The sequence below is a fragment of the Variovorax sp. LjRoot130 genome (assembly GCF_964253755.1).
Lineage (GTDB): Bacteria > Pseudomonadota > Gammaproteobacteria > Burkholderiales > Burkholderiaceae_C > Variovorax.
The window spans coordinates 782376-894721 of record NZ_CAXURM020000002.1 but is presented as its reverse complement, the minus strand read 5'-3'; the positions used below and the strand labels follow the sequence as shown (position 1 = coordinate 894721).

Here is a 112346-nt window from a genome sequence, read left to right as displayed (position 1 = left end):
CCGAGCGCAGCAACTCGGAATGAAAGATCCCGGGGTGAACTCAGCCTGTAGGCTGCTCGACGTGCGCCTGGCGTCGGTACAGGAAGTCCATCAGTGCGCGCCTGCACTCCGCATAGGTGGGGTCGGTTGCCAGGCTGACGCGGTCGCGCGGGCGTTCGATCGGGACGTCCAGGATCTCCCCGATGCGTGCCGCGGGACCGTTGGTCATCATGACGATGCGGTCCGCAAGGAGCACCGCCTCGTCCACGTCATGCGTGACCATGACGACGGTGCTTTCGGTTTTCTCGACGATGCCGAGCAGTTCGTCTTGCAACTTGGCCCGCGTGAGCGCGTCGAGCGCGCCGAAAGGCTCGTCCATCAGCAGGACCTGAGGTTCCATGGACAGCGCTCTGGCGATGCCGACGCGCTGCTTCATGCCGCCGGAGATTTCGCTAGGCTTCTTGTGCGCGGCATGAGCCAGGCCGACCATCGCAAGCGCCGCTTCGGTGCGGTGATCGACCGCGGAAGCGGACTCGGCACGAAACACGCTGTACACGGCCATGCGCACGTTGTCGAAGCAGCTAAGCCACGGCAAGAGAGAATGGTTCTGGAATACCATCGCCCGCCGAGGTCCCGGCCCACGGATGACCTCCCCATCGCACGAGACGGTTCCAGCGGTCGGGGATGCCAGGCCGGCGAGAAGATTGAGCAGCGTGGATTTGCCGCAACCGGAATGGCCGATCAGGGCAACGAACTCGCCTCTGCGGATCTCGAGGTTGATCTCGCTGAGCGCGGGAAATTCGCCATTGGGTGTGCTGAAGGTCTGCCGCACATTGCAAACGCGCAGAAACCCGGGCGTGGTGGTCGAGACAGTTGAGAAAGACGGCCGCAACATCGTCTGACCTCTCATTCACGGAAGCTCAACTGCTTCATCAATGCGCCGAGCGCCTGGTCGAGCACCAGACCGACAATGCCGATCATGACGATGGCGACGATGATGCTGGAGATCTGCAAGTTGTTCCATTCGTTCCAGACGAAGAAGCCGATGCCGCTCTGGCCCACCACCATTTCCGCCGCCACGATCACCAGCCAGGCGATACCGATCGAGATGCGCATTCCCGTCAAAATCATGGGAACTGCTGCCGGAAAGACGATCTTGCGCGCGCGCTCCAGTGGTGTGAGTCCGATGACGCGACCGACATTGGTCCAGTCCTGACGCACGCTCGCGGTGCTGTAGAGGGTGTTGAGCAGGATGGGCCAGATCGAGCAGATAAAGATGATGAAGATCGCCGAGGCGCCGCTGTCCTTCAGCGTGTAGAGCGCGAGTGGCATCCAGGCCATGGGCGAGACAGGCCGCAGCAGCTGGATAAAAGGATTCAGCGCCTGGCCCAGCCATGGAACCAACCCCAGCAAGAATCCCAAGGGAACGCCGACCAGCACGGCCAGCGCGTAGCCGCTGAACACGCGCCTGAGCGAATCGAGCAAGTGCCAGGCAATGCCCAAGTCGTTCTCGCCGTTGCGGCGGAATGGGTCCGCGAACAGTTCGCCAGCGCGCTTGAACACGTCTATCGGCGTCGGAATGGCCGAGCGCTCCACGGATGCACCGGGGCTCTTGCCCATCAGCCTGTCGTAGTCCGAAATCTCCGCCGGCGCACTGCCGCCCCCGCTGGAGGCGAGAACATGCCAGACCGCCAGAAGCAGCAAGCCGATCGCCAGGGTAGTCAGCCAGGAGCGTGAGGTCGAGATCGAGCTCTGCATGATCACGCCCTGCCCAGCGACTTCAGATATTCGACGGGGCGGTCGGAGTCGAAGCTCTTGCCCAGAATGGTTTCCTTGCGGAATCCGATCTCGGGTGCCCTGCCGCCGCGCTCCTCGATGAGGCGCTTTGCATCGGTGGCCAGCATCACCTGGCGGGCGAGACCCTTGTAGTCCAGGTCTTCCTTGATCATGTTCCATCTGCGCATCTGCGTCAGAAGCCAGACCGCGCTGGAATAGTGGGGGAAAGGCTGAAAGTCGATGCGGCGCGGCAGGGTCTTCACGTTGCCGAGTCCATCGGCATACCTGCCGGTGAGGACCTGGTCCACGACCGTTTCCGGTTGGTTGAGATACTGGGGCTGGGCAAGGATCTTGGCCATCCCCGTGCGATTGGCAGGCTCGGACACATGCAGGCTCGCTGCGATGAGCGCGCGGTAGGCGGCCATGAAGCTGTTCGGATGTGCCTTGATCCAGGCCTCGGTTGCTGTGACCGAGCAGCAAGGATGCTCCGGCCAAATCTCGCTCGAGACCAAGTGAATGAAGCCCGCACCTTCGTACACGGCCCGTTGGCCGCCCGGCTCGCCGCCGAAAAAGCCGTCGATGTTGCCCACCCGAAGATTGGAAACATACTCGGACGGAGGAACGACGCGGTAGGACACGTCCCGCTCCGGGTCCAGCCCTGCCGATGCGAGGTAGTGGCGGAGTTGGAGCATCTGATGGGATTGCTCGAACGGCACGGCGAACCTGAAACCCTTCCAGTTCTTCGGGTCACGGTTGTCCTTGTGCTTCATCGCAAGGACCAGCGAATTGCCGTTCTGGTTGAGCACCGTCATCACACGGACGGGGATGGGAGCCCCGCCAATGCCGGCCGACATGGCCAGCGCAACGGGCATCACCTGCTGGGAGATGTCCAATTCGCCGTTGACCATCTTGTCGCGAATCAGCGCGATTCCGGCGATTTTCTGCAGGCTCAGTTCCAGGCCCTCGCGCGGGAACAGTCCGAGTTGCTCCGCATAGATCAGCGGCGTCGCGCATGTGATGGGCAGGAAACCGACAGCGAGCCGCTTTTTCTCCGGCGCGCCCTGGCGCTCCTGCGCAACGGCGGCAAGCTGGGTCAGTGGCGTAAAGGTCGTGAGTGCAGCCAGCGCCCCCGCCCGACCCAGCGTCTTGACGAAGGCTCGGCGCAGGCTGCGCTCGGGAAACAGGCCGTGCAGCATGCCCTGGGCCATGGCGCCGGCCAGCGCATCGTCGGCATTCGCAGGCTTTTTCGCGAGGCACTCCTCATCGTCACCATTGGTGCTGCCGCATGCGCAGGGGCCGGTGCGGGAAAGCCGAACGTACTCGTGTGATGGGTCCATAGTCCCTCCAGGCTGGGTTGAACGGAGCAGGTCCGTGACATGGTGATGGTGAGCATGTTTTGTGCAAATGGCCGCCGGGAAATTCGCAAGCCTCTGTGCGCAGATCCTGCATCGACAGTGGAGCCTGCAAAAATGCACCTCTCGTTGCGCTTTTGTGAGTATCTGCCCAGCCACACTGGCAACTATCCTGTGCGCCTCTGCAACGCATAGCGAGACCTGACATGAGTTCATTGCCCCGGGTGAAAGTTGCCGCCGCCCACGCAGCGCCGGTGCTGCTCGACAAGACCGCCACGACCGAGAAGGCGGTTTCGATCATCAAGGAGGCAGCCCTCAATGGCGCACAGGTGATTGCGTTCCCAGAAACCTATATTCCGGCATTCCCCGTGTGGGCGGCACTGTGGGCGCCGATCTACAACCACGATCTGTTCGAGGCAATGGTCGAGAACAGCGTCTACCTGCCGGGGCCCGAGGTGGCCTTGATTGCTGCGGCCGCCAAGCGCTTCGGGGTGTGCGTGTCGATGGGCATCAGCGAACGCAGCACCGCCAGCGCCGGCTGCATCTGGAATTCGAACATCCTGATCGGCGAAACGGGTGAGTTGCTCAACCATCATCGCAAGCTGGTGCCGACCTTCTACGAGAAGCTGGTCTGGGCGCCGGGAGACGGACAGGGGCTTCGAGTCGCCCAGACACGTTTCGGGCGCATCGGCGGCTTGATCTGCGGCGAGAACACCAACCCACTCGCACGCTTCTCGCTCATGGCGCAAGCAGAGCAGATTCATGTATCCAGCTGGCCTCCGATGTGGCCCACGCGCAAGCCGTCGGGGGGCGGAAACTTCGACAACGTTGCGGCGAACCGCATTCGGGCGTCCGCTCATTCATTCGAAGCCAAGGCGTTCGGTATCATCTGCGCGAGCTTCATGGACAAGGCCATGCGCGACTTCCTGGTGGATCGCGATCCGGCCGTGGCAGAAGTGGTCGACGGCACTCCGCGCGGCGCGTCGATGTTCGTGGACCCGACCGGCACGCAAGTCGGCGACACGCTCCAGAATGAGGAGGGGATCGCCTATGCCGAGTTCGATTTGAACAAGTGCATCGAGCCGAAGCAGTTCCATGACGTGGTGGGCTACTACAACCGATTTGACGTTTTCTCGCTGGGTGTCGAACGCCGCCGCCACGAGCCGGTCGTTTGGTCGGGGCAGTCCGATCCGCAGTTTCCGCGGCTGCTCGACGATGAGATGACCGTTGGGATTCCGGATGAATAGCTCCATGTTTCTGCCACCACTTCCCGAGGGGGAGGAGCGTCGATCAGTCGTCCTTAGCCGGTCTCCCGGATTCCATCTGAAGCCGCCACCCATCCCTGCGGGGCTGCGCGACTTCATCACATCCGATGCGCAGCTCTTCGAGACCATCCACATGGGTTCCGTCGAAGTCGACGCCAAGCGCTGGCGACTGCAAGTGGACGGGCTCGTTCGCAGGCCTTTCTCGATCGATCTGGACGGTCTGAGGCGACTGCCTTCAGTCTCCGTCACCGCCTTCCACGAGTGCTTTGGCAGCCCCCTGGTACCGGCCAGCGCCAATCTCTGGCGCGTGGGCAACGTCCGATGGACGGGTGTGCCGCTGGCTGTGCTGCTCGAGCACGCGCAGCTCGAGACCGGCGCCACCCATGTCTGGTCGGACGGCCTCGACAGCGGGGAGTTCGGCGGCCGCAGGATGAATCGGTATCGCAAGGATTTGCCGATCTCGAAGGCTCTTTCGCACGAGGTGCTCGTCGCTTACGAGTTGAATGGCGCACCCCTGACGCGCGAGCGGGGCGGGCCGGTCCGGCTCATCGTGCCTGGTTGGTTTGGCACCAACATGACCAAGTGGCTGTGCCGGCTGTCGGTTCGGGGCCGGCGTGCGAACGCCCCCTTCACTACCGTCTGGTACAACCGCGACAAGGAGCACGGGGGCGAAGTCGTTCAAGAGCCGGTGTGGGCAGTCGAGCCCAATTCGCTGATCACCCATCCCGCGCCCGACGACACCATCTCCACGGATGAGGTGGAAGTCAAGGGCTGGGCCTGGAGCGACAACGGCATCAGTGGCGTGGCTCTCAGCACCGATGGCGCGGCAACGTGGCAATCGGCCGAGGTCCGGCCCCGTCACGAATTCGAATGGCAGCAGTTCGCAGCGACGCTTCCGCTGCCGCGAAGGCCCGGCCCAGTGAGCATCATCGCGAAGGCCCGTGACACCGATGGATCTATTCAGCCATTGAGCGGGGCACGAAACGCGGCCCATTCGGTCCAGATTCAGCGGCTTCTGTCGGGCTCTAAATCAGAGTGACGATGGCTTCCTTCGCCGGGGCTGCGATCGTGAACGTATAAGGTCCTCATGTTCTGCCGCGACCCGATGGGGCCTAAGGTAGAACTGTTTGCAGCAAACCCGGCTCAAAGCCAGCGGACACTAGAACCTAGGCGGCAGATCGGCATTTGCGTGAGGCGGCTACCTCAGCCCCATCGTCTCCAAGATCCCACCAGATTCCGGCCATCACGGCCAAGGCTTCACGCGCTACCGACCCCAAGAGGTGTTCGTTCGGCGCGTGCTGCGAGCACGCGGCATAGGAATGGGGAACCCATACCGTGGGCAAGTTAAGGATCTCAGCGAAGATCGCATTGGGAACGGTGCCCCCGATATTCGGCAGCAGGGCAGGCTTTTTCCCCGACGTCGCTTCGATCGAGCGCAGCGTCCATGCGACCCAAGGATCGTTCAGATCCAGGCGAGTTGCGGTCGCGGAGGGCTGCACCGTGACCTTCACGGATGAGATTCCGTTGGCAGCGAGGTGCTCTTCAAGGTACCGGTGCGCGTTCTCCCAGTCCGTGCCAACAACGTACCTCAATTGGCAATGTGCCCGAGCTGTGGGGGGGATTGCATTGACTGGTGCGTCGGGATTTCCCGCCTTGAACGCAACCACCTCCAACGCGTTCCATGCCCAGACCCTTTCTGCCGGGGTCAACCCAGGCTCTCCCCAAGATGGATCCACCGCGGGGGCGTGCTCGTCGCCTCCGAGGACGAGATCGGAAATCGCGGCACGTACAGCGGAAGAGATCGGAGGAGGAAGGAGCCCTTTCACCAGGATGCGGCCATCCTTGTCGATCATCGTCGCGATCGCATGAGACAGAACGACGGCAGGGTTGCGTAGCGCGCCTCCCCAGTTGCCAGAGTGATGTGCGCCGTCCCGTAGATCGACCTCGAGCTGGAAGTTGAGCTCGCCGCGTGAGCCGAGGAAGATGGTCGGTCTGTCTGCTGCAACGCGAGGCCCATCCGATGCAAGGAAGAGATCGCCTGCCAGAAAATCCTTCTCGGCTGCGCAAACGGCCTCGAGCCCCGGCGAGTCGATCTCCTCGCCGGTTTCAAACACCAGCTTGATGTTGAAGCCGACACTCCCATTTCGGGCCGCGATCACAGATTCAAGCGCGGCGACGTTGATCGAATGCTGCCCCTTGTTGTCGGCGGTGCCGCGTCCATACCAGCGATCTCCTTCGACGACGACCTTCCAGGGCTCAAGACCTATTCGCCATTGGTCGTCATAGCCACGGACAACGTCTCCATGCGCATATGTGACGACTGTCGGCAGGTCCTCCCCCTCGATCCGTTCTGCCAGAAGAATTGGAGCGTCTACGCCCGCCGGGTTGGCGACGATCCGGGATGTGAACCCGAGACGACCGAGAGCCGGTGCGATCTCGTTGCGCAAGTACGCGTGAAGCACAGGGGCGCTGCTTTCGACTTGGCTTTCCGTGCGGTACGAAACCCGGCGATCCAGATCGGCCAGGAATCGACCCGAATCGAACGCTTCAAGCGCCGCCAAGATTGCGGATTCTCGAGTGAAGTGGCGGGGATGATTCATATCAGGTCAGCCGCCTATTCGTTGGGATAGACCATCGCGTGCGCCGCGTCGAGATCGACTTCAACGCGCTGCCCGGCATGGAACAACTGCCTGTCAGGGGTCATCTGCGAGCGAGAGAGGAGTTGAACGTCGCCAACTTCGACAAGCACCACCTGAGTCGTCCCGGCGTACGCTGATTCAACAACGCGAGCTGGCCCATCTTCGGAAAGACGCAGTTGCACGTTCTCCGGACGAATCGCAAGTCGGCCAGAGGTTGAACGGGTGAGGACCCGTTCAACGGGTATCGACCGCCGAGTTCCCAACGAGGCGATTTCTGCGTTGATTTCCGTTCCAGCCGGCGACAACACCACGGGCAGGAAGCTGGTTTCCCCAATGAAATCCGCAACGAACGCGCTCGCGGGGCTCTCATAGAGGTCGCGAGGTGATCCAAATTGCTGTAAGCGACCACCTTCAAGAACCGCGACTCGGTCTGCCATCGACAGCGCTTCTTCCTGGTCATGGGTTACAAAGATGATCGTGCTCCCGATCTGCCTGTGGATTTGCTTGATCTCCAGTTGCAACTGCTGGCGCAGCTTGCGGTCCAGCGCGCCCAATGGCTCATCCATGAGCAAGAGAGGCGGCTTGAATACAAGAGCACGCGCGAGAGCGACCCGCTGCTGCTGACCGCCGGACAGTTGGGCTGGCAGCCTGTTCCTCATCCCTCCGAGCGCGACCAGGTCCAGTGCCTTGGCCACCTCTGCCTGGACCTCCGTGCCCTTGACTCCACGACGAAAGAGCGGGTACGCCACATTCTCAGCAACCGTCATGTGTGGAAACAAGGCATAGCGCTGGAAGACCACCCCGAAGCCGCGCTTGTATGCAGGCTGGTCGTTGACGCGTACACCTTCCACCAGGAGGTCGCCCGAGCTCGGTGTTTCGAAGCCCGCGATCATCATGAGCAGAGTCGACTTGCCGGAACCACTGGGCCCCAAAAGCGCGACGAACTCTCCCGGTTCGACAGCGAGTGAGACGTTGTCGAGCGCCTTGAACGCTCCATAGGACTTCGAGACATTCGAAACGCTGACTCCAGCCTTTCGTCTCCCCACGGGGGTTTCGGACACGTTGCGAACCGATTCCATGCGGCTGATCATCATGCTTTCACCCCAGTTTCGAAGATCTTGCGGGGCGTGCGAGTCAATCGCTCGGCGCCGGATTCTGTCACCAGGACCGTGTCGCTGACGGCCAGGCCGCGAGCGGACGTGTACATGTGGAACACCATGCCCTCCTCGAGACGCCATGTGGCAGTCGGTACGAAAGATCTGTACAGGTCGCTGACGCGCTGGGACGACGGTGCCGAAAAGCCCAAGGTGTAGCCCGTGATGTTTTCATAGTCGGGCCTCAGGCCCGCCGACAGCACGCCCTGGCGCACGATGGCGTCAACGTCCGCGGCCACCGCGCCAGGGCGCATTGCCTTGAACTGCTCATCTTGAAGCGCGCAGAGAGTCGCAAACGTTGCCTTTTGGATTTCAGTAGCCCGCCCCACGGCCACGGAGCGCATGATCCGCACCGAATAGCCCTTGAGTTTCGGCAGAAGCTCGATGTGAACCAGCGCACCATCTCCCATTGGCTCGTCATTCATCGAGCTGTGCAGGCAATCCCAATCGGAACCAGCCGTCACGTAGCCAACGAAGCCATCGTCGAAACCAAGCCGGTAGTACTCGGCAGCGGCGACGGCTGCGACGTCTCGCTGCGAGGCGCCTGGTCGAATGGCGTCGGTCACTTTCAAGACTGCTCGGTCTAGCAAGCTCGCAGCCACCCGAAGATGTTCAACTTCCTCCTTCGACTTGCATCGACGCGCGTCCCAGACCGCCCGTTCCAGGTCGCAGAAACTCGATTCAGGAAGAGCACGCTCGAGAAGGTCTTGTCGTTGACGGGTGAAGGAGTGAGACTGGAAGTCGACACCGATTCGCCCGTGTGCCCCTCGGGGCCTCAGGGCCGCGGCCAAAACCGAAACAGGCTCCTCCCAGTCCGAGAAGGCAACAATGTCTTTCAGCCAGCTCTTCGCACGTGCAGGCGCCATGTCCAGTTTTCGGATCAGGAGAAAGGGGTCGCCGACCACTGGGACGACGCACGCGCGCCACAGGTTCTCTCCCACGGCATAGCCGGAGACCCAGCCCATGGTCTCGGGCTCGTCAAGGATCGCCCAGTCAAGATGACGAGCGCGCATCACGTCTTGCACCATGCAGAGGCGACGCCGGTACTCCTCGACGGAGAAGACAAAGGGTCCAATGCTGCTCATGTTCAGATATCCTTCAAGTGCGAGCGATGTTGAAGAGCCGCTGACGCAAACATCTTGACCGCGACAAGCGCCGCCAGACTCGCCAGAAAGAGTACAGCTACAACGGCAATCTGCGGGCTGATTTCCAGGCGGATGTCGTCCCACATGCGGATCGGCAAGGGCGTTGAGGATGGACCGCTCACAAACAGGCCGTAGACAACGTCGTCGAATCCCGTGATGAACGCGAACACGAGCGCGCTGGCCAGCGAAGGAAGCAGCAGCGGGAGCGTCACGGTACGCAACGCTGTGAGCGGATGTCCGCCGAGGCTGATCGCTGCCTGTTCCAGGCTCCGATCGAACTTCTTGAGGCCTGCGATCAGGATGACAACCACGTACGGGGTTGCGATGATGGTGTATGCAAGCACAAATGCGGTCGCTGTGCCAATGAGCGGGGTCTTTGCGAAGCTGAAGAAGAAGGCCACCGCCATGACCACATGGGGAACGATCATCGGAGAAATCAGAAGAAGATAGAGGGGAACCCGACCAACGAACCGGAAGCGTACGAGCGCAAACGCGATGGGTACGCCAATCGTGATGGCCAGAATGGAGGCTAGAAGCGCTGTCCGGGCGCTGAACGAAAGCGCGCTCAACCATTGCGAGTTGCTGAAGAACTTGGTGAACCAGCGCAGCGAGTAACCGGGCGGGGGAAAGCTCAAGTAGGCGGCGTCGCTGAACGCAAGCGGGATCACCACCACAAACGGAAGGACAAGCAGGGCGAGCGTGAATGCGGACAGCAGTACGAGAAGCGGTGAACGAACCGAGGAAATCACCTCAAGCGCGCGTTGAAGCGCTTTTCTAATTGGTTCAGGAATACGCGGAGTCGCGGAAAGATCTCGAACCTTCTTCGCAGATTGGCTCGACTGGGATTCGTCCTCCAGCTCTGTCGCAACCTTGGTGCGGAAGATCACGAAGACCGTTGCAACCATGGCGAGCAAGACTGTCGCCTGAGCGGCAGCAGCTTCGAACTCACCAAGGGTAAGGACTCGGATGGTGATGCCCTGAGCAATCATGTAGTCGTTCGGACCACCAAGAAGTGCGGGCGTGATGTAAAAGCCGAGGCAGGAGAGAAACACGAGGGTGCAGCCGCTGACAATACCGGGCGTGGAACTGGGGAGCGTGATCCGCAGGAAGGCATCTGCGGGCGAACTTCCCAAGCTTTGCGCAGCGACGCTTAGTTTTCTGTCGAAACGAGCGAGTGCGGCATACAGCGGAAACACCATCAGTGGCAGTTGCACTTGAATCATTCCGATATACACGCCGATCTTGTTGAAGACCAGGCGCAGCGGTTCCGAAACGATCCCCAGGTACAGCAGCAGCTGGTTGATCAGGCCCGCCGGACTGAGCAGGACGGTCCACGCGTATGTCCGGATCAAGATGCTGGTCAGGTACGGGAGAGTGACCAGCACCAACAGGAGGCTTGCCAGCCACGGGGGGCATCGAGAGATCGAGTACGCGAGCGGATAGGCCAAGATCAGGCAGGCCAGCGTCACGACGACCGCAAGCAGTAGAGTCTGGAACAGGACCCAGGCAAAAACTCCTGAGCTGGCAATTTCCTGGTAGTGCAGCAGCGACCAAGTGCTCTCGTTTCGGAAGCTCTTGAGTACCAGTTGGGCTACCGGGAAGAGATATCCCGCCGCGAATATCGCCAATGCCGGCACGACCAAGAGCAAAATCAATGGCACTCGGCTCCTGCGTGCGCTCTTCCAACCAAGCTTCATGAGATGTTCCGAATGACTTCAAGGCGTGTCTAGCCAACGATCGGGTATGACGGGGCACGCGCCTGCATGTGCCGTGCGGCGTCAAGATCCGACGAAGGAACGATTCAATTCGCTAGATGCGCCTTTCAGCGCGCACCGACCAGCCACCGCTCCCATTCCGCCACCGCGGTGAGATTGTTGGGGCGACCGTTCTTGCCCAGCGCGTTCCAGAAGGCGTAGTCCTGAACAATCTGCTGTTTTTTGAATTCGGCATACGTCGGCAGCATCTTTGCGCGTTCCGCAGGAATGAAGTCGTAGGCGCGTGAATTCGGCGGCGCATACAGAATGTGCTTGGAGAAGTTCGCCTGCACTTCTGCGCGCGACATGAAAGCGAGCAACTTGTTAGCGTTATCAAGATTCTTGGAGCCCTTGAGAACCACCCAGCTGTCGTATTGCAGGATGCCTTGGTTCCAAGTGAATCCGATTTTCTGGCTCTTTTCGTTTGCAGCGTAGATTCGCCCATTCCATCCGCTGCCGGCGGTCACCTGTTTGTCGATCAACAGCTGGGGGCCCTCGGCACCGCTGTTCCACCATTTGACAATCTCTGGCTTGATGCGGGAAAGGCTCTTGAATGCACGATCCCAATCAATCGGATAGATCTTTGCGGGGTCCACGCCGTCCGCCAGAAGAGCCGCCTCGAAGACAGCGCCGTCCGGCCCGCGTGTCCCCGTGCACAGTGTGCGACCACCCGGGAACTTCTTCGTGTCCCACACATCGGCCCAGGAAGAGATCGAGTTGCTGCCGAACTTCGCGGGATCGTAGGCGATCAGCAGTGAATAGATGATGTGCGGGACGGTGAACTTCCCTGTCGGAACAGGGTTGAAAGCGTCCAGATCGGCTTTGCTGAAGTATCCGTAGTCGATCGGAACCAGCAGGTTCTCGCGCTCGAAGGCCGTGGTATTTCCGCCCGTCAAGATGGTTACGTCGTATCGCGGGGAGCCAGCCAACGCGCTCGCGCGAACAGCGCCCAGATCGGTACGCGGCTGCGCAATGACCTTGATCCCGGTCTCCTTCTCGAAGGGATCGAAAAGCGCCACTCGCTTGGCCTCTCCCCACGACCCGCCGCCGTCGTACACGACGACCTCGCCGGTGCCCTTGAGACTCTGGGCCAGTGCCGGTACTGCGAGGAATGACGGCGCAATGACTGCCCCGCCGACTCCTGCGACACCTTTCAGAACTTGGCGGCGATTGATGCTCATGAGCTTGCTCCTTTAAAATGGTCAGTCTGCTGAACTGTGTAGGCCCGGGTGTGATGAAGTAGGTTCACGCCCATCGCCGCCATCGGTGAGGAGAATTCTGGTGCGCGCAGAGCGAGAAAAAACACCGATCCCCCGTGTGATTCCGCAGAGTTGACGCGTTATGGGACGTTTTATTGCACGTATGGTGCTTGGCTCCGTCCTGGAGCGGCATGCCCGCTCTGGAAGCGGCTCAGTGCCCTATTCCAGTCACTTCTCAGCCAGGGGAACGCTCAGTGTGACCTTGACACGCTGCATGGCGACATAAGTCTTGAACCCCTTGACATTCCCCGAGCTGAAGAAAAGGTCGCGGGTAAGTTGTTCATACTCCGTCATGTCCTTGACGACCATCACGAGCACAAAGTCGAACTCCCCCGTGACGTAATAGACCTGCTGCACCTGCGCACAGGCGGCAAAGCGTGTCTTCACCTCGTCGAGCAAATCAAGCCTCTCACTCTCGAGTTTTACCTCAACGAGGATAGTGATGGGGTGACCCACGGACGACGGGTCGATTACGCACACGGTGCCGGCGATCACCCCCGAGGATTCGAGAGCTGCGATCCGACGATTGACCGCGGACGGAGACAGATTGACAGCCTCCGACAGTTCGCGCTGCGATATCTTGCTGTCCCTCTGGAGCAGACCCAAGATCTTCACGTCGTAGTTATCGAGTTGCATGCCGTCCATTATCTGCCCTTGGTGGCCAGGGCGAGAGCGCTCGCGTACGCAACAGCCTTTCATTCTTTCCCATGGATCTGGTTCGTTCTCCTGTTTTTGCAGTCCAGATCGCGCCAAGCGACACAAGAAGCGGTCCTAGGATTCATGGACTCCGGGCGTTCGAGCCAGCGGAGCGCAAACAACCAACGGAATCGAAATATGCTGATTGCCAATGAACGCGCCACGCGCAGCGCGTATCCCAGTGAACTCCGGTCGGTGATGTCCATCGCCAAGGCCGAGGAGAGCCGCGACTGGATCTCGTCCTGGGATAGTTTGAATCCGGGCCCCACTCCGCTGTACGAACTCAGTGACCTGGCTCGCAGCCTGGGAATCGGAAAGCTTTATCTGAAGGATGAGTCTTGCCGGTCCGATCTCGGGAGTTTCAAGGCGCTTGGAGCGCCGATTGCTCTGGCTCGGCTGATTCTTCGCTTGTGGCCTGATCGCAACCTGGATCCCAAAGTGCTTTTCAAAGGCGGCTACAGGTCGTTGTTGGAAGCCTTTACAGTGATCAGCGCGACAGATGGCAATCACGGAAAAGGCCTTGCGGCGGCAGCAAAGAGCATGGGCTGCCGTTGTGTGATCGTTCTCCATGCGAATGTGAGCGAAGAGCGAGAGCAGGCGATCGCCAAATTTGGCGCCACGGTGTTACGTGTCCAGGGGAACTACGACGCTTCTGTCGAGGAAGCCGCTCACCTCGCCAGGGCCAACGATTGGCATGTCGTTTCAGACACTTCATACGACGGCTACGAGGAGGTCCCGCGGGATGTCATGCAAGGGTACGGAACTGTCGCTGCTGAAATTGTGGAAGCGTTCGGTAGCGACGAAGCAGTGCCGTTCACCCATGTCTTTCTGCAAGGCGGCGTTGGCGGCCTCGCGGCAGGAATCCTGAGCTACTTTTGGGAATGCTATGGGGAGCGTCGCCCCACGGTGGTGATCGTCGAACCGGCACAGGCGGACTGTCTTTTTCAAAGTGCATTGCGCGGCGTTGCGTCCAAGGCAACGGGCTCGGTCGACTCCGTGATGGCGGGCTTGGCCTGCGGCGAAACATCTCCACTTGCATGGAGGTTTCTTGTGTCCGGAGCTGACTACTTCATGACCATCAGTGATGACGACGCGATTTCTGCGATGCGGGTCCTGGCGACCGGCAATGAATTGGATCTCCCTGTCGTCTCTGGCGAATCAGGTGCGGCTGGCCTCGCAGGCCTCCTCAAACTAGGAAAGCACGCGGAACAAGCCGCCAGGGTCGGCCTGGGGCCCGATGCGCGCGTGCTGCTGATCAGTACCGAAGGTGCCACTGCCCCTGCCGCCTATCAGACGCTGGTTGGACAGTCTGAAGCGCAAGTGCTGGCACGCCAAAGAAGTAGCGTGAGACTCAGCCAGAGCACCTGATCAAGTACCGCATCCAGTTCGGCGGAGGCGCGCTTCAGCGCTCGGCTTCGCTCACCGCTCGGCGAGCACCGCTGCCAGAACACGCATTCCCTGATCGATCTCCTCGACCGTCAGACTGGCATATCCCAGAATCAGCCCGGCTGGCCGGGGTTGCATGCGCGACTCCGGCTTGGCGAACAGCGGCGACACCGGGTAGACGCCCACGCCCTTGCTACGGACAGCAGCCGCCAGCGCGGGCTCGTCCTGCGGCCGCAGGAACGGCAGCCAGAGCACCCCATGCAGTCCGGCCGCCGTACCGGTGACTGCGGCGCCGCCGGGCAGGTGGCGCACAACTGCATCGAGCAGCGCCGCGCGCCGGCGTTCGTGCGCGCGGCGCGTGCGCCGCACGTGACGCTCGTAGGCGCCGCTGTCGATCAGCGACGCCAGCACACGCTGCTCCAGCACAGGCGCATGGCGGTCGGCCAGTCGCTTGGCCTGCCGGAACACCGGCACCAGTTCAGGCGGCAGCACCAGGTAGCCGAGCCGAAGCTGCGGCGACAGCGCCTTGGAAAAAATGCCTATGTAGATCACGCGGCCATCGCTGTCCACCGACTGCAGTGCGTCGATCGGGCGCTGGCCGTAGCGAAACTCGCCGTCGTAGTCGTCCTCCACGACCCAGGCGTGGTGCGTTCGTGCCCAACGGAGCAGCTCGAGGCGCCGGCCGATCGGCAGCACACCTCCCAGTGGAAATTGGTGCGAAGGCGTCACATAGGCCAGGCGGGTGCGATCGTCGTTTGGCAGCATGGCGGTGTCCAGGCCTTGGGCGTCCACCGGTATTGCCAAGGCCTCCGCGCCGGTGGCCTCGAAGCACCGACGCGCCATCAGGTAGCCGGGCTCCTCGAAGACGAAGGCGTCGCCGGGATTCAACAGGAGCCGCGCGCACAGGTCGATGGCCTGCTGTGAGCCGTGCACCATGAGGATCTGCTCGGCATCGCAGGCCAGGCCCCGCGCGCGCCGGAGGTATCCCTGCAGGGATCGGCGCAGCGACGCATCGCCTTCGGGCGCGACGTAGTAGAGCCGGCGTTGATGGCGCAGCAGTTCGGCCTGGTAGGCACGCCGCCAGGCCAGCGCCGGAAAGTCGCGAGAGGCCACAGCGCCGTACAGGAAGTCGATGCGGCAAGGTTCCGCAGGAGCAAGCCCGGGCATGTCGATCGCCGCCAAGCGACAACCGAAGGCCGAGAGAGTCGGTGCAGTCCTGCCGCGCTGCTTCGGCTTCGTATCGGGACGCTCGGGCGCAGCCAGCGGACTTGCGACACGGGCAACCCGCCCGGCCGACGTGGCAAGAAAGCCCTCGGCCGCAAGCTGCTCGTAGGCGGCGTTGACGGTGGTGCGCGACACCCCCAAATCTGCCGCCAGGGCACGCGTGGACGGCACCTGCGCGCCTGCGGCGAGCGTCCCGTCGGCGATCTGGGAACGCAGCAGGTCGTAGATGCGGCGTCCGGCCCTGTCGGCACCAGAACTTGGGCTTAGCGGCGTATGAAACTGGTCCATGCAAAAGGAATGGAATTGGACCTTCCCATTGTGCCGGTTCCGCGCGACAGTACCAGCTGCCCACACCATTCCCACCTTCCCCCGATGTACATCCCCACGCACTTCGCCGAAACAAGACCCGAGGAACTGACCCGCATCATCCGCGAGCATCCGCTGGGTGCGCTGGTCACGCAAGGGACCGCGGGCCTGGACGCCGATCACCCTCCCCTTCGAGTTCGATCCCGATGTTGGAGCACATGGCTTGCTCTCGGCGCACGTCGCTCGCGCCAACCCGCTGTGGCAGCGCTGCCCCACGGGAACTCCGGTGATGGTCATCTTCGGCGGTGCCCAGGCCTACATCTCGCCCAGCTGGTACCCGTCCAAGCAGGAGGCGCACCGCCAGGTGCCGACCTGGAACTACGAGGTGGTGCACGCGCACGGCGTGCTCACCGTGCATGACGACGAGCGCTTTGCGCGCCGCATCATCGCGCGCCTGACGCGGCGGCACGAGGCGGCCGAGCCGAAGCCCTGGAAGATGGGCGACTCCGCACCCGAGTACATCGACAGCATGGTGCGCAACATCGTGGGCATCGAGATTGCCGTCACCTCGCTGGTGGGCAAGTCCAAGCTCAGCCAGAACAAGGAAGCGCGTGACCGCCTCAATGCCGCAGAAATGTTGAAGGCGCGCGGACGCGAGGAAATGTCGGAATTGATGCGCAACGCCAGCGGAGTGAGCTGACGAGCCTGCACGACCCATGTACACGTCCACCTTCACTTTCGCAAAGGGCGAGTTCGACGACGAGTTCCATGCCTTGGACAACGTCATTGCACAGCTTGCCAAGTCCATCCCAGGCTACCTTGGCGAGGAGAGCTGGGAGAACCCTGCAACAGGGCTCGTCTCCAACGTGTACTACTGGAAGACGATGGAGGCGCTCCAGGACCTCATCGGGCACCCCGCACACATCGCTGCAAAGAAGCGCCAGGCGCTTTGGCTCAAGGGCTACCAGGTGGTCATTGCACAGGTTGTCCGCTGCTATGGTGATGGCGGCATTCCGCACCCGCTCGCTGGCGAAACGCGATCAGTACCTTGTGTCCGCTGAAATTCGGCGGTCTTATGAACAACGATAGAGTCGATCGGATGCGGCGTCTGGATCGCCGAACTGAGAATCGTATGGCCTGGATGCTTCTGCTTGTCGCCGGTCTTCTTGAAGTAGGCTGGGCCATGGGCTTGAAGTACACAGATGGATTCACCAAGTTGTGGCCAAGCAGCAGCGGCCCATTGTTCGACGACTCGACTCTGCCTTCTATCCGGCCTGCCCGTGGCCATTAGTATCACGAGTGGCATGAACGCGATCGCGCATGCGGCCGAAGGCCTGTACGCGCGCGACGGCAATCCGGTGATGGACCTGATGGCCGAGGAAGGCATCCGTGCACTGGCCAGGGCACTGCCGGCCATCCTTCGGCGCAGTGACGATATCGATGCGCGCGGGGATGCGCTGTATGGTGCCTGGCTATGCGGGACGGTGCTGGGCAACGTGGGCATGGCGCTGCACCACAAGCTGTGCCACACCCTGAGCGGCAGCTTCAACCTGCCGCATGCCGAGGTGCACACGGTGGTGCTGCCTCACGCCCTCGCCTTCAACGCGCGAGCGGCGCCCGCGGCCACGTCCCGCATCGAGCGCGCGGTGGGAATCGGCACCGGGGTGCGAGGCAGCGCCGCGGCGGCCCTGTTCGACCTGGCGCGAGACAACGGGGCACCGGTGGCGCTCCGGGACATCGGCATGAAGAAGAATGACCTTGACCGTGCCACAGATCTCGTTGTGAGCAACCCGTACTGGAACCCGCGAGAGGCCGGCGTAGCTCAGCGAGGCGAGATCAGGGGACTCCTGCAAAAGGCCTTCGAGGGCACCCGGCCTGAGGAGGCCGGTTATCTGCGACCGAGATCAACTGGTATCGGTACACCGGCCACGGCATTGAAGAAAAACAGTGTTGATCAAACCGGGCAGGTCACTAATTGGAGTCGGCTGTTTTCTTTCCTTGGCGGAAGGGAGTTAGAAGGATCCGAAATGCCGCACCGAACGAGTCGCACCCGGCATTGGTACGCCTTGGCAAGGCAGCTAACTTATTGATAGTAGACGATCTGGCGCAAACTTCTCGACCGTCTTTAATCAAGAGTTCGCCGGAACATTGTTCGGTTTTTCACTGGCAATGGCGCGAACTAGCCGAAGTAATGAGGGCTGCAGAATACGTGTTTCGAAATCGCGACGCGGTATCGCGAGCTGCGCCATGATGAGTCCGTTAACACAATTCAACACAAAGGCATAATCCAAATCTGGATCACTGGACCCAAGTTTCAGAAAGCTATCCCGCATCAGACTGGCATGTATCTTTCCCCATTTCACCAGCACGCTACCCAACTCTAAGTCGCGCGACCCCGCGAGCGTAAGTTCGGTGATCGCCATGCCCATCGCATGATCATTGACCATGTACTTGATGTTGTGCTCCGCAAGAACGGTGGCGAACCGATCGGCGTCGTCCGCGCACTTCCCAAGTTTAGGCGTGACGAGGGTGATGTTGTTTGCAATTCGACGGCAAACATCTTCAGCGAGTGCGCACATTAGGGCGCTTCGGGAGCCGAAGTAATAGTTGATCGCTCCATGACTTGCATTGGCTTCGACTGAAACCGCTCGCAAGGTTACAGCATGATGCCCGTCGCGAACTAGTACGCGAAGCGCCGCTGCGATCAAGTCTTTGTGACGCTGACTTCCACGCGCGCTTAGTGGCAAATCTGGTTCAGCAAAGGCGCTCACGGAAGGCTCTTAAAAGTCGTTTGGACCATCAGCTTAGCAGAAGAGGACGTTCGATCATCGGGCCTCAAGTGGGAGATTTAGGTTCAAGCAGACCGTCTCTAAGAGATTGAAATGCGTCCGGTTTTGTCGAGGCTCAACACTCTCAAAGGATAGGGGGGTCGCGCCCCATTCCGTGGTGTAGGTCCACAGCCCAGAGAAGGCTGAGTTGCACGGTACTCAGCGAGCCACTGCGGACAGCCGAGTGGGCGCAGTGTCGCTCAGGGTCTGCAAGCCTTCAAGCTGCATATAGCGCCGGTTGAGCGACCACTCGTCGTTCTGTTCGAGCATCATGGCGCCGACGAGCCGCGTGATCGAGGCGTCGTTGGGGAAGATGCCCACGACGTTCGTGCGTCGCTTGATCTCGGCATTCAGCCGCTCCAGCGGGTTGGTCGAGTAGATCTGCGTCCAGTGCGCCCGCGGGAAGGTCATGAAGGCCAGCACGTCGTTCTCCGCGTCGTCCATCAGAGCGCCAAGCTTGGGGAACTTGTCTCGGAGCTGGTCGGCGACCGACCTCCATTGCGCCCGCGCCGCTTCGGCCGAGTCCTGCACGAACACCGTGCCGATGGCGGCCGAGACCATGCGCCGCTGCGTCTTGCCGGCATGCGCCAGGGCGTTGCGCATGAAGTGCACCCGGCAACGCTGCCAAGTGGCCTTCAGCACCTTCGCGGCGGCCGCCTTGATGCCCTCGTGGCTGTCGCTGATCACGAGCTTCACACCGCGAAGACCTCGACGGTTCAGGCTGCGCAGGAACTCGGTCCAGAAGGGCTCGGCCTCCGAGGCGCCGACCTTTAGGCCCAGCACCTCGCGCTGGCCATCGGTGTTCACGCCCACGGCCACTATCACCGCCACGCTCACGATGCGCCCGGCCTCGCGCGTCTTCACGTAGGTGGCATCGATCCACAGGTAGGGCCAGTCGCCCTCGATCTGACGCCCCAGGAAGGCGTTGACGCGCTCATCGAGTTCGCCGCACAGCCGGCTGACCTGGCTCTTGGAGACGCCGCTCATGCCGAGCGACTTGACCAGATCGTCCACCGAGCGGGTGGAGATGCCTTGCAACTTCACAGTTCGGCCTCGCCGAGTCCCTGGAGTTGTTCGCTGCTGAGCATGGGCGCCAGCTTGCCGAACTCCGCGGCACGCGGCCTATTGGCAAACGTCCCAATTGCTGCTTGGCCACTTGACGCTCACGCCATGTTGATGTGACCCTGCCTCCATCGCCCAAGCGCTGCCGCAGTGCCCGAGCACAAATGCATTGAGCTGTTCACGCGACAGGCCATCTGTGTCGCAGGGCCATGTTCGCCCAGCGGAAGCAGCCTTGACTCCGCTGGCGCCTGCATAGCCAGACCATCTTGCACAAGGACCATGCGGTTGCCTTGTCAGTTGGCGAAGAGCCAGGCGCGATGGGGCCCTCGCCGTGTCAGTGACAGCGTGCAGGTTCGGCCTCGCGAGCCACACAGCACCAAAAGATCAACGCTGCACGATGAGATGGAGAGTTCAGGCACCGGGCTCTCACCAGCCTTGCGCGCTGACGGCGTCGCGGCACTCCAGCCCCCAGTGCACTAGGCGGTCGCGTTGGCCTTGAGCCACCGTGATTCCGGCCACTGAAGCTTCGGATTCGCGCCCAGAACTGTTGGCCTTCAGGGTTGCATCAGGGGTCGCGTCGTGAATCACTTGGAGCTCTCCCTTAGATCACCTGCGCGACTGCTCTCGGGTAAGTACTAGTTCCGCCCGACCCCGCGGCAGTTAGATTACCCAGACTGCAACTTATCCACTTGGAGTACTTTTCTGATGGCACCAACAACCTTCACGCGGAGGCACTTCGCCCGCATCGCGACTTGGGCAGTGGCTGGGTTAGGTCTTTCAAGACAAGCGCTCGCGCAAAACCAGAAGCCTGTGCTGAAAGGCCAGGTGGTGAAAATTGCAGTGATCGAACCCTTGTCCGGGATGATGGGTTCCGTAGGCACAAACCTGCTGAGGACCTATCAGTTCCTAGCAGAACAATTCAGCAAATCTAACGCAGCCGGCCTGCAATTTGAAATCGTTGCGTTCGATAACAAGCTGAGTCTGTCTGAAACTGTCTCAGCACTTCAGAGCGCACTAGATCAGGGTATTCGGTTTGTTGCGCAAGGCACTGGTTCAGCGCCGGCGCTGGCGCTTATCGACGCGATCGAAAAGCACAACCAGCGCAACCCAGGACGGGAAGTCCTTTACCTAAACCACGCTGCCACCGATCCGGAGCTGACTGGCAGCCGATGCAGCTACTGGCACTTCCGCTTTGAGGCTGACACAGCGATGAAGATGGAGGCATTGACAAGCTTTATAAAAGACCAGCCTATGGTCAAGAAAGTATATTTAGTCAATCAGAATTATTCCTCGGGCATCCAAATCGCAGAAGCCGCGAAACTCCGCCTGCGGGAGAAGAGGCCGGATATCGCAATTGTTGGCGACGATCGCCATCCACTCGCACAGACACGTGATTTCGCACCTTACATGGCAAAAGTCCGCGCTTCTGGAGCGGATACGATCGTTACAGGGAACTGGGGGACAGACCTTTCGCTGCTTGTGAAGGCCGCAGAAGAAAGCGGTTGGAAAGGCGCTATCTACACCTACTACGCGGCGGTTGCCGGCACCCCCACAGCACTCCGCGGGATTGCCGACAATCGAGTGTTTCAAGTCGCCTTCAGTCATTACAACATGGGCGGTCAAATGAACGTCTGGATGAATGAATTTCGTAAGCGGTTCAACGACGATTTCTATACGCACAGTATTGCCTTAGTCTTCGAACTGTTAAGTAGGTCAATTCAACAGGTGCAATCTGTAGATGTGGTCCGGGTGGCAGCGCAGATGGAAGGAGCGAAATTCCGCGGCTTTAATGGCGTGGTCGAAATGAGAAAATCGGATCACCAACTTCAGCAGCCGTTTTTTGTAACTGTATGGACGAGCGTGAGCGCTCAATTCCCATACAGTGCCGAAGGAACTGGTAAAACATTCGCGCCTGTGCGCGAGTTCGCTGCTGAAGAAATTGCAAGACCCTCAACCTGTCGAATGGCACGCCCCTGAACAGAGTTTCCCCCGGAAAAAAAATTTCTCCGCAACTTCTCCACTTGGAGCATTGTATAAATCCATGAACCACTATTCCAATACGCTTTTCGACCTTGAAGGTTCCACCGCTCTTATCACGGGCGGGTCGCGAGGCATCGGGCTCCAAATTGCGGAGGCGCTCGGTAGTGCTGGTGCGCGGCTCATGCTGACGGCAAGAAAGGAGGCCGAGCTCGAGGCCGCAGCCGCTCACCTGGGAAGTCTTGGAATCGAGGCGTCCTGGGTTGCGGCCGACTCCAGCGACTCGTCCGAGGTCCAACGTGTTTGCAGCAGAACTCTCGACACGCTCGGCCATTTGGACATATTGATCAACAACGCGGGAACTTCCTGGGGCGCCTCGGCTGAAACCCACACGCTTCAAGCCTGGGACCGCGTCATGAATCTGAATATCAGAAGTCTTTTTCTTTTTAGCCAACAAGCTGCCGTGGGAAGCATGATCCCGCGCAAGCGCGGTCGCATCATCAACATCGCCTCAATTGCTGGGCTCGGCGGGAATCCAGCGCCAATGGAATGCGTCGCTTACAACACCAGTAAAGGAGCAGTTATCACGTTTACCCGTGCACTTGCTGCCGAATGGGGTAAGCACGGAATTACCGTAAATGCGATCTCCCCGGGGCTTTTCCCAAGCAAGATGGCAGACGGGGTGATTGCAGCGTTTGGTGAGGAAAGAATCATCAGCACGACGCCTCTTGGGCGGCTGGGCGATCCAGACGACCTGAAAGGCGCTGCTCTGTTGCTCGCTTCTGCAGCCGGGAAACACATGACCGGTCATGCAATTGTTGTCGATGGTGGCACCAGCGCGGTGATCGGCGCGTGAATGCACGAATATCAATTCGCCAATGAACGAAAGCTTACCCTATGACGTTTGAGTACGAACCATCAGAGTTGACGCAGCGTGATGAACTGCTTTACGCATGCCAAGAGTTGAGCCCAATCTTGCAAGCGGCAAACGACACGGTAGAAAAAGAAAGACATTTGCCAAACGAACTTGCCGAAAGACTGGCTCAGGCCGGCCTTTATCGCATGTTCGTTCCGCGTGCACTCGGTGGCTTGGAGGCGGATGTGCATACATTCGTGGCCGTCGTTGAAAAACTGGCACAAGCTAATGCTGCGGCGGCATGGTGCACGTTTATCTCGAACACATCGACCATCATTGGGGGTTATCTTCCTGGTCCCGAAGCAAAAGTAATATTTAAGAATCCAAACATCAAAATGGCCGGAGTATTCGCGCCGCGCGGGACTGCGGTCCGCACGGTAGTCGACGGGGTACCGGGTTTCCTGGTAAATGGAAGTTGGATGTGGGGATCAGCATCGTACAACGCTGATTTCATCACCGGCGGATGTGTGATTTTGGGAGAGGATGGAAAACCAGAAAAACTGGCGGACGGGACACTGGAAAATCGTTCCATGGTCTTTAGAGCAGAGCAAGTGTCGATAGCCGACACGTGGCACACGCTCGGTTTGCGCGGAACAGGTAGCAATGAATACAGCGTAAAAGATGCATTCGTCCCTGCCGGCCTGTCGGCATCGATACTTACCGACGTACCGATCCCAGGTGCATTGTTTAAGTTTCCGGTGTTTTGCATTCTGGGCGTGGGCATTGCAGCAGTAGCGCTCGGCATCGCACGTCTTGCCATCGATAGCCTGATAGAGCTCGCAACAAAAAAGACGCCTCAAGGCAGTGCCCGTCTTTTGGCCGAGCGCGCCTCAACTCAGCAGCATGTAGCAAGGGCGGAAGCCCAGCTTCGCTCCGCTCGGGCCTTCCTGATTGACGCGGTTGACCGGGCATGGTCGGCGTCCACCAACTCGGGGGAGATTTCTGTGGCGCTACGCCGAGACCTTCGACTGGCGACGACCCATGCAAGCGAGCAAGCGGTCGAAGTCGTCACTCGGGTGTATTCCTGTGCGGGTGGCAGCGCGATCTTTGACGACTCTCAACTTCAGCATTGCCTGCGCGATGTCTTAACTGCGTCCCAGCACATGATGGTCAGTGAGTCCACGTATGAACTCACGGGCCGGCTGTATCTCGGCCTTCCGACGAATTCCGCAATGCTTTGAGGACGCAAATGACAATGCCTGAAGACTGGCTCAGACGGTTGAAATTGCCGCTCCTTATCGCACCGATGTTTCTGGTGTCTACCGTCGAGCTGGTAGTGGCTGCGTGCCGTAAAGGTGCCATTGGAACCGTTCCGGCCGCGAATGCCAGGACTGTTGAAATCCTGGATGAGTGGTTCCATCGGATTTCAACTCAGCTAGGGCCGACTGATGCGCCGTGGGGCGTGAACCTGCTGGTTCATAAAAGCTATCAGCGGCTCAGCCAAGACCTTGATGTAGTGGCGCGCTATCGGCCACCGCTAATCATTACAGCTCTTGGCAGTCCTAAGGAGGTAATCGAATGCGTGCACTCGTATGGCGGACGAGTGTTTGCTGATGTGAACTCTGTACAACACGCCCGAAAAGCCGTATCGCTCGGAGTCGACGGGCTTGTCCTAGTAGCTGCTGGCGCGGGAGGGCATACCGGGATGATGAGCGCCTTTGCAATGGTCCCGGCCATTCGAGAGTTTTTCGGCGGGACGATAGTCTTGGGCGGGGGAATCATCAATGGGTCCGGTATTCGAGCTGCGGAGACGCTGGGCGCGGACCTTGCGTCCATGGGTACAGCATTTATCGCCTGCCCGGAATCAATGGCCAGCGACTCATATCGTCAGATGTTGCTGGATTCGGATATTGACGATCTGATCTTGACTAAAGCTGTTTCTGGAGTGCCGGCGTATTGGCTGCGAAAAAGCCTGGCCGCGGTCGGCATTAATGCAGACGAACTCGAGTCTGCAGAGCCGGTGCGCAACGGAGACATTGAGCGTTGGACGAAGGTGTGGTCAGCCGGCCATGGTGTCGGATCGCTCAATGCGATTGAGCCAACGGCCGCTTTGATGGACAGGCTAACCCGCGAGTACTGGTCCGCCGTTGAAAGCGGACCTCAACTGCAGCATTTCGAGGCCGCATGATGACTAATTCCTCGCCACGGATCCTCGGCATTGGGGGTGGGACAAGACCCGGTTCAAGTGCCGAGCGCTATCTGCAGCTTGCACTCAGCGCCGCTGAAAAGGCAGGGGCAACCACAAGCTTCCTCGGTGCCAATTCGCTTCGTTTGCCTCTCTATGAACCCAGCGCAGCGGCAGACGTTGCAGCACAACTGCTTGTTAAAGAGTTGCGCAGAGCCGACGGAATCATTATCGCTTCGCCTGGCTATCACGGAACCGTATCCGGGTTCATGAAGAACGCGCTTGACTATGCCGAAGAAACCAGAAGTGATAAGCGCCCCTATTTCAGCGAACGAGCGGTCGGGTGCATGGCCATAGCTGGTGGATGGCAGGCGGCCGTCGGAACGATGGCGTCCTTGAGGGAGATAGTGCATGCGCTGAGAGGGTGGCCTACCCCGATGGGCGTCGCCATCAACATAGCTGAAGCGCCGCTCGATTCTGAAGGCACCTGCCAATCGATTTCCGTGATACAGCAAATTCAGCTTATGGCCAGCCAGGTTGTTGAATTCGCAAATCTTTCGACCAATCGACAATTTTAAGCAATTTGAACTCGGAGATATCCCATGACTGACCTTTCGCAACTATCCAACAAGCAGTTCGTTCTCAGGCAGCGTCCCAGTGGGCTGCCAAAAGAAAGTGACTGGCAGCAGGTAAAAACGACAGTAATGGCACCAGAGAACGGAAAGGTGCTCGTGGCAGTCACCTTCATTTCTGTGGATCCCGCCATGCGGTCGTGGATGAATGAAGGGAAGTCCTACATGGAGGCAATTGCTATCGGTGATGTCATGCGGGCCGCCGGGGCCGGTTTGGTCTTGCAGTCCGACGACGCGAGATTCAGCGTCGGTGACGCCGTGCTAGGAGCTTTTGGTGTCCAAGAGTTCGCAACCATGAATGCCAATGAACTTACGAAGATTGATATCTCAAATGTGCCAGCAACGGCTTATATGGGCGCCCTTGGTACTCCTGGTTTTACGGCGTACTTCGGTCTTCTGGAAATAGGGAAGGCCAAGTTCGGCGAAACGGTCCTGGTGTCCGGCGCTGCAGGAGCCGTGGGTTCAGTTGTCGGCCAAATCGCCAAGATCAAGGGATGTCGCGTCGTTGGTATTGCGGGGGGCGCAGAAAAATGCGCTCACCTTGTAAACAATCTGGGGTTTGATGCTGCCGTTGACTACAAACAGTCTGACGCACGTGCTCAGTTGTCAAAAGCATGCCCGGAAGGTGTTGACGTTTACTTTGACAATGTCGGCGGCGAAGTACTTGATCTAGCTCTCGGTCGCATTCGCCGCGGTGCGCGTATTGTGGTCTGTGGGGCCGTCTCACAATACAACAATGTAGCGCGCGGCAACGGGCCAAGAAATTACATGTCTCTGCTCATGAACAGAGCCACGATGGAAGGGTTTGTAATTTTCGATTATGAAAAGCGTTATCCTGAGGCACTGCATGCATTGCGAGGTTGGTTAGCTGCCGGCTGGATCAAATCCTACGAAGATGTGCTCGAAGGCATTGAGACTTTCCCCACTGCCCTGCAGCGCATGTTTGAGGGGGGAAACACCGGAAAAATGCTTATCAAACTCCCAGCAACCGCTGGCCTTGCTGCAACTGCGAAGTAGCGGGGGCAACTAATGAACAATCGCCCGTGGCTGGAGTGGTATCCGCCTCAAGTTCCGCACACTATCGATCCCTTGAAGGAGTACCGGACCCTTGCCGATTTTTTCAGTGCTTCGTTTTATCGTTTGAGCGATCGCATTGCTATTCGTCATGAAGATAGTGAACTCAGCTATTCAGATCTAGATTCGTTGAGTCTAGGAATTGCAGCGCATCTACAAACATTGGGGCTCGAGGCGGGAGCAAAAGTAGCCGTCGCTCTTCCCAATTCACCACAATACGTTATAGCGGCAATCGGTGTAATTCGAGCGGGGATGGTATTGGTCAACGTTAACCCCGCCTACACTTCTCGGGAGTTTCTGCTGCAAGTATCGGACGCTGAAGCTGAGGTGGCCATATTGCTCGAAAGTCAATTCGATGCAGTGAAGGATGGCCTATCCCAGACGCGGGTTGACCATTCAATTCTGTGCAACCTGCGCAGTGATTTGAAACCCAGGCGAGAAAATCCTGGCACAAATCATGCCGTCAAATCAGTCATCGATATGCCTGAAGCGCTCTCGCTTGGGTTGTCCGCGACGTATTCGACGCCCAAGCTGGCCAAAAGTGACACCGTGGTTCTGCAATACACCGGCGGGACCACGGGGGTTTCCAAGGGGGCAATGCTCTCTCATGAAAGCTTACTGGCCAACACTGCTCAAAACTCCGCTTGGTTCCAGCCCGCATTGGCAGACATACCCGTCCCGGTGTTCGCGTGTGCATTGCCTCTATACCACATAGTTTCTTTCATAACACTTCTGGCGAGTATTAAATTGGGGGGAATTGTGCTCTTGATTACCGATCCTCGCGACTCGGCGAAGATGCTGGCGAAATTGCGTGAAGCCCCTTTTCATATGCTGCCCGGCATCAATACGCTGTTTAGCAACTTGATGAATGATCCTGAGTTCGACACAGTCGATTGGCGACATCTCAAGGTTACCACTGCTGGCGGAATGGCCACGCAACGTCCAATTGCCGCGAGATGGCTCGAAAGAACAGGTTGTTCCATTAGCGAGGGATACGGACTTTCCGAGACGTCCGGAACGGTAAGCTGCAACCCACCTCACGGCAATATTCGCCAAGGGACCGTCGGCCCGCCAGCACCGTCAACGGAAGTATTGATCCTTAACGAAAAATTCGAAGCCCTGCCATTGGGAGAGATTGGACAAATTGCAGTTCGCGGCCCACAGTTGTTCAAGGGTTATTGGCAGCGCGACGCCGAAACTGCTCGTTTCATGACGAAAGACGGTTTTTTTCTTACCGGCGATCTCGGTTGTATTGATGAACACGGCTATCTGTGTATTTCTGGCCGGGAGAAGGAAATGATGCTGGTGAGCGGGTTCAACGTTTATCCCAGCGAGATTGAAGCTGTCGCTATCGAAATGGATCAGGTGCTTGAGTGCGCGGCGGTCGGCGTTCCTGATGAGCTCACTGGAGAAGCCGTGAAATTGGTTGTGGTGCCTCGAAGTGACGCGCTAACTGAAGAATCAATTAGACAACACATGAAGGCAAACCTAACTGCGTATAAGCGTCCAAAGATCATTGAATTTCGGACAAAGCTCCCTCGGTCAGCAGTTGGGAAATTGCTACGCTCCTCGCTTGGTGCCGCGCTGTGACATTGAAGATTGGCGTGCCTGCCGAGACAATGGCCGGCGAAACCCGCGTGGCCGTTACGCCCGAGACGGTGAAAAAACTTGTCGCCACGGGGCACGCGGTTCGCGTGCAGTCGGGGGCCGGCGTTGCAGCCAGCGTCACCGACGCCGCCTACCAGGCGGTCGGCGCCGAAATCACCGACGTGGCGACCGCCTTCGGGGCCGACATGGTGCTCAAGGTGCGCACGCCCAGCGATGCGGAAACCGCGCTCATGAAGCCGGGCACCGTGGTGATCGGCATGCTCAACCCGTTCGATGCCGCCGGCCTGCAGCGTCTGGCCGGTGCCGGCCTCACGGCGTTTGCGCTCGAAGCTGCGCCGCGCACCACCCGCGCCCAGAGCATGGACGTGCTCTCATCGCAGGCCAACATCGCCGGCTACAAGGCCGTGATGATCGCGGCCGACAAATACCAGCGCTTCTTCCCCATGCTGATGACCGCCGCCGGCACCGTGAAGGCGGCGCGCGTGGTCATCCTGGGCGTCGGCGTGGCGGGCCTGCAGGCCATTGCCACCGCCAAGCGCCTGGGCGCCGTGATCGAGGCCTCCGACGTGCGTCCGAGCGTCAAGGAGCAGATCGAATCGCTGGGCGGCAAGTTCATCGAGGTGTCCTACGACACCGACGAGGAGAAAGAAGCCGCGGTCGGCGTCGGCGGCTACGCCAAGCCCATGCCCCCCAGCTGGCTCGCGCGCCAGCAGGTCGAAGTGGCCAAGCGCGTGGCGCTAGCCGACATCGTCATCAGCACCGCGCTCATTCCGGGACGCGCCGCGCCCACGCTCATCACCGAGGACATGGTCAAGGCCATGAAGCCGGGCTCGGTGATCGTCGACATCGCGGCCGGCAAGGGCACGGGCGGCGTGGGCGGCAACTGCCCGCTGTCGGAAGCCGACAAGACGGTGATCAAGCACGGCGTGACCATCGTGGGCGAGACCAATCTTGCGGCGCTGGTGGCGGCCGACGCGTCGGCGCTCTATGCGCGCAACGTGCTCGACTTCCTCAAGCTCATCGTCACCAAGGAGGGCGGCCTGAAGATCGACCTCGAAGACGACATCGTCGCCGCCTGCCGCGTCGCGCACGACGGCAAGGTCACGAAGAAGTAAGCCACCCCCGGCACCCACGCGAGGAGAAGAATCCATGGATCCCGTTTCCCATACCGTCATCAACCTCATCATCTTCGTGCTGGCCATCTACGTGGGCTACCACGTGGTGTGGACCGTCACGCCCGCGCTGCACACGCCTCTCATGGCCGTGACCAACGCGATCTCTGCCATCGTGGTCGTGGGCGCCATGCTGGCAGCCGCGCTCACCGAAACCACGCTGGGCAAGACCATGGGCGTGCTCGCGGTGGCGCTGGCCGCGGTGAACGTTTTCGGCGGTTTCCTCGTCACGCGGCGCATGCTCGAGATGTTCAAGAAGAAAGAGAAGAAGGCCGCGCCCAAGGCTGAAGAGGGAGTCGCCAAGTGAGCATGAATCTCGTCACGCTGCTGTACCTCGTTGCCAGCATCTGCTTCATCCAGGCCCTGAAGGGCCTCTCGCATCCCACCACCTCCATCCGCGGCAACATCTTCGGCATGACCGGCATGGCCATTGCCGTGCTGACGACGGGTGCGCTCATCTACAAGCTGGCGGGCGGCAATCTCACCGGCCTGGGCTACGTGCTGGTTGCGCTGGTGCTCGGCGGCGGCCTGGGCGCCTACATGGCCAACAAGGTCGAGATGACCAAGATGCCTGAGCTGGTCGCCTTCATGCACAGCATGATCGGCCTGGCGGCGGTGTTCATCGCGGTTGCGGCCGTGGCCGAGCCGCACGCCTTCAACATCACGCCCAAGGGCGAGATGATTCCCGCGGGCAACAGGCTCGAGTTGTTCCTGGGCGCGGCCATTGGCGCCATCACCTTCAGCGGCTCGGTCATCGCCTTCGGCAAGCTCTCGGGCAAGTACAAGTTCAGGCTGTTCCAGGGCGCGCCGGTCCAGTTCAAGGGCCAGCACATGCTGAACCTGGCGCTTGGCTTGCTGACCATCGCGCTCGGCCTGGTGTTCGTCTTCACCGAGAGCTGGACCGCCTTCTTCCTGATGGTGCTGCTGTCCTTCGTGATGGGCGTGCTGATCATCATCCCGATCGGCGGCGCCGACATGCCGGTGGTGGTCTCGATGCTCAACAGCTACTCGGGTTGGGCCGCGGCAGGCATCGGCTTCAGCCTCAACAACGCGATGCTGATCGTCGCCGGCTCGCTGGTGGGTTCCTCGGGTGCGATCCTGAGCTACATCATGTGCAAGGCGATGAACCGCTCGTTCTTCAACGTGATCCTGGGCGGCTTCGGCGGCGAGGCGGCCGCGGCGACAGGCGGCGCCAAGGAGCAGCGCCCGGTGAAGAGCGGCAGCGCCGACGACGCGGCCTACATGCTCTCCAATGCCGAGACCGTGATCATCGTGCCGGGCTACGGCCTGGCGGTGGCCCGGGCCCAGCATGCGGTCAACGAGCTGGCCGAGAAGCTCACCCACAAGGGCGTGACAGTGAAGTACGCGATCCATCCGGTGGCCGGACGCATGCCCGGCCACATGAACGTGCTGCTGGCCGAGGCCGAAGTGCCCTACGACCAGGTGTTCGAGATGGAAGACATCAACGGCGAGTTCGCGCAGGCCGACGTCGCGATCATCTTGGGCGCCAACGACGTGGTGAACCCGGCGGCGCTCACCAAGGGCACCCCGATCTACGGCATGCCGATCCTGGAGGCCTACAAGGCCAAGACGGTGATCGTGAACAAGCGCTCGATGGCTGCGGGTTATGCCGGTCTGGACAACGAGCTGTTCTACATGGACAAGACCATGATGGTCTTCGGCGATGCCAAGAAGGTGGTCGAGGACATGGGCAAGGCTGTTGAGTAAAGGCTTTGCTGATGAACGCAACAACACAGAGCGATTGGCAACACGGAGGCGGTGTTCCCGCCAACTGTGGTCATGGTCAAGGATTGGCCAGCTGTGGGCCGGATCGTTCTTGCCAGCGTCTTGCTAGTGAAAGAACGCTGCGTTGCTGGACCCGCGGTGCGCGAGATGAGTGCATCGGGCTTCTGCATCGGTCAGGTCGCCTTGATTGAAGCCTCGTCCTATAGCGGCTTCAGTGCCTGACCTCGCTCTTCATCCACCCCATTCGGCGCAACCCGTGCCGGACCACCCGAAAGGCCCGAAATGACTCCCTCCCTCCAAGGCAAGATCGCTGTCGTGACTGGCGCAAGCACCGGCATCGGTCTGGCCATTGCAAAACGGTTTGCAGCCGAAGGCGCACGCGTCGTTATCACCGGTCGGCGCCAGAAAGAGCTTGACGTTGCGGTCGCCGAAATCGGAGATCAAGCCTCCGGCGTCCGCGCCGACGCCTCCAGCTTGCAGGATCTCGACACCCTCTTCGCGACCGTCAAGCAACACCATGGACGCATCGACGTCTTGGTCGCCAATGCGGGAGGCGGCAGCATGGCTCCGCTTGGCGCGATCACGGAAGAGCTGTTCGACCAGACGTTCAGCACCAACGTGAAGGGGGTGCTCTTCACAGTTCAAAAGGCACTTCCCCTGTTGGCGGATGGCGCGGCAGTCATCCTGGTTGGTTCGACCAGTTCGATACATGGCGTGCCTGCATTCAGCGTCTACAGCGCTTCTAAGGCGGCAATTCGGAACTTCGCTCGTAGCTGGATTCTGGACCTCAAAGGTCGCAACATCCGCATCAATGTCCTCAGTCCCGGACCGACGAAAACGCCTGGGCTGGTAGGCCTGGTGCCAGTAGAGCAGCAGCAGGGGCTGCTTGATGGTTTTGCGGGTCAGATCCCGATGGGTCGGATCGGGGAACCCGATGAAATCGGCAAGGTCGCAGTCTTCCTGGCCTCGGACGCATCGAGCTTCGTCACCGGCATCGAGCTGTTCGTCGACGGCGGCATTGCGCAGATCTAGAGCGATGAAGCTGTTCAACCTGCTGAGCGCTCAGGCTTTGGCTGCAGCTCCCATGCTTGGCCAGATTGCATCTCCGGTCGCAGCGGCCGAGCGTGTCAGCCTCGTCGACCATTTGAAGTTCACTGGCCTCAGTCCCGAGCGCGGCGGAACGATCGAGATCGGTCACTACCACTTCGACCATGTGGGCCAGGCGACCGACTCTCCCCGGGGCCAAGCTGTTGATCGGTTTCGGAGCAACCGTTGCCGCCCATCGGATCGGCCTGACCCTCGTGGCCTGGGGAGCCTTGCGCGCAGCTTCCCACCTTCCTTCGACCGCGAAATATAACGAATAGCGTATCCATGCCGCGCTCTACCGCTGCACCGCAGCCTCTTCAACTTCCTCCAAGGACCTGACCATGAAACTCGACAACGCCACCGTCCTCGTCACCGGCGCCAACCGCGGCATTGGTCTCGCTTTCGCCCGCGCCGCTCTGGCCCGCGGCGCCCGCAAGGTCTACGCGGCAGCGCGCGATCCCGCCAACGTCACGTTGGCCGGCGTCGAACCGATTCGCCTCGACGTCACCAGGCCCGATGAGATTGCCGCAGCGGCACGCCATTGCGGCGACGTCACGCTGCTGATCAATAACGCCGGTATCGCGACGCTCGGCGGCTTCCTTGCCGAGGGCAGCGTCGAGGCCGCCCGCGCCCAGTTTGAGACCAATTTTTTCGGGCCGCTGCGCATGGCGCTCGCCTTCGCGCCGGTGCTCGCAGGCCACGGCGGCGGCGCGATCCTGAACGTCCTGTCGCTCGCAAGCTGGATCACCGCACCGCGTCTCGCGACCTATGCCGCCACCAAATCGGCCGCCTGGTCATTGACCAACAGCCTGCGCCACGAACTGCGCGCCCAGGGCACCCAGGTACTGGGCATGCACATGGGGTTCGTTGACACCGACATGGCGCGCGGCAACGATCAGCCCAAGTCCAGCCCGGACGAGGTGGTGCGCCGCAGCCTCGACGCCCTCGAAGCCGGGGCCGAAGAGGTGCTGGCCGACGAGATCACCCGGCAAGTCAAGCAAGGCTTGTCGGCCGAGCCGGGCGTCTACCTTCGGACGACCTAAGGCTGAGCTGCGTTCCGGCAAGCTATGCCCGCACCTACCTGATTGAACGGTAATCCCGAGACCCTAGACATGACAGAAGCTCAAACCGGCACTAAGCCCATCCCCGAGTCTCATGCGTTCGATGTGGCCGCGCTGCGCGCCTATCTCGAGCCGCGGGTCGACGGCTTCGAGGGACCACTCACGGTCGAGCAGTTCAAGGGCGGGCAATCGAACCCAACATACAAGCTCAACACGCCGGAGCGCTCTTACGTGATGCGCTGCAAGCCCGGCCCGGCGGCGAAGCTGCTGGTCTCGGCGCATGCGATCGATCGTGAATTCACTGTGATGCGGGCGCTGCGCGCGACCGACGTGCCGGTCCCGGACATGTACCTGCTGTGCGAAGATGAATCCGTGATCGGCTGCGCCTTCTACGTGATGGAGTACATGGCCGGCCGCGTGATGTGGGACCCATCGATCCCCGATGCCGACGGCACGCGGCGGAGTCGAATCTACGACGAGATGAACCGCGTGATCGCCGCGCTGCACAACGTAGACGTTAAGGCAGCGGGTCTCGAGAACTACGGCAAGCCGGGCAACTATTTCGAGCGCCAGATCGGCCGCTGGACGAAGCAGTACGAGGCTTCGATCACGCAGCCGATCCCCGAGATGGATCGGTTGATGGACTGGCTCCCTGCGCACATACCGGCCAGCGCGCGCGACGAGAGCCAGGTGTCGATCGTGCACGGCGACTACCGGCTCGACAATCTGATGTTCCACGCCACCGAGCCACGTGCGATCGCCGTGCTCGACTGGGAGCTCTCGACCATCGGACATCCGCTGGCCGACTTGAGCTACCACTGCATGTCGTGGCACATCCAGCCGGGCCAGTTCCTCGGCATTCGCGGGCTCGACCTCGCCGCCCTCGGCATCCCCGACGAGAAGACCTATGTGCGCCGCTACTGCGAGCGGACAGGCCGCGCCGACCCCGACGCGGTGATGGCCGATTGGAACTTCTACCTCGCCTACAACATGTTCCGGCTCGCCGGCATCCTGCAAGGAATCGCCAAACGCGTGGAGACGGGGACAGCATCGAGCGCACAGGCAAAGCAAGCGAGCGCTGGTGCGCGGCCGCTTGCGCAGATGGGTTGGGCGCTAGCACAATGCGCTTGAACGAGCGCGCGCCTACTCCAGCGACGCCCTCAAAATGCTCATCCCTTCTCGATGCAACAATGAATGCCTATGAGCCAGCCTCCTCCCCTTCCATCGGAATCAGCTTTGGGCGCAATTGGAAATACACCCGTCGTAAAACTTCGCCGGGTGGTACCGGAGGGCAGCGCATCTGTATACGTGAAGTTGGAGTACTTCAATCCAACAGGTTCATACAAGGATCGCATGGCGAAGACAATGATCGAGCAAGCAGAGGCCCGAGGGACTCTCAAGCCTGGCATGACTGTCGTCGAAGCAAGCGGGGGAAGCACCGGTTCGTCTCTTGCGTTTGTCTGTGCCGTCAAGGGCTATCGATTTCGCATCGTTTCATCCAACGCATTTGCCCAAGAGAAACTGAAAACGATGGCTGCGTTCGGCGCAGAGGTTGAGCTGATTCACAGTCCGTCCGGGAAGATTTCGGCGAACTTGATTCCTTCGATGATTCAGCGAGCGAAAGCGATCGCCGACGAGGGAAATTGCTATCTGACAGACCAGTTCAACAACCGTGATGCCCTCATCGGGTACGAGCAGATCGGGATCGAACTCATCAAGCAGATTCCCAGCGGAATTTCGGCCTTCTGCGGAGCAGTAGGAGTGGCGGGCATGGTGATGGGGGTATCGAGAGCCCTCAAGGCAGCTGCCCAAGGTACGCGAATTGTCGCCCTCGAGCCTGCTACTTCGCCCGTTGTATCTCGCGGCTACGCTGGCGAGCACCATGTCGAGGGGATTGGCATCGGCTTCGTTCCACCGCTGCTGGATCCAGAGCTCTATGACGAAGTACGGGCGATCTCCGAAGACGAGGGACGTCGGATGTGCCGGCGCCTGGCGAGCGAAGAAGGGTTGCTTGCCGGGACATCGACCGGCCTTAACGTGACCGCGGCAATACAGCTCGCCCGTGAACTCGGGCCCGATGCAACAGTCGTCACAGTCGCATCGGATACGGGCCTCAAATACATGAACGGCAATCTCTTCTCTGCGCCTTCTGCATAGTGAGGGATGGAAAAAAAACGCAGCGATTAAGCCGCGGGCTCTGGTACGTCTTTCAACTTAGCGGCGGTGGTCGCATCTGGATAAGCCGTACCCGCGTCATGCAACGATATCTTCGCCGTTTCCGGCAACATCAATCCACCCATCAATCCCATCACCGCGATCCCGACCAAATACAACGCAGGCGACATGTTGTTGCCCGTCGTCGTGATCAACCCAAGGGCCATTGCAATCTGATCTTCGTCCAGTCCCAGAAGTCGAGCAGCGCCAGCCCGCCGCACGCAGCATGCCAGTCGATCCAGTGGATGTGCCAGCCTATGTCTCGTACCGGCTTGGGCCCGGAGGAGTTCACCACGAAGATTCGTACGGACACAGCGCGCTTCAAACGCTTGGCCCAGTCCGAACGAAAGGTCACGCCTCAATAGCAGGCAAGTGAGTTGAGCGGCACGGTCTCCGATGATTTCTCTTTCATCGGAGACCATGTCGCTCAGGCCGTCAGTGCAAGCACTTCAACCGCGATCCTTACGTCTTGCACCGGCAGCGGCGACGCCTTGACCACGGACTTGGCCGGCGCAGTCGGGAAGTGCGCGCGCCAGACCTCATCGAAAACCGCAAAGTCGGTCAAATCCGTCAAGAAAACCTAAGCCTTCGCCACGTGGGCAAGGTCGCTACCGGCACTTCGCGGCGCGGCATCCAGCCGCGCCAGCACCCACTCGGTCTGCAGTTTGATCGCCGACGTGCGGATATGCAGGATGCACCACGCATTCCGACGGTAGTGCCCCGGTATCGAACCCCGGAAAGATACCGGTGTGCACCAGACAAGCTGTACCACTCGGCTGGGACCGCGCTTTCAAGAGCTTGGACAAACTGAAGCCGGACATCATCAAGTGGTGGAACAACGGCGCTGAAGCCCCACAGTTGCTGCTGGACCGGGAGGTGTCCATGGCGAGCGCCTGGAATGGCCGCGTGATCGCCACTACACCTACAACCAACGAATTTTGCAGTATGACTCGTGGGTCATCCTCAAGGGGACCAAGAACTACGAGAACGCAACGAAATTCTTGGCCTATGCCTCTAGCCGCGAGCCGACGTCGAGAAGAATATCCACCAATCGGGGGAGAACGAGATCAGTCCAACCGTCGAAGACGGCTACTCTCGGACAGGGGGCGAGTGATCGCGCACTGCCTCGAGGAGCTGGTCGGACTGCACCTTGGCCTAAGCCAGCAGCAGCACGTTCAAGTGGTCCGGCATACGCCAGGCCATTGGGTGGATCGCGTACTTCATCGTCACGACTCTCTCGGTGAGTTTGGCCACGAGCTTTCACCGCGTGCTGCGCGCGCGCATCCGCCAGACCGTACCCCGATACGATCACCTCCGTCTCGGCGTTGCCGAGTGACGGGCTTCGGCGCCGCCGGTCGCGGTCGCCGCAGCGGCGTCGCCGCCGAAGACGCCCTGAATCATGTTGAAGAACGAGCGGTGCATCGCACCAAGAATCGCACGCGAACTGCCTACCAGTGATCCGGCGATGATCAGGTTGAGGTTAATGCCGGACCCGGCCACAGCCGAAGTAGCTTTGGGTTAGACGGGTCGAGCCCAAGTTGATGGGTCAAAAGCCGGATTTGGCCGCCGGTCTGCGGCTGATTTTGCTGGGCTTTTCCGCGTGACGTAGAGCCAGCTGCGAGCCCGAACAACAGTATTTCCGGTTAACTTGACGGCTCCGGCCGCGCGGCTCAGAACTTCTCAGCGACTTGCTTGCCGAGGTCGAGTTCGACTCCCTTAGGCTGCTGCAAGCCGCGTTCGAAGAGGCTGCGCACGTGATCTGCGTTCTCCGGACGACCCGCCGTGCGCCTGAAGGCGGCCATAGCGGCTGCGTAGTCCCCCGCCGGGATTGCGGTGGCCGCGTCGACGAACTCCTTCGTGCCGGCGACCCCGGCCTTGCTAAAGCCGGCGATGCGGCGGGCGAAGGTGTCGACGAAGTCGTCCAGCTCGCCCTCGGGAAGAACGCGGTTGACGTAGCCGTATTCGGCGGCGAGCTTGCCCGGGAAGTCGTCTCCTCCCACCACGATCTCCATCGCGCGACCTCGGCCCACCAACTCGGCCAGTCGCCCCATCGGGTTGCCGCCGGGTACGGCGCCGAAGCCCACCTCGGGCTGCCCCAGGATGGCGTTGGGCCCGGCGAAGCGGATGTCCGTGTGCAGGACGAACTCACTTCCCGCTCCTCGGACGCGGCCGTTGATAGCCGAGATAGTGAGGGCCGGGACCCTGCTGAGGCGCAGAAGGGTGTCCGGGTGGGGGAGGAGCCCGGTGGGGCCCGGCGCCGTAGTGTAGACGCGCTGGATGTCGGACTTGAGGTCGAAGTGTGCCATGAAGAAGTCGGGGTTGGCACTCTGGAACACGACGACGGTCAGATCGGGGTCCTGCTCGATGCGGGTCACCAGATCGCCAAGCTGATCGATGGTGTCCGGATCGATGAGGTTGATCGGGCCGTTCTCGAAGGTCACCTTCCAGTAGGACGGCGACACCGCGCGTACTTCAAATTGGGTTCGGTTGCTCATGGACATGATTCCTTAGTTTTAGATCGACACCAGATGTCGCAAAATGCTGACTCGGTCAGCCCCGATCCTTGTTCGGATTGACGAGGTACTTCTCGCCGGTCGACGCCTTGCTGTAGGCCGCGATGGCGTCGAGCTGCAGCGCCTCGCCCATCGACACCTCGCACGTGTAGTGGCTTGCAAAGGTTGTCTTGAGTTCGGATGCCACGCGCTGCTTCAGCCGCTCGGCCTCGGCCGCGCCGACCTTCTGCAGAAACTGGAATAGCAACCAGCCGCCCATGCCCCACGACATGCCGAAGCCGCGGGTGAATTCCGTCGCCCCCCGATCGAGGCTGCCGTAGATGTAGACCTGCTTGTGCACGGCCGAGCCGTAGCGGTTGTATTCCTTCGCATTGCGGTTCACGGCCGCTTCCATCGCCATGAGGATCTGGCCGGCCAGCTTGCCGCCCCCGATCGCGTCGAAGGCCAGCGTCGCGCCGGTTGCGGCCAGCGCGTTCGTCAGGTCTTCCATGAAGGTCGGCGACGTGCTATTGCAGACGAATTTCGCGCCGAGTTCGCGCAGCAGCGTCTCGTGCTCGGGCTTGCGTACGATGTTGACGAGGCCGATCCCGTCTTTCAGGCAGACCTTGTTGAGCATCTGCCCCAGGTTCGACGCGGCCGCGGTGTGGACCAGCGCGGTGTGGCCTTCTCGCTTCATCGTCTCGGTCATGCCTAGGGAGGTGAGCGGATTGACGAACCACGAGGCGCCCTCCGCGGCCGATGTTCCTTCGGGCAGCGGCAGGCACTGCGCGACGTTGACCGCGCAGTACTGCGAGTACATCGCGCCGCCGATCACGCCCACAGTCTTGCCGAGCAACGCCTGCGCGGCCGGTGAACTCCCGGCGCCGACCACGACGCCGGCGCCTTCGTAGCCGACCGGCACGGACTCGTCCAGACGGCCCGCCACGGCCGGCAGCATGCGCGGCGGCACGGTGGCGGTGACGACCGGGCGGTCGGCCGTGCCGGAGGCCCTCGCGGTCGACATGTCGGCCATGCCAAATAGCACCATCAGGTCCGACGGGTTCAACGGGGCCGCGTCGATGCGCACGAGCACCTCGTCGGCTTTCGGTTCGGGCATCGGCACCTCGGCGAGCGAGAGTTCAAGCTCGCCGCCGGCGCGGACGATGGAGCGGAGTTGCAGCGGCATGGGGGTGTCTCGTAAGTTGGACGAAGGCGGTTTCATTGAAGCTGAACGCCTCTGATCACCAGGACTCGCGGAAGGGCCGCACTTCCGTCAGGAACGACCAGGCCGAACGCGGCTGGTGGGTGACGTGCCAGACCTCTTCGGCGATGTCGGATGGCTTGATGAAAAAGTCATCCGGCTTGTCCGCCCACCGCGCGCGGGTCCAAGACACGTCGATGATCGCGTCGATCATCATGAAAGACACGTGCACGCCCCGGGGCCCCATCTCGCGGGCGATGGACTCGGCCAGAATGCGCTGCGCCGCCTTGCTTGGCGCAAAGCCGGCAAAACCGGCCTTGCCACGGACGGCCGAGGTGTTGCCTGTTACCAGCAAGGCGCCGCCCCCTGCTGCCTCCATCCGCGGCGCCGCCCACCGCGCCAGGTGCAGCAGGGCCATGACATTGATCTGGAAATTCTGCAGGAGAACTTGCGGCTCGATGTCGAGGAAGTTGCCGAAGGCACCACCCACGGCGTTGTGGATCACCACCTTTGGGACGCCTGCACGTTGCTCGATGGCATCGAGGGCGGCCGCTAGCGCAGCAGGGTCGGCCACATCGCAGGGGACCGCAAAAGCGTTTGGAAGTTCGCTCTCGAGATCGGTCAAGCGCTCGACCGTGCGCGCGAGCATGGCCACCTGGTAGCCGCCATCGTGGAACCGCCGGACCATTGCCGAGCCGGTGCCCGGCCCTACGCCGGTGATGATGACAAGTGGCCTCATGCGACCTGCTCCAGGCGAGCTTGCACGAAGTGCAGGCGGTCGTTGCCGAAGAACATATCGTCCCCCACGAACAGGGTCGGCGCGCCGAACACGCCACGCGACGCCGCCCCGGCGGTTGCCTCGTCCAGGAGGGCCTGCGCGGCCGGCGAGTCCATCCGCCCTTCAAGCGCCTCAGCGTCGAGCCCCGCGGTGCCCAGCAGGGCCGCGACCTCGGCCGCCGTCCCCAGTGGCGCGGGAGTTGACCAAAACGCGTTGAAGATCGCGTCCACCGCCGCGGGCATCGCGCCCATTTGCCCGGCCACCAGCGTGGCGCGCAACAGGCGGCTGGCGTCGATCTCCGAGCCCTGGGGATGCCGGTTGAGTGGAACCCCATAGTGGGCAGCCCATCGGCCCATGTCCGTCATCACGTAGCGTCCTTTGGGTGCGCAGGTGATGCTCGTCGGCACGTTACCCACCGCTTTCATAAGTGCCCCAATTTCGAATGGATGGAAGGCGATCTCGACATCCATCTTCCGGACCTGAGACAGTGCAAGGAAGCTGTAGGGGCTGCGATAGTCAAAGTAGAAGTCAATCGTTTTCATTTGGGGTTCCTTTGGTGCAATCCGTAGTTGTGAATGATGTTCATAGTCCGCGGCCGGCTCCGCGCTCGGTTGCGAACTTGGCGAGATAGGGGCCGAACTCCGGCGCGAAGGCCGGATCAGTCGCGAGGCGGTCGAAATGCGCCATGGCGCGGGGAAACCGCTCTCGGGCGTTGCCCAGGAACGGCGCCTTGCCGAGCGCTTTCAGGGCCTCGCTACGGCCCAGTTCATTGTGGAAAACGGCTAGTTCACAGGCGAAGCAGATGTCGGCCAAGCTCACCCTCTCGCCGACAAGGGTCTGGCGGGCCGGCTCCAAGGCCCTGTCGATGCCGGCCATGTAGGTCGTGAACGCCTCGTCGGCGCGAGCATGGACGTCCGCTGAAAGTTTGGAGCCTTGCATGGCGAGGAGGTAGATTTGCGCATCGCGACCGAACACCAGACTGACATCCAGAAAGCTGTCTATCCGCGACGCCTCGAATGGATCGTGGCCATATAGCCCGCTCCGCTCCGCCTAGCGGGCGACTGCGCGCATGATGCTGTTGGACTCGAAGATGCCGACCTGCCCGTCCCCGCTGAAAGCCGCGGGGACTGTCCCAAACGGCTGAGCTACAAGAAAGGCGTCGGTCTTGTAGAGCTTGCGGCCCTTGAACCCGATGCGGCCTATACGCTCAGCGGCGGCGCGTGCTTCGGCGGACACTTCGCTTAACGGGCGGGCGTCGAAATCCCAGAGCCAGTCCACGAGTTCGCCGCCCGCAGCGCCCCGCACCTCCAAATCGACGCCGCCGATGCGCGCGGCGATGACTGCCTTCCACACACGAGGATTGGGCAAGTAGGAAAAGATCCGCACCTCGGCCATCGCGCTGTCTCCATGGTGCGCCGACAAGCGGTGGCGCAGTTGTTCGTCCAGCGGGCTGTGGGGCCGGCGACTGCCGACACCATCCGCTGTTCATGCCCCATTCTGCATGACGATCATCATCCTGTCTACCGCATTGCTTCGCCAAAAGATGTTTCACCTGCACTGGTTTACCCGGAGACGGGATGCATCAATCAGAACGCGACGGCATGGCCCTGGCTGGTCCATTACTGGAGCGGCGACCGTGCAGCGTGGCTGTTGCAGCCGCCGGGAACAAATGGCTCGAACGGTCTGGGCGGTACTTGGCCCTGGACGACGGGCATGCCCGCCAAAGCGTGGCACGCGCGCATTGCTCGCGCGGCGGGATTACGCTTTGAAGGAGCGCAAGCGACCGCGCGCGAAGTGGGCCAGACAGGTCGGGCCCGAATGAGATCACTCCGATAAACAACCTGAGCCACAAAGGTCGGCCCACAGATGGGAGCTGCTTGTAGCCGGGGTGGGAGCTCACATAAGCTGAATAGGCGTGTCGGTCAGCACCCCGCGCTCAGGCACTGCGCTCAGCACTCATGCAATTTGAGTTCCACCACTCGCGACGAAAACCTGCGAGCGCTCACCGTCGGGCGCGAGGACCTGACATGTTCCGCAGTTGCTGAGCACGCGCCGAGGGGAACGCGTACCGCCCGTGCCGCGACTCAGGTTTGGTCCTGGTTGCCTGAGCGCGTCCGCTCATTGGGCTCGTTGAACGCCACCAACTGCTCGCGCACGCTGCGGAGCAAGTCGTCCGAACGGGCCGGGTCTGCCATCACCCGCGACAGGGCCAGAGCGCCAACCATGGCGCTGACGGTCAACATCGCTCTGGAATCGTCGTTGTCGTCAAGGTGGCGCCGAGCGGCGGCAATATAGTCCTCGATAGAGCCTGACATGACCGCCCTGGACTGGGCGTCGGCGCGTCCGACATCGGAGATCAACGCCGACACTGCGCATCCAGTGCTGCGCGAGTCCCGATGGCTGGGGCTCAGATAGTCGCTGACGAAGCCGGCGAAGCCGGTCGGACGCGCTGATTTCTCCCTCGCCGCCGATCGACGTACGCCATCAACCAGGGCTCGCCTGAGGGCCTGGGCGAGCAAGTCCGCGCGAGATGCAAAATGGCCGTAGAAGCCGCCATGCGTGAGATTCACGCTCTTCATGAGCTTGCCCACGCTCACCGACTCAAGTCCGCCTTCTCGAATCTGGTCGGCGGCCTCCCTCAGGATCCGCTCTCGACTTTGCGCCTTTTCGGCCTGCGAATGTCCCAAGGCAAACGCTCCTATGCAATCTGATCTGGATGACGGTCAACATCTCATTGTAGGCATTGATGACCCCATGATGCATTTGCGCCTCCTCTTCAAGCCAGCGAGAGCAGAGCTCGAACCAACTGCTGCGGCATGGACAGGAATGGACTGTGATCCGAGTCCAGCCGCAGCACCTGCGTCTTGTTAGCAGGCGTCGCGGTGTCTGCCTGCGCCACCATCAGGTCCTGGAGCGCCGGCGGGATGGTGTTGTCCGCGCTGGTCCGGATATATGTACGGGGGATGGCTCCCCAGCGCTGCACCGACGTCGCGATTGGCGAGACCATCGCACCTATAGGAATATCCGGCGACAGCAGATTGAGAGCGGCGCGCGCTGTTACTGCGTCCACTTGCCCGTAAAACAGGTTGATGAGCCCCGCGCGATAACTAGCGTCCGTGGATGCGGGGTCGAGTCGCAGGGCGCCGGTGACACCAGGATCGCTGCGCAGCAGCGGCGTCAAAAGCGACGGCGGTGCCTGCGCATCAGGGGGGAATGCCACCATCGGTTGGCCGTCCTTGGGCATGAAGGCCGCGACGTAGACCAGGCGCGCTATCTTGCCGGGGCCCAGCAGTTCGGAGGCAGCATGGATTGCGCCGCCACCCATGCTGTGACCCACGACGATCGGCGCCGGGAAGCCGGCGGCCAGCAGGGAGTCGACGGCATCGGCCACGGCCCGAGCGTAGTCGGCCAGCGTGATACCCGCGATCGGTGAGAATTCAGTCGCCAGTGCCGACGTGCGGGGCTGAATGTCGAACGCCGCCGGAAATGCCGCATTGAGGCCGTGCCCCGGCAAGTCGATCGCCAGCACCGCGTGGCCGGCGGCAGCCAGCAGTGGATTGATCTTGCCCCAGCACCAGGCGCCATGCCAGGCGCCGTGAACCAGCAGGAAAGGGCTTTTGAGCGCGGGCGCGGGCGCCGATTCTGCCTGCGTTCCAGTGCAGCCGGCCAGGGCCGCGCCCGAGGCTGCGAGGGCAGATGAGACGATGGCGCGTCGAGAAAGAAGCATCGCGATGTATCCGTTTATGAGGTTCCGCAGCATCGGTGGTGTGCGGCATCGGCGCTATCGCCTCAGTGCAATTCAGCGGATTGCGTGCAAATCGCCGACCCGGGATTTCCCTCTTATGAATCACGCGCTGCTGGGCCATCGTCCGTTCCAGTGATCCCCATGACGCCGTTCCCTTCCGTTGAGTTCGACCATGGAGGCACATGGCTGCGGGGCCATCGTGTGGCGGATAGCCATGATGTTGACGAATCACCCCTGCAAACCGCGCCCTTTTTTGGCGAATGCCGGCTTCAGCGGCTGCGGCGTGACGATGTGTTCCATGGCACGCTCGACTGCGTTCCGATGGGGCCTGTGTCATTCAACCGCACACGCTGGGGAGCGCGTGTTTCACTCGAACCTCTGTCACAGACCTTGCAGGGCTACTACCTGATCAGCCTGCCGACTCGAGGAGCAGCGCAAGTACGCCAAGGCGGTGAATTGCACCAACTGGTTGCGCAGAGTCCAGGCGTTTTCAGTCCAGTTCGCACCTTCTCAATGGAAGTGCACGAGGGATATGACCAACTGCTGATCCGCGTTGATAGCTCATTGATTGCAGATGCCTGGCAGGGCCTGACCGGCCGGCCGCTGATGGCGCCCTTAATTTTCGAAACGCCCCTGCCCACGCGACCGCAGCTGAGCCAGGCGTGGCACGGCATTGTCGCCCTTGCCGGTGTGGCGTCGGCGCTCCCGCCATCCGGCAAGGCGCGGCAATTCGCGCAAGCATCGCTGGCGGACGCTCTGGCATCGCTTCTGCTCACCCAGCATGCCCACAATCAGCAGTCCACGCTCGACGCACGCGCGACCTGCACGGCTTCGCCGCGGATTGTCAGGCAGGCGGAGGAGCTGATGCTGCGTCGGCTGCGAGCCCACGTTTCGGTGGACGACCTTTGCGTCGAATGCGGCGTGTCGCGCCGCACGCTGTTCGCCGCCTTTCAGTCTTGCCACGGCGTGGGGCCGATGACGTGGCTGCGGGAAAGGCGGATGGAAGCGGCGCGGGGCGCGCTGCAAAAGCCAAGCCGTGGCGGAATTCGCGTTGCCGACATCGCCCTCGAGTACGGCTTCGCCCATCTCGGCGACTTTGCCGGGGCGTATCGACGGCGATTTGGCGAGGCGCCATCACAGACATTGAGGCGTGGCTGGGCGTACGCCTGAGACGTCCGCCACGCTGGAGATCCTGAAGAGAGCTCGCTAGATCGGGATAGAAGTACGGGGCATCGATTTTTCTCCCAGCATCGCGATCGTCGACTTGACATTGCCCTTGGAATCCGTACCCCTAGCCGAGCTCATGAGTTGGCTTGCTTTGGTTGATTGGCAAGCCCGTCCTGCTCAAACTGCATCGGGATGACATAGGGCAGCGTTGTTGGTTGGAGTGGCCCCGCGGCTGGACCACTGGGCAAAGCAGAACTGATCCGCTTTACCCGGAGGCATCGCGCCTCGCATATGCAGACCGATTTCCGAATGTGCACCCTCGAACTGCATCAGCTCGAAGCCGTGTCTCCTCTTTAACGAGCGATTCCATTGCGTCGTCCGCTTTCCGCCTCGGGCGACAGAGCGCGCCATCCAATCACGCACGACGTGACGCACAGCGCGATGCCGAGAAAGGAGAAGAGCAGCACCAGCGCTTCGCGCAACCATGGCCGTTCGCGCAGCGGCTCGAAATCAAGACTGTGCAATCCCTGGTACAGCACCCGCTGCCACCGCCCCGATGGGTCGGCCCGCAAAAGCAGCTTGCCCGAAGTGGCATCGGCATAAAGGTCAACGCCGTCTGGCCAATGAGCGCGCCAGACAGGCAATGGCCGGGTGTCCAGCGCTTCCGCCGAGGCCGGATTCTTCGCATAGTAGACATCGTCGTAGCGATCCATCCGCGTCACATTCGAAGGGAGGTGATCGACACCGCGCAGGCGCCGCAGAGCGCCCGCCATCAACCCGTCTGGCAGCGCCAATTCCACCGCCGGCGCGACGCCGGCAACGTCCGCCCGCACCCACCACCGCCGTTGCATGCCTTCGAGGCGGTACCAGACTTGCCCGTCGACACGAATCCGTTCAAGTTCCAGCGGCTGTGCACCGGCTTCCCGCGACCGTACTGCCGCCAAGGCAGCCTGCGGACTGACAAGGGCCTTCCCGTCGGCGCCGAGCCAGTGTTCCCGCTCAGAGGCCGAGGCTCCCCGTGACGAGAACACCCCGTATGGATTCATCGACATCAAACCCGAGAAAATCCAGGTGAGCGTGAACACCGCGGCGACGAGGCCGGCAATGTGGTGCCAACGCATCCACAACTTGCGATAGGGAATCCAGCGGGTTCTGTTGAGGAACAGCTGCCAGACTCCCAACACCAGTCCGGTTCCGGCCAGCAGCACGCCCGGGATCGACAGCCAGACAACCACCTGGTTCCACGCCTTCGGGAACTGCCGCAGTACGGTCGGATAGATCCAGTGCGGCACGGCGCCGACCCAGTTCCAGAACCGTTCGGCACGACGCGTGTCAAGCACCACTTCGGCGGCGGCGCTCGACGCATACAGTTCGAGACCGTCGTCGCCATCGAGACTGACTTTGAAAAGTGGACGGTAGGGGTTCAAGCCTTGCGGAACGGTCCATTGGTCACGCTCCAGCCCCTCGGCCAGCACCGCTCGCCGCCCGCTGAAGGACTCGGCAACCTTCATGGCCTCTACGGATGTCAGCGGCGCCTTCATGGCACCGGTACGGGCGTCGAGGGCTTGCCACTGCGGGGTGTGCTGCTCGCCGGCATCGACCAGCAGGCGCCAAACCGGCACCTCCTGGTCGGCCATGCCGAGGCGCGCTTCGGTGAACGCGACGCCGGCTCGCCTTGCGGCTTCCTCGGCGGTCAGGCAACAGCCGACAGCCTGTTTCAGGGGCTGCAGTCCCGCGCGGCGCTCTGCCTGCGTCAGATTCGGGAACGGCACGTAGTACAACACGAGGCCGCTGAGGAACCACATCAGAAACAGTAGCGCCAGCGAGATGCCGAGCCATTTGTGGATGAAGATCAAGACCCGCTTCATGCCATCATCAGAAGGCGGCCCGATAGCTGACTTCGAAGCTGCGCGGTGCACCGACCATGACCTGGTTGTTCGCGTTCGCGCCACTCCAGTAGGCGTAGAGCTTGTCCGTCAGGTTGCGCACACGAAACGTGAGCTCGCCCTTCGGCAACGTCCAGGTCGCATAAGCCGTCGCGATGGTGAACCCGTTCATGCGCAGCGTGTTGGCGTTGTTGGCGTAGGAGTAGCCGGTTCGGTTGACGCCCGCACCAACTCGCACCGGCCATCCGGGCACCTTGTAGTCGGCCCAGAGGTTGGCCACCGTCTTCGGCACGTTCGGTGGCGTATTGCCGGCCCGCGAAACGTTGCCGGCCTCGATGAGCTGGTCGAACTGCGCATCGACCCATGCCAGATTGCCACTCAGCGTCAGGTCACGCGTGGCCTTCCAGGCCGCAGCGAACTCGATCCCGTGCGCGGACTGCTTGCCGCTGTTGACGGTGAGCGTCGAGTTGCTGAAATCGCGCGACAGCACGTTGTCGAGTTCGATCTTGTAAGCCGCCACCGTGTAGTCGAGCCGCCGATCGAAAGCCGACTGCTTGAGGCCGACCTCGAGCTGCCTGCCCTTCGAAAGGCTGAAGGCACCGTTGGCGGCCGAGAGCAGCAGCAAGTTGCCCGTGCCGACGGGCGCGCTCGCGTTGGTGTACTGCGCATAGACCGAAGTGTCGGGGTCGATGGCGAAAACGACGCCCAGGCGTCCTGATGTCGGCTTGTACTTCTGGGTGAACGACGTGAGGGCGCGGGTGTTCAGATCCAGGCTCTGGCGATCAAGCTTGACGTAGTCCTGCCGCAAGCCCCCCACGATGGTCCATCGGTCGCTGACGGACAGGGCGTCTTCCAGGAAGAGCGAGCTGGTCGGGATCTGTGCGTTGAAGATGCTGCGGTTGCCGGCACCGGCGTAGAGTGGAGGGTTGGCGGCGAAGGCAGCGTAGCTGCCCGGAAAGGTGGCAAATTCGCCGACCGACAATGCATTGTTGGCCGCGGTGGAGCCGTTCGAGAAATCACGATTGGAAGAGAAGTCGGTCTTTGTGTACTCGAGGCCCGCGACAAACTTGTTCTTCATTCCGGCAACGGACGACGTATTGGTGAGATCGAGCCGGTCGGTCAGGATCTGGTGGTCGTGCGTGATGCCGACCAGGTCGCGCACGATGCGCTGGGGCGCGGCAAAGGCGTAGGACTCCGAGTTGCGCCAGGCCCGATCCGCTGTGTAGTAGGACAGTTCGTTGCGCAGCTTCCATTCCGGCGCGATCTGCCAGGTCAGCTTGGTGCGCGTCCAGAGGCTGTGCGCGCTCATCTGCGCATCGTCGACGTTGTAGTTGCGAAATGCGATGCTGCGATCGACCACCCGGCCGGTCGAGTCGCTGACGATGTCGGTCGGCTGCAACGCATAGGTGCGCGGCACCAGTGGGGTTCCCTGGTACGACCGTGCGCTGTCGTTGGCATAGTCCATCGTCAGGTCGAACGTCAGGTCGCGGGTCAATGCTGTGGTGAAACCCATCGTGAGGTTGTCGTAGCGCTGCTTGTTGCGATCGACGTGGCCGTCGGTCTGCTGGTGGCTGTAGTCCAGGCGAAAAGCGCTCGACTCGCCGACGTTCACGCCCAGCCCGACACCGGTACGGGCAGTGCCGAAGCTGCCATAGGACTGCATGGCCTCGGCACCCGGATTGTTGCGGTCGGGCCGTTTGGTCACGAAGTTGACGGCGGCGCCGATCGCGCCTTCGCCATACAGCACCGAGGCCGGGCCTTTCAGCAGTTCGATGCGCTCGTAATTCCAGGTGTCCTGTGGCCGGCTCACCATCGAAGCCACTGCGACCCGATCGCCGTCGAACAGGTAGGTGATGAAACTACCGGTGAACCCGCGGGTGGAGGCTGCCGATGGCGAGCCGGGCGCACCGCCTGCGGTCATGCCCACGCTGCCGCGCAGCGCCTCCTCGAAAGTCCGCGCACCGCGCCTTTCCATCATTTCCTGCGTGATCACCTCGGCCGAGGCCGGCGTCTCGCGCACGGTCAGCCCGAGCCTGCTGCCCACCGCAGGCGTTGCCTGCAACGATGGAGACTGATCCTGCTGCGTGGCTGTCACCTCAACGGCTTGCAGGCTCACCTGCGCCAGCGTCGAGGTGCTGACCACCAGAACGACGACGCCCGGGAATGCAATGTGTTTGACCATGGGAGAACCGGAGAAGAAGAAAATGGAAGCGCTGGGCAGAGAGGCACTCGTGGCCACCCGACCGCAGCCGCGCCGCGTGCCGGCAGCTGTCGGTTCACCGACGTACGCTGCGGGGCGACATCAGGAGGTCCGCGAAGGAAGGGGTGTTGGGGGCGCGTCTTCCCGAAGGCCGGGCATGACGGCCGCTTGCGCACTGCGTGCGCGCCTGGCACTCCACGCCCAGATGCCCAGCATGACAACAACCAGCGCAGCGCCGGCGAATGAAAACGCCATGTCGTCGAGTTCGACTTCCGGCAACAACACCTTGGCCACGTTGTAGACGGCTACGCCGAATGAGATGGCAACGATGAGCCAGCCCAGTGTCCGGCGCACGCGGCGCCCTGCCTCCGGATTTTCGATGCCTCGGCCGATTCGGCAGATGATCCGGCCGTCCAGCGTATCGGTCACCATCATCCCTGCCGTAAAGGTCATCCCTGCGAGCAAGGCAGCCCATGCACCGCCGTTCTTGTTGCTGGCGACGTAGCCCCAGGCTGCCGCCTGTGTGGCGGTGTCGAAGACGGTGGCGAACAGCACGCCAATGACCACCACCGACCAGGCACTCGTCTGTTGCCGCAAGCGCGCAGGGATCAGGCTCATTTTCCAGCCGGTCGGCACGTAGGCCTTGTCACTGCGCAGCAGCAGGCGCAGATTGAGGCAACCGACCACGATCAGCAGCAAGGTTGGAATCCATCCGAAAACGGTCACCACAAGGCCCGGGGGATCGAAGTGCAGCGCCAGCTTGCTGACGACCACCGCGATCAGCGTGACCAGCAGGCCGTGACCGAGCGCGAACAAGGTCCCGATGCAACCTGCATGGGCATGCGAATGATTGAGTGCGCGCCAGGTCAGGCCATCGATGCAGGCGATGTGGTCGGGGTCCAACCCGTGCCGCAGGCCCAGCACGAACATCAGGACCAGCCCCGAAAAGGACAGCCACTCGGCGCTCATTCACTGCTCCGCACCGGCCGATCGGCCAAGACCCGGGCCAGTTCGCTTTCGGTGACCACCTGCTGCCGCTCCAGAACCTGCAGCAGCGCGCCGAAGAACCGCTCGTAGTAGTCCCAGGGCGGCTGCGCTGCGCAGTCGAGCCGTTCCCAATCGCCGATCGATTCAATTAGATGCTGGCGGAAGTCCTCCCAGTCGAAGTGGCCCTGCTTGGCCACGGCCAGCGTCAACCCGAAGAGCTGGCGCTGCCAGGCCTCTGCAAAGAACAACTTGCCCTGGCTGCGCGGCGGCGAGTCGGCATGACCCAACATCTGAGAAGCCGCATATTCCTCGAAGCGAGTGAACATGGCCCCCGCCTCAGGTCGCTGCAGGCGGCGCTACCAGCGCGACGCCCATCATCGCCTCCGGCGTGACCAGCGCAGCCAGTTGCTCTTCGCTGAAGCCGTCGGTGTTGGCCGGCCGCTCGGGCACGACGAACCAGCGGATCTGCGCGCTGCTGTCCCATACCTTGACTTGGGTGTGCTCGCTCACCGGTACGCCGAACTCGCGCAAGACCGCGCGCGGCTCGCGCACGCCACGGGCGCGGAACACCGGATCCTTGTACCAGTACGGCGGCAGCCCAAGCACCGGCCACGGATAGCAAGAACACAGCGTGCAGATGATCAGGTTGTGCACACCCGGACTGTTGGCCACCGCGGCCATGTGCTCACCCTCGGCGCCTTCCATGCCCAATGGCAGCTGAAGTTCGGCGATGGCCTGGGGCGTGTCGGCGAGCAGGCGCTGCTTGTAGGCGGGATCGACCCATGCCCGCGCAACGATGCGCGCGCCGTTGAACGGTCCCGCGATCTTCTCGAAATGATCGAGCACTGCATCGACCGAGTCGCTGCCGATCACGCCTTTCTCGATCAGCAGGGCCTCCAGCGCGCGCACCTTCGCTGCACTCGCCGCTTCGCGCTCGTCGTTGTACTTGAACAGATCGCTGCTCATGGCGTTTTCTCTTCCTCGGGCGTTGGGGATTGCAGGTAGACCTCGAAGAGGTCGGCGTAGATCGTCGTGTTCGGCTCGCACAGGTCGGGGCCCCAGATGTCGCGGGCGTCGAACGCGATGCGGTACACCGGCATCGGTCCTTCCAGCCCGTCCGGCCCGGTCGAACAGAAATACTCGAACGCACCCGGGTACACCTCCCGGACAGTGCCCTTCTTGTTGCGCAGATAGCCGGGTAGCCGCGTGTGGTCGGCCGCCGCGGGGTCAGCCACGCGCACCATCTGGCCGGCCGTGAACCGCGGTGCATGCGGCAGCGGCCGCAGGCTGGAGTCGCCATGCAGCAGGTAGTCGACCACCTGCCGCTTGATCGGTTCGCTCGGACGCTCGGGCAGCGGCGCGTCAGGCTGGGTGCGGTAGTGCGCAGTCAGCCGGGCCAGCTCATCGGCGGTGATGTAACCCTTGTCGACGAAGAACTGGCTGATGCCCATCAGCCATTTCTCGTAGTAGCGGAACTTGAAGTACTCGAAGGGCTGCATGCCCTCGGCACCGGTGCGCAGCGAGGCCCAGGTCCAGGTGTCCTTGAACGTGGACGGCAAGGTGGCCATGGCGTACTTCGGCAATGCATCGGCGAGGTGGGCGCTCTCGGCCATCATCACGGTGTGGATGCCGAAGATGCGCTTCTCCCAGTCCTGCACGAAGACTCGGGGTTCGAGGTTGACAGGCCCGAGGTTCTCGAGGCCGCCCAGCGCATGCTGGAGTTTCATGGGTGCTCCGTTTCAGATTCGAAGGCAGGAGCCGGCATCCATTTAGGTTGAATCGCCAAGCATCCGAGGAAGCCCTCGCGCAAGGCGTCGACTGCCAGTTCCCGCCCGATGAAGACCAGCTTGCTGCGGCGCGGCTCGTCGGGGCCCCACCGCCGCCCAGGGCGCGCATCGAGCAGCATGTGCACGCTGTGACAGTGGAATTGGCGCGCCTCGCCGTTGAAGTGAAGCACGCCCTTCGTGCGCATCAGCTGTGCGCCTTCGCTCTGGACCAGCCGGTTCATCCAGCGGCTGAACCGCTCCGGGTCGATCGCGCCGTCGGTTTCCATGCAGCACGAGCTGATCGAGGTGTCGTGCTCGTGGTCATGCGCCTCGCCGTCCAGCAAATCGGGCTCGATCGACAGCACGTGTGGCAGCGAGAAACGCTTCGCGCCCAGCAGCTCCGCCGCCGGAACCTGTGCGCGTTCCGTGCGGATGAGATACGCGACCGGATTCAGCCGGCGCAGCTCGCGCTCGAGCCGTTCCAGCTCTTGCGGGCTGGCAGTCTCGACCTTGTTGAGCACGACGACGTCGGCGAAGGCGATCTGCTCGCGCACGATGTCATCGTCGACGTGGAGCAGGATGTGGTGCGCATCGGCTACGGTAACCACCGACTCGAGCTCCACCCGCTGCAACAGGGCCGCATCGGCGAGAAAGCTCTGCAGCACCGGTGCTGGATCGGCCAGGCCGGAGGTTTCGATGATCAGCCGCTCGACCGGGCGTTCAGCCCGTTGCAGCAGTTCGTTCACCGCCTCCGTCAGGTCCTTGCGCACCGTGCAGCAGACGCAGCCGTTGGTGATCTCGATCAACGGCTGGTCATCTGCGACTATCAGCTGCCCGTCGATGCCGACCTCGCCGAATTCGTTGACGATGATGCCAATGTAGGTGCCGCTGCGCTGCGCCAGCAGGTGGTTCACGAGCGTGGTCTTGCCCGCCCCGAGAAATCCTGTGACGATCGTGACGGGGATCTTGGCGGGAGCCATGCCCGTTCGCACTACCGTCCCGACGCAGCGAGTGCCGCGGCGGGGGGCAGCGTCTCCGTCGCTGCAATCGGCTCGCGCATATCGAGCCCCCGGCGGTCACGGATGCAGATCGCCCCTACAACCAGCGTGAGCAGCGATACGGCAATCGTGTAGACGAGGCCGCGGAAGATGTCGCCGCTGCTCACGACCATCGCGGTAGCGATGAAAGGCGCGAAGCCTCCGATCCAGCCATTGCCGAACTGCAGAGCTACAGAAACACCGCTGTAGCGCACCTGCGTCGGAAACTGCTCGACGAGGAACGCGCCCATCGGCCCGTACACCATGGTCGCGAGCAGGACCAGCACGAACAGCATCAGCACGACCATGGGTGCATCGACACGCGCCGGATCGGCTGTGAGCGGCATTCCGCGCTCGACCAGCACGCGGCGCAGCGCCGCTTCATCGAAACCGGTCAGCGTCGTTTCGCCCACCACGAACCGCAACTCGCCCGCCTGCTGCCGCAGCGTGTACGGCACGCCTTGCGCCGCCAGAAACGAGCGGGCGCGCGTGCAAGGCTTGGTCGCCTTCGGCTGGAACAGCTGGCCTACGAAGGACTGGTCCTCGCGGCAGTCACCGCCTTCGATGACGACCTGGGTGCTGGCGCGGAACTCCTGCTGGGCGGGGTTGCCGTACTTGGCCATGCCCTGGAAGAGCGGCATGAACAGGATCGCGGAGAGCAGGCAACCGGTCAACATGATCCACTTGCGCCCGATGAGGTCGGACAGCCAGCCGAAGAGCACGAAGAATGGCGTGGCCAGCACCAGGGCGATCGTGAGGTAGGCGTAGGCGGATTGCGGCGGCAGCTTGAGCGTGGCGGTAAGGAACTGCAGGCTGTAGAAGTGCGCGGTGTACCAGATCACCGCCTGGCCGGCCACTGCGCCGAAGATCGTCACCAACACGATGCGCAGGGTCCGCGGGTCGCCGAAGGTGTCCTTGACCGGGTTTCGCGAGCCCCTGCCGTGCGCCTTCATCTCGAGGAACACAGGCGACTCCTCCAGCCGCATGCGAACATAGAGCGAATACGCCAGCAGCCCGATCGACAACAGGAACGGTACGCGCCATCCCCACATCGCGAAGGACTCGACGGACATCGACGAGCGCAGCAACATGATCACGCCCAGGGAGACGAGCAGCCCGATGGTGCCGGTGATCTGCAGCCAGCTGGTCATGAAGCCCCTGCGCCGCGGATCGGAATGCTCAGCGATGTAGGTGACCGCGCCGCCGAACTCGCCACCGATCGCCAAGCCCTGCACAAGACGCAGCAGCACCAGGATTGCGGGTGCAGCCCAGCCGATGGTCTCAAACGTGGGGAGGAACCCAATGGTGGCGGTGGCGACGCCCATGATCATCATCGTCACCAGGAAGGTTTTCTTGCGCCCGACCAGATCGCCCAGTCGCCCGAAGACGATCGCACCGAAGGGCCTCAGCACGAAGCCTGCGCCGAAGGTCGCGAGCGACGCGAGGATGGCCGCCGACTCATTGCCCTTGGGAAAGAACAGCCCGCCGAAGAACACGGCGAGGCTGCCGTAGATGAAGAAGTCATACCACTCGAACACGGTGCCAAGTGCCGCGGCGAAGACCACACGGCGCGTTTCACGCGAACGCTCGGGCGTTGCGGGGGATGAGTCGACTGTTGTCGTCATGTCCATACTCCTTGATGTATGGCGGGCGGGCGTCAAGCGCCGCTCCGGTTGTCGATGCGAGCGATGAAGTCGCGCAGGATCGCATTGAAGCGCTCGGGCTGCTCGAGCATCGGGAAGTGCGCGGCGCTGGGCACCAGCTGCAGTATCGCGCCGGGAATGCCGGCGGCAAGCGCATGCGACTCCGCCGGCGGCGTGATGGCATCCTCCTCGCCGCAGACGACGAGCGTCGGCAATGCCAGGCGCGCGAGCTGCGCGCGGCTGTCGGCTTCATTGAGCGAGACGATGGCCTCGCGAGCGACGAATTCCGGCGTCTGCGCCACCTGTTCGCGCGCAAACGCCAGCAGCTCGGCCGAGGCGGCGGAGCCGAACGAGCGGTCGATCACCGCCTGGCTCGCCGCGGCAACGCCGAGGCTATCGATGGCCTTGAGGACATTCTTCACGCTGACGTCGGGGCCGAGACCGTGCGGCGTGGCGCCCACCAGCACCAGCGCGCGCAAACGGCTTGGGTGCGCGAGCGCGAAACGCTGGGCGATCGTGCCGCCCATCGACAGCCCCACGAGGATGGCATCATCGAGACGCAGCTTGTCGAACAGCAGCACGAGGTCGTTCACGAACGCGTCGATCGTGTAGCGGCGTGAGCGCGGTGATGCCGAGCGGCCATGGCCAGGCAGATCGGGCACCACCAATCGGTGGTCACGCGAGAACGCGCCCACCTGCTGGCGCCAGAACTCGCCGGTCGTGGTGTAGCCGTGGCAAAAGACGAGCGCCGGGCCGTGGCCCGCCACACGCACGTGCATGTCTCCGATTGAAATAATGTCGTTCATGTGCATTTCCAGGTGAAAGGGTGGAGGCCGCCGCGCGCGTCGAACGCGAGGCGGAGGGCACAGAGCAAATCCGGGGCCAGCTCGGCGGACGTCTTCGCGATTGCGCCAAGTGCTTGATTTGCTTGGATAAATGCTCACCACGGCTTCCATTGACGGGCTGGAGCACATGCCTTAGTCTCAGTATTGAGTCCTAACGTCGCAATCACGAGACGAGAAATGCCCTTTCCCGAATGGTTCGGCTCCGGCCAGAACGAGGCCGAGTTCCTGCGCCGCGTGCTCGACCACGTGTCCGATTGCCTGGTGGCGGTCGACACCAACGGCCGCGTCGTGCTCATCAATGCGCCCTACTGCCGCCTGCTGGGCGGCCCGCCGGAAGACTTCATCGGCCGGCACATTACCGACGTCGTCTCTCCGCAGACGCGCCTGCACCATGTGGCGCGCGGCGACATCACCGTGACCATGATGCCGCTCGAAGTGCGGGGCCACCAGTTGCTCGCGCGGCAGGTGCCCGTCTATCAGGACGAGCGAATCATCGGCGCGGTCGGCCTGGCGCTGTTCTCCAACATGGCGGCACTGAAGAAGGCGGTCGCCGTCGTCGGCGACCAGGGGCGCGCCATCCAGAGCCCGCTCACGCCATGGACCGCGCGCTACGGGCTCGACGACATCCTGGGCCAGGGCGCCGGGATGGATTCGGTGCGTGCGGCCATCGAGCAGGCCGCGCCGCTGTCGCTGCCGGTGCTGGTCCAGGGCGAGACCGGCAGCGGAAAGGAACTGGCGGCCAATGCGATCCACGCGCTGTCGCCGCGCGCCAGGCGGCCGTTCGTGTGGGTCAACTGCGCTTCCATTCCGGAATCGCTGATCGACGCGGAGCTCTTCGGCTACGAAGGCGGCGCCTTCACCGGGGCGCGGACGCGCGGCAAGCCGGGCAAGTTCGAGTTGGCGAGCGGTGGCACGCTGTTCCTCGACGAGATCGGGGACATGCCGCTCAACTTGCAGGCCAGTCTGCTGCGCGCGGTGCAGAACCAGGAGATCGTGCGGGTGGGCGGCGTCTCGCCGATCCCGATCGACACGCGTGTCGTCTGCGCCACCCACCGCGACCTTCAGGAGCGGGTTGATGCCGGCCAGTTCAGGGCCGACCTGTACTACCGGCTCAATGTGCTCGGCGTGCACATGCCCGCGCTGCGCGAACGCGACGACCTGGCGTGGTTGGCCGACCAGTTGCTCGAGCGCATTGCGATGCGAGAAGGCCTGCCGGGCCGCCGCGTGTCCCCATCGGTGCGCGCTCGATGGCTGTCCTTCGACTGGCCCGGCAACGTGCGGCAGCTGGAAGCCGCGCTGCTGCGCTTCCTGCTCTCTGGCGAAGCTGGGCTGCCGGAAGCGCCTGCCGCGACGCGCCCACAGGCGGTTGCCGGCAGGCACGGGACGACGCCAACGACCACGCTGCAGGCACACCTCGACCGCGAGCGCGATGCCTGCATACGAAAGACGCTTGCGGAGACCGCCGGGGACAAGGACGAGGCCGCGCGCCGGCTGGGCATCAGCCGCGCGACGCTGTACCGGGAGCTTCGGCGCTCGCCCGCTTGGTCTTAGCGACCCACGCTCGGCTTCGCACTCCGCTCGGCGATCACCGCAGCCAACACACGCATTCCCTGATCGATCTCCTCGACCGTCAGACTGGCATATCCCAGAATCAGCCCGGCTGGCCGGGGTTGCATGCGCGACTCCGGCTTCGCAAACAGCGGCGACACCGGGTAGACACCCACGCCCTTGCTGCGGGCAGCAGCCGCCAGCGCGGGCTCGTCCTGCGGCCGCAGGAACGGCAGCCAGAGCACCCCATGCAGTCCGGCCGCCGTACCGGTGACTGCGGCGCCGCCGGGCAGGTGGCGCACAACTGCATCGAGCAGCGCCGCGCGCCGGCGTTCGTGCGCGCGACGCGTGCGCCGCACGTGGCGCTCGTAGGCGCCGCTGTCGATCAGCGATGCCAGCACACGCTGCTCCAGCACGGGCGCGTGGCGGTCGGCCAGCCGCTTGGCCTGCCGGAACACCGGCACCAGGTCAGGAGGCAGCACCAGGTAGCCGAGTCGAAGCTGCGGCGACAGCGCCTTGGAGAAGGTGCCGATGTAGATCACGCGGCCGTCGGTATCGATCGACTGCAGCGCGTCGATCGGGCGCTGGCCGTAGCGGAACTCCCCGTCGTAGTCGTCCTCGACGACCCAGGCGCCGTTTGTTCGTGCCCAACGCAGCAGTTCCAGGCGCCGGCCGATGGGCAGCACACCCCCCAGCGGAAATTGGTGCGACGGCGTCACATAGGCCAGGCGGGTGCGGTCATCCTTTGGCAGCCTGGCCGTGTCCAGGCCTTGGGCGTCCACCGGTATCGCCAAGGGCTCGGCGCCCGTGGCCTCGAAGCACCGGCGCGCCATCACGTACCCAGGCTCCTCGAAGACGAAGGCATCGCCGGGATCCAGCAGCAGCCGCGCGCACAGATCGATGGCCTGCTGTGAGCCGTGCACCACGAGGATCTGCTCGGCATCGCAGGCCAGGCCCCGCGCGCGCCTCAGGTATCCCTGCAGGGATCGGCGCAGCGACGCATCGCCTTCGGGCGCGACGTAGTAGAGCCTGCGTTGATGGCGCAGCAGTTCGGCCTGGTAGGCACGCCGCCAGGCCAGCGCCGGAAAGTCGCGAGCGGCCACCGCGCCGTAGAGGAAGTCGATGCGGCAGGGTTCTGCAGGAGCAAGTCCAGGCATGTCGATGCCCGCCACGCGATGGCCGATCGCCGAGAGGGATGGTGCAGTCCTGGTTCGCCGTTTCGGCTTTGCGTTGAACTGTGCAGACGCAGCCAGCGGGCTCGCGACGTGGGCAACCCGCCCGACCGACGTGACAATGAAGCCCTCGGCCGCGAGTTGCTCGTAGGCCGCGGTGACGGTGGTGCGGGACACCCCCAGGTCGGCCGCCAAGGCACGCGTGGACGGCACCCGCGCACCCGCGGCGAGCATCCCGTCGGCGATCTGGGAACGCAGCAGGTCGTAGATGGAGCGCCCGGCCCTGCTGGCACCGGAACTCTGGCTCGGCGGCGTACGAAACTGGTCCATGCCAAAGGAGTAAAACTGGACCTTCCCATTGTGCCGGTTCCGCGCGACAGTACCAGCTGCCCACACCAGTCCCCACCCTCCCCCGATGTACATCCCCACGCACTTCGCCGAAACAAGACCCGAGGAACTGAACCGCATCATCCGCGAGCATCCGCTGGGCGCTCTGGTCACCCAAGGGACCGCGGGCCTGGACGCCGATCACCTCCCTTTCGAGTTCGATCCTGAAATCGGAACGTATGGCTTGCTGTCGGCGCATCTCGCTCGCGCCAACCCGCTGTGGCAGCGCTGCCCCACCGGGACTCCGGTGATGGTCATCTTTGGCGGCGCGCAGGCCTACATCTCGCCCAGCTGGTACCCGTCCAAGCACGAGGCGCACCGCCAGGTGCCGACCTGGAACTACGAGGTGGTGCACGCGCACGGCGTGCTCACCGTGCATGACGACGAGCGCTTTGCGCGCCGCATCATCGCGCGCCTGACGCGGCGCCACGAGGCGGCCGAGCCGAAGCCCTGGAAGATGGGCGACTCCGCACCCGAGTACATCGACAGCATGGTGCGCAACATCGTGGGCATCGAGATTGCCGTCACCTCGCTGGTGGGCAAGTCCAAGCTCAGCCAGAACAAGGAAGCGCGTGACCGCCTCAATGCCGCAGAAATGTTGAAGGCGCGCGGACGCGAGGAACTGGCGGGATTGATGCGCCATGCCAGCGGAACGAGTTAAGGCCGACACAAACCCATGTACACATCCACCTTCACTTTCGCAAAGGGCCAGTTCGACGACGAGTTCCACGCTTTGGACAATGTCATTGCCCAGATTGCCAGATCCATCCCCGGCTACCTGGGCGAAGAGAGCTGGGAGAACCATGCAACAGGACTCATCTCGAACGTGTACTACTGGAAAACCATGGACGCACTTCAGGAACTCATGAAGCACCCGGCACACATCGCTGCGAAGCAGCGGCAAGCGCACTGGCTCAAAGGCTATCAGGTCGTCATTGCGCAGGTCGTCCGTTCCTATGGCGATGGCGGCATTGCGCACCCGCTCGCTGACGCAACGCAGTCAGCACCTTATGTCCGCTGAATTTCGGCGGGCGCTTGAACGGTGACGGAGTCGGTCTGATGCGGCGTCTGGATCGCCGCTGCAGTGGAGAATCTCATATGGCATGGATGCTTCTGGTTGTCGCCGGTCTTCTTGAAGTGGGTTGGGCCATTGGCCTGAAGTACACGGATGGATTCACCAGGTTGTGGCCAAGCATCTTCACGGTCGCTGCCATGGTCATCAGCGTCGTGCTGCTGGGAATCGCCATGAAGTCCCTACCCGTTGGCACCTCCTACGCCGTCTGGGTAGGAGTCGGGGCCGTCGGCACAGCAATCCTCGGCATCATCCTGTTCGGCGAACCCGCAGCGCCCGGTCGGCTGCTCAGCCTGGGGCTCATCGTCGCCGGTATCGTCGGCCTCAAGCTGGCAAGCTCGGCGTAGTCTGCTTGGGTGCAGGTGCAAGCCTCCGAGTACGCGTGGCTTGCCTGCATCATCAACGCCGTGCATCGCAAGCACGTTCGTGGCCAGATCGATACCAACATGAGCAATGGCCATGGGATCCAACGGAACTCGCATCAATAGTTCCGCCCCACAAACCTTCTGGAGATACTGAGAATGGAAAAGCACCCGTCTGCAATCAAGCCGGAATCGTGGCTCGTCACGGCAGGCCGCTCCCCCGAGCCCGGCGCTCCGTTGAGCGTACCGCCAATCCCAGCTTCGAACTTCATCATCGGCAGCGGGCGCGAGTATTCGCGTGATGATGGCACCCCGACCTGGGAAGCACTCGAGGAAGTTGTCGGCGGGCTTGAGTCCGGCAAGGCCGTCGCGTTCGCCTCCGGCATGGCCGCCATTGCCTCAGTGTTTGATCAGCTTGCGGCTGGTGCCGTTGTCGTGCTGCCAGATGATTGCTATCAAGGTGTTGCGGGCCTGGCGGCAGCGGGCGCTGAAAGAAGGCGTTGGTCGGTGCAGCGCGTTGCAGTGGACGATACAGCCGGTTGGATTCACGCCTGCGGCGTCGCTGACCTGATTTGGCTTGAGTCGCCCTCGAACCCCCTGCTGACCGTAGCGGACCTGGAGGCGATCTGCGCAGCTCCGCGCAAGGCCGGAGCGATCGTGGCAGTGGACAACACCTTCGCCACTCCTTTGAATCAGCGCCCGCTTGACTTCGGTGCCACGGTGTCTCTGCAATCGGCAACCAAGTTCATTGGCGGCCACTCCGATCTACTGGCAGGGGTCGCCACGACAACAGACGACGCGCTGTGGCACGCCCTCAGGAAATCCCGCGAGCTGACTGGCGCGACACCAGGAACGCTCGAAGCTTTCCTTGCCGTCCGCGGCGCGAGAACTCTCGCGCTTCGCTTACAGCAGGCCCAACAAACAGCCATGGTGCTTTCAGAGCGGCTTGAGGGGCATCCGCTGATCACCCGTGTCCGGTATCCAGGCTTGCCCTCACATCCGACGCATAGTACTGCCAAGCGTGTGCTCAAGGGCTTCGGAACCATCATTTCGTTCGATATGCGTGGAGGAGCTGGTCTTGCTGACAGCATCTGCAAAAACGTCAGGCTCATCCGTCATGCCACCAGTCTCGGTGCCGTGGAATCAACGATGGAAAGAAGAGCTGCGATCCCGGGACAGGGCCACCTTCCACCTTCGCTCCTGCGGCTCAGTGTCGGCATCGAGGATGCGGACGATCTCTGGGACGACCTCGACTCGGCTATACGTTCTGCTTCACCATGACTCTGTCGATAATGGTGCAGCGCGGCGATCGTAGCCCGGACGGCTGATCGGCCCCATGGGAGGTCGGCTGCCAACTCGATCACGCACACAACTACTAACCACAGAACACCATGGCGATCGAAACACTTGACCGGCCGCTGCGGTATTTTCTGTGCATAGCGGAGCTCGGCTCGCTATCAAAAGCTGCCGACAAGCTTGACCAAACACAGTCCGGATTGAGCAAGCAATTGGCTGCGCTCGAATCGAACCTTGGTCAATCACTGTTCGTTCGAACGGGACGCGGGGTTGAACTCACCGAGGCCGGCACGAGACTCTATGACGCCCTGGCGCCAGCCTTCAGAGAAATCGATCGGGCTGTCGACAGCGTACGCCGGCAAGGAGTCACTCACGGCACCGTCCGGCTGGCGACGGTCCATACGCTCAGCTACTACTTCGTCGCCGAAGTGGTTTCGCTGTTCGTCAGCACGCACCCGGATGTGAATCTCTCGCTTCTGAGCCGCAGTTCGCCCGAAGTCGTAGCTTTGGTCGACCAAGGCAAGGCGGATCTGGGGTTCGTCTATGACTCTGCAGTGGACTGCGGTACCTTGACATCGAAGTCGCTGTTCGAGGACGAAATGGCATTGATCGTCCTCGATGACAGTCCTCTGAACACACCCCAGGACCTGTCTATCCTCAATCTGCGCCTGGTCGGCTTTCCGGCTCACTACGCGCTCAGACGGATGATTCATAGCGCTGGGTTGCAAGCTACCTATGTTGCCGAAGCAGAAACCATAGACGCCATGCTCAAGCTTGTTTCCTCCGGCGTTGGCAATTGCATACTGCCGTCACGGATCCCCGAAAAGCTACTCGCCGACTACGGGCTTCGCAAGGTTCACATCGAGCGACCTGCGTTACGTCGCCGGGTGGTAGCGATCTCCAAGACGGCCAAGGCGATGACGCCCCTGACCTCTGATCTCCTCGTTTGCGTCTTGCAGGTCGCTGAACAACTGCAGCGTGAGCAGCCGGAATAGCTGATATGAGACCGCCTTCATTGGCGCTCACGACTTTGCACAAACAGAATCGCACCAGCTTCTGAAGCTGTCCTGCTGCGAAAGTTCCTGCTCCTCTAGGAGGATTTCACCGCAGACGTCGTGCTCCTGAGCCGCGAATGCAGCGATGCCATCGCGTTTGCATCTGTCCGCTCGATGCAGGGCCCGAGCGACTTGCTGGACTCGAAGTTGAAAGGAACTTGTGATGACCTCCGCAGCCAATCAGGCAACCCGCTCAAGGCGGCAGTACGTGACCGCTGGCCTGGCGAGCATGATGGGCACAACCATTGAGTGGTACGACTTCTTTCTCTATGGCACCGCAGCGGCGCTGATCTTCAACAAGATCTTTTTCCCGTCGATCGACCCATTGACTGGAACCTTGGCTGCGTTTGCGACCTACTCGGTCGGATTCTTCGCGAGACCCCTCGGCGGCATCATCTTTGGCCATTTCGGCGACCGAGTTGGTCGCAAATCGATGCTGCTCATCACACTGTTCCTGATGGGCATACCAACCATCCTCATTGGCCTGATTCCTTCGTATCACAGCATCGGCTACTGGGCAGCAGTGCTGCTTGTTCTGATGCGCTTCCTTCAAGGCCTCGCGGTCGGTGGCGAGTGGGGAGGCGCGGTGCTTATGGCCGTCGAACATGCTCCAGAAGGGAAGAAGGGGTTCTTCGGAAGTTTGCCGCAAACAGGTGTCGCACCGGGTCTGATTCTGTCGTCGCTTGCAATGGGTGCGGTCGCTCAGCTCCCGGAGTCAGACATGTTGAGCTGGGGCTGGCGCATCCCATTCCTTGCCAGCGTCTTCCTCTTGCTTGTGGGCTGGTTTATTCGGGTCAAGGTGGCCGAATCGCCGGACTTCGAGCATATGGAAACCAAAGGAGACAAGGTGGAGGTGCCCGCTCTTGTGGTTCTGCGCCAATACCCAAAGGAGGTTCTCGTGGTGGTGGGCGGCCGCTTGGCGGAGGTCACCTGGTTCTACACTGTCGTCACATTTTCTTTGGCCTACGCATCTGGAACGCTAGGCATTCCACGAGCATTGATGCTTGACGCAACCGTATGGGGCGCCCTGCTTGCATTGTTCACCATGCCGATCTTCGGGGTCCTCGGCGATCGGGTGGGCTTCAAATGGATCTTCCTGGCCGGATCCGTGGGTATCCTCGTCTTTGCACCCGTGTTCTTCTCGCTCCTGCAGACCCTCGATGCGCGGTCAATCACCATGGCCGTCGTCATCGCTATCGGAGTGGTCTACGCATCTTTGTACGGTCCCGAAGGCGGCCTGTTCTCCGCCCAGTTCCCCCCTGAGGTTCGCTACAGCGGCATTTCCATTGCAGTCCAGGTGTCGGGTGCCATCGGCGGCGGACTGGCCCCCATAGTCGCGACTTCATTGCTCGCCTATGGAGGCGGTAGCCCCCGATACATCGTGTGGTACCTCAGCGCGCTTGGCGTCGTTGCGATCGTCAGCTCGCTCTTCATGCACGGCCCCTCTAAGTTCTCGGTCTTGACAAGAGCATCTCAACCGGCCCGGTCGTGAGCGATTCACAGGTCGGCGCGCGAGGTGGTCGTCGATACTTTCGATTGTTCGTCTGGCCACTATCGGCTGCAACCGCACCCATTGCTTCACATCTCATCGTGGCTGTGGCAAAATAGTCCTGTATCGAACCTGCTTCAGGGCAGAGTTCGATCGGATCTTCTCGATCCACGAGATGGGTGTGAGTTGGTTCAGAATAAATCTCTCCAACGCTGCTATATCCGCCACCGCAACGCGGATCAGATAGTCACCATCTCCGGGTCATCAGATAGCACTCCATGACCTCGTCATGCTCGGCGATTCGGCGCTCAAACTCGGCGAGTGACTCCTTGCTCAGTGTCGTCAGGCTGATGGAGACGAAGTCGTTCAGCCCCGAGACCAAGCGACGGAGCGTTGCACAAGGCAGCATACAGATCGATCACGGCATCAGACTCCAGTGCTTTCACGCGTACCAGGCCGGGCGATGGAGATGACGACGCGCTGGAGTGCGCCTCCTGGAGAGCTCTACAGGAACCCGGCTTGATGATCGGGTGATGCCCATGAAGCTGATCATGATTCAGCGGGGTGAACCAGAAGCGCATCGTTGCGTCGATCATGCGAACGGAACAGCCCGAACGCCCCTGCCCTTGCGAAGGCGGGAGACGGCAAGGATATGCCGGCTCCGCTCAATTCCGCTGCTCATTCCAGACGCCGACCAGTGAGTGAGCGTTAGGGAGACGCTGATTAATTGATCGATCCCGGCACGGCGTATGCATGCGTGAGAGGACCACGTTTGAGGGCATGACGGACATGAGCCAACGCAGTTTTGCCAGCGCCGAATACGCATTGAAGAAGAAGCGCACTCGTCGCGAGAAGTTCTTGGCCGACATGGAGCGCGTCGTGCCTTGGGCGCGCTTGGTCGGCGTGATCGAGCCGCTGTATCCCACGAGCGGTCGTGTCGGCCGCCAGTCGATCGGCGTCCCCAGGATGCTGCGCATGTACTGCTTGCAGCAGTGGTACGGCCTGGCCGACGAGGCGTTGGAAGACGCGCTGTACGACAGCCAGGCGCTGCGCGACTTCGTGGGCATCGATCTGTCGCGCGAGTCGGTGCCCGATGCCACCACGCTGCTGAAGTTCAGGCGACTGCTGCTGGACAACGACCTCACCAAGGCCCTGTTCGAGGAGATCAACGCCCATCTTGCCGAGCAAGGGCTTCTGATGCGCGCGGGCACCATCGTGGACGCGACCATCATCGCGGCGCCGAGTTCGACCAAGAACGCGGGCAACACACGCGACCCCGAAATGCACCAGACCAAGAAGGGAAACCAATGGCACTTCGGCATGAGATGTGGTCGACCACATTTCAGCCCTAATGTGGCGTTGGTCCATATGTGGCGCCAAGCGGCGTCGCCCTCGGGACGCCGTTTGCTGAGCGCCACATAACTTTCCAATCACAACGGTCGCCGGAACTACATGATGTGCGGCCGGGTATGCCACGGCTTGCTTGACGGGTGGAACCGAATCGCTGGTGGCACCCGACGCAGCGAAGTGCGCGACAAAGCGGCCTCGCTCCTTGGCCGCCGGTCCAACGAGATGCCGGGCCACGACGGGCGGATACCGATACAGAGTCTCGAACATGATCGGATCTCCCTTGTGAACTGAGGGAATCCGAGACTACGTCGCCGTGAAACTTATGTGGCGCTCATCGACCAATCTCCAGACGGCGGACTCGCTGGGCGCCACGTATGGACCAACGCCACATTAGGGATGAAGGCCCATGTGGGTGTGGATGCCGGATCGGGTCTCGTGCATTCGGTGGTCGCCACGGCGGCCAACGTCAACGACGTGACGCAAGCCGGCGCGCTGCTGCACGGCGGGCGAGGAGTCCGTGGCCTTCGGAGATGCGGGTTACCGGGGTGTCGACAAACGCGCAGAGGCGCGGGGCCCGAAGTGGCATGTCGCGATGCAGCCGGGCAAGCGTCGGCAACTGGACCCGACGCGCAAGTGGGCGCGCCTGCTTGAGAAGGCCGAGCAGCTGAAGGCGAGCGTGCGGGCCAAGGTCGAGCACCCGTTCCACGTGATCAAGAATCTGTTTCGTCACAAGAAGACGCGCTACAAGGGCCTGGCCAAGAACGAAGCGCAGCTGTTCAGCCTGTTCGGGCTGGCCAACCTGGTCATCGCCAGGAGGTCGCTCCTGCAAGTCGCAGCCCGAGGTGCGTCTTGAACAACGAAAGTAGCCTCGAACGAGGCGCAAAACCTAAGCGGCGAAGGCCGCGCACCGCGAAGTCGACGGATTCCTCGGCTGCATTCCTTCGTCATGTCTTCAACTCTGGCTGCGACGCTCATAGTTCAGCGTCTCCCTAGGTGTTCACTCCCGCGTCCCTATGGTTACTTCAATGAGTCAAGTGCCTGTCGAAGGTCAGCGATGATGTCCTCCGCATCTTCCAGTCCGACGGACAACCGGATGAGGTCCATCGTCACACCTGCGCTGAGACGTGCGGCAGGCTCGACCTTTTGACGCGCAAGAATCAAGGTGCCTGGATGCGTGATCAAAGTTTCCGTGTCGCCCAAGCTGATTGCCCTGGATACGAGCTTCAACCGGTCGATCATCGCGATCGCACCGCCGACACCGGAGTGCAACTCAAAGGACATCATCCCTCCACCCGCACTCATCTGCGAGATGCCGAGTTGATGATCAGGACTGCCCTCCAGGTAGGCATACCTCACAAGCTTCACTGCCGGATGGGATTTCAGCATGCGAGCGACCTTCAACGCACTTTCGCTGTGCTGGCGCATCCGCAACGTCAACGTCTTCAGCCCACGCATGACCAGGAAGCACAGCATTGGCGAGAGCGTCGCGCCCGTCATGTACTTCAAGCCCGCCGACCTGATCCGCTTGATCGTCGCCAGATCTCCAAGCACGACTCCCGCGAGCAGATCGCCGTGTCCGTTGATGTACTTCGTCATGGAGTGCACGACGAGGTCGGCACCGTGTTCGATAGGCCGCTGCAGGGCGGGCGATCCGAACGTCGAATCGACAAGCACCCGAACCCCAGGACGGCTATGCGCCACCGTTGCCAGCGCACTGATGTTCAACAGCTGGGCCGTCGGGTTCACGGGCGTTTCAAAGTACACAAGCCGCGTGCGATCGGACAACGCCTCTTTCAGGCTCTCGGGCTTGGTGAGGTCAACCTTCGTGACTTTCACACCGAAGCGCGGCAGCCCCTCGTCGACCAACGAAGCCGCCGTCGAATACATGGTGTGATGCACGATCAACTCATCTCCGGCGGAGAGGAGCGTGAGCAAGGTGGAGCAGATTGCGCCCATCCCTGACCCGGTGGCCAGAGCGGCCTCGGCCCCCTCAAGCTCTGCAAGCCTGGTCTCCAGGAGATGCTGTGTCGGATTGTGCTGCCGGCCGTAGACGTACCGCTCGCTTTCTCCGGAGAAGACCGCTGCTGCTTCTGCCGTGTTCTCGAAGGCGAAGGTTGAGGTCATGTAGATCGGTGGCGAAACGGCCCCGTAGGGATCCGATCTATCGTGACCATGATGCAGCGCGCGTGTCTGGAAACCCAGGCCCTGCGATTCCTCTTTCATGCTTGACTCTTTCATTGTGAAATGTGCCGGTGAGGCCTATCTGGCTCAGCAACCGCTGCGCCTAGTGGACTATCTGATTCAAGAACTGGCGAGCGCGATCTGTTTGCGGGTTTCCAAAGAAAAGCTCGGGGACGTTCTGTTCGACGATCTCCCCTCGGTCCATGAAGATCACCCGGTCCGCAACCTTGCGGGCGAAGCCCATCTCGTGCGTCACGCAGAGCATGGTCATCTTCGTCTCCTCGGCCAGGCTGACCATCACGTCGAGCACTTCCTTGACCATTTCGGGATCCAGTGCCGAAGTAGGCTCGTCGAACAACATCACCTTTGGCGACATGCACAGCGATCTGGCGATCGCAACGCGCTGCTGCTGCCCCCCAGACAACTGGCCCGGGTATTTGTGTGCCTGATCGGGGATGCGAACTCGCTCCAGGTACTTCATTGCGATCGCCTGCGCTTCGGCCAACGGCTTCTTCAGAACCCAGGTCGGGCCCAGCGTGAGGTTCTCCAAGACGGTCAGGTGAGGAAACAGGTTGAAGTGCTGGAAGACCATTCCGACTTCTTTCCTGATGGCCTCGATGCGCTTCAGGTCATGGATCAATTCGACGCCGTCGACCGTGATGACCCCCGACTGGTGCTCCTCGAGCCGGTTGATGCACCGAATCATCGTGGACTTGCCCGAGCCAGATGGGCCGCAGATCACGATCCGCTCTCCTTTGCGAACGCTCAGGTCTATGTCCTGCAGGACATGGAAGTCTCCATACCACTTGTTGACCTTCTGCAGACTGACGATCACTTCGTTCATTGATGTTCCCTTTGTGGGTTCGAGATGCCTCGGTGCCTGTCGCGCGTGCGTTGCGACGAAACGCTAACGCTTCTGATCCCGCTCAAGAGATCGGCTGTACTTGGATATCGAATAGCAGAAGACAAAATAGATCATGCCGATGAACAGGTACGCCTCTACGCCGAAGCCTGCCCACGCTGGATCAGAAAGAGCCGCCTTTGCTGCTTGCGTCAGGTCGAAGATTCCAATGATGACGACCAACGACGTGTCCTTGAGCAGCGCGATGAAGGTGCTCACCAAAGGCGGAACTACAACCTTGAGGGCCTGCGGCAGGACGATCTTGCGCGTCTGCTGCCAATAGCTCAGTCCGATGGATTCGGCGCCCTCATACTGGCCCTTGGGAATCGACTGGAGTCCGCCACGGACAATTTCCGCAACGTAGGCCGCCGCAAAGAAGATGATCGCGAGCTGTGCCCTCAATAGCTTGTCGATGTTGAAGCCCTCTGGCAGGAACAGAGGCAGCATCACCGACGACATGAACAGCAGGCTGATCAAAGGCACGCCGCGTATCAGCTCAATATACGCAATGCACATAGCTTTGATCGCCGGCATTTGGGAACGACGTCCCAGGGCGAGCAAGATACCTATGGGAAAGGCGAACGCGATTCCGAACGTCGACAGGATCAACGTCAAGGGCAGGCCGCCCCAGCGCGTGTTTTCGACGAACTCCAGACCCAGGAATCCGCCCCACATCAAGGTCGCCACTGCCAGGATGGTGAGCACCCATAGCCCGGCAATCTGAAGTCCGCTCAGTCGGCGCGTGGCGGTCCAGACGATCGACGCCATCAGCATCCCCGTCGCGAGCAATGGTCTCCATTGCTCCGCGTGTGGGTAGGTACCGAAGAGGATCAGCCGGTACTTCTCGCGGATGAAGGCCCAGCAGGCTCCGCCCGCTTCTCTACAGGCCTGTGCGTCAGGGGCCCGGAAGCTCGCCTTGACCAGCAACCACTGCACCAATGGAGGCGCCAGCATCAGCACAAGCCAGATCGTCAGGACTGTCAAGACCGCGCTCGTCGGGGACTGGAAGAGGCTTTGGCGAAGCCTGGTCAAGGGCTTGACATGGACTTTGGGTGGAGCCTGCACGGTGGGCCGATTCGTGTGAGTCGTCGTACTCATGCTTATCTTTCCACCAAGGCGATGCGCTTGTTGTACCAGTTCATCAGCAGCGAGACCGTCAGGCTCACAGTCATGAACGCAGCCATGATGATCAAGATGCCCTCGATAGCCTGGCCGGTCTGGTTCAGGACGGTATTGACGACGGAAACCAGATCGGGATAGCCGATCGCGACGGCGAGCGAACTGTTCTTGACCAAGTTCAAGTACTGGCTTGTTGTAGGAGGAACGATCACGCGGAGCGCCTGAGGCAGAATGACAAGCCGAAGCACCCGTGCTCGCGTCAGTCCGAGCGTCTGTGCCGCCTCCCATTGACCATGGCTCACCGATTGAATGCCAGCGCGAACGATCTCTGCAATGAATCCGGCTGTGTAGGTGATCAGGCCAACCAGCAATGCGAACAGCTCGGGAGATAGCGCCCAGCCTCCTTCGAAGTTGAAGCCGCTCCGGTGAGGGATGCTGAAGTGAAATTCGCGCCCACCAACGAGCCAGCCAACTGCCGGCATGACCAGGAAGAGGATCAGGCCGAACGGCCATAGTCTTGACTGGACCCCGGTCCGGCACCGGTTGGAGCGCTGGTAGCGGCCAACGGCCACCGTGGCAATTGCAGCGAGCACCAATCCTGAAAGGATCCCCGCAACGGCCGGCCCGTCAACCGACGGCATCAGCATGCCGCGGTTCGACATGTAGATGCCCGGAAGCGGATGGAAGGCTGATCTCGGACCAGGTAGAAGTTCACCAACAACGGCGTACCAGATCAACAGTTGCAGCAGAAGCGGCACGTTGCGGATCAGTTCGACGTACGCACTTGCCAGCCGCACGATGAGCCAGTTGTTCGACAGCCTGGCAATCCCGACAATGACGCCGAGAATCGTGGCCAATACCAATGCGACGGCGGAGACCCGCAACGTGTTGACGAGGCCGACAAGGATCGCCCGAGCGTAGGTGTCCGAGGGTGAATACTCGATCAGCGACTCGCCGATCGCAAATCCCGCTTCTCTTTCCAAGAATGCAAAACCAGTCGCGATGTTGCGCGTTGCGAGGTTGTGCAACGTGTTGGAGATGAGGTAGTACGCCAAGAGGGCGGCCAGGCCCACAACGACGAACTGATAGGCAATTGCCCTAAACTCTGGATTGTTCCAGTTGAATCTAAGCGGAGCGCGTTGGGGTGAGCTCATGGGGAGGTTGAGTGCGGATCTGGCGCGATCGCGACGATGCGCGCGCCACTCGCGCGTCGCATCTGTCGCATGGGCGTGGAGCTATCGAATGGGCCACCCGTACATCAAACCGCCCTTCGTGTACAAGGCATTCAAGCCGCGCTCGAGCTTCATCGGACTCCCAGCCCCCAGGCTCCGATCGAACATTTCGCCATAGTTTCCGACTTGCTTGATGATGTTGTATGCCCACTTGTCATCAAGTCCGAGTCCTTTTCCCATCCCCGGGGTGGTGCCGAGGATCCGCTGGATGTTGGGCGGGGCGCTGCCCTTCGCAACCTCGTCGACATTCTTGGACGTCAGGTTGTATTCCTCCGCCTCCAGAAGCGCATTGAGAGACCAACGAACGACGTTGAACCACGCTTCGTCGCCTTGACGGACCATCGGTCCGAGTGGCTCCTTGGAAAGCGGTTCCGGCAAGATCACGTATTTGTCCGTGTTTCCAAAAGCGATACGCGCCAGCGCCAGTTGCGACTTGTCCATCGTGATGCCATCACAGCGGCCAGACGCGAACGCGCGCTTGATCTCGTCGACGGTGTCCAGCAGCACCGGCTTGAACGTTTGCTTGAGACCGCGGAACCAGTCGGTGAGGTTCAGTTCGGTAGTGGTTCCCGGCAGGACGCAGATGGTGGCGCCCGCAAGGTTCTTGGCACTGCTGACGTTGGCATCCTTGGTCACCATGATGCCCTGGCTGTCATAGAAGTTCACGCCAACGCCAATGAGGCCCAGGGTGGTATCGCGCGACATGGTTTGGGTCGTATTGCGCGTCAGCACGTCGACTTCACCGGACTGAAGTGCAGTGAAGCGTGCCTGGGTCGTCAGTGGGATCACCTTGAACTTGGTCGCGTTTCCGAACATCGCGGCTGCAATGGCGCGGCACGTGTCGACGTCGATGCCCTGCCACTCCCCCTTGCTGTCGGTGAACGCGAATCCCGGAAGATTCGTAGAGACGCCACATTGCACAAAACCACGCTTCTTCACCGTGTCGAATGTTTGGCCGGCATGGCCCAGGCCTGAGAGACAAAGGCCCATCAGGGCGGCGGTCGCGAGGTGGACAAGTTTCATGGCTATCTTCCTTGTGGACTGAGGTTTTTTCAGCGCAGGCGCTGGGCGTGGAGAAGTGGGCGGGCGAGCGAATGGAGGACGAACATGCCTGGCGCATGCTCATCGGAACCAACGCCGGAAGGCGGCGCGGTTGGGCAAGTGCTCTATTGGCGCAGTTGGTCGGCGAGCGGCGTCGCCGAGCCTGCTTCGGTCTGCCTGCACCAGTAGTCGAAGGTGCTGTTCACGATCGACGGCTTCAGGAGATAGTCGTGAGCCTCGCGCGCCAAAGCGTCGTCTACGGGCGTCAAGGGACCAAATGCGGCTTGCGCCCGCATCTGCATCCTCGCAGCGCGCTCGAGGTATACCGACAAGTAGGTGGCTTCCTGTGTGGTCTTTCCCGCTGTGAGGTAGCCGTGGTGCGCCAGGACGATCGCTCGCTTCGATCCCAGTGCCCTGGAGATGATGACCCCTTCGTCATCGGCAATGGGAACCCCTGGCCAGTCCGGCAGGAACGCGCAATCGTCATGGAGGGGGGTCATGTCCATCTGGGCGATGACCAATGGCTGCCTGGCTGCAGCGAGTGCGGACGCCCATGGCGAATGCGTGTGGATGATGGACTGAACGTCGGGACGCGCCTTATAGACCCACAGATGAAAACGCGTCGCCGGATTCGGCATGCCGATACCTGTCAGCGTGTTCAGGTCGCCATCGACTTCGATAAAGTCGTCCGGAGTGGCCTCGTCGAAGCCGAGCCCAAACCTGAGCGTCCAGTACGCGCCTTCGCGGCCGGATCGAGCACTGATCTGGCCTGCAAGCCCCGCCTCCTGCCCAGTCATGGCGAGAATCCGGCAAGCGCAGGCCAGCGTCTCCTTCATGGTCCGGCGAGGCGACGCCAGGTGCTTGGCCATATCCTTCGTGGCACGTTCGTCAAAGTAGTCCTTGGATCGCAAGTCCTCAGCCATGTGGTGTGCCTCCTGATCAGTCTTTCTGTCGCAGGATCGCCAGGAAAATATTACCTGGCGATGACACAAAGTATCCTGGGCGACCGCACAAGAAGCCATGCACTGCAGTGCATAGCAGCTATGAGCTGACTAGGCCCGTTTGAGGGCCTGGTCTATCAATGACTCGTCAACACCAAATTGCCGGCACACGGCAACGGAGTCTTGTCCGATCTTCGGCGAATGGCATCGATTCGGTCGTGGCGCATTGATGCCCGGCAAGCTTACGAGCGGCAGCTGACCAAGGGCGCCGGCATTCGTCCAGCGATATGCCCCAGTCGCGAGGACCTGTTCGTTGTTCAGCCACTCACCGTAAGACTGCACACGCTCGACGAGCACTCCCACGTCCTGAAGTGCCTTGAGAAGAGCCGCGGTTGTCCAGGGTTGCGTCAACCGCGCCAGTACTTGCATGAGCACGGCCTCGTTTAGGACTCGGTCCTCGCCGGACTTGAAGCGCGTGTCGTCCGTCAGCGCCGGACGCCCGAGCACCTGGCAGAGCAGGACATAGTGTTCTTCCTTCCGGCAGGAGACAGAAACACCTCCGTCGCAGGTTGGAAGGTATCCGACGGGCCCATAGAAGGACTTGGGTTCGCCTCCGCTGGCATGAAACTCCGCGATCTTCGCACCCTGAAACGCAGCGGCAGACTGCATGAGGCTGAGGTCCAGGTATCCCCCTTTGCCGGTCTGTTGCCGCGAAGCAAGCGCAGCTGTCAAAGAGGAGAACACATACAGACCCGTAACAACATCGGCAGCGACCATGCCTTGGCGCTGGGGCACGCCTTCGGCAGTGCGGTTCATCACCATCATCCCCGAGAAACCCTGGATCAAGGAATCCACTGTCCCGCGCTGACTGTATGGGCCCGTCTGTCCGAACCCAGAAACCGAAACATAGATCACGTCGGGCCGGATCGCCTTCACAGCTTCATGGGAGAAGCCGAGGCGCGATATCACCCCGGGCCTGAAGCTCTCGATGAAGATGTCGCATTGGCTCGCAATCTTCGTCAGGATCTCTCGGCCAGCCGCTGTTTTCAGATCCAGCGCAATCGACTTCTTTCCAAGGTTGTAGTGCCACGAATGCGCGCAGTGGTCCTCGCTTCGGGGGCCCAGCAGTCGCCCCCAGTCCCCTTCGGGAGGTTCCACCTTGACGACCTCCGCGCCATACTGTGCCAGCAACATTGTCGCGTGCGGTCCCGCGATTCCCTGGCTGAGATCACAGACGCGGATCCCCTCGAACGACTGACCCAGGTCCATCGCAGGTCCCTTTCATGGATATCGCCGAACCAGGTGGCTGCCGATCCGTTCATTCAAGATTTCGGTAGTTCCATCCGCATAGCTCGCCATCTTGACCTCTGCCAGCTGCCGGTGCAGTCCATGCTCGCGCGATAGCGCATTTGCCCCCATGCTTTGCATGCAGCGCTCGATGCCTGAGACCGCGCTCGACGTTGCGAATTTCTTTGCGTGCGCGGCCGGGAGCTCAGCGCTCTCGCCGGCGCATATCAGCCGCGCCGCGCGCAGCACGAGCGCATTGGCTGCCTCCAGTTCGTTCGCCACATCGGCCAGCTGCCAGCGCAATCCTTGATGCTCTAGGAGAGGTTTGCCGAACACGGTCCTGCGCTGCCCATAGCTGACTGCCACTTCAAGTGCACGCTCAAGACAAGCCGTCGCCATGGCGGCGACATGCACCCTTGCCCCGTTGATGGCTGCCATCGAACGCTTGAATCCCTCCCCTGGCTGCTCCAGAAGATGATCTTCCGGAACGAAGGCGTCATTGAACCTCAGCCCACCGACACCACTCGCCGTGCCCGCGTCCAGCGGATGAGCGCCCAACCTCTCTGCGCCTCGCTCCCACAAGGGCACCAGGAACCGTCCAATGCCCTTTGTCCCGGTGCCGGTCTGCGCACCAACCACGGCGAGATCAGAGATCGTCGCGTTGGTGATCCAAGCCTTCTCGCCGTTGAGGATCCAGCCACCCGAGACCTTCTTCGCAGTAGTTTTCATCGCGGCCAGGTCGCTGCCGCCGCCGCGCTCAGTCAGGGCAATACAGGCGACCAGCTTCCCGGACAGAAGATCGCCCAGATAGCGTTCTCTCAACTGCACCGAAGCCTGAGTCGCCATCATTTGGACCATGCTGTGCGAATTGTTCAGGCTGAACGCCGCCGCAAAGGCTGAGCGTGACAAGACCTGCACGACCCGAATCTTCGCCAAGTAGGAGGCCCCTTGGCCACCAAGTTCGCGTGGGGTCTGCAGTCCCTGAAGGCCGAGCGCTGCCCAGCATTGAACGAGCTCTTTAGGAAGTGCGCTCCCAGTCCGATGGGCGTGCTCGGCGAATGGAATCAACTCGGAATCACAGAAGGCCTGCGCCTTTCGGACGAGATCTACTTCCTCTGGTGTCAGGAGGGCATCCCATTCGTCATAGATGCTCGACGCGAGGTTTGCCTCCGATATGGGTCTCATGATCCAAGGGCCTTGGATATGGTCCTCTCTAGCATGTCGAGTCGATCCTGACCCCAGAAGGCTTCGCCGCGAAAAAAGTAGAAAGGAGCTCCGAAGACGCCGCGCTCTATCGCTTCATTCGTGTACTTCATGTAGGTCAGTTCGGTACGAGGATCCTGAGCCGCTTTCAGAATCTTCGTCCCGTCGAACCCCATCTCGTCGCCAATCGACACCAGCGTGGCCGGGTCCTCGGCATTGCGCTCTTCGACCCAGATCGCCCGCATGATGGCTTGGCTCAGGTCCGCGACGTCATGCCCCAACTCTTCCGCCGCTATCACGAACCATGACGGTAGATGCCCCGTGACGCAAAAATACTTTGGTTCGAGGTTGATCGGCATGCCGAGAATCTCGCGAAATCGCTTCATCTCCAGAAGGCGATAGTTCTTCCGTTCCGCCGAGCGGTACGGAAGCTTTATGCCGCCCGTGCGTGCATAGACAGTCGTGAGATCCACCGGACGGTGGTTGACCTTCAGGCCATGACGCTCACCCATGGCCTTCAGGCGTGGGCCTCCGAAGTAGGCCCAGTCAGAATGAATCCAATAGAAGGCGTCGATCGAATCGGTCATCTACCATTCTCCTAGTCGATTGTTTGTTGCTTTCAATCGCGGGCCGACAAAGGCTTCTGCGGATCACCAGACCGGCTTACCACGACACCGTGCCATTGCTGCCGCCAGCGGCCGCTCGAGACGACCAGCCGATCGCATTCCTTTACTCATCGGGCTTCAAGATGCCTTTCTGAACCAGATGTTCGGCGTCGCGGTAGTCTGCCCGCGCGCGATCCGTGAAGCCCTTCTGGTCGGTCGCCAACACAACGAACGTCGATGCTTCGAGTTGCTTCCTGACTGCGTCACTCATCATCACCTTGTGCACTGCGGTCTGAAGACGGCCGAATACCTCGCTGGACGAACCCTTCGGTGCCACGATGCCGACCCAAGCGGTCGACTCGAAACCGGGCACAGCGCTGTTCATGGTTGGAACACCGGGCAGCGCGGCCAGGGGCTTAGTCGCACCGACCGCCACCGCATTGATCTTCTTCGATTGAATCAGCGGCAGGGCCGCCGTGACCGACACCAGAGCCATGTCAATTTGCCCACCCACCAGCGCCTGCAGGGCGGGGGCCACTCCCGGGAACGGAACGTAAGTCACCTTGGTGCCCATTGCCTGGTGAAGCAGCTCAGGCTTCAGGACGCTGGCTGCGCCGGGCCCAGTAATGGCCTGGTTGAGTGCACCAGGCCTTTCTTTCAACGCCGTGATCAGCTTGGGCAGCGTATCCAGGCCAGATTGCGTGGACGTCGTCAGAACGAGGGGGGAGTAGCCCAGCAACGAGATGTAGTCGAACGATTTGAAGGCATCCCACTTGAAGTTCTTATAGAAGAGATTCGTCGTCGCATGCGTTTCGTAGACTAGCGACAACGTGTATCCGTCAGCCTTGGCACGAGACACCTCGTTGGCGGCTACGTTGCCACCGGCTCCCGCCTTGTTCTCGACGACGATCGGCTGGCCAAGCTCCTGGCCCAATGGAACGCTGATGACGCGCCCCACGAAATCGACCGGGCCACCCGGTGGATAGGGTACGACGAGCCGGATGGGTGCGCTCGGAAAGTCACTTGCCTGCGCGGCCCCCAAAGCGAAGAGCATGAAAAGACCGGCGGCAGCACTCGATTTTATTGACATCCACTTCTCCTAGAGGCTTGCGTTACAAGACGACATGCGGGCGTCGAAACCGTCGCTGCTGACTCCGGCCGAAACGGGGCATTCTGGGCGGGTCGCTCAATCCCACTTGAGGGAGCGTTCAACCGACATGTCTGGATCACTGCATACCTCGATCAGTACCGGTCCCTTGATGCCCATGGCTTGCTCGACGATGGCTGCGGCATCCCTGGCGTGCTCAATCCTGAATCCACGAGCTCCAAATGCCTCGGCAAGCTTCGCGAAGCCGGGATTTGCCAGATCAGTGCCGCTGATGCGATTGGGGAAGTGCCGCTGTTGGTGGGTACGGATCGTTCCGTACGACCCATTGTTGGACACCACCACGCGCAGGTTCAGCTTCCTATCGACTGCGGTAATGAGTTCGTTGCCATTCATGAGGAATCCTCCATCGCCGACAAAGGCGAGAACTTCTCGACCCGGATAGCGCAAGCCAGCCGCTACCCCAGCGGGGACGCCCGTCCCCATGGCTCCGCAAGCCGAGCCGAGCAGCCGATTTGCCGGCGTCATCTTGAAGATGCGGTGAACCCAGGATGCAAAGTTTCCAGAATCGGTCGTCAAGACCGCGTCGCTCTGGGCCAGCCGTGCAAGCGCCATGATCGTGTGGCCCATGACGTCATTCGCCACCACGTTCTCCGGCTGCCACCCGTGTGCACGCTCAGCAGTCTCGCGCACCCGCTTTAGCCATTGGCCGGACACCGATGCCGAGCCACCATGGCGCAGTGCAGCACGCACGAATCCATGCGCCGTTGAGACCATTGGCAATTCTGTCGGAAAGTGACGCCCGATCATGGACGGATCGGGATACACATGAACGAGCTTCTGCGGATTGGCACCTTGTCGCGGGAAGGCGAATCCCAGAGACGACACATCACCCATGCGGCTGCCGATCGCGACAAGCAGGTCAGCTTCGCTGAAGAGGGCCGTATGGGCGGGCGAGGTGAAGAAGCTCAGCTGACCAATCCAGTGAGGATCTGTGTTCGAGAACTGGTCCTGGTTCTTGTTGGTGAGGGCGATGGGAATACCCCACCGGCTGACGAGCTCCTGGAGGTCGCTGCGGAATTCCTGGGTCCGGCATTCCCCGCCCACGATCAGGATCGGGCGGCTGGCCTTGGAAAGCAGCTCGTGCACGCGCGCCGCGTCCTCCAGCCTCGCCTCCGACAGCGCCAAGCCATGGACCCGCGCGGGCTGCCGGTCGACCAGCTCGTTCAAGATGTCCTCGGGCAACTCCACCGCGACCGGACCAGGGGTTCCCGACGCAGCTGCAGAAAAGGCTCGAGCCATTACTTCGCCGGCGCCGGCCGCCCTGTCGATACGTCCCGACCATTTCAGCAAACCAGAGAACGCTTTTGAGGAGTCGATTTCTTGAACGGCACCCCTGCCCAGGTTTGGCGTTTCGACCTGGCCGATCAAAAGGATCAGTGGAGCCGCTTCTTCGGCCGCGACGTGTACTCCGATCGCGGCATTGAACGCCCCGGGCCCCCTGCTTGCCATGACGATGCCGGCGCGGCCGCTCAGCTTGGCGTCTGCGATCGCCGCCAAGGCAGCAGACCCTTCGTGGCGGCATGTCACCAAATCGAAGTCGTGCCGCGCGTGAAGCGCGTCAAGGAGCGCCAGAAAACTTTCACCGGGAACGCTGAACGCACGGTCCACACCATGCGCGACCATGCTGTCAACGATTGCCTCGGCAACTCGATACGTCATGACTGTCCTTTTACGGCGCGTTCACGTTGACAACCAGACGGCCTCGGATCTCGCCCTGCATGAGTCTTGCGGCGGCGTCAATCGCCTGTGCCAGTGGGATCTCGCCCGCAATGTCTTCCAGGATCGGGCCATGCAGGTCCCGGGCCAGCCGTTCCCAGGCTGCGACGCGATCTGCCTTTGGACGCATCACGCTATCGACACCGATGAGGCTTACGCCACGAAGGATGAAGGGCGCGACGGACGCAGGCAGATCAAGGCCTTGCGCCATGCCACACGCAGCGACCACGCCGTTGTATCGAAGTTGCGCGCAAACGTTGGCCAGCGTATGGCTGCCAACAGAGTCCACGGCGGCGATCCAGCGCTCCTTCTGCAGCGGCTTGCCCGGTTCGCTCAACTCGCTGCGATCGATCAGGTCACTTGCACCAAGGCGCCGCAGATAGTCAGACTCATTGAGCCGCCCCGTGGACGCGGTGACTTTGTATCCAAGGTTCGCCAGGAGGGCGACCGCAACGCTTCCTACGCCACCATTCGCACCTGTCACGAGCACCGGCCCATCCGCCGCCTTCAGCCCATGCCACTCCAGGGCCATCACGCACAGCATCGCGGTATACCCCGCAGTACCGATCGCCATGGCGTCTCTGGCGCTGAAACGCTTCGGGAGAGGAATCAACCAATCGCCCTTCACGCGCGCCCGCTGTGCGAGTCCGCCCCAGTGCGTTTCGCCAACTCCCCAGCCGTTGAGTACCACCGGGTCGCCAGGCTTGAATTCGGGATGGTCGCTCTGCTCTACCACCCCGGCGAAGTCGATGCCCGGCACCATGGGAAAGCTCCGGACAACTGGGCCCTTTCCGGTGATAGCCAGCCCGTCTTTGTAGTTCAGCGTGCTGTATTCGATCCGGACTGTGACGTCTCCCGCAGGCAGGCGGCTCTCATCAATCTCACCCAGCGAGGCGCGGTAGCCTTCCGCGTCCTTTTCCACAACGATGCCTTTGAACATGTTTTCGTTCCAACAAGAGATTAGTGATCCGCTGCGCTGCGGGGCGAGGCCTGGGCGCGCACACCCAGGCTGGACAGAAATGCCTCGATGAAGGTCACCAGGGGACGGTCCGTCTGAACAAGCCTGGCTCGAAGCACGGCCCCTTCCCAAGCGATCCAGAAGAATTCGGCGAGCTGCTCGACGTTCAATGTTGCGGGGATAGTTCCTGCGGCTTGAGCCTCCTTGAGGCAGCGCGCCACCCGCTCCTGCCAACCGACAAGAATTGCGTCAAGCCGTTCGCGAAACCCTGAAGGAAGCGCACCCAACTCCTGGCTCAGATTGCCGACCAGACATCCCCGTGTGAAGCGGTGCTTGCGCATGCCTCTGGATGCATCGGCGATGAAGTCGGCAAGCCGATCAAGCGGTGCGCGTTCCTGGTTCAACAACCATCGATCGAGCTTTCGCTTGAAGTAGTCGTCGTAGGCGTCCATCACTGCCGCTCCGAACGCATCCTTGTTCTCGAAGTAGTGATAGAACGAGCCCTTGGGCACAGTCGCCCGCTTCAGCACGGCATCCAAGCCGGTCGAACTGAAACCCTGCTCGGTGAGCAGTTCCATCCCGCACCGAATCAGCACATCGCGCGTCGCCGCATACGCCGGTGACGGTCGCCGTCCGCGCGCCACGGCCATCCTGGGTTTTTCATTCATTCGTCAATTCTAGACCGATCGACTAGGAAGTACCTACAGTTTTTTCCGGGCAGACGCGCATCCTCAAGAACTGCACCAACATGCGCCCATACACGCCCTGACACTGTGCAAGTGGCGGTTTCATCGCAGAGAAATGGGCGTGAGATCCACGATCTCGCCGGTTTCATCGTGGGCCCGACTCTTGCTCGCAAACCCTAGGACGAGTCCTAATTGACACAATGTGTCCTTGACCGCAATACTTTCATCACCTCCTCACCTTTTGCAGAAGGAAGCCCAATGAAGCTCAACTCAATCAGAAAATGGCTTGTCGCCGCCGGCGTCGCCTGCCTGGCTATCGCGCCGGCGCTGGCGGACGAGCCGTATCCGTCGAAGCCGATCAAGCTCGTTGCGGCTTTCCCGCCCGGTGGGCCCACGGACATCATTGCCCGCGTCATCGCACAAGCACTGGGCAAGGAACTCAATGGCACGATCATCATTGACAACCGCGCCGGCGCCGGCGGCGTCGTCGGTGCCGAAGCCGTCGCCAGGTCGAAGCCGGACGGCTACACCCTGCTCGTTGCGGTGGAGTCCTCGCAGACGCGCGGTCAAGCCCTGAACGCAACGCTTTCCTATGACCAGTTCAAGGACTTCGCCTATATCAGGAATGTCGCCAAGCAGCGAAACCTGGTCGTGGTGAATCCCGACGTGCCGGTCAACAGCGTCAAGGAACTCATCGCCTTCGCCAAGGCGAACCCCGGCAAGCTGAATTTCGGGGGCACCTTCGGCGCTACATCGCACATCGGCGGAACGCTCTTCGACGCAGGCAACGGCACGCAGCTTACGTTCGTGAACTACAAGGGCGGTGCGCAGCCCATCACCGACCTCATGGCCGGCGTGGTACAGGTCGGCTTCTTCACCGAGGCGACCGTCGCCCAGCACATCCGCGCCGGAAAGATCAAGGCCCTGGCAGTCGCCGCGCCGGAGCGTTCGCCCGCGTTTCCGGATCTCCCGACGCTCCAGGAAGCCGGCAGCAAGCCGATCGACCTTTCGCCTTGGTTCGGCATTGCAGCTCCTGCCGGCACTCCGAGCGCAGTCATTCAAAAGCTAGCGGCGGCGCTCGACAAGATTGTGGCGAATCACGAGTTCCTGGCGCAGCTGGAGACGCTCGGCGCGGTTCCGGTGAAGGAGTCGACACCCGAGCTCTATACCAAGCAGGTGGCCAAGGAGATCGTGTTCTGGAACGATTGGGCGAAGACATTGAAGACCCCCCTGGCCCGCTGAGCGGCCCGACAGAGAGCGTTCGAACGCGATGAACTTCTACGACCTCTACGACGAGAGACTGTCCGCGGCGGAACGAGCGCTCGTGCAGGCCGCAAGCGACTTCTGCCGCGGCGAATTCAGCGTCCACCTTCTGGAATCGCACACGCAGGGTCGCGCCTACGATGTCTCGTGGATCGACAGGTGGGCAAAGGAAGGTTTCCTGGGACTTCAAACGCCAAGCGAGCTTGGGGGCCACGATGCTTCGTTCATCTGCAAGATCCGCGTGGCGCAGGCGATGGCGGAGCATGGGTTTGCGGCCGCCTTCGCCATCAACAACCTGCAAGGGTCCGTGACACGCGTGGCGCGCTCCGGCTCCGAGAAGCAACGTGCCGAGTTCCTCGACGGCATGCTGAGCGGGCGAACGCTGTGCGCCCCCGCCATGTCGGAGCCCGACGGCGGCAGCGACCTGGGCGCACTGAAGACGAAGGCACGGCGCGTGGACGGCGGATGGCTCATCAGCGGCACGAAGTCATGGGTCACCAACGGTTCGATCATCCAATGCGCCAACCTGCTCGCGAGAGTTGATCCCATCGGAAAAGAAGCCGGCGAGATTGCCTCTTTTCTGGTGCCGCTGGCAGACGGGCCGACGCTGCGCAGGGAAGAGCTCGTCATGCCTGGCGCCCAGTCCTTCCGGCTGTCCCGCCTGATCTTCCAGGACCATTTCGTTCCCGACTGGTGTCTCTTCGACCCGCCGGGGCAGGCGTTCAAGTCTTCCATGGCGTCGGTCAATGCCGCACGCGTTCACGTCGCGGCGATGTGCGTGGCCTCAGCCAGGGCTGCCTTGGCGGAAGCGGTTGGCTACGCGGAAACAAGGCAAGCCTTTGGCAAGCCGCTGCTCAGGCACCAGGGACTCGGGTGGGAGCTCGCAGAGGTCTCCCTGCGCCTGGAGGCGGCCAATGCACTCGTCCTGCGCGCGGCGATTGCCGTGCAAACAGGAAAGGCGGCACTGACGCTGGCCGCGCAGGCGAAGAAGTTCGCAGTCGACGTCGCCACCTGGGGGCACGACCAGTGCCAGCGCGCAATGGGCGCTGTGGGCGCGAGCGCCGATCACCGCCTTGCCATGCTGTCGAGCGAAACACGGCTGGCGGCATTCGGCGACGGCACCAACCAGATGCTGCTCGACCGCATAGCCAAGGGCTTGGCCAAAGACTATGGGCCTTCGCCCATGCAGAAGGAATCTGATCAATGAGGAGTGTGGTCGTCAAGGATGCGAACGCCGCCGTCGAGGGCTTGCGCGACGGAGATACGGTGATGGTCGGGGGCTTCGGCGGCGCAGGCGTTCCGCGCGGGATGGTCGAGGCGGTGCTGGACCTGGGCGTGCGCGAACTGACTGTCATCTCCAACAATGCAGGCTCCGGCGGCCAGGATCTTTCGCTGTGGTTCGGTGCACGCATCGTCCGGAAAATCGTCTGCTCCTACCCGCGAAGTGCGGACGTGTTCGCCGATCAATACCGAGCCGGCGAGGTCGAACTCGAGCTGGTTCCGCAGGGCACGCTGGTCGAGCGCATCCGCGCCGGGGGCGCGGGCCTCGGCGGATTCCTCACTCCCACGGGTGTGGGCACCGTGTTCGAAAAGGGCAAGCAGAAGGTCGTGGTCGATGGCCGCGAGTTCCTTCTGGAGAAGCCCTTGCGCGCTCAGTTCTCGCTGCTCAAGGGCCGGCAGGCCGATGTGCTCGGCAACCTCAACTACAGCAAGACGGCACGGAATCACTCGGTCGTGATGGCTACCGCCGGCGAGGTGGTTGCAGTGGAAGTCGACGAACTCCTGGAACCCGGCGAGCTCGACCCGGAGGGCATCATCACGCCCTGCATCTTTGTCGACCGCGTATTTCTCTCGAGGCACGCATGAACTCGCTATCCAGACTGGAGCTCGCCCGCCTGGTCGCCAACCAGCTTCCGAAACAAGGGTTCGTCAACCTCGGCATCGGAGCGCCGACGAGCGTGGCGGACTATCTTCCCTCCGATACCTCGGTCATGCTTCACAGCGAAAACGGCATTCTCAACGTCGGGCCCAAGCCAGCCGTGGGAGAGGAGGACCTGGACCTGATCAATGCCGGGAAGATGCCTGTCACCCTCGCCCGTGGCGGATCCTTCTTCGACTCGAGCCTGTCGTTTTCGATGATGCGCGGAGGGCACCTCGACATCGCCATCCTGGGTGCGTTCCAGGTTTCACAGCACGGCGATTTGGCCAACTGGACCACTGGCGATCTGAACGGTGCGCCGCCGGCCATCGGCGGGGCCATCGATCTCGCGGTGGGAGCAAAGCAGATTTGGGTGATGATGGAGCACACCACGCGCGACGCCCAGCCGCGCCTGGTCGAGCGCTGCACCTTGCCGCTCACGGCGGTGGGGGTCGTGGCCAAGGTGTTCACGAACCTGGCGATCATCGACGTCACCGGCAATGGATTCGTCGTGCAGGCGCTTTTCGAGGGTGCCTCGCTCGAATCCGTGCAGCAACTCACCGGGGCGCCGCTGAAACCGGCGCCAACGCTGAGGCGATTCTCTTCGGACGGGGTGCTGACGTCGCTTCGCTGAGGCCGGGAGCCAAGGTGCCGGGCGCGAACCGCGCCTCTGTCGGACCTATGCGGTGGCGGCAATCACGACAAGGGCCGAAGCTGGTTCGTCGGTGAGCGCGGTCAGCTTGTGCGGAATCGTGGAGTCGAACTGCACACAGTCGCCGGGCTCCAGGCGCTCCTTGCGTGCCCCGATTTGCATCTCGATGTGGCCGGTCAGAACAAAGAGGATTTCTTCGCCCTCATGGTGGCTCATGATCCGGCCGCGCTTCTGCGTTTTTCCCGGCCGCACGATAAATGCCCGCATCACGCGATCGTTGCGCAGCCCTGCGACCAGCGAGAGATGCGTCGTAGGATCTCCCGCGATAGATCCATTGCCCCGGACGATGGAAACGACGTCTTCCTCCGACTGTTGCCCGAAGAGCCGGTCCACCGTCACACCCAGGGCCTTGGCAATATTGAGCGCCGACTCGATCGAGGGCGTGGATACGCCGCGCTCGATCTTTGACAAATAGCTGCGCGTCAGCCCCGAATCTCGAGCGAGATTCTCTAGCGTCAGCCCGCTTTGGACGCGCAGGTACTTCAGGTGTAGTGCCAAGGCTTTGAACGGGTTCAGGTCAGGCTGCTCTGCTGCCCGGAACCCACTGGAAATTGCTGCGGGGCCCGATTCTGGCACGAGTATCTCGACCGTCGTCTCGACCGGGCGCGGCGCGGCATGCCTGCTGCGTTCCAGAGCCACGGCCTACAGATCGAGCACCAGGCGCGGCCCTGCGCACCCCGCAACGCATACGATCACTTCATGTGCGCGCTCCTGAGGACTCAGCACACGATCGTGATGGATCGGCGGCCCTTCGATCCAGCGCGTGCGGCAAGCGCCGCAGATGCCACCAGCGCACGACACCGAGAGATCGGTATCCGCCGCTTCCAAGGTGGCCAGAAGGCCCACCTCGGGCCGGACCACCAATTCGCGTCCGCTCCTGGCCAGCACCACGCTGTAGGGTCGTGCCTTCAGGGCAGGAACCAACTTCGGTGCGGTGAATCGCTCCACATGCTTGCGGCTTTCGGGCCATTTAGCGACGACAGACTCGAATGCATCGAGCATCCCCGCGGGTCCGCAGCAAAATGCCTTCGCATCCTGGCCAAAGGCCTCCAGGAGAGATTGGATGTTTGGCGGACTGACCTCGAGCGTGTTGTAGAGATGGACACGTCCGCCCTTGACCGCTGGCCCCAGCATGTCGATCAGGCTCGGATGCCCCATGCTGGCCCAGTGCAGCTCGTAGTTCGTCTTCCCCTCGCGCTCCAGCGCCAGAATCGCAGAGACGAACGGCGTCACGCCTATTCCGCCAGCAACAAAGATGTTCATCCCGGTGGGCGAGAGCTCCAGCCCGCTTCGAGGCACCGAAACACCGATCACTTCGCCGGCACGGACCTCGTCGTGTATGTGACGGGACCCGCCGCGCCCCTCCTCTTCGCGCTTCACTGCAACAACGTATCTCCTGCAGTCGGCGGGATCGTTGCACAACGAATAGGTGCGTACGAGCCCATTGGCCAAATGGAGGTCGATGTGCGCTCCGGGCCTGAACGCAGGCAAGCGCCAACCGTCCTGATCTGTCAATACCAGCCGCTTGACGCCCGGTAGGGGCTCATCGATTTCCCGAACGACAGCTTGGAGATGCTTGATCGCCTTCGGCATGTCACACCTCTCGGACGGCGTCGCCCACGCGGATGACGCCGCCTTTCAGAATCCGGCAGTTGAGCCCCGACCTATTGATCAATGGATCGAACACGGCCTTGCCGAGGACCTCCTCGATGTGGCGGCACGGCGTGGACAGCCGGGTTGCCTCGAGAAGCGTTTCCCCCACCCAGAACTGGCGGCCGACGAGATGATTGAGCGGCACACCTTGTACGGTCACGTTTCTTCGATGCTCCTCAGGCAGCATCTGGATTTTTGCATCGCGTGCCAGGGCTTCGAGCGTCTCGATCTCGAACAGCGTGATCTGTCGTCCCTCCTCCGGCTTGTGGGAGTAGAAGCCGGACTCCCGGCCGATCATGTATCGGTCCCCCTCGATGCCCTTGCCGGCCACGAGCATCAGCTCGTCGAACGCCTCCATGGGAAGGAAGGCGCGGGGCGTGACGTGCAGATGTCGAACGACCCCCGTCCAGGCAGGAACGACTTGCCGTTCTTCGAGCTGCGGTGGGTGGTCTGCGGCAGCAAGCATGTAGACGCTCCTTGATAACGGCGATCCAGCCGGTCTGATAAACGAACGTCATTATAGGACACTTTGTGTCCTATGAAACTCACCAAAGCGTTTCAGGGTCGATACGGCCGAATCCGGCATCGATACACGAAAACTGGTCTCGCTGTGTCCGGGGTCAAGCGCGCCGCTGCCAAGAACGTCCTTGTCGACCTGATCGAGCATGACGCGCGCCGTCTCAGCCATCGTCACGGCCCGCGGTGCTGCGCCCTCGTGGAGGTGTACTGCAGTTGCTGCAGGAGGCTTTCGGTCAGATGCGAGAGACCTGCGCGATCGGCGTGCCCGTACACCACGAAGTCAGGCCGCATCAGAACAACATCGGCATCCAGCGACTTCAGAAAGGGAGCATATACGCCGTCGACATCCAGCACATGATTGCCCTGGCTCGCGCCCGACGGCGGCGCCAGCTCGACGAGCCGGACACCGACTGCCCGAAGCGCGGCCCTGAGGGCGACCGGCATTTTCGTCTGTGACCTCGGCGCTTGCGACTAGGGCGAAATTGAACCCCATCAGCGTCCTTTGTCCTTGAAGAGGCCGACAAAGAGATTTCGGATCCAGTAGTGCGCCGGATCCAACTCGAAGCGGCGGCTCCAGTGGATCGACACCGTGAAGGTGCTGCGGGGAAGCTCCGCCGGAAGCACCGCGTAGCGCTTCGGCTCGATGAACCTGCGCGCGATCGCCTGCGGCATCACCACGGCGAAATCCGTGCGCGCAATGATGGCCGGCAGCGCAAGGAAGTGCGCCGAGTTCAAGACCAGCCTGCCATCAAGGCCGAGCTGCTGCAGGATGCGGAAGGTCTCCGAGTGCGAGCGGACGGCCACGTATTCCAGGCGCCGCAAGTCCTGGATCGTCATGCGGACATCCGACGCGTTCGAGGCCTTCGCCATCGGATGTCCGGCCCGCACCACCACCGCATAGCGGTCCCGCAGCAACTCGACGCGCTCCGTTCCGCTGACCGAAGGCAGAAAGCCGAGCGCGAAATGAATGGCCCCGGTCTCGAGGGCATCGGCGATCTCCCCGTGCGGCAGCGGGGTCGTATGCACCCGCATGCCCGGTGCCTGGCGGTGCAAGGCCGCCATCAGTTCCGGCAGCAACCGGGCCTCGCCGATGTCGTTCATGTGCAGCCGAACGGTCATGCGCGAGCGCGACGGATCGAACGTGTCTTCTTCTCGAAGTACATCCTCGATGGCGGCCACGGCCGGCTGCACGACGCTTGCCAGCCGCTCCGCCCGCAGCGTCGGCCGCATGCGCCCGTTGGCGCGCACGAACAGCGCATCGCCCAGGGCGAGCCGCAGTCGCGTCAACCCTTGGCTGGCTGCCGGCTGGGACAGTCCCAGCGCATCGGCAGCGCGGCTGACGCTACCCAGGCGGTACACCGCTTCGAACAGGCGAAGCAGGTTCATGTCCAGTTTTTCACTATGCATACTGCTTATTTTCTTCTAGACATTCCATTGTATTGATGGATACAGCCGAACCCGCAAAACTCCCTGATTCCATCAAGGAGCATTCATGGATCAACGCGTCAAGCCGCCCGCGCAAGAAGCCCTCGCGGCGGGCAGCACCCTGACCGTGCGGGACGCCGTTTTCAGGCTGCTGCGCGCCTTCGGCATGACCAGCGTATTCGGCAACCCCGGTTCGACGGAACTGCCGCTGTTCATCGATTTCCCGGAAGATTTCCACTACGTGCTCGGGCTGCAGGAGTCCGTGGTCGTGGGCATGGCGGATGGGTACGCGCAGGCCACGCACAACGCGGCGTTCGTCAATCTGCACTCCGCCGCCGGCGTCGGCCATGCGATGGGCAACATCTTCACGGCCTTTCGCAACCGCACGCCGCTGGTGATCACGGCCGGCCAGCAGGCGCGGTCGATCCTGCCCTTCGAGCCCTTCCTCGGCTCCACGCAGGCGCCCGAGTTGCCGAGGCCCTACGTGAAGTGGAGCGTCGAGCCTGCGCGAGCCGAAGACGTCCCGCTGGCGATTGCGCGCGCCTACTACATCGCGATGACGCCGCCGCGCGGCCCCGTGCTGGTCTCGATTCCGTCGGACGACTGGGACGTCCCGACCCTGCCGGTCGATGCACGCGAGGTCAGTCGCCACCTGCGCCCGGATCCAGATCTTCTCGCGCGCATTGCCGCGGCCATCGATGGCGCCCGCTCCCCGGCCTTCGTGGTCGGTGCTGCGGTCGATCGCGATGAGGCTTGGAAAGAGACGGTCCAGTTGGCCGAGCGGCACAACGCGCGGGTTTATGTCGCCCCCATGTCGGGCCGGTGCAGCTTCCCGGAAGATCACCCCCTGTGGGGAGGCTTTCTGCCGCCAATGCGCGAGCGCATCGTCGAGCGGCTCGCCGGCCACGACCTGGTGTTCGCGCTCGGTGCGCCGGCGTTCACCTACCATGTCCCGGGCCACGGGCCGCACCTGCCCGAGGGGACCGAGTTGGTGCAGCTCACAGACGATCCCCAGGTCGCGGCCTGGGCACCAACAGGAACCTCCGTGGTCGGCAGCATCCGCCTCGGATTGCTGGATCTGCTCGAACAGAGCACGCCACGGCATCGTGCGGCGCCATCTCCCCATCTGCGGCCATCGCGCGTTGCAGAGCCTGCGCCCGACGAACGCCTGCCGGTTGCGTGGGTTCTGCAAACGCTGGCCGATCTGCGCGCGCGCGACAGCATCGTGGTCGAGGAAGCGCCCAGCGCACGGCCGATCATGCACGCCCATCTACCGATCTTCGAGTCGGAAACCTTCTACACCATGTGCAGCGGCGGTCTGGGCTATGGTCTTCCGGCCGCGGTGGGGGTGGCACTGGGTAAGCCGGGCGCGCGGGTCATTGCGTTGGTGGGCGATGGCTCGGCGATGTACGCGATCCAGGCGCTGTGGAGCGCGGCGCAGCTGGCCTTGCCGCTGACGATCGTGATCCTGAAGAACCGCCGCTACGCGGCGCTGTATGAGTTCGCCCGGATCTTCGGCTACCGGCCCGACGAGCATGTTCCGGGCACCGACCTGCCCGATCTCGATTTTGTCGCGCTGGCTGGCGCGCAAGGCATGAAAGGGCTGCGCGTCGAAACGGCTGAGCAGCTGCGTCCGGCATTGCGCCAGGCCTTGGACTCGACTGCACCGATGCTGGTCGAGGTCGAAGTGGCCTGACGGTTTTCGCTTTTTCCCCAACTACTAAGGAGACCAGACCATGGGCACGATTTCGATGTTGATCAACGGCGAGTCCCGGCAGGCCGAGAACAATGCCACATTCGAACGCCGCAACCCGCTCGACGGTACGGTGGCCACCATCGCACCCGCCGCCACGACAGCTGACGCTGTGGCCGCGGTCGAGGCAGCCGCTGCCGCATTTCCGGCCTGGTCCCGCACCGGCCCGGGCGAACGCAGGGCGCTGCTGTTGAAGGCGGCACACGCCATCGAAGCCAAGGCGCAGGCCCTGACGGATGCAATGGCGGCGGAGACCGGCGCTGCCGCTCCGTGGGCGGGCTTCAACGTGCATCTGGCGGCCGGCATGCTGCAGGAAGCTGCCGGCATGACGACCCAGATCGGCGGCGAGGTCATCCCCTCCGACGTGCCTGGCAGCCTGGCGCTGGGCCTTCGCCGCCCGGCCGGTGTGGTACTTGGCATCGCCCCATGGAATGCACCGGTGATCCTCGGCGTGCGTGCGATCGCCACACCACTGGCGTGCGGCAACACGGTGGTCTTCAAGGGCTCGGAGCTCAGCCCGGCCACGCACGGCCTGATCGTCGAGGCGTTCAAGGATGCGGGCTTCCCGCCCGGGGTCGTCAACTTCGTGACCAATGCACCGGCGGATGCAGCCGATGTGGTCGAAGCGATCGTGGCGCACCCGGCACTGCGCCGGGTGAACTTCACGGGCTCCACCCGCGTCGGCAGGCTGATCGCGCTGACTTGCGCCAAATACCTGAAGCCGGCTGTGCTGGAGCTGGGCGGCAAGGCCCCGCTCGTCGTGCTGGACGATGCCGACCTCGATGCCGCAGTCAACGGTGCGGCCTTCGGCGCCTTCGCCAACAGCGGCCAGATCTGCATGAGCACCGAGCGCATCATCGTGGACCGCCGCATCGCGGACGCCTTCGTCGACAGGCTCGCCGCCAAGGCCACGCAGCTGCCGCTGGGCGATCCGCGCAAGGGGCCGGTGGTGCTGGGTTCGGTCGTCGATGCGAGCACCGTCGAGCGCTGCAATGCGCTGATCGACGATGCCCTTGCCAAGGGCGCGACGCTCGTGTGCGGCGGCAAGGCCGAAAGCACGCTGATGCCCGCGACGCTGCTCGACCATGTGACGCCGCAGATGCGCATCTACCATGAAGAGAGCTTTGGGCCCGTGAAGCCGGTGGTGCGTGTCGACGGCGTCGATGAGGCGGTGCGCGTGGCCAACGACAATCCCTACGGACTGTCCGCAGCGGTGTTCGGGCGCGACATCGCCCGTGCCTGGGAGGTGGCCAATCGCATCGACTCGGGCATCTGCCACGTGAACGGCCCGACCGTGCACGACGAGGCGCAAATGCCCTTCGGGGGGGTCAAGGACTCGGGCTACGGCCGCTTCGGCGGCAAGGCCGGCATCGACGCCTTCACCGAACTGCGGTGGCTCACGGTGCAGACCACCGACCGCCACTATCCGTTCTGATGAAGCGCAGGAGACAGCTCATGAAATCCCTGCTCGCAACCGCGGCGCTGGCCCTCGGCCTCGGACCGTGCGCCATCGCCCAGGCCCAGGACTGGCCGAAGCAGCCGATCAAGATCGTCGCCAACTTCGCCCCCGGCGGCGCGGCCGACCAGCTGGCCCGCGCGATCGGCGCGCCACTGCAGGAAGCGCTCGGGCAACCGGTGCTCGTCGAGAACAAGGGCGGCGCCGGGGGGAACCTCGGTGGCGAGTTCGTCGCCAAGTCACCCCACGATGGCTACACGCTTCTGATGAGTTCCGGCGGCATGGTGTCGATCAATCCGCACCTCTACGCGAAGATGCCCTTCGATCCGGCGAAGGATCTCGTCCCGGTCGCGTCCGTCGCCCGTGTCCCGTTCTACCTGGTGATTCGCGCCGACAGCGCGATCAAGGACTTCAAGGGCTTGGTCGCCGACCTGAAGGCGAACCCCGGCAAGCGATCGTTCGGTTCGCCCGGCAACGGGAGCTCGCCCCATCTCGCGGCGGAAATGATGACGGGTCGGACAGGGACCACGGCGGTCCATGTGCCGTACCGTGGCGCGGCACCCGCGCTGACGGACCTGCTGGGCGGCCAGATCGACTTCCTCTTCGATCCGGGAATCAGCATCCAGCACGTCAACACCGGCAAGCTGCGCATGCTGGCGGTGGCAAGCCTCAAGCGGGCTCCCCAGATGCCGGAGGTTCCGACGCTCGACGAACTCGGGCTGAAGGGCTTCGACGCCGATGCCGTGTTCGGCCTCTACGCCCCTGCCGGCACCCTGCCGGCCGTCATCGAGCGGGTCAATGCCGAAGTCAACCGCGCACTGGCTAGACCGGCGGTCAGGACACGCATCGAAGCCCTCGGCAACGTGCCGGAGCCTCTGACGCCTGTAGCCTTCGGCGACAAGGGCGCGGCCGACTTCAAGCGCTTGGGCGCCGTGATCCGGGAGCGCGGCATTCGCGCCGACTGAGGCATGAAGAAGAAAGACAGCCGATGATCGCCACTCCCCGACCTGCCACCGGCCACCCTCCCCTCATCGCCACGGACGTCCTCATCGTCGGCGGCGGCCCCTGCGGCCTGATGCTCGCCAACGAGCTCGGTCGCCGTGGCATCCGCTGCCTGTTGGTCGACGCCAAGCCAAGCACAGCTTTCAACCCGCAGGCCAACGCGACGCAGGCCCGCACGATGGAGCATTTCCGCCGGCTGGGCTTCGCGCACGAGATCCGTGCGCTGGGACTGCCCGCCGACCACCCGACGGACATCGCCTACTTCACACGCTTCGCCGGGCATGAACTGGCGCGCATCAGCCTGCCTACGGCCGCAGAGGCCACGGTCAAGATCAAGTCTATGACGGGCTCCTGGAGTGCCGCCGAGCTGCCGCATCGCGTGTCGCAGAAGTTCGTCGAGGAAGCCCTGCGCCGCCATGCGCAGGCCTGGCCGTCCACCGATGTGCGCTATGGCTGGCGGCTGGAACGGTTCAGCGATGACGGTGGTTCGGTGAGCGCCACGGTGCAGCCCAGCGACGGAGGTCCGGCGCAGGACGTACTCGCGAAGTTCCTGATCGGCGCCGACGGCGCGCGCAGCTTGGTCCGGCAACAGCTGGGCATCGAGTGGGGCGGCGTCACCGGCATCCAGCGCGAGTTCATGGGGGGCAAGATGTTTGCCATCTACCTGCGCGCGCCCCGTTTCCTCTCCATACTGCACCATCCCAAGGCTTGGATGTACGTGGCGGTCAACCATGAACGGCGCGCCTTCATGGCCTCGGTGGACGGCGTATCCGAGTACGCGTTCCATGCGGCGCTGCGTCCCGGCGAAGACGCCGACGGCTGGACCGAGGCCGATGCGCGCCGCGTCTTTGCCGAGGCGGTGGGCCTCGAGGTGCCGATCGAGATCCTCTCGATGGGCACTTGGCTCGCCGGGCACGCGCTGGTGGCCCAGCGTTTCCAGAAGGGCCGGGTCTTCGTCGCAGGGGACGCGGCTCACCTGTTCACGCCCACTGGTGGGCTGGGCTACAACACCGCCGTCGAAGATGCGGTCAACCTGGGCTGGAAGCTGGCGAGCGTGATTCGCGGCCAGGCGCCGCTGGCGCTGCTGGACAGCTACGAGGCCGAGCGCAGGCCATTGGCCGAACGCAACACGGGCTATGCGCGCAAGTTCGCCGACTCGGTGGGACTCTTCGCGGCGAAGCCCGAGTTGGAAGAGGCCTCGGCGCGGGGCGATGCCGAGCGCCAGCTCGCGGGCCGGCATCTGGACGAGCATGCCCGCCTCGAGTTCAACATTCCAGGAGTGACCTTCGGCGGCCGATACGACGGCTCGCCGATCGTCGTCGGCGACGGCGACGGCGCTGCGCTACCGCCCGACGAGCCGAATGCCTACACGCCGACCGCCAGTCCCGGCGGCCGGCCACCGCACGCCTGGCTGGACGACGGGCGCTCGCTGTTCGACCTGTTCCACGCCGAATGGACCCTGCTGGCGCTGGGGCCCGATTCCCCCGCTACCGATACCTTCGAGGCCGCGGCCCGGACGCTGGCGATCGACATGCGCGTGGTGCGGCTGCCGCAGGCTTCCCTGCGCAAACTCTATGAAGCGCCGCTCGCACTGATTCGGCCGGACCAGATCGTCGCGTGGCGCGGTGCAGCCCCGGACGATGCGGCACGCGTGCTGTCTCGCGTCACCGGCAGGCCGAGTGGCGCGGCGCCGCATGCCGCTTCAACACCTTCAACAATTTCCATCGATGCGACGAGAGGAGATCCGGCATGAAAGCCACCACCCAGCTTCTTCGGCTTTCGGCCCTTGCAATGGCTTTGGCGATCGCGCCCTCGGCCTTCGCGCAGGCCTGGCCCACAAAGCCGGTCCGTCTGATTGCGGCATTTCCGCCGGGCACACCGGGTGACGTGATCGCCAGGTTGATACAGCCGGCGCTGCAGGCCGCCTGGAACCAGCCGGTGGTCATCGAGAACAAGACAGGGGCGGGAGGCAATCTGGCCGCCGGAGAAGTCGCGCAGGCCAAGGACGAACACACCCTGCTCGTGGGACCGGACACGATCCTCACCATCAATCCCCACCTGTACAAGAAGCTGAGCTTCAATCTGCGGGCTTCGCTCAGGCCCGTGACCTACTTCGCCAGCTTCAACCAGACGCTGGTGTGCAATCCAGCCGCCGAGATCACGTCGTTCGGGAAGTTCGTCCAGCTCCCGTCGACGCGGCTGTATGCCTCCGGTGGTGCAGGGACACCGAGCCACATGACGATGGAAATGCTGCTAGCGACGACCGGAACCAAACTCACCCATGTTCCCTACAAAGGTCCCGGCCCCGCCGCGCAAGACGTGATGGGGCGCCACGTCGACTGTGGGTTCATCGTCTCCTCCATCGTCCTGCCCCATGTCCAGAGCGGGCGGCTGCGGGCAATTGCCGTCTCCGGAAAGGAACGATCGGGTCTGTTGCCTGACGTTCCGACGGTCGCTGAGAGCGGACATGCCGGCTTCGATGCGACCTTCTTCGAGACGCTGATGGCGCCGGCAAGCCTTCCGGTCGCTACCGTCGAGAAAATCCAGCGCGACGTGCGTACCGCGCTCCAAGCTCCGGGCGTGAAGGCCAGGTTGGCAGAGATGGACCTGCGAGTGGAGGGGTTCAGTTCGCAGGAGGCTCAACTGCGCAGCAAGGAGGACTTCGCCAAGTGGGGTACGGTCGCGCAGCGGGCCCAGCTGCAGCTGGACTGAGAGCGATCATGCGCAATCTGGACCAACACACAATCACCGAAGCCGTGCTTGCGCGGCAGGCGCAGACGGCGAACCCGCGGCTCAGGCGCGTGTTGGACAGTCTTGTGAAGCACCTGCACGCCTTTGCGCGCGAAGTGGAGTTGACCGAGGAGGAGTGGTTCAAGGGCATCGAGTTCCTGACCCGTTGCGGCCACATCACCGATGACAAGCGCCAGGAGATCATCCTGCTGTCGGACGTGTTGGGCCTGTCGATGTTGACGGTGGCACAGAACAACGACAAGCCGGCAGGCTGCACCGAGGCGACCGTCTTCGGCCCCTTCCACGTGGAAGGGGCGCCGCACTACGAGCTCGGTTCGGACATTTCCAATGGCGCCCGAGGCATCCCGTGCCTGGTGCGCGGCACGGTTCGCGGCATTGACGGCAAGCCGGTCGCCAACGCGCACATGGACGTTTGGCAATCGGATGAGGACGGCCTGTACGACGTGCAGCACCCCGAGATCGGCCATGCACAGGCGCGCGGCATCGTGCACTCCGACAGTGAGGGTCGCTACCACTTCCGCTCAATCCTGGCAGTCCCCTACGCCATCCCGCATGATGGCCCGGTGGGCGACCTGCTCCAGGCCACCGGACGGCATCCCTGGCGTCCCGCGCACCTGCACTTCCTGATCAAGGCGCAAGGCTACGACAAGCTGATCACGCACGTGTTCCGCAGCGACGATCAGTACCTGGATTCGGATGCCGTGTTCGGTGTGCGTCAATCGCTGATCGCCGACTGGAAACAGCAATCCGATGGCTCCTACATCGTTGAGTACGACTTCGTGCTGAACCCCGCCAAGCAGGGCGCTGCGGATGCCTGATCACCCGCCCTCGCTGCGACCCATAGAGGGTGCATCATGATCCGGCACATCGTGATGTGGAACGTGAAAGGCGCCACGGCCGAGGAGAAGCAGGAAAACATCGAGCGTCTGCGAAGTTGCTTCCATGGCCTGCGTGGCCGTGTTCCAGGGCTGCTCCACCTGGAAGTCGGCAAGGATGCAAGCAGAGTTGACTATGCCTGCGACGTCGTCTTGTACAGCGAGTTCGAATCCTGGGAAGCACTGGCCGCGTATGCGATGCATCCGGAACATCTGCGGGTGCGCGACGAGCTGGCTGGCGTCCGCATCGCCAGGCATCAGGTGGATTACGAAGTCCAGGCCGATTGAGCCTGGGCTGAGCACGATGCATTGGGGATCGCATGAAGGAATTCGTCTACAACGGCCAGCCGTCGCGGGTGGTGTTTGGCGCCGGGACCCTGGCGCATCTGGAGCGCGAGATCGAACTGCTCGGGGCGCGCCGCGCGCTCGTGCTGTCCACGCCCGAGCAGCAGGGTCATGCGCAGCGCGTGGCCGAGCGTCTTGGCAGCCGCGCGGCGGGCGTTTTCGCGCGCGCTGTCATGCATGTGCCCATCGAGACCGCACGCGAGGCCCGTGAGGAGGCTCGCCGCCTGGGCGCGGACTGCGCCGTTGCCATCGGCGGCGGCTCGACCACCGGACTGGGCAAGGCCATCGCGCTGGATTCCGGCTTGCCCATCGTGGCCATCCCGACGACCTATGCGGGAAGCGAGATGACGCCGATCTATGGCATCACTGAGGGCGGCTTGAAGAAGACCGGCAAGGACGCGCGTGTGCTGCCTCGCACCGTGATCTACGACCCGGAGTTGACGCTGACGCTGCCTGTGGCGATGAGCGTGACGAGCGGGATGAACGCGATCGCGCATGCGGCCGAAGGCCTGTACGCGCGCGACGGCAATCCGGTGATGGACCTGATGGCCGAGGAAGGCATCCGTGCACTGGCCAGGGCACTGCCGGCCATCCTTCGGCGCAGTGACGATATCGATGCGCGCGGGGATGCGCTGTATGGTGCCTGGCTGTGCGGGACGGTGCTGGGCAACGTGGGCATGGCGCTGCACCACAAGCTGTGCCACACCCTGGGCGGCAGCTTTAACCTGCCTCATGCCGAGGTGCACACGGTAGTGCTATCTCATGCCATCGCCTTTAACGCGCCGGCGGTGCCTGAAGCCATGACGCGCATCCGGCGTGCACTTGGAGCGCAAGGACACGGCAGTGCCGCCGCAGCTCTGTTCGACTTAGGGCTATGCAACGGTGCGCCGGTGGCGCTGCGCGACATCGGCATGAAAGAGGATGATCTGGACCGCGCGGCGGAGATCGTTGTGGGCAACCCGTATTGGAACCCGCGAGAGGTCGGTGCAACACAGCGAGGCGAGATCAGGGAACTCTTGCAAAAGGCCTTTGAGGGCATCCGACCTGAGTAGGCCACTTGCCTGGGCGCCCGTTGATCCGACGATAGAGATGCCTTGCCGTACTCCCACAGAGTATGCAGTGAGAGATCTGCGTTCCGATTAGCCACATTGACTGGGAGATAGACCTGCTTCCGTTCGCCGCACTGTTGTTCTAGCCGACACGTTTGACATAGGCAGTGATGGTCGCCTGCTGCCAGACACCGGCCGTGAAGAACGGGTCGTCGTTATGGTAGGACTCCGCGGCCGCGCGGTCGGCCACGTCGACAACGAACAGCGATCCCTTCATGGTCTGCCCGTCGTCCTCCACCAACGGCCCGGACATCAAGGTCTTCACGCCCTCGCCCTCAATGGCGGTGAGATAGGCCTTGTGGGCGTCGTAGTTCGCCAGCCGCACCGGCAGCGCACCTGGCCGGTCGAGCGCATGAATCACGAACAGCATATGCGCTCCTTTTCTTCTTCGTCAAACATAGTGATCCTCGATCCGGGACCACGTGGGCAGGCCGACCAGGTTCTTGTACTCCTCGAAGCTCACGCCGGAACCGGACAGCCGCAGCTCGCCGCTTGCGATGTCGGCCAGCGTCTCGCGCATGGTCGCGCACCGTCTCATCCGGGCGGCGCCAGGATGCCCTCCCGCACTGGACCGTAGCGCTCCAGCCCGTCGATCAGGTGTCGGCGGTGCTCGACCAGCGGGACACCCACGATCCCGGCGAAGTGAATCAGCAGCGAAGGATGGGCGCCCAGCACGTAGAGCAGGCCCAGGTCGGCGCGCGCGAAGGCATCGCGTTCCTCCTCGGTCAGCGCGCGATCCTGCAGCACCGCCTGCCTGTCGGCTCTGAACCGCTCCTGCAGGGAAGCAGTCCTGTTCAGGTCATACAGGAGCTTCTGGATCTGGTACAGCGACATGGCCCCCCTCCCGAGAAAACGCACGCGCGGGCCCGGTGGGCAGCACCGGCATCACCGCCGCGCAGGAGCCGATCGAGAACGCCGGGGTGCCGTGATAGAAGAGAAGTTCACCAGGACTGCCGCCACCCGCAGCAGCCGCGATGGCCACGAGTGTCCTGATCTCGATGCCGCCATGGCCAGCTTCGCGCAGCACTTCCTCGTCCGCATAGGCGAGGAGCGCATCGCGGTCGTTGCAGGTCCAGCGCCGCAGAAACTCCCGGTCGAAGTCCTCGTTGATGCGCCCCATTTGCGTGGAACCAGGCCAGTGCGAGATGCCGCCCGTCCCCAGCAAGGCCACGCGCTGCGGCAGCGCGTCGCCGGCGCGCCGCAGGGCCTGCCCGAAAGCCCAGGCGCGCGCCAGCGGCGTGAACGGCGGCTGCTGGCAGTTGATGTTGACCGGCACGATCGGGACGTCGTAGTCAGGCGTGAGGTAGTGCAGGGGCACCATGATTCCGTGGTCGAACTTCCACTCCTCGCAATACGCCAGGTCCACCTCGTGGATCAGGTGCTGGATGATTGCGCGGGATGCGGCCGCGTTGCCGGGTACCACGGTACGCGGTATGCGCAGCCACTGCTCGTCCTCGATCGGTCCTTCATAGCGATCGGCCATGCCCAATGCATAGGCGGGCATGTTGTCCATGAAGAAATTGGCGAAGTGCTCGGCGGCGACCACCACCAGCAGATCGGGGCGGGCGGCTTCCAACCGGGCACGCATTTGCGCGAATCCTTCGAAGACCGCCTCGCGGTCCGCTGCGGGCGCTTGCCCGATGCGCCCGGTCAGCCCGGGTGCATGGCTCATGATGCCGAGGAAGACGACGCCCATCGATCAAGCACCAGCCGTCCGCGCGGCCAAGACCTGAGCGACGTTGCTGCGGTTCACGCGGGTGGTGACGTCGAGTTCGGTCACTTCGACGGACAGCGCGATCGGCGTGTTGGCGAGATGAGGAGCGAAAAGCGCGGAGAGTTCGTTCGCGAGCGCCGCGGCCGAGGCGCGACGCGCCTCGGTGGAGAAGCCCGTGCCAATACGGATATTGACGTGCACGAAGCCCGCGCCGGGGCTGCCGTCCGCGAGGCGGAAGTGCTCCAGCACGTGCAAGCGGGTGCGCACGCCGGGTTTCGGATAGCCGTCGATCCCACAGGCGGCTTCGTGCAAGGTACGGGTCAGCGTCTGCGGATCGACGAGGGAAGTGGCCGACGCCGTGGCCTCAATGATGATGTGCGGCATGGAAGTGCGGTCAGGTTGCAATCCGGGAAAATCCGGCCAACCAGGGATGGATCGCCGCGGCACATGCTTGCGGCTGCTCGAAGGTCATCAGGTGCCCCGAATCTTCGACAACGGCCAGATGCGCGGCGGGAATGGCCGCAGCCATTTCCTCGTGCGGCGGCAGAGGCATCGCCGCATCGCCCCTGGCCGCCAGCACCAGCGTGGGACAGGCGATGCCCGGCAACAGCGACGAAAAGTCGGGCCGGGACAGGCCCATGCGCACCTGCGCGCGCACGGCTTCGAGTGATTGGCGGGCAACCATGGCGGTCAGCGGCTGCAGCTTGCCGGCCTCGGCCGCCCAGCGCGGGTGCACCATGCGGGCCACCCACTGTGGGGCGAAGGCGACCAGCCCCTCGGCTTCGGCGCGCGCGACCATCGCTTCCCGCGTTGCAATCTCAGACTGCCCTGCTTCGCCCGGCGCGCGTGCCTTGTAGGCAGTGCCGAACAGGCCGAGCAGGCGCACGCGCTGCGGCGCGCGGCGAACCACTTCCAATGCCACACGTCCCCCGAGCGAATGCCCCGCGAGGGCGAACTGCGCAGGCGCCGTGGCCAGCACCTTGTCGGCCATCGCTCCAACGGAATCGATGCTGCCCAAAGTCATGACACGAATGTCTGCCGCGTCGTGCAGCAGCGCCGCGGTCGGCTCCCAGACGGTCGCGTCGCACAGCATTCCGGAAACCAGGATCAAAGGTGTCTTCATGCCTCAGTCCAGCTTGAGTTGCAGGTCGCGGACCACGGCGCCCCAGCGCTCGCGCTCGGCCTTGACGAAACGGTCCATCTCGGCCGGCGTGCCGGGCAAGGGCTCCACGCCCAAGGCCTGCAGGCGCGCCTCGACCAGGGTGTTGTTGAAAGCCTCCAGCAGCGCGCTGCTCACGCGGGCCACGTGGGACTTGGGGGCGGCCATGGGCACGGCCAGCCCCTGCCACGCGAACCCTTCGAAGCCCTTGAGGCCTTGTTCCTGCAGCGTGGGCACGTCCGGCAAGGTCTTCATCCGCGCGGCGGTTGAGACGGCCAGCGCGCGCAGCTTGCCGCCGCTGATCATCGGCATGCCGCTGGCCGAATCCACCAGCATGAAAGGCACTAGGCCGCCGACGACATCTTGCACCGCCGGCGCCGCGCCGCGGTACGGCACATGCGTCGCCTGCACGCCCAGGCTGCGCAGCAGCTGCTCGGTGACGAGATGGTGGGGCGTGCCGGCACCGGGGGAGGCGAAGGCCACGGGCCCGCCCTGCGACCGGATCCACGACAGCAGGTCCGGGAAGGTGCGGGCCGGGTGCTGCGTGGACACGACGACGACCAGCGGAAAGCGCACCAGCATGCCGACGTTCGCCAGGTCCTTCTGGGCGTTGTATGGCAGCTTGCTGTACAGCCACGGGTTCACCGCGAGGGCGGCGAAATCGGCCGTCAGCAGCACGTGTTCCACGTCGCGCGCCTTGGCGACGTAGTCGGCCGCCAAATTGGTGCCCGCGCCCGGTTTGTTGACCACCACGATCTGCCGGCCGAGGCTCTTGGCCATCGGCTCGGCAAAAGTGCGGGCCACCACGTCCGAGCCACCGCCCGGCGCGGCGCCGACCACCCATTCGATCAGCTTGTTGTCCTGTGCCAGGACGGGCGCGGTTTCGGCGGCGACGGCGCAGGCTGTCCAAGCCAGGAGGTCGCGGCGGCTCAAACGGGTACGGTTCATGGGGTGTCTCCTTCGGGGCGCCCAGTGTCCTCGGCGGCAGCTGCCGTGTCTGTCCCCTTCCGCTGGGGACATGTAGCCCTCTATCATGGGAGGACGAAGGGACGAGCCCATGATCCTCAGCAGCAATGCACATGCCGATGACGGCGCCCAGCTTGCCGGCCTGCTTGTCAGGCCGATCCTCGCGCTGGGCCGGCCGGCGTTCGCGGATGCCCTGCTCGAAGTCGTCGGTGCCGTCGTCGGTGCCGACTTGGTGTCGGCCTTCTCCATCGACGGGGATTGCAGGCCGCATTACCGGCTCTCGTCGGCGGTCGCCGAACTCGGCGGCAGCTTCGCGCAGCGCGCCGGTGTCCGCTATGCCACGGATTACTGGCAGAGCGATCCGGGCTTGAACCAGCTGGTGCAGGCCCATCGCGCAGGCTCGGGCACGGTGGCGTGCCAGCAAGCCTGGAACCAGATCCCGCACGCCTGGTACCGTGCCGTGTGCTACGAGCAGCCGCAACTGGTCGACCGGATCTCGGTCCTCGGTGCCGTCGGCGGGCGGCTGTTCCTCTTCAGTGCGTACCGCCGCGCGGTGCACGGATGCTTCGGACCCGGCGAACTCCGGCGTTTCACTTCGAGTGCCGACGTGCTCATGGCGCTCGTCGGCCGACACGTCGATCTTGCGGCCGCGCAGCCGCAGGCTCACGGCTGCGCGCCGGCAGCGCTGGAAGAACGACTGGCCGAGCGTTTCCCGACACTCAGCCTGCGCGAACGGCAAGTCTGCGCTGGCATCGTCGGGGGCCTTGCCGCCAAGGACATCGCCAGAGCCTGCGACATTGAGCCGAGCAGCGTGATCACCTACAAGAAGCGCGCGCTGGCCAAGCTCGGGCTGCCCAACCAGCGCGCGCTGGTCGCGCAGTGGCACGAGGCATAGAGCGATTTCGCCCCAAGCACGGCATCAGCCATGCCGCGCACAGGCAGGCTGAGACTGCCTGACGACTTGATCGGCGGCGCTGTCCCCATTGCAAGGGGGCAGACGCACGCGCAGAGGACGCCGACACTTCTGCGCCAGCGACACACCAGTTCGCACAGGACCCTCCGCACATGAGCCACTGCCCAGCCATCCATGGACTGCACCATTACGCCGCGCGCTGCCGCGACGCCGAAGAGACCCGACACTTCTACGAAGACCTGCTCGGGCTGCCGCTGGCCCACGTCATCCGATCGGACACCGTGCCGAGCACGGGCGAACTGTGCCCCTACGTGCACTTGTTCTTCCGGTTCACGGACGGCTCTTGCTTCGCCTTCTTCGATCTGGGCGATGGCACGGCGGCGCAGCCCTCGCCCAATACGCCTGCCTGGGTCCAGCACATCGCATTGCGCCTCGATTCGCTGCAAGCCCTGCAGGCGATGAAGGCGCGCCTGCAGGCCCACGGCATCGAGGTGCTGGGCCCTACGGACCACGGCTTCGTGCAGTCGATCTACTTCTTCGATCCGAACGGGCTGCGGCTGGAACTGACGGCCGTGACGGCAACACCGGCCCAGCTTGCGCGATACGAACGGGAGGCCCACGCCCAGCTGGAGGATTGGACGCGGGAGAAGCAGGCATGAAGCAGATCGACCGCACGCACGATCCGCTGCGCCGCAGTTGGGTCGAATCGGCCAACGCGCCGGACAACGACTTTCCACTGCAGAACCTGCCTTTCGGCAGCTTCGCCACTTCCGGCGGCGTGCCCCGCGTGGGGGTCGCCATTGGTGACAGCGTTCTCGACCTGTGCGAGGTGCAGGCACGCGGGTTGCTGACGGGTCTGGCCGCCGACGCCGCGCAGGCGGCAACCAGCAGGGGATTGCCGGCGCTAATGGCCGGGCCTGCGTCTGCGATGTCCGCGCTGCGTGCCGCATTGTCGGACCTGCTGTGCGACGAGGGGGTGCCGGGCACGCAGGCAAGACGCCATGCCGATGCCATCCTGCGGCCGGCGGCGCAGGTCACCATGCACTTGCCCTGCCCCATTCGCGGCTACACCGACTTCCTGGCCTCGGAACATCACACGGAACGTAACGGGCGACTCAAGGGCCTGGCCGTTCCAGTGCCGGAAGCGTACCGCTGGGTGCCGGTGGCCTACCATGGCCGCGCGTCGACCATCGTGACGAGCGGCACACCGGTGCAGCGGCCCCATGGCCAATGGAAAGGCGGCGACGGCCGCGTTGTGTTCGGGCCGGTGCAGGCGCTGGATTTCGAGCTCGAGATGGGTCTGTTCGTAGGCAGGGGCAACGACCGCGGCGTCCCGATCCGCCTGGACGAGGCCCGCGAGCACATCTTCGGTACCTGCCTGCTCAACGACTGGTCCTCCAAGAGCGTGCAGTGGTGGGAGCAGATGCTCGGGCCCTTCCTCGGCAAGAATTTCATCACCTCGATTTCGCCGTGGATCGTGACACGCGAAGCGCTCGAGCCGTTCCGGGTGGCAGCGCCCTTGCGCGCGCCGGCGCATCCGCCGCTCCTGCCCTACCTCGACTCGGCGCTCGATCACGAACTGGGCAGCTGGAGCATCGCGCTGCAAGCCAGCCTGTCCACGCGCCGCATGCGCGAATCCGGCATGGGCCCCGCAGTCGTCACCCGAACGCACCTGCACCACCTGTACTGGACGCCCGGCCAACTGATCGCCCATCACAGCAGCAACGGCTGCCAGCTCGAGACCGGCGATCTCGTCGGCACCGGGACCATCTCGGGCCCGGACGACAACAGCCGGGCCTGCATGACGGAGCTGACGAGCGCTGGCGCCCTGCCCTTGACCCTGCCGGACGGCCAGCAGCGCGGCTGGCTGGAGGATGGCGACGAGATCGTGTTCACGGCGCGCGCTTGCGCGCCCGGCTTCGTGCCCATTGGCTTCGGCGAGTGCCGGGGCATGGTCACACCGGCACTCCCCTACTGAACCACCTGAAATCCATCCACCCAACCCCATTCGCAAGAACCATTGCCATGAGCACACCCTTCGCTTCTACCGCCGATACCGCCGAGCAACGCCCGCAAGTCGTGGAACTCGGCTCCGATGTCTACGGCTACATCAGCAACTCGGACCCGAACTGCGGATTCGTTGTCGGCCGCGACTGCGTGCTGGCTGTCGACACGACCGCCACGCCGACCCTGGCCCGGCGCTGGCTCGCCGAGCTGCGCAAGATCACCGACAAGCCGGTGCGCTATGTGTTCCTCACGCACTACCACGCGGTGCGCGTGATGGGCGCGTCCGCCTTCGAAGGCGCGACCATCATCACCAGCCAAGGAACGCGCGACCTGATAGCCGAGCGCGGGCTCGCCGACTACGAATCCGAGCGCGCGCGCATGCCGAGGCTGTTTCCCGACGTGTCGGACATCCCTGGCCTGACCAGGCCGCACATCGGCTTCAAGGAAGAGCTAGTAATGGACCTGGGCAACCACGAGGTGCGGCTCATGCATCTGGGCAAGGGGCACTCCGCCGGCGACGCAGTCTGCTGGGTGCCGGGCGCTGGCGTCATGTTCGGCGGCGACCTCATCGAGAACCGCTGCGGCATCTATTGCGGCGACGCCTATTTGACCGAATGGCTGCAGACCCTGGAGCGTCTGCGGGCCTTCCGTCCCAAGGTGCTCGTTCCGGGGCGCGGCAGCCCGATGCGCACGCTCAAGGAGATCAGCGACGCGATCGACACTCACAAGGACTTCCTCGTCACGCTACTGACCATCGTGCGCCAGGGACTCGCTCAAGGGCTGGACCTCAAGGGCTGCTACCTCCTGGCCGACCAGCAGCTCACGCCGCGTTTCGGCCACTGGCCGGTGTATCGCCACGTAATGCCCTTCGACGTCGCGCGCGCCTGGGACGAACTGCGCGGCATCGAGCATCCGCAGATCTGGACTAACGAAAAGGACAGGGAGCTCTGGAATGCCCTGGCCTGACCTGACGAGCGATCACATCACATCATGAATCCGACAGGCACACCCTACGCGCCGTGCGCGTACCCCAACGGCTATGAATTCACGGAGGGCAGCGGCTACACGCTGCCGGAATATCCGTTCGCTCCGCCACCCGAGCTGACCGGCGCACGCAGCCCGCGGCATGACATCGCGATCGTCGGCGGTGGACTGGCCGGCCTGACGCTGGCCTGCTGCCTCGCACGGCTAGGCATTGCGGCGGTACTGCTTGACGAGGACAACACCGTCGGCGTCAAAGGCGCGTCCTCGCGCGGCATCTGCTACACGCAGAAATCCCTGGAGATCTACCAGCGCCTGGGCATCTACGAGCGCATCGCGCGCAAGGGCGTGGAGTGGAGCGTAGGCCGCACCTACTGCGGCGACGACGAGGTATACGCCTTCGACCTGCAGCGCCAGAGCGGCTTCGAGATCTCCAACCAGCCGCCTTTCATCAACATCCAGCAGTTCTACATCGAAGGCTACCTGGTCGAGCGCCTGCACGAACTGGGCAGGGTCGATCTGCGCTGGCGCAACCGGGTTACGGCTTTCGAGCAGGGGCCGGAGGGCGCGCGCCTGACGGTCGAGACGCCGGCGGGCAACTACCAGCTGGAGGCCAGCTACGTCATCGACGCTACCGGCTCGCGCAGCCTGTTTCGCGACTGGGCCGGGGCCTCCGTCACGAGCAAGAAAGGGGACGATCGCTGGTGCATCGCCGACGTGCGCTTCACTGATCCGCCGCCCCTGGAGCGCCATACCTGGGTGGAGGCCCCCTTCAACGATGGGCGCGCGGTCTGGCAGCACCTGATGGCCGATGGCGTCTGGCGCATCGACTACCAGATGGCGCCCGATGCGGATCCCCGGGCCGTCGGCCGGGAAGACGCTGTGCGTGAGCGGCTGGCGCAGCACTTCGGCCCCGAGCGCGCGGTGGAGGTGATCTGGGTTGGCCCCTATGCCTACCGCAGCGAGTGTGTGGACGCGATGCGCCACGGCAGGCTGTTCTTCATCGGCGACGCGGCCAAGGTGGTCAGCCCCTTCGGCGCGCGCGGCGGCAACAGCGGCATCGCTGACGCCGACAACCTGGCCTGGAAGCTGGCCGCGGTGCTCAAGGGGGATGCGCGGCCGGCGCTGCTCGACAGCTACCACGAAGAACGCCACGAGGCGGCACGCGAGAACATCCGCGTTACCGACCGCACGGCGCGCTTCATGCGTCCGCGCGACGGCATCGAGCGGCTGTTGCGCACCGCTGTACTGGAACTGGCACGCCAGCATCCGTTCGCGCGCCCGTTCGTCAACACCGGGCGCATGGCGGTGGCCAACGCGTACACGCGCTCCAGTGCGTGCAGCGCCGGTGGTGGCCGTTCTGTCCAGAACGTGGCGGTGACGCTGGGCGACGGCAGCCACGGCCTGCTCAACGATCTGCTGCGAGCCGACGCGAGGCTTGTTCTGCTGATGTTTGGTGGACCGCGGGACCGTGCCCGGCTGCGCGATCGGCTGGCAGGGCGGCCGGTACGATGTGTGGACGTGCCGGGCACGACCGGACCGGTCCCGGCGCAGGATCGTGTGCACCAAGTCGAAGATCAGCTGCGCCTCGCGTGCGGCGTTCCGGCAGCCTGCCCCTGGGCCTTGCTGCGCCCGGACGCATACCTGGCCGCCGTGGCACAGTGCATGGAGGACGATCCGCTGCCGGCGGTGGAGCGCGCCCTGGGCTTGCATGAAGAGCTTGTCGCATGAATACCCAACCGAGCATCCTGGACCCGGATGGCTTCTACGAACACTTGCTCGACGCCCATGCCGGCTTGTCGGACCATGAGTCACAGCTCGTCAATGCCAAGCTCGTACTCTTGCTGGCCAACCAACTCGGCGACAGCAAGGTGCTGAGGACATGCATCGAGGCCGCGCGGCCCGACGGCAGCCCTCGCCGTCAAGGGGCATATCAACTGAAGGAGACAGACAAATGATGACATTCACCTCTATGTCCAAACACACGCTGTTCGCCTACGTTGATGGCGCCGACCTCCACGAAATCGCCGATTCTTTGGAAAAACGCTTGGACGCCTTTGCTAGGGAAGGCGACTGGCGGGTCGCTGCTCCACTCGTAGTCAACCGGCGAGGCACAGACGATGGCCTTCGTGCCGGGGACCTGCCGTCGTGGGACCTCGGCCTCAACCTCGCGCTTCCTGACGTCGGGCAAGAGCCCGATAGATGGTTTGCCGACGTCGAGCGCATTACTGTTTTCCTAGGCACGCTGCACTCTGCTTTCGGCCGCGACTTCGTCATCGGCATTGCCGACAACGTCACGGGCATCGCGGAGGACCTCTTCTTCGTGGAATCGGCGGTGCCGAGTCTAGACAAACCTGCGCCGCGCGGTCGGCGTTGGGGAAGGCGGCTAGCATCAGCGGCTTGCGGCCATCAGCTGCCGCTGGTGACGGGCGGCAATACGGCGTATCAGCTAGGCGCGACTGTCCAAGAAGTCTTCGAGATCTACCGCGATTGTGACGGTCGCCGCACGAACGCGGTGGTTGTGCGCACCGCGACGGAAGCCACCCCATCTTGCGCATGCACGACTCACAGGCATCGAGCTCTTCTTCCACCTCGTGTTCGTGTTCGCGGCGACGCAGCTGTCGCACACCCTGCTCGCGCACCTGGGCTGGTTGTACCGGCATCGAGACGACGCTGCTCTTCCTCGCCCCCATGGTTGATCTGGACGTACATTACTTGACACGGCTCGCTCCGTCACGACGTTCGACCGCTGACGCCAACCGCGAGCGTGGCCGGAGCTGATTTTCAACAACCGATGAGGTTCCTACTCGAACACCGCTCCATGGTCTCGATCGCTTCCTGACATGCCGACGACGATGCGGGCGGGCGCAAGACGCCGGGTCGACCTCCTTCGCCGTGCGCTCCGCTGGGGTGCCGTGATCGGCGCGGTGGTCGGGAGCACGAGCGGCTACGGGTTCCCCGACGCGCCGCTCTTCGGCGCAAGCTTCGGTGCCTTGGCGGGCGCCACCCACGGCGTGCTGCTGGCCGGCGCGATTTTCGGCGCCGAAATCTTCCTTCCGCCGACGCGGCTCGGTCACACGCTCGAACGGGCGCCGTTCCTCGTCAGCTTCGCGATGAAGTTGCTTGTCTATGGCGCCGTCATCGTGCTCGTTATCGGAGCCAGACCAGGCTGGCAGCTCGCCGGCGCCATCGCTGCCATATTGCCCAACCCCGAGCTCGCAGCGGCGATCTCCGTGAAGATCGCGACTCCGAGGGCGCCATCGGTTGCGCTTGCGTTCCTGATCCTAGGTGCCGGCATTTTTTTGCTGCAAATGGGCCGCCTGGTCGGCGAGCAGACCTTGCGCGACATCGTGTTGGGCCGCTACCACCGCCCGCGCACGGAGGAGCGGTTCTTCCTGTTCGTCGACATCGTCGGCTCGACGCCGCTCGCCGAGCGGATTGGCCCCGACGCGGTCCATCGCTTTCTCGGCGAGGTCTTCCGGCTCGCCTCGGACCTGATCGATGACCACCTAGGCGAGGTCTATCAATACGTCGGCGACGAGATCGTGATCACCTGGGCGGTGGCCGAAGGGCGCGAGGGCGCTCGACCGGTCGCCTGCTACTTCGCGATCGAACAGGCGCTCGCGCGGGCTGCGCCGGAGTTCGAGCGCGAGTTCGGCGCGGTGCCGCGGCTTCGCGCTGCGCTGCATGGCGGCCCGGTCATCACCGGCGAAGTGGGAGGCAGTCGGCGCGCGATCGTGTACCACGGTGACGTGGTGAACACCACGTCACGCATCGAACAGGCGACGCGAGACCTCGAGCGCCAGTTCCTGGTCTCGGGCGACGCGCTGGAGCGGCTCGAGGATCTCGAGGGCTGCGCGCTCGAGGACCTCGGCCTCCAGCAACTGCGTGGCCGCGCCGCCGCGATGCAGGTCTACGCGGTCAGGGCCAAGGCCTCAACGAACAGCCAATAGAGGATTTAACTGGAACCGGGGCTGTCGATCTAAGCCGAAGTTCCCCGCCCTCTGTAGTCACTCCAACGGCGGCAAGTACTTGTCGCCGCTGATGAATCCTCCTCCGTGGAGGATTTTTTTGGGCGATACATGTAGTCACTAAAGTGACTTGCAAATTTCACATTCATCGACTAGATTTCTCTACATGGCAGCCCGCACCGGTACCGCTCACGTCGTCACTACGACGCGCACCTACAAGGACCAGGTCTATCGCACCCACCTGCTGCGTCGCAGCTATCGCGAGGACGGCAAGGTCAAGAACGAGACCCTGGGCAATCTGTCGCACCTGCCCGATGAACTCATCGAGATCATTCGGCGCTCGCTGCAGGGCGAGACCTTCGTGCCCGTGGCTTGCGCGTTCGAGATCACGCACTCGCGTCCCCATGGCCATGTGCAGGCGGCAGGCGCCGCGATGGCCAGCCTGGAGATGGCCTCGCTGCTTGCCTCCAAGCCCTGCCGCGAACGCGAGCTGGTACTGGCGATGGTGGCCGCGCGCATCGCAGCGCCCCACACCAAGCTGGCCACCACGCGCTGGTGGCACACCACCACGCTGGCCGAGGACTTCGGCGTGGCAGAAGCCGACGAGGACGATCTGTATGCGGCGATGGACTGGCTGCTCGAACGCCAGGATCGCATCCAGAAGAAGCTGGCCTCGCGCCATCTGAGCGCTGGCGCCCTGGTGCTGTACGACCTGTCCTCGAGCTACTTCGAGGGTAGCTGTTGTCCGCTGGCCAAGCTCGGCTACAGCCGCGACGGCAAGAAGGGGTTGCTGCAGGTCAACTACGGCTTGCTCACCGATGCGCGCGGCTGCCCGGTGGCCGTGTCGGTGCATGAGGGCAATGTCGCTGACAGCCTGACCTTGCTGCCCGAGCTCAAGCGACTGCGCGAAGACTTCGGCGTCGAGCAGCTGGTGATGGTGGGCGACCGCGGCATGATCTCGAACAAGGCCATTGACGAGATGCGCGAGAGCGACGGCATCGCCTGGATCACGGCGCTCAAGAGCGTGTCGATCCGCGCGCTCGTGGAGCAGGGGCAACTGCAACTCGACCTGTTCGACGAGCGCAATCTGCTCGAACTGAGCTCGCCGGACTACCCGGGCGAGCGCCTGGTGGCGTGCCGCAATCTGGAACTGGCCAAGCTGCGCACGCACAAGCGCGAGGAACTGCTCGCGGCCACCGAGGCCAACCTGCAGAAGATCAAGGCCCGCGTGGACGCGGGCAAGCTCGCTGGGAAGGATGAGATCGGCTTGCGCGTGGGCAAGGTCGTCAACCAGTACAAGGTCGCCAAGCACTTCGAGCTGGCGATCGGCGACACCACCTTCACCTTCGCGCGCAAGCGCGACGCCATCGCTGCCGAGGCGGCGCTGGACGGCATTTACATCATCCGCACGTCGGTGCCGCCCACACAGATGGACTCGGCCGACTGCGTGCGCAACTACAAGTCACTGGCCAACGTTGAGCGCGCGTTCCGCTCGCTCAAGACGATCGACCTGAAGGTGCGCCCGATCCACCACCGCACCGCCGATCGGGTGCGCGCACACATCTTCCTGTGCATGCTCGCCTACTACGTCGAGTGGCACATGCGCGAGGCCTGGCGCGAGTTGATGTTTGCCGACACCGAGCAGCAAGCCAAGGCTACGCGCGATCCCGTGGCGCCGGCCACGCGCTCCAAGGCGGCGCTGGACAAGGCGGCCCGTCACACACTGGACGACGGCACCCCCGTGCACAGCTTCTCCACCCTCATGGCCGAGCTCGCCACCATCGTGCGCAACACCTGCCGAACCCCACAGGCCGGGCCCGAGGCGCCCACCTTCGAGCTCCTCACCAACGCGCAGCCGCTGCACCTGCGCGCCCTCGCGCTCGTGCAAAACATCAAACCGTAGACAGAAAACTTCCTCGCCAACTCAAGCAAGTGCTTGAGTCACAAGGGAATCTCGTTCGTCGCTTCGGGGAACTTCGGTCTAAGGCCTGCAGCCGATGACCTTCGGGCTCGCCGATACCGGGCGTGTTAGGCCGCACCAGAGACCAGTAGAACTCAATCATGGATCCAAAGCTGCCGATTCTCGACTACACCGTGATCTTTGCTCGCCTGCCAGCGATGCGGGAGTTCTACAGCACCGTGCTTGGCTTTCCTGTGCACAGGCTAAATCTCAGCATAGATCTCCAAGACATTGCCGTCAGGATCTCGGAAGAACAGTGTTCGATGGCCCCATGGTTGGTCAGTGGGACCCGAGATGATATTGACACCACGCTCCGCGAGGGTACTTGCACAGGTCGCGACCTCGCTTGGCGTAACACGAAACGCAAGCTGCAGTGACAGCACACCAAAATGTCGTCAGTCCAGTGACCGCTTCGCGGCGATCGGACCCACATCTTGAACAGCCGCTTTGGGCCCATTCCAGCCCGCCAGCGGACATCATGATTGCCGGAAGGCGGTCGTCGGCAGCGCCAGCCAACCCACGACCAGGTCATGCGGCCTGGCAACCGGAAAATTCAATCAATGGTGAAAAACCCGCCCGAAAATTCAAAGTGTGGTGAACAGCGGGTTCAAGGTAGCGTGCGGAACCGGCGCCTAACACCTTGATGCGCAGCGGTCGGCGGAACCATCATGGCGTCAAGATCGACTACGTGCTCGAGATCGACGTGCCTTTCGCCGACATCATCGAACGCATGAGCGGCCGTCGCTCGCACCCGGCATCGGGACGCATCTACCACGTCAAGTTCAATCCGCCGAAGACCGAAGGCAAGGACGACCTCACCGGCGAAGACCTGACCGAGGAGCAAGCGTCGCACTTCGGTCGAGCCCGTGAGCGTGATCTTGCGCACGAGCGGGGTGCGAAGTCAGCGTGCCGTCGAGGGCGGGGGCTATTGCCAGTCACGACGTTGAACACCCCCCGCCGGCACGCGCGCGCTGGGCGAGCTCGGCCAGCGCTAGACGGTGAGCGGCGTCTGGCTCGCAGGCATGCCGTGCACGCTTATAGGGGATAGGCGTGCAGGCGCTGTTCATTTCAGTGCTTCAGCACGACCTTGCCACGGCTACCGGCGGCCACCGCCGCGTGGGCAGCGCCGACTTGCTCCAGCCGGAACGTCTTGGCGATGGGGATCATCAATGCGCCACGCGCAGCGGCGTTGGCCACGGCTTCGAGCGTGGCCGCATCGGCGCGGTGGTAGAGCTCCTGAATGCGCACGCGATTGCCCGCGTTCGCGCCCTCTGGCACCGGAACGATGCTGGCCACTTGACCTCCGTCCCGCACGTGCTGGATGAGGTGCGTCGCCATCGGGGCCGCCGCGCTGATGGCGTAGTCGAACGTGGCGCCGGCTGGCGGCGCGGTGATGTCGAGCGCGTCACCCGCCAGCTGGCGCGCTTCTTCGATCCGTTCGGGCCGGACGCCGGCCACCGGCTTGGCGCCGATCTCCTGAAGATACTGGATCGCGGCGCGACCGACCGCACCGAGGCCCCCGGAAATCAGCACACGGGCACCCGCGCGCACGCCCAACGCATCGACCGTCTGACGTCCGGTCAGTCCGGCTTTAGGCAGGGTGGCGCCCTGCTCGAAGCTGAGATTGGCCGGAAGCTTGGCAACGGCCGTGATGGGTACGACCCCGAGTTCGGCATAGGCCCCCTTGCCGTTGGTGGCGAAGTCGGCGATCACCCGATCACCGACCGAGAAGCCGCTCACGTCACTTCCCTTGTCCATCACGACACCGGCAGCGTCGCCACCCAGCACGGCCGGAAGGTCCAGGGGAATGAACTGGGCCATGAAGCCCTGGCGGACCATCAGGTCGAAGGGGTTGACCGCAGAGGCTTCGATCTTGATCAGAACCTCGCCGGCACCCGGCTTGGGAATGGGCACTTCATCGATCACGAATTGATCGACATCG

The 112346-nt window shown here is 62.8% G+C and carries 105 protein-coding genes and 9 pseudogenes (1 of these 114 only partly in view); 54 read left to right on the top strand and 60 right to left on the bottom strand.

From position 1 onward, the window contains the following. Positions 1–40: 40 nt before the first annotated feature. From ACSQ86_RS34095 to ACSQ86_RS34085, 3 genes are read right to left on the bottom strand one after another with little or no spacing between them, the layout of a single operon-like run. Positions 41–889 (bottom strand): ABC transporter ATP-binding protein, encoded by an 849-nt coding sequence (locus tag ACSQ86_RS34095; protein WP_436310634.1) that lies wholly within the window; start codon positions 887–889, stop codon positions 41–43. Next, the gene (gene ntrB, locus ACSQ86_RS34090; protein WP_436306816.1) at positions 886–1737 is read right to left on the bottom strand and encodes a nitrate ABC transporter permease; all 852 of its coding nucleotides are present in this window, start codon (positions 1735–1737) and stop codon (positions 886–888) included. The genes ACSQ86_RS34095 and ntrB overlap by 4 nt, the downstream gene beginning before the upstream one ends. Positions 1738–1739: 2 nt before the next feature. Next, positions 1740–3092 carry a CmpA/NrtA family ABC transporter substrate-binding protein gene (locus tag ACSQ86_RS34085; protein WP_436310633.1) on the bottom strand — a complete coding sequence of 451 codons (1353 nt, stop codon included), beginning with the start codon at positions 3090–3092 and terminating at the stop codon, positions 1740–1742. Between the two features lie 221 nt (positions 3093–3313). Between ACSQ86_RS34085 and ACSQ86_RS34080 the strand changes: the two genes are divergently transcribed. Beyond that, positions 3314–4354: a carbon-nitrogen hydrolase family protein gene (locus ACSQ86_RS34080; protein WP_436310632.1), complete on the top strand. Its 1041-nt coding sequence runs from the start codon at positions 3314–3316 to the stop codon at positions 4352–4354. Between the two features lie 4 nt (positions 4355–4358). After that, complete coding sequence (locus tag ACSQ86_RS34075) at positions 4359–5411, top strand: molybdopterin-dependent oxidoreductase (protein ID WP_436306819.1); 1053 nt, start codon at positions 4359–4361, stop codon at positions 5409–5411. A 127-nt stretch (positions 5412–5538) separates the two neighbouring features. On the opposite strand, the gene ACSQ86_RS34070 is transcribed toward ACSQ86_RS34075, so the two are convergent. The 6 genes from ACSQ86_RS34070 to ACSQ86_RS34045 form a co-directional block, all read right to left on the bottom strand. Then, positions 5539–6972 carry a M20 family metallopeptidase gene (locus ACSQ86_RS34070; protein ID WP_436310631.1) on the bottom strand — a complete coding sequence of 478 codons (1434 nt, stop codon included), beginning with the start codon at positions 6970–6972 and terminating at the stop codon, positions 5539–5541. A 14-nt stretch (positions 6973–6986) separates the two neighbouring features. Further along, complete coding sequence (locus ACSQ86_RS34065; protein WP_436310630.1) at positions 6987–8105, bottom strand: ABC transporter ATP-binding protein; 1119 nt, start codon at positions 8103–8105, stop codon at positions 6987–6989. After that, on the bottom strand, positions 8102–9250 hold the full coding sequence (locus tag ACSQ86_RS34060; protein ID WP_436310629.1) for a M24 family metallopeptidase: 1149 nt from the start codon (positions 9248–9250) through the stop codon (positions 8102–8104). Before ACSQ86_RS34060 ends, ACSQ86_RS34065 begins: the two co-directional genes overlap by 4 nt. A 2-nt stretch (positions 9251–9252) precedes the next feature. Then, positions 9253–11007: an ABC transporter permease subunit gene (locus ACSQ86_RS34055; RefSeq protein ID WP_436310628.1), complete on the bottom strand. Its 1755-nt coding sequence runs from the start codon at positions 11005–11007 to the stop codon at positions 9253–9255. Positions 11008–11132: 125 nt separating this feature from the next. Further along, positions 11133–12245, bottom strand: coding sequence for an ABC transporter substrate-binding protein (locus ACSQ86_RS34050; RefSeq protein ID WP_436310627.1), 1113 nt, complete (start codon positions 12243–12245; stop codon positions 11133–11135). A gap of 246 nt (positions 12246–12491) precedes the next feature. Next, complete coding sequence (locus ACSQ86_RS34045) at positions 12492–12959, bottom strand: Lrp/AsnC family transcriptional regulator (protein ID WP_436310626.1); 468 nt, start codon at positions 12957–12959, stop codon at positions 12492–12494. A 198-nt stretch (positions 12960–13157) separates the two neighbouring features. Between ACSQ86_RS34045 and ACSQ86_RS34040 the strand changes: the two genes are divergently transcribed. Continuing rightward, positions 13158–14387, top strand: coding sequence for a diaminopropionate ammonia-lyase (locus ACSQ86_RS34040; RefSeq protein WP_436310625.1), 1230 nt, complete (start codon positions 13158–13160; stop codon positions 14385–14387). A 51-nt stretch (positions 14388–14438) separates the two neighbouring features. On the opposite strand, the gene ACSQ86_RS34035 is transcribed toward ACSQ86_RS34040, so the two are convergent. Next, positions 14439–15917, bottom strand: a complete 1479-nt coding sequence (locus tag ACSQ86_RS34035; RefSeq protein WP_436310624.1) for a PLP-dependent aminotransferase family protein — start codon at positions 15915–15917, stop codon at positions 14439–14441. 84 nt (positions 15918–16001) lie between these two features. Between ACSQ86_RS34035 and ACSQ86_RS34030 the strand changes: the two are divergent. The 4 genes and pseudogenes from ACSQ86_RS34030 to ACSQ86_RS34015 all read left to right on the top strand — a co-directional run. Then, positions 16002–16635, top strand: a pseudogene (locus tag ACSQ86_RS34030) (FMN-binding negative transcriptional regulator). A gap of 16 nt (positions 16636–16651) precedes the next feature. After that, positions 16652–16996, top strand: a complete 345-nt coding sequence (locus tag ACSQ86_RS34025) for an antibiotic biosynthesis monooxygenase family protein (protein ID WP_436306829.1) — start codon at positions 16652–16654, stop codon at positions 16994–16996. Between the two features lie 71 nt (positions 16997–17067). After that, positions 17068–17163 (top strand): annotated as a pseudogene (locus tag ACSQ86_RS34020) (SMR family transporter); the annotation flags it as partial. A 46-nt stretch (positions 17164–17209) separates the two neighbouring features. Next, positions 17210–17812, top strand: a pseudogene (locus tag ACSQ86_RS34015) (maleylacetate reductase); the annotation flags it as partial. 252 nt (positions 17813–18064) lie between these two features. Here ACSQ86_RS34015 and ACSQ86_RS34010 read toward each other — a convergent pair. Next, positions 18065–18706, bottom strand: a complete 642-nt coding sequence (locus tag ACSQ86_RS34010; RefSeq protein WP_436310623.1) for a TetR/AcrR family transcriptional regulator — start codon at positions 18704–18706, stop codon at positions 18065–18067. Positions 18707–18922: 216 nt separating this feature from the next. Then, a pseudogene (locus ACSQ86_RS34005) lies at positions 18923–19801 on the bottom strand (IS256 family transposase); the annotation flags it as partial. Positions 19802–20530: 729 nt separating this feature from the next. Between ACSQ86_RS34005 and ACSQ86_RS34000 the strand changes: the two are divergent. From ACSQ86_RS34000 to ACSQ86_RS33930, 15 genes are all read left to right on the top strand, one after another. Continuing rightward, on the top strand, positions 20531–21802 hold the full coding sequence (locus ACSQ86_RS34000; RefSeq protein ID WP_436306831.1) for a branched-chain amino acid ABC transporter substrate-binding protein: 1272 nt from the start codon (positions 20531–20533) through the stop codon (positions 21800–21802). Positions 21803–21866: 64 nt separating this feature from the next. Continuing rightward, a complete protein-coding gene (locus ACSQ86_RS33995; protein WP_436306832.1) occupies positions 21867–22658 on the top strand; it encodes a glucose 1-dehydrogenase in 792 nt (263 codons plus the stop codon). A 41-nt stretch (positions 22659–22699) separates the two neighbouring features. Then, a complete protein-coding gene (locus tag ACSQ86_RS33990; protein ID WP_436310622.1) occupies positions 22700–23899 on the top strand; it encodes an acyl-CoA dehydrogenase family protein in 1200 nt (399 codons plus the stop codon). Positions 23900–23913: 14 nt separating this feature from the next. Continuing rightward, the gene (locus tag ACSQ86_RS33985) at positions 23914–24846 is read left to right on the top strand and encodes an NAD(P)H-dependent flavin oxidoreductase (RefSeq protein ID WP_436297749.1); all 933 of its coding nucleotides are present in this window, start codon (positions 23914–23916) and stop codon (positions 24844–24846) included. Then, entirely contained in the window at positions 24843–25421 is a 579-nt protein-coding gene (locus tag ACSQ86_RS33980; RefSeq protein ID WP_436297748.1) for an NADPH-dependent FMN reductase, read from the top strand. The genes ACSQ86_RS33985 and ACSQ86_RS33980 overlap by 4 nt, the downstream gene beginning before the upstream one ends. A gap of 24 nt (positions 25422–25445) precedes the next feature. Next, positions 25446–26492 carry an NADP-dependent oxidoreductase gene (locus ACSQ86_RS33975; RefSeq protein WP_436297747.1) on the top strand — a complete coding sequence of 349 codons (1047 nt, stop codon included), beginning with the start codon at positions 25446–25448 and terminating at the stop codon, positions 26490–26492. A 12-nt stretch (positions 26493–26504) separates the two neighbouring features. Further along, entirely contained in the window at positions 26505–28139 is a 1635-nt protein-coding gene (locus ACSQ86_RS33970; RefSeq protein WP_436310621.1) for an AMP-binding protein, read from the top strand. Positions 28140–28141: 2 nt separating this feature from the next. Next, positions 28142–29272 (top strand): Re/Si-specific NAD(P)(+) transhydrogenase subunit alpha, encoded by a 1131-nt coding sequence (locus tag ACSQ86_RS33965; RefSeq protein ID WP_436310893.1) that lies wholly within the window; start codon positions 28142–28144, stop codon positions 29270–29272. Between the two features lie 34 nt (positions 29273–29306). Beyond that, positions 29307–29636 carry an NAD(P) transhydrogenase subunit alpha gene (locus ACSQ86_RS33960; protein ID WP_436310620.1) on the top strand — a complete coding sequence of 110 codons (330 nt, stop codon included), beginning with the start codon at positions 29307–29309 and terminating at the stop codon, positions 29634–29636. Then, positions 29633–31057 (top strand): NAD(P)(+) transhydrogenase (Re/Si-specific) subunit beta, encoded by a 1425-nt coding sequence (locus tag ACSQ86_RS33955; RefSeq protein WP_436310619.1) that lies wholly within the window; start codon positions 29633–29635, stop codon positions 31055–31057. The genes ACSQ86_RS33960 and ACSQ86_RS33955 overlap by 4 nt, the downstream gene beginning before the upstream one ends. Before the next feature lie 300 nt (positions 31058–31357). Next, positions 31358–32107 carry an SDR family NAD(P)-dependent oxidoreductase gene (locus ACSQ86_RS33950; RefSeq protein ID WP_436297744.1) on the top strand — a complete coding sequence of 250 codons (750 nt, stop codon included), beginning with the start codon at positions 31358–31360 and terminating at the stop codon, positions 32105–32107. Positions 32108–32111: 4 nt separating this feature from the next. Then, positions 32112–32432 carry a hypothetical protein gene (locus ACSQ86_RS33945; RefSeq protein WP_436310618.1) on the top strand — a complete coding sequence of 107 codons (321 nt, stop codon included), beginning with the start codon at positions 32112–32114 and terminating at the stop codon, positions 32430–32432. Positions 32433–32502: 70 nt separating this feature from the next. After that, positions 32503–33204, top strand: a complete 702-nt coding sequence (locus ACSQ86_RS33940) for an SDR family oxidoreductase (RefSeq protein ID WP_436297742.1) — start codon at positions 32503–32505, stop codon at positions 33202–33204. 69 nt (positions 33205–33273) lie between these two features. Then, complete coding sequence (locus ACSQ86_RS33935) at positions 33274–34353, top strand: phosphotransferase (RefSeq protein WP_436297741.1); 1080 nt, start codon at positions 33274–33276, stop codon at positions 34351–34353. Positions 34354–34416: 63 nt separating this feature from the next. Continuing rightward, entirely contained in the window at positions 34417–35379 is a 963-nt protein-coding gene (locus ACSQ86_RS33930; protein ID WP_436310617.1) for a PLP-dependent cysteine synthase family protein, read from the top strand. A gap of 484 nt (positions 35380–35863) precedes the next feature. Here ACSQ86_RS33930 and ACSQ86_RS33925 read toward each other — a convergent pair whose 3' ends face one another. The 10 genes and pseudogenes from ACSQ86_RS33925 to ACSQ86_RS33880 all read right to left on the bottom strand — a co-directional run bounded on the left by ACSQ86_RS33925 (position 35864) and on the right by ACSQ86_RS33880 (position 43667). Then, positions 35864–36010, bottom strand: coding sequence for a hypothetical protein (locus ACSQ86_RS33925; protein WP_436310616.1), 147 nt, complete (start codon positions 36008–36010; stop codon positions 35864–35866). A 590-nt stretch (positions 36011–36600) separates the two neighbouring features. Further along, a pseudogene (locus tag ACSQ86_RS33920) lies at positions 36601–36939 on the bottom strand (NAD(P)(+) transhydrogenase (Re/Si-specific) subunit beta); the annotation flags it as partial. 167 nt (positions 36940–37106) lie between these two features. Then, positions 37107–37931 carry an enoyl-CoA hydratase/isomerase family protein gene (locus tag ACSQ86_RS33915; RefSeq protein ID WP_436310615.1) on the bottom strand — a complete coding sequence of 275 codons (825 nt, stop codon included), beginning with the start codon at positions 37929–37931 and terminating at the stop codon, positions 37107–37109. A 55-nt stretch (positions 37932–37986) separates the two neighbouring features. Further along, positions 37987–39114 (bottom strand): zinc-binding dehydrogenase, encoded by a 1128-nt coding sequence (locus tag ACSQ86_RS33910; RefSeq protein ID WP_436310614.1) that lies wholly within the window; start codon positions 39112–39114, stop codon positions 37987–37989. A 55-nt stretch (positions 39115–39169) separates the two neighbouring features. Next, positions 39170–39868: an SDR family NAD(P)-dependent oxidoreductase gene (locus ACSQ86_RS33905; protein ID WP_436306845.1), complete on the bottom strand. Its 699-nt coding sequence runs from the start codon at positions 39866–39868 to the stop codon at positions 39170–39172. Beyond that, positions 39865–40449, bottom strand: a complete 585-nt coding sequence (locus ACSQ86_RS33900; RefSeq protein ID WP_436306846.1) for a 2-hydroxychromene-2-carboxylate isomerase — start codon at positions 40447–40449, stop codon at positions 39865–39867. Before ACSQ86_RS33900 ends, ACSQ86_RS33905 begins: the two co-directional genes overlap by 4 nt. 40 nt (positions 40450–40489) lie before the next feature. Further along, the gene (locus ACSQ86_RS33895; protein ID WP_436310613.1) at positions 40490–40882 is read right to left on the bottom strand and encodes a glutathione binding-like protein; all 393 of its coding nucleotides are present in this window, start codon (positions 40880–40882) and stop codon (positions 40490–40492) included. 75 nt (positions 40883–40957) lie between these two features. Further along, positions 40958–41302, bottom strand: coding sequence for a hypothetical protein (locus ACSQ86_RS33890; protein ID WP_436310612.1), 345 nt, complete (start codon positions 41300–41302; stop codon positions 40958–40960). Positions 41303–41991: 689 nt separating this feature from the next. Then, complete coding sequence (locus tag ACSQ86_RS33885; RefSeq protein ID WP_436310611.1) at positions 41992–42594, bottom strand: TetR/AcrR family transcriptional regulator; 603 nt, start codon at positions 42592–42594, stop codon at positions 41992–41994. Between the two features lie 89 nt (positions 42595–42683). Continuing rightward, positions 42684–43667: an alpha/beta fold hydrolase gene (locus ACSQ86_RS33880; RefSeq protein ID WP_436310610.1), complete on the bottom strand. Its 984-nt coding sequence runs from the start codon at positions 43665–43667 to the stop codon at positions 42684–42686. A gap of 126 nt (positions 43668–43793) precedes the next feature. Between ACSQ86_RS33880 and ACSQ86_RS33875 the strand changes: the two genes are divergently transcribed. Continuing rightward, positions 43794–44822, top strand: coding sequence for an AraC family transcriptional regulator (locus ACSQ86_RS33875; protein WP_436310609.1), 1029 nt, complete (start codon positions 43794–43796; stop codon positions 44820–44822). Between the two features lie 350 nt (positions 44823–45172). Here the strand turns inward: ACSQ86_RS33875 and ACSQ86_RS33870 are convergent, their stop codons facing one another. The 9 genes from ACSQ86_RS33870 to ACSQ86_RS33830 form a co-directional block, all read right to left on the bottom strand. Continuing rightward, the gene (locus ACSQ86_RS33870) at positions 45173–46675 is read right to left on the bottom strand and encodes a PepSY domain-containing protein (RefSeq protein WP_436310608.1); all 1503 of its coding nucleotides are present in this window, start codon (positions 46673–46675) and stop codon (positions 45173–45175) included. Positions 46676–46694: 19 nt separating this feature from the next. Beyond that, the gene (locus ACSQ86_RS33865) at positions 46695–48887 is read right to left on the bottom strand and encodes a TonB-dependent receptor (protein WP_436310607.1); all 2193 of its coding nucleotides are present in this window, start codon (positions 48885–48887) and stop codon (positions 46695–46697) included. Between the two features lie 120 nt (positions 48888–49007). Then, on the bottom strand, positions 49008–49874 hold the full coding sequence (locus ACSQ86_RS33860; protein ID WP_436297720.1) for a hypothetical protein: 867 nt from the start codon (positions 49872–49874) through the stop codon (positions 49008–49010). Then, entirely contained in the window at positions 49871–50218 is a 348-nt protein-coding gene (locus tag ACSQ86_RS33855) for a nitrile hydratase accessory protein (protein ID WP_436297719.1), read from the bottom strand. Before ACSQ86_RS33855 ends, ACSQ86_RS33860 begins: the two co-directional genes overlap by 4 nt. A 10-nt stretch (positions 50219–50228) precedes the next feature. After that, a complete protein-coding gene (gene nthA / locus ACSQ86_RS33850; RefSeq protein WP_436297718.1) occupies positions 50229–50858 on the bottom strand; it encodes a nitrile hydratase subunit alpha in 630 nt (209 codons plus the stop codon). After that, a complete protein-coding gene (nthB, locus tag ACSQ86_RS33845; RefSeq protein WP_436297717.1) occupies positions 50855–51619 on the bottom strand; it encodes a nitrile hydratase subunit beta in 765 nt (254 codons plus the stop codon). Before nthB ends, nthA begins: the two co-directional genes overlap by 4 nt. Then, complete coding sequence (locus tag ACSQ86_RS33840; RefSeq protein WP_436310606.1) at positions 51616–52638, bottom strand: CobW family GTP-binding protein; 1023 nt, start codon at positions 52636–52638, stop codon at positions 51616–51618. The genes nthB and ACSQ86_RS33840 overlap by 4 nt, the downstream gene beginning before the upstream one ends. An 11-nt stretch (positions 52639–52649) precedes the next feature. Then, positions 52650–54320 (bottom strand): MFS transporter, encoded by a 1671-nt coding sequence (locus ACSQ86_RS33835; RefSeq protein WP_436310605.1) that lies wholly within the window; start codon positions 54318–54320, stop codon positions 52650–52652. A gap of 32 nt (positions 54321–54352) precedes the next feature. Continuing rightward, the gene (locus ACSQ86_RS33830; RefSeq protein WP_436310604.1) at positions 54353–55144 is read right to left on the bottom strand and encodes an alpha/beta fold hydrolase; all 792 of its coding nucleotides are present in this window, start codon (positions 55142–55144) and stop codon (positions 54353–54355) included. 216 nt (positions 55145–55360) lie between these two features. Here ACSQ86_RS33830 and ACSQ86_RS33825 point away from each other — a divergent pair, with 216 nt between their 5' ends. Next, positions 55361–56734 (top strand): sigma-54 interaction domain-containing protein, encoded by a 1374-nt coding sequence (locus ACSQ86_RS33825; protein WP_436310603.1) that lies wholly within the window; start codon positions 55361–55363, stop codon positions 56732–56734. On the opposite strand, the gene ACSQ86_RS33820 is transcribed toward ACSQ86_RS33825, so the two are convergent. Continuing rightward, entirely contained in the window at positions 56731–58233 is a 1503-nt protein-coding gene (locus tag ACSQ86_RS33820; protein ID WP_436297712.1) for a PLP-dependent aminotransferase family protein, read from the bottom strand. The genes ACSQ86_RS33825 and ACSQ86_RS33820 overlap by 4 nt on opposite strands. 85 nt (positions 58234–58318) lie before the next feature. Here ACSQ86_RS33820 and ACSQ86_RS33815 point away from each other — a divergent pair, with 85 nt between their 5' ends. The 6 genes from ACSQ86_RS33815 to ACSQ86_RS33790 all read left to right on the top strand — a co-directional run bounded on the left by ACSQ86_RS33815 (position 58319) and on the right by ACSQ86_RS33790 (position 63567). Then, positions 58319–58951 carry an FMN-binding negative transcriptional regulator gene (locus tag ACSQ86_RS33815; protein WP_436297711.1) on the top strand — a complete coding sequence of 211 codons (633 nt, stop codon included), beginning with the start codon at positions 58319–58321 and terminating at the stop codon, positions 58949–58951. A 15-nt stretch (positions 58952–58966) separates the two neighbouring features. Beyond that, a complete protein-coding gene (locus ACSQ86_RS33810; RefSeq protein ID WP_436297710.1) occupies positions 58967–59311 on the top strand; it encodes an antibiotic biosynthesis monooxygenase family protein in 345 nt (114 codons plus the stop codon). A 77-nt stretch (positions 59312–59388) separates the two neighbouring features. Continuing rightward, positions 59389–59709, top strand: a complete 321-nt coding sequence (gene sugE, locus ACSQ86_RS33805; protein WP_436297709.1) for a quaternary ammonium compound efflux SMR transporter SugE — start codon at positions 59389–59391, stop codon at positions 59707–59709. A gap of 174 nt (positions 59710–59883) precedes the next feature. Next, the gene (locus ACSQ86_RS33800) at positions 59884–61005 is read left to right on the top strand and encodes a trans-sulfuration enzyme family protein (protein WP_436297708.1); all 1122 of its coding nucleotides are present in this window, start codon (positions 59884–59886) and stop codon (positions 61003–61005) included. 116 nt (positions 61006–61121) lie between these two features. Next, entirely contained in the window at positions 61122–62015 is an 894-nt protein-coding gene (locus ACSQ86_RS33795) for a LysR family transcriptional regulator (protein ID WP_436297850.1), read from the top strand. A 223-nt stretch (positions 62016–62238) separates the two neighbouring features. Then, positions 62239–63567, top strand: a complete 1329-nt coding sequence (locus ACSQ86_RS33790) for an MFS transporter (protein ID WP_436297707.1) — start codon at positions 62239–62241, stop codon at positions 63565–63567. Between the two features lie 93 nt (positions 63568–63660). On the opposite strand, the pseudogene ACSQ86_RS33785 reads toward ACSQ86_RS33790, so the two are convergent. Then, positions 63661–64034: pseudogene (locus ACSQ86_RS33785) on the bottom strand (Lrp/AsnC family transcriptional regulator); the annotation flags it as partial. 319 nt (positions 64035–64353) lie between these two features. On the opposite strand from ACSQ86_RS33785, the pseudogene ACSQ86_RS33780 reads away from it, so the two are divergent. After that, positions 64354–64890: pseudogene (locus ACSQ86_RS33780) on the top strand (IS5 family transposase); the annotation flags it as partial. A 417-nt stretch (positions 64891–65307) separates the two neighbouring features. Continuing rightward, a pseudogene (locus ACSQ86_RS33775) lies at positions 65308–65767 on the top strand (transposase); the annotation flags it as partial. Positions 65768–65931: 164 nt separating this feature from the next. On the opposite strand, the gene ACSQ86_RS33770 reads toward ACSQ86_RS33775, so the two are convergent. The 13 genes from ACSQ86_RS33770 to acuR form a co-directional block, all read right to left on the bottom strand. After that, entirely contained in the window at positions 65932–67137 is a 1206-nt protein-coding gene (locus ACSQ86_RS33770) for a trans-sulfuration enzyme family protein (protein ID WP_436297706.1), read from the bottom strand. 61 nt (positions 67138–67198) lie between these two features. Beyond that, positions 67199–67939 (bottom strand): amino acid ABC transporter ATP-binding protein, encoded by a 741-nt coding sequence (locus ACSQ86_RS33765; protein ID WP_436297705.1) that lies wholly within the window; start codon positions 67937–67939, stop codon positions 67199–67201. Positions 67940–68002: 63 nt separating this feature from the next. Then, a complete protein-coding gene (locus ACSQ86_RS33760; RefSeq protein WP_436310602.1) occupies positions 68003–69094 on the bottom strand; it encodes an amino acid ABC transporter permease in 1092 nt (363 codons plus the stop codon). Positions 69095–69096: 2 nt separating this feature from the next. Continuing rightward, positions 69097–70269, bottom strand: a complete 1173-nt coding sequence (locus ACSQ86_RS33755; RefSeq protein ID WP_436297703.1) for an amino acid ABC transporter permease — start codon at positions 70267–70269, stop codon at positions 69097–69099. Between the two features lie 81 nt (positions 70270–70350). After that, complete coding sequence (locus ACSQ86_RS33750) at positions 70351–71370, bottom strand: amino acid ABC transporter substrate-binding protein (RefSeq protein ID WP_436297702.1); 1020 nt, start codon at positions 71368–71370, stop codon at positions 70351–70353. A gap of 143 nt (positions 71371–71513) precedes the next feature. After that, entirely contained in the window at positions 71514–72311 is a 798-nt protein-coding gene (locus ACSQ86_RS33745; RefSeq protein WP_436297701.1) for an aldolase, read from the bottom strand. 129 nt (positions 72312–72440) lie between these two features. Beyond that, positions 72441–73598: a CaiB/BaiF CoA transferase family protein gene (locus ACSQ86_RS33740; RefSeq protein WP_436297700.1), complete on the bottom strand. Its 1158-nt coding sequence runs from the start codon at positions 73596–73598 to the stop codon at positions 72441–72443. Between the two features lie 12 nt (positions 73599–73610). Continuing rightward, entirely contained in the window at positions 73611–74801 is a 1191-nt protein-coding gene (locus ACSQ86_RS33735; RefSeq protein WP_436310601.1) for an acyl-CoA dehydrogenase family protein, read from the bottom strand. After that, entirely contained in the window at positions 74798–75406 is a 609-nt protein-coding gene (locus tag ACSQ86_RS33730; RefSeq protein ID WP_436297698.1) for a 2-hydroxychromene-2-carboxylate isomerase, read from the bottom strand. The genes ACSQ86_RS33735 and ACSQ86_RS33730 overlap by 4 nt, the downstream gene beginning before the upstream one ends. 142 nt (positions 75407–75548) lie before the next feature. Further along, on the bottom strand, positions 75549–76514 hold the full coding sequence (locus tag ACSQ86_RS33725) for a Bug family tripartite tricarboxylate transporter substrate binding protein (RefSeq protein WP_436297697.1): 966 nt from the start codon (positions 76512–76514) through the stop codon (positions 75549–75551). Between the two features lie 96 nt (positions 76515–76610). Next, the gene (locus ACSQ86_RS33720) at positions 76611–78251 is read right to left on the bottom strand and encodes a thiamine pyrophosphate-dependent enzyme (RefSeq protein ID WP_436297696.1); all 1641 of its coding nucleotides are present in this window, start codon (positions 78249–78251) and stop codon (positions 76611–76613) included. 10 nt (positions 78252–78261) lie between these two features. Further along, entirely contained in the window at positions 78262–79248 is a 987-nt protein-coding gene (gene acuI / locus ACSQ86_RS33715) for an acrylyl-CoA reductase (NADPH) (RefSeq protein ID WP_436297695.1), read from the bottom strand. 20 nt (positions 79249–79268) lie between these two features. Continuing rightward, positions 79269–79934, bottom strand: a complete 666-nt coding sequence (acuR, locus tag ACSQ86_RS33710) for an acrylate utilization transcriptional regulator AcuR (RefSeq protein ID WP_436297694.1) — start codon at positions 79932–79934, stop codon at positions 79269–79271. Between the two features lie 276 nt (positions 79935–80210). Between acuR and ACSQ86_RS33705 the strand changes: the two genes are divergently transcribed. Genes ACSQ86_RS33705 through ACSQ86_RS33690 form a run of 4 tightly spaced genes read left to right on the top strand, consistent with a single transcriptional unit; the run spans position 80211 to position 83767 of the window. Next, the gene (locus tag ACSQ86_RS33705) at positions 80211–81194 is read left to right on the top strand and encodes a Bug family tripartite tricarboxylate transporter substrate binding protein (protein WP_436297693.1); all 984 of its coding nucleotides are present in this window, start codon (positions 80211–80213) and stop codon (positions 81192–81194) included. Between the two features lie 28 nt (positions 81195–81222). Then, positions 81223–82422 (top strand): acyl-CoA dehydrogenase family protein, encoded by a 1200-nt coding sequence (locus ACSQ86_RS33700; RefSeq protein ID WP_436310600.1) that lies wholly within the window; start codon positions 81223–81225, stop codon positions 82420–82422. Continuing rightward, positions 82419–83081, top strand: coding sequence for a CoA transferase subunit A (locus tag ACSQ86_RS33695; RefSeq protein ID WP_436297691.1), 663 nt, complete (start codon positions 82419–82421; stop codon positions 83079–83081). Before ACSQ86_RS33700 ends, ACSQ86_RS33695 begins: the two co-directional genes overlap by 4 nt. Continuing rightward, positions 83078–83767 carry a 3-oxoacid CoA-transferase subunit B gene (locus ACSQ86_RS33690; RefSeq protein ID WP_436297690.1) on the top strand — a complete coding sequence of 230 codons (690 nt, stop codon included), beginning with the start codon at positions 83078–83080 and terminating at the stop codon, positions 83765–83767. Before ACSQ86_RS33695 ends, ACSQ86_RS33690 begins: the two co-directional genes overlap by 4 nt. A 45-nt stretch (positions 83768–83812) precedes the next feature. Here ACSQ86_RS33690 and ACSQ86_RS33685 read toward each other — a convergent pair whose 3' ends face one another. The 5 genes from ACSQ86_RS33685 to ACSQ86_RS33665 form a co-directional block, all read right to left on the bottom strand. Next, on the bottom strand, positions 83813–84484 hold the full coding sequence (locus ACSQ86_RS33685) for a helix-turn-helix domain-containing protein (protein ID WP_436297689.1): 672 nt from the start codon (positions 84482–84484) through the stop codon (positions 83813–83815). 3 nt (positions 84485–84487) lie between these two features. After that, entirely contained in the window at positions 84488–85438 is a 951-nt protein-coding gene (locus tag ACSQ86_RS33680; RefSeq protein ID WP_436297688.1) for a PDR/VanB family oxidoreductase, read from the bottom strand. Between the two features lies 1 nt (position 85439). Further along, positions 85440–85964, bottom strand: a complete 525-nt coding sequence (locus ACSQ86_RS33675; protein WP_436297687.1) for an MOSC domain-containing protein — start codon at positions 85962–85964, stop codon at positions 85440–85442. 224 nt (positions 85965–86188) lie between these two features. Next, a complete protein-coding gene (locus tag ACSQ86_RS33670; RefSeq protein WP_436310599.1) occupies positions 86189–86461 on the bottom strand; it encodes a hypothetical protein in 273 nt (90 codons plus the stop codon). A gap of 48 nt (positions 86462–86509) precedes the next feature. Further along, entirely contained in the window at positions 86510–87424 is a 915-nt protein-coding gene (locus ACSQ86_RS33665; protein WP_436310598.1) for a LysR family transcriptional regulator, read from the bottom strand. 85 nt (positions 87425–87509) lie between these two features. On the opposite strand from ACSQ86_RS33665, the gene mdlC reads away from it, so the two are divergent. The 8 genes from mdlC to ACSQ86_RS33625 are packed head-to-tail and all read left to right on the top strand — an operon-like array spanning position 87510 to position 96676. Beyond that, a complete protein-coding gene (gene mdlC, locus ACSQ86_RS33660) occupies positions 87510–89138 on the top strand; it encodes a benzoylformate decarboxylase (RefSeq protein ID WP_436310597.1) in 1629 nt (542 codons plus the stop codon). Positions 89139–89178: 40 nt separating this feature from the next. Next, entirely contained in the window at positions 89179–90630 is a 1452-nt protein-coding gene (locus tag ACSQ86_RS33655; protein ID WP_436310596.1) for an aldehyde dehydrogenase, read from the top strand. A gap of 20 nt (positions 90631–90650) precedes the next feature. Further along, entirely contained in the window at positions 90651–91616 is a 966-nt protein-coding gene (locus ACSQ86_RS33650; RefSeq protein WP_436310595.1) for a Bug family tripartite tricarboxylate transporter substrate binding protein, read from the top strand. A 23-nt stretch (positions 91617–91639) separates the two neighbouring features. Next, complete coding sequence (locus ACSQ86_RS33645; RefSeq protein WP_436310594.1) at positions 91640–93406, top strand: FAD-dependent oxidoreductase; 1767 nt, start codon at positions 91640–91642, stop codon at positions 93404–93406. Beyond that, positions 93403–94365 (top strand): Bug family tripartite tricarboxylate transporter substrate binding protein, encoded by a 963-nt coding sequence (locus ACSQ86_RS33640; protein ID WP_436310593.1) that lies wholly within the window; start codon positions 93403–93405, stop codon positions 94363–94365. The genes ACSQ86_RS33645 and ACSQ86_RS33640 overlap by 4 nt, the downstream gene beginning before the upstream one ends. A gap of 8 nt (positions 94366–94373) precedes the next feature. Continuing rightward, on the top strand, positions 94374–95222 hold the full coding sequence (locus ACSQ86_RS33635; protein WP_436310592.1) for an intradiol ring-cleavage dioxygenase: 849 nt from the start codon (positions 94374–94376) through the stop codon (positions 95220–95222). Positions 95223–95258: 36 nt separating this feature from the next. Next, complete coding sequence (locus ACSQ86_RS33630) at positions 95259–95567, top strand: Dabb family protein (protein WP_436297678.1); 309 nt, start codon at positions 95259–95261, stop codon at positions 95565–95567. A gap of 32 nt (positions 95568–95599) precedes the next feature. After that, a complete protein-coding gene (locus ACSQ86_RS33625; protein ID WP_436310591.1) occupies positions 95600–96676 on the top strand; it encodes a maleylacetate reductase in 1077 nt (358 codons plus the stop codon). 139 nt (positions 96677–96815) lie between these two features. Here ACSQ86_RS33625 and ACSQ86_RS33620 read toward each other — a convergent pair whose 3' ends face one another. Genes ACSQ86_RS33620 through ACSQ86_RS33590 form a run of 7 tightly spaced genes read right to left on the bottom strand, consistent with a single transcriptional unit; the run spans position 96816 to position 100554 of the window. Continuing rightward, the gene (locus ACSQ86_RS33620; RefSeq protein WP_436297676.1) at positions 96816–97103 is read right to left on the bottom strand and encodes a YciI family protein; all 288 of its coding nucleotides are present in this window, start codon (positions 97101–97103) and stop codon (positions 96816–96818) included. A gap of 21 nt (positions 97104–97124) precedes the next feature. Continuing rightward, on the bottom strand, positions 97125–97253 hold the full coding sequence (locus tag ACSQ86_RS33615; RefSeq protein WP_436297675.1) for a hypothetical protein: 129 nt from the start codon (positions 97251–97253) through the stop codon (positions 97125–97127). A gap of 14 nt (positions 97254–97267) precedes the next feature. Continuing rightward, entirely contained in the window at positions 97268–97567 is a 300-nt protein-coding gene (locus tag ACSQ86_RS33610) for an aromatic ring-opening dioxygenase subunit LigA (RefSeq protein ID WP_436297674.1), read from the bottom strand. Beyond that, positions 97533–98429: an extradiol ring-cleavage dioxygenase gene (locus ACSQ86_RS33605; RefSeq protein WP_436310590.1), complete on the bottom strand. Its 897-nt coding sequence runs from the start codon at positions 98427–98429 to the stop codon at positions 97533–97535. Before ACSQ86_RS33605 ends, ACSQ86_RS33610 begins: the two co-directional genes overlap by 35 nt. Positions 98430–98432: 3 nt before the next feature. Beyond that, the gene (locus ACSQ86_RS33600; RefSeq protein WP_436310589.1) at positions 98433–98831 is read right to left on the bottom strand and encodes a 5-carboxymethyl-2-hydroxymuconate Delta-isomerase; all 399 of its coding nucleotides are present in this window, start codon (positions 98829–98831) and stop codon (positions 98433–98435) included. Between the two features lie 10 nt (positions 98832–98841). Then, entirely contained in the window at positions 98842–99570 is a 729-nt protein-coding gene (locus ACSQ86_RS33595; RefSeq protein WP_436306895.1) for an alpha/beta fold hydrolase, read from the bottom strand. 3 nt (positions 99571–99573) lie between these two features. Next, positions 99574–100554: a Bug family tripartite tricarboxylate transporter substrate binding protein gene (locus ACSQ86_RS33590; protein WP_436306896.1), complete on the bottom strand. Its 981-nt coding sequence runs from the start codon at positions 100552–100554 to the stop codon at positions 99574–99576. 109 nt (positions 100555–100663) lie between these two features. On the opposite strand from ACSQ86_RS33590, the gene ACSQ86_RS33585 reads away from it, so the two are divergent. The 9 genes from ACSQ86_RS33585 (at position 100664) to ACSQ86_RS33545 (ending at position 110347) form a co-directional block, all read left to right on the top strand. Beyond that, positions 100664–101467, top strand: coding sequence for a helix-turn-helix transcriptional regulator (locus ACSQ86_RS33585; RefSeq protein WP_436297669.1), 804 nt, complete (start codon positions 100664–100666; stop codon positions 101465–101467). A 170-nt stretch (positions 101468–101637) separates the two neighbouring features. After that, positions 101638–102144 carry a VOC family protein gene (locus tag ACSQ86_RS33580; protein ID WP_436297668.1) on the top strand — a complete coding sequence of 169 codons (507 nt, stop codon included), beginning with the start codon at positions 101638–101640 and terminating at the stop codon, positions 102142–102144. Then, positions 102141–103463 (top strand): fumarylacetoacetase, encoded by a 1323-nt coding sequence (fahA, locus tag ACSQ86_RS33575; protein ID WP_436297667.1) that lies wholly within the window; start codon positions 102141–102143, stop codon positions 103461–103463. The genes ACSQ86_RS33580 and fahA overlap by 4 nt, the downstream gene beginning before the upstream one ends. Positions 103464–103510: 47 nt before the next feature. Continuing rightward, the gene (locus tag ACSQ86_RS33570) at positions 103511–104458 is read left to right on the top strand and encodes an MBL fold metallo-hydrolase (RefSeq protein WP_436310588.1); all 948 of its coding nucleotides are present in this window, start codon (positions 103511–103513) and stop codon (positions 104456–104458) included. A gap of 24 nt (positions 104459–104482) precedes the next feature. Beyond that, the gene (locus ACSQ86_RS33565; RefSeq protein ID WP_436310587.1) at positions 104483–106204 is read left to right on the top strand and encodes an FAD-dependent oxidoreductase; all 1722 of its coding nucleotides are present in this window, start codon (positions 104483–104485) and stop codon (positions 106202–106204) included. Further along, a complete protein-coding gene (locus ACSQ86_RS33560; protein WP_436310586.1) occupies positions 106201–106431 on the top strand; it encodes a DUF2783 domain-containing protein in 231 nt (76 codons plus the stop codon). The genes ACSQ86_RS33565 and ACSQ86_RS33560 overlap by 4 nt, the downstream gene beginning before the upstream one ends. Continuing rightward, entirely contained in the window at positions 106428–107192 is a 765-nt protein-coding gene (locus tag ACSQ86_RS33555) for a hypothetical protein (RefSeq protein WP_436310585.1), read from the top strand. The genes ACSQ86_RS33560 and ACSQ86_RS33555 overlap by 4 nt, the downstream gene beginning before the upstream one ends. Positions 107193–107316: 124 nt before the next feature. Continuing rightward, a complete protein-coding gene (locus tag ACSQ86_RS33550) occupies positions 107317–108426 on the top strand; it encodes an adenylate/guanylate cyclase domain-containing protein (RefSeq protein WP_436310584.1) in 1110 nt (369 codons plus the stop codon). Positions 108427–108610: 184 nt separating this feature from the next. Beyond that, positions 108611–110347 carry an IS1634 family transposase gene (locus tag ACSQ86_RS33545; protein WP_436310583.1) on the top strand — a complete coding sequence of 579 codons (1737 nt, stop codon included), beginning with the start codon at positions 108611–108613 and terminating at the stop codon, positions 110345–110347. Between the two features lie 260 nt (positions 110348–110607). Here the strand turns inward: ACSQ86_RS33545 and ACSQ86_RS33540 are convergent, their stop codons facing one another. Beyond that, entirely contained in the window at positions 110608–110787 is a 180-nt protein-coding gene (locus ACSQ86_RS33540; RefSeq protein ID WP_436293118.1) for a VOC family protein, read from the bottom strand. 287 nt (positions 110788–111074) lie between these two features. Here ACSQ86_RS33540 and ACSQ86_RS33535 point away from each other — a divergent pair. Next, positions 111075–111237 (top strand): annotated as a pseudogene (locus tag ACSQ86_RS33535) (adenylate kinase); the annotation flags it as partial. Positions 111238–111472: 235 nt separating this feature from the next. Here ACSQ86_RS33535 and ACSQ86_RS33530 read toward each other — a convergent pair. Next, a protein-coding gene (locus ACSQ86_RS33530) for an NADP-dependent oxidoreductase (RefSeq protein WP_436306912.1) crosses the window boundary here: on the bottom strand, positions 111473–112346 show its 3' portion. Its footprint extends 29 nt past the window's final position; only the last 874 of its 903 coding nucleotides appear in the window; the start codon falls outside the window, past its right edge; its stop codon occupies positions 111473–111475.

What these genes read in the sequence shown, in the direction of transcription:
- ACSQ86_RS34095 (WP_436310634.1), bottom strand. Translation starts at nt 889, where the DNA reads ATGAGAGGTCAGACGATGTTGCGGCCGTCTTTCTCAACTGTCTCGACC.
- ntrB (WP_436306816.1), bottom strand. Translation starts at nt 1,737, where the DNA reads ATGCAGAGCTCGATCTCGACCTCACGCTCCTGGCTGACTACCCTGGCG.
- ACSQ86_RS34085 (WP_436310633.1), bottom strand. Translation starts at nt 3,092, where the DNA reads ATGGACCCATCACACGAGTACGTTCGGCTTTCCCGCACCGGCCCCTGC.
- ACSQ86_RS34080 (WP_436310632.1), top strand. Translation starts at nt 3,314, where the DNA reads ATGAGTTCATTGCCCCGGGTGAAAGTTGCCGCCGCCCACGCAGCGCCG.
- ACSQ86_RS34075 (WP_436306819.1), top strand. Translation starts at nt 4,359, where the DNA reads ATGTTTCTGCCACCACTTCCCGAGGGGGAGGAGCGTCGATCAGTCGTC.
- ACSQ86_RS34070 (WP_436310631.1), bottom strand. Translation starts at nt 6,972, where the DNA reads ATGAATCATCCCCGCCACTTCACTCGAGAATCCGCAATCTTGGCGGCG.
- ACSQ86_RS34065 (WP_436310630.1), bottom strand. Translation starts at nt 8,105, where the DNA reads ATGATGATCAGCCGCATGGAATCGGTTCGCAACGTGTCCGAAACCCCC.
- ACSQ86_RS34060 (WP_436310629.1), bottom strand. Translation starts at nt 9,250, where the DNA reads ATGAGCAGCATTGGACCCTTTGTCTTCTCCGTCGAGGAGTACCGGCGT.
- ACSQ86_RS34055 (WP_436310628.1), bottom strand. Translation starts at nt 11,007, where the DNA reads ATGAAGCTTGGTTGGAAGAGCGCACGCAGGAGCCGAGTGCCATTGATT.
- ACSQ86_RS34050 (WP_436310627.1), bottom strand. Translation starts at nt 12,245, where the DNA reads ATGAGCATCAATCGCCGCCAAGTTCTGAAAGGTGTCGCAGGAGTCGGC.
- ACSQ86_RS34045 (WP_436310626.1), bottom strand. Translation starts at nt 12,959, where the DNA reads ATGCAACTCGATAACTACGACGTGAAGATCTTGGGTCTGCTCCAGAGG.
- ACSQ86_RS34040 (WP_436310625.1), top strand. Translation starts at nt 13,158, where the DNA reads ATGCTGATTGCCAATGAACGCGCCACGCGCAGCGCGTATCCCAGTGAA.
- ACSQ86_RS34035 (WP_436310624.1), bottom strand. Translation starts at nt 15,917, where the DNA reads ATGGACCAGTTTCATACGCCGCTAAGCCCAAGTTCTGGTGCCGACAGG.
- ACSQ86_RS34025 (WP_436306829.1), top strand. Translation starts at nt 16,652, where the DNA reads ATGTACACGTCCACCTTCACTTTCGCAAAGGGCGAGTTCGACGACGAG.
- ACSQ86_RS34000 (WP_436306831.1), top strand. Translation starts at nt 20,531, where the DNA reads ATGGCACCAACAACCTTCACGCGGAGGCACTTCGCCCGCATCGCGACT.
- ACSQ86_RS33995 (WP_436306832.1), top strand. Translation starts at nt 21,867, where the DNA reads ATGAACCACTATTCCAATACGCTTTTCGACCTTGAAGGTTCCACCGCT.
- ACSQ86_RS33990 (WP_436310622.1), top strand. Translation starts at nt 22,700, where the DNA reads ATGACGTTTGAGTACGAACCATCAGAGTTGACGCAGCGTGATGAACTG.
- ACSQ86_RS33985 (WP_436297749.1), top strand. Translation starts at nt 23,914, where the DNA reads ATGCCTGAAGACTGGCTCAGACGGTTGAAATTGCCGCTCCTTATCGCA.
- ACSQ86_RS33980 (WP_436297748.1), top strand. Translation starts at nt 24,843, where the DNA reads ATGATGACTAATTCCTCGCCACGGATCCTCGGCATTGGGGGTGGGACA.
- ACSQ86_RS33975 (WP_436297747.1), top strand. Translation starts at nt 25,446, where the DNA reads ATGACTGACCTTTCGCAACTATCCAACAAGCAGTTCGTTCTCAGGCAG.
- ACSQ86_RS33970 (WP_436310621.1), top strand. Translation starts at nt 26,505, where the DNA reads ATGAACAATCGCCCGTGGCTGGAGTGGTATCCGCCTCAAGTTCCGCAC.
- ACSQ86_RS33960 (WP_436310620.1), top strand. Translation starts at nt 29,307, where the DNA reads ATGGATCCCGTTTCCCATACCGTCATCAACCTCATCATCTTCGTGCTG.
- ACSQ86_RS33950 (WP_436297744.1), top strand. Translation starts at nt 31,358, where the DNA reads ATGACTCCCTCCCTCCAAGGCAAGATCGCTGTCGTGACTGGCGCAAGC.
- ACSQ86_RS33945 (WP_436310618.1), top strand. Translation starts at nt 32,112, where the DNA reads ATGAAGCTGTTCAACCTGCTGAGCGCTCAGGCTTTGGCTGCAGCTCCC.
- ACSQ86_RS33940 (WP_436297742.1), top strand. Translation starts at nt 32,503, where the DNA reads ATGAAACTCGACAACGCCACCGTCCTCGTCACCGGCGCCAACCGCGGC.
- ACSQ86_RS33935 (WP_436297741.1), top strand. Translation starts at nt 33,274, where the DNA reads ATGACAGAAGCTCAAACCGGCACTAAGCCCATCCCCGAGTCTCATGCG.
- ACSQ86_RS33930 (WP_436310617.1), top strand. Translation starts at nt 34,417, where the DNA reads ATGCCTATGAGCCAGCCTCCTCCCCTTCCATCGGAATCAGCTTTGGGC.
- ACSQ86_RS33915 (WP_436310615.1), bottom strand. Translation starts at nt 37,931, where the DNA reads ATGAGCAACCGAACCCAATTTGAAGTACGCGCGGTGTCGCCGTCCTAC.
- ACSQ86_RS33910 (WP_436310614.1), bottom strand. Translation starts at nt 39,114, where the DNA reads ATGCCGCTGCAACTCCGCTCCATCGTCCGCGCCGGCGGCGAGCTTGAA.
- ACSQ86_RS33905 (WP_436306845.1), bottom strand. Translation starts at nt 39,868, where the DNA reads ATGAGGCCACTTGTCATCATCACCGGCGTAGGGCCGGGCACCGGCTCG.
- ACSQ86_RS33900 (WP_436306846.1), bottom strand. Translation starts at nt 40,449, where the DNA reads ATGAAAACGATTGACTTCTACTTTGACTATCGCAGCCCCTACAGCTTC.
- ACSQ86_RS33890 (WP_436310612.1), bottom strand. Translation starts at nt 41,302, where the DNA reads ATGGCCGAGGTGCGGATCTTTTCCTACTTGCCCAATCCTCGTGTGTGG.
- ACSQ86_RS33880 (WP_436310610.1), bottom strand. Translation starts at nt 43,667, where the DNA reads ATGCTGCGGAACCTCATAAACGGATACATCGCGATGCTTCTTTCTCGA.
- ACSQ86_RS33875 (WP_436310609.1), top strand. Translation starts at nt 43,794, where the DNA reads ATGACGCCGTTCCCTTCCGTTGAGTTCGACCATGGAGGCACATGGCTG.
- ACSQ86_RS33865 (WP_436310607.1), bottom strand. Translation starts at nt 48,887, where the DNA reads ATGGTCAAACACATTGCATTCCCGGGCGTCGTCGTTCTGGTGGTCAGC.
- ACSQ86_RS33860 (WP_436297720.1), bottom strand. Translation starts at nt 49,874, where the DNA reads ATGAGCGCCGAGTGGCTGTCCTTTTCGGGGCTGGTCCTGATGTTCGTG.
- ACSQ86_RS33855 (WP_436297719.1), bottom strand. Translation starts at nt 50,218, where the DNA reads ATGTTCACTCGCTTCGAGGAATATGCGGCTTCTCAGATGTTGGGTCAT.
- nthA (WP_436297718.1), bottom strand. Translation starts at nt 50,858, where the DNA reads ATGAGCAGCGATCTGTTCAAGTACAACGACGAGCGCGAAGCGGCGAGT.
- nthB (WP_436297717.1), bottom strand. Translation starts at nt 51,619, where the DNA reads ATGAAACTCCAGCATGCGCTGGGCGGCCTCGAGAACCTCGGGCCTGTC.
- ACSQ86_RS33840 (WP_436310606.1), bottom strand. Translation starts at nt 52,638, where the DNA reads ATGGCTCCCGCCAAGATCCCCGTCACGATCGTCACAGGATTTCTCGGG.
- ACSQ86_RS33835 (WP_436310605.1), bottom strand. Translation starts at nt 54,320, where the DNA reads ATGACGACAACAGTCGACTCATCCCCCGCAACGCCCGAGCGTTCGCGT.
- ACSQ86_RS33830 (WP_436310604.1), bottom strand. Translation starts at nt 55,144, where the DNA reads ATGAACGACATTATTTCAATCGGAGACATGCACGTGCGTGTGGCGGGC.
- ACSQ86_RS33825 (WP_436310603.1), top strand. Translation starts at nt 55,361, where the DNA reads ATGCCCTTTCCCGAATGGTTCGGCTCCGGCCAGAACGAGGCCGAGTTC.
- ACSQ86_RS33820 (WP_436297712.1), bottom strand. Translation starts at nt 58,233, where the DNA reads ATGGACCAGTTTCGTACGCCGCCGAGCCAGAGTTCCGGTGCCAGCAGG.
- ACSQ86_RS33815 (WP_436297711.1), top strand. Translation starts at nt 58,319, where the DNA reads ATGTACATCCCCACGCACTTCGCCGAAACAAGACCCGAGGAACTGAAC.
- ACSQ86_RS33810 (WP_436297710.1), top strand. Translation starts at nt 58,967, where the DNA reads ATGTACACATCCACCTTCACTTTCGCAAAGGGCCAGTTCGACGACGAG.
- sugE (WP_436297709.1), top strand. Translation starts at nt 59,389, where the DNA reads ATGGCATGGATGCTTCTGGTTGTCGCCGGTCTTCTTGAAGTGGGTTGG.
- ACSQ86_RS33800 (WP_436297708.1), top strand. Translation starts at nt 59,884, where the DNA reads ATGGAAAAGCACCCGTCTGCAATCAAGCCGGAATCGTGGCTCGTCACG.
- ACSQ86_RS33790 (WP_436297707.1), top strand. Translation starts at nt 62,239, where the DNA reads ATGACCTCCGCAGCCAATCAGGCAACCCGCTCAAGGCGGCAGTACGTG.
- ACSQ86_RS33770 (WP_436297706.1), bottom strand. Translation starts at nt 67,137, where the DNA reads ATGAAAGAGGAATCGCAGGGCCTGGGTTTCCAGACACGCGCGCTGCAT.
- ACSQ86_RS33765 (WP_436297705.1), bottom strand. Translation starts at nt 67,939, where the DNA reads ATGAACGAAGTGATCGTCAGTCTGCAGAAGGTCAACAAGTGGTATGGA.
- ACSQ86_RS33760 (WP_436310602.1), bottom strand. Translation starts at nt 69,094, where the DNA reads ATGAGTACGACGACTCACACGAATCGGCCCACCGTGCAGGCTCCACCC.
- ACSQ86_RS33755 (WP_436297703.1), bottom strand. Translation starts at nt 70,269, where the DNA reads ATGAGCTCACCCCAACGCGCTCCGCTTAGATTCAACTGGAACAATCCA.
- ACSQ86_RS33750 (WP_436297702.1), bottom strand. Translation starts at nt 71,370, where the DNA reads ATGAAACTTGTCCACCTCGCGACCGCCGCCCTGATGGGCCTTTGTCTC.
- ACSQ86_RS33745 (WP_436297701.1), bottom strand. Translation starts at nt 72,311, where the DNA reads ATGGCTGAGGACTTGCGATCCAAGGACTACTTTGACGAACGTGCCACG.
- ACSQ86_RS33740 (WP_436297700.1), bottom strand. Translation starts at nt 73,598, where the DNA reads ATGGACCTGGGTCAGTCGTTCGAGGGGATCCGCGTCTGTGATCTCAGC.
- ACSQ86_RS33735 (WP_436310601.1), bottom strand. Translation starts at nt 74,801, where the DNA reads ATGAGACCCATATCGGAGGCAAACCTCGCGTCGAGCATCTATGACGAA.
- ACSQ86_RS33730 (WP_436297698.1), bottom strand. Translation starts at nt 75,406, where the DNA reads ATGACCGATTCGATCGACGCCTTCTATTGGATTCATTCTGACTGGGCC.
- ACSQ86_RS33725 (WP_436297697.1), bottom strand. Translation starts at nt 76,514, where the DNA reads ATGTCAATAAAATCGAGTGCTGCCGCCGGTCTTTTCATGCTCTTCGCT.
- ACSQ86_RS33720 (WP_436297696.1), bottom strand. Translation starts at nt 78,251, where the DNA reads ATGACGTATCGAGTTGCCGAGGCAATCGTTGACAGCATGGTCGCGCAT.
- acuI (WP_436297695.1), bottom strand. Translation starts at nt 79,248, where the DNA reads ATGTTCAAAGGCATCGTTGTGGAAAAGGACGCGGAAGGCTACCGCGCC.
- acuR (WP_436297694.1), bottom strand. Translation starts at nt 79,934, where the DNA reads ATGAATGAAAAACCCAGGATGGCCGTGGCGCGCGGACGGCGACCGTCA.
- ACSQ86_RS33705 (WP_436297693.1), top strand. Translation starts at nt 80,211, where the DNA reads ATGAAGCTCAACTCAATCAGAAAATGGCTTGTCGCCGCCGGCGTCGCC.
- ACSQ86_RS33700 (WP_436310600.1), top strand. Translation starts at nt 81,223, where the DNA reads ATGAACTTCTACGACCTCTACGACGAGAGACTGTCCGCGGCGGAACGA.
- ACSQ86_RS33695 (WP_436297691.1), top strand. Translation starts at nt 82,419, where the DNA reads ATGAGGAGTGTGGTCGTCAAGGATGCGAACGCCGCCGTCGAGGGCTTG.
- ACSQ86_RS33690 (WP_436297690.1), top strand. Translation starts at nt 83,078, where the DNA reads ATGAACTCGCTATCCAGACTGGAGCTCGCCCGCCTGGTCGCCAACCAG.
- ACSQ86_RS33680 (WP_436297688.1), bottom strand. Translation starts at nt 85,438, where the DNA reads ATGCCGAAGGCGATCAAGCATCTCCAAGCTGTCGTTCGGGAAATCGAT.
- ACSQ86_RS33675 (WP_436297687.1), bottom strand. Translation starts at nt 85,964, where the DNA reads ATGCTTGCTGCCGCAGACCACCCACCGCAGCTCGAAGAACGGCAAGTC.
- ACSQ86_RS33670 (WP_436310599.1), bottom strand. Translation starts at nt 86,461, where the DNA reads ATGCCGGTCGCCCTCAGGGCCGCGCTTCGGGCAGTCGGTGTCCGGCTC.
- ACSQ86_RS33665 (WP_436310598.1), bottom strand. Translation starts at nt 87,424, where the DNA reads ATGCATAGTGAAAAACTGGACATGAACCTGCTTCGCCTGTTCGAAGCG.
- mdlC (WP_436310597.1), top strand. Translation starts at nt 87,510, where the DNA reads ATGGATCAACGCGTCAAGCCGCCCGCGCAAGAAGCCCTCGCGGCGGGC.
- ACSQ86_RS33655 (WP_436310596.1), top strand. Translation starts at nt 89,179, where the DNA reads ATGGGCACGATTTCGATGTTGATCAACGGCGAGTCCCGGCAGGCCGAG.
- ACSQ86_RS33650 (WP_436310595.1), top strand. Translation starts at nt 90,651, where the DNA reads ATGAAATCCCTGCTCGCAACCGCGGCGCTGGCCCTCGGCCTCGGACCG.
- ACSQ86_RS33645 (WP_436310594.1), top strand. Translation starts at nt 91,640, where the DNA reads ATGATCGCCACTCCCCGACCTGCCACCGGCCACCCTCCCCTCATCGCC.
- ACSQ86_RS33640 (WP_436310593.1), top strand. Translation starts at nt 93,403, where the DNA reads ATGAAAGCCACCACCCAGCTTCTTCGGCTTTCGGCCCTTGCAATGGCT.
- ACSQ86_RS33635 (WP_436310592.1), top strand. Translation starts at nt 94,374, where the DNA reads ATGCGCAATCTGGACCAACACACAATCACCGAAGCCGTGCTTGCGCGG.
- ACSQ86_RS33630 (WP_436297678.1), top strand. Translation starts at nt 95,259, where the DNA reads ATGATCCGGCACATCGTGATGTGGAACGTGAAAGGCGCCACGGCCGAG.
- ACSQ86_RS33625 (WP_436310591.1), top strand. Translation starts at nt 95,600, where the DNA reads ATGAAGGAATTCGTCTACAACGGCCAGCCGTCGCGGGTGGTGTTTGGC.
- ACSQ86_RS33620 (WP_436297676.1), bottom strand. Translation starts at nt 97,103, where the DNA reads ATGCTGTTCGTGATTCATGCGCTCGACCGGCCAGGTGCGCTGCCGGTG.
- ACSQ86_RS33615 (WP_436297675.1), bottom strand. Translation starts at nt 97,253, where the DNA reads ATGCGCGAGACGCTGGCCGACATCGCAAGCGGCGAGCTGCGGCTGTCC.
- ACSQ86_RS33610 (WP_436297674.1), bottom strand. Translation starts at nt 97,567, where the DNA reads ATGTCGCTGTACCAGATCCAGAAGCTCCTGTATGACCTGAACAGGACT.
- ACSQ86_RS33605 (WP_436310590.1), bottom strand. Translation starts at nt 98,429, where the DNA reads ATGGGCGTCGTCTTCCTCGGCATCATGAGCCATGCACCCGGGCTGACC.
- ACSQ86_RS33600 (WP_436310589.1), bottom strand. Translation starts at nt 98,831, where the DNA reads ATGCCGCACATCATCATTGAGGCCACGGCGTCGGCCACTTCCCTCGTC.
- ACSQ86_RS33595 (WP_436306895.1), bottom strand. Translation starts at nt 99,570, where the DNA reads ATGAAGACACCTTTGATCCTGGTTTCCGGAATGCTGTGCGACGCGACC.
- ACSQ86_RS33590 (WP_436306896.1), bottom strand. Translation starts at nt 100,554, where the DNA reads ATGAACCGTACCCGTTTGAGCCGCCGCGACCTCCTGGCTTGGACAGCC.
- ACSQ86_RS33585 (WP_436297669.1), top strand. Translation starts at nt 100,664, where the DNA reads ATGATCCTCAGCAGCAATGCACATGCCGATGACGGCGCCCAGCTTGCC.
- ACSQ86_RS33580 (WP_436297668.1), top strand. Translation starts at nt 101,638, where the DNA reads ATGAGCCACTGCCCAGCCATCCATGGACTGCACCATTACGCCGCGCGC.
- fahA (WP_436297667.1), top strand. Translation starts at nt 102,141, where the DNA reads ATGAAGCAGATCGACCGCACGCACGATCCGCTGCGCCGCAGTTGGGTC.
- ACSQ86_RS33570 (WP_436310588.1), top strand. Translation starts at nt 103,511, where the DNA reads ATGAGCACACCCTTCGCTTCTACCGCCGATACCGCCGAGCAACGCCCG.
- ACSQ86_RS33565 (WP_436310587.1), top strand. Translation starts at nt 104,483, where the DNA reads ATGAATCCGACAGGCACACCCTACGCGCCGTGCGCGTACCCCAACGGC.
- ACSQ86_RS33560 (WP_436310586.1), top strand. Translation starts at nt 106,201, where the DNA reads ATGAATACCCAACCGAGCATCCTGGACCCGGATGGCTTCTACGAACAC.
- ACSQ86_RS33555 (WP_436310585.1), top strand. Translation starts at nt 106,428, where the DNA reads ATGATGACATTCACCTCTATGTCCAAACACACGCTGTTCGCCTACGTT.
- ACSQ86_RS33550 (WP_436310584.1), top strand. Translation starts at nt 107,317, where the DNA reads ATGCCGACGACGATGCGGGCGGGCGCAAGACGCCGGGTCGACCTCCTT.
- ACSQ86_RS33545 (WP_436310583.1), top strand. Translation starts at nt 108,611, where the DNA reads ATGGCAGCCCGCACCGGTACCGCTCACGTCGTCACTACGACGCGCACC.